Source organism: Streptomyces sp. SN-593 (assembly GCF_016756395.1).
Lineage (GTDB): Bacteria > Actinomycetota > Actinomycetes > Streptomycetales > Streptomycetaceae > Actinacidiphila > Actinacidiphila reveromycinica.
The window spans coordinates 7,237,030-7,352,372 of sequence record NZ_AP018365.1; the positions used below are offsets into that span (position 1 = coordinate 7,237,030).

The window sequence follows — 115,343 nt, forward strand, 5'->3', positions numbered from 1 at the left end:
CGTCGGGTGGATCTTCCGACGTACGCCTTCCAGCGCCGCCGCTACTGGCCGCAGCAGTCCTCGGCGGTCGGCGACGCCGCCCTGCGCGACCCGGTGGACGCGGAGTTCTGGGCGTCGATGCAGAGCACCGACGTCTCCGACCTCGCGCGCTCCCTCGGCGTGGACAGCACCACGCTGTCGGACGTGGTGCCCGCCATGCTGCGGTGGCGCGACCAGCGGCAGTCCGAGTCGCAGGCGGACGGCTGGCGCTACCGCGAGACGTGGGCACCCGTGTCCGCCACCGGCCGCCCCCTCGACCCGTCCGCCGCGCGCTGGGCGGTGATCGTGCCCGAGGGACACGCCGACGACCCGTGGTCGGCGGCCGTGGCCGAGGCCGTCGGCGGCGAGCTGATCGAGGACGACGGCTCCGCCCCGGAGCTGAGCCCCGCCTGCCCCGGCGTGCTGTCGCTGCTGTCGGCCCGGGACGACGTCGAGGGACTGCTGTCCACCGTCCGGCTGGTCCAGCACCTGCGGGCCCCGGTGTGGGCGGTCACGCGCGGCGCCGTCGCCGTACGCCCCGAGGAGCGTGTCAGCGGGGTCTGGCAGGGCGCCACGTGGGGCATCGGGCGGGTGGCCGCCCTGGAGCTGTCCGAGCGGTGGGCCGGTCTGCTGGACCTGCCCGACGTGATCGACGACGCGGTGCGGGAGCGGCTGCGCACCGTGGTCGCGGGCGGGCACGGAGAGGACCAGGTGGCCGTCCGGTCGTCCGGGCTGTTCGCCCGGCGCCTGGTCCACGCCGCGGCGCCCACGCTGCCCGCTTCCTGGCGGACCAGCGGCACGGCGATCGTGACCGGCGGTACCGGCGGGGTCGGCGCGCACGTGGCGCGCTGGCTGGTCCGGGTCGGCGCCGAGCACGTGGTGCTCGTCAGCCGGCGCGGCCCGGCCGCGGACGGCGCCCGGGAGCTGAGCGCCGAACTCGAAGCGGCGGGCGCCCGGGTGAGCGTGGTCGCGGGTGACGTGGGCGACCGCGACACCCTCGCGGAGCTGATCGCCTCCGTCCCGGCGGAACTGCCGCTGCGCAGCGTCCTGCACGCGGCCGGCGTGGTGGACGAGGCCGGGGCCGTGGAGACCCTCACCGCGGAGGCGCTCCAGGCGCAGCTACGGGTCAAGGTCGCCGGCGGGCTGCTGCTCGACGAACTCACCCAGGACCTGGAGCTGGACGCGTTCGTCCTCTTCTCCTCGGGGGCGGCTGCCTGGGGCAGCGCGGGCCAGGGCAGCTACGCCGCGGCGAACGCCTGCCTCGACGCCCTGGCCGGACACCGCCGGGCCCGGGGCCTGACGGCGCTGTCCGTGGCGTGGGGCGCCTGGGACGCGCCGGGCATGATGGCGGCGGACGCCGACTACGCCCAGTACCTGGAGCGGCTCGGCGTCCACCCGATGCAGCCGGAGGCGGCGGTCGCCGCCCTGCACCGGGCGCTCAGCGACGGCGACACCAACGTCACGGTCACGAACATGGACTGGTCGCGCTTCGTTCCGGCGTTCGGCATGGCCCGTCCCAGCCGCCTGTTCTCGCTGCTGCCGGAGGCGGCTGCCACCGCCGACCCGGAGGAGCAGGAGGAGGGCGTCGACCACCTGCGGTCCATGACCGCGCGGGAGCGCCGCGACCACCTGCTCGCGGCGGCCCGCGACCACGCGGCCGCCGTGCTCGGCTACGACTCGGGCGACCAGGTCGACGCCGCCCAGGCGTTCAAGGAACTGGGCTTCGACTCGGTCACCGCGGTGGAGTTCCGCAACCGCCTCCAGACCGTCACCGGGCTGAGCCTGCCGACCACCCTCGTCTTCGACTACCCCAACGCCGGGCGGATCGCGGACTACCTGGCCGAGCGTTTCGGCGACACGTCGGCGCAGGCCGAGGACGCGCTGCCGGCGCTGGTGGCCGGGAGCACCGACGACCCGATGGTGATCGTGGGCATGGCCTGCCGCTTCCCCGGCGGGGTGAACAACCCGGCCGACCTGTGGCGGGTCGTCACGGACGGCGTCGACGTGATGTCCGGCTTCCCGGACGACCGCGGCTGGGACCTCGACGCGCTGTACGACCCGAACGGCGAGCGCGCCGGCTCCTCGGTCACCCGGGAGGGCGGCTTCCTGGAGGACGCGGGCGGCTTCGACGCGGGCTTCTTCGGCATCTCCCCGCGTGAGGCGATGGCGACGGACCCGCAGCAGCGGCTGGTGCTGGAGGCGTCCTGGGAGGCGTTGGAGCACGCGGGCATCGACCCGGCCGCGCTGGCCGGGACCGCCACTGGAGTCTTCATCGGCGCCGCGCCGTCCGGTTACAGCGAGGTCGCCGGCGCGACCCCGGAGGCCCAGGGGCACCTGCTGACCGGCGGTCTGCTGAGCGTGCTGTCGGGCCGGGTGGCCTACACCCTCGGCCTCCAGGGCCCCGCGGTCAGCGTGGACACGGCCTGCTCGTCGTCCCTGGTGGCGCTGCACTGGGCCGGGCAGGCGCTGAACTCGGGGGAGTGCTCCCTCGCGCTGGTCGGCGGGGTGGCGGTCATGGCCACGCCCGGCGGGTTCGTGGAGTTCAGCCGCCAGGGCGGCCTCGCCGCCAACGGCCGCGTGAAGGCGTTCGCGGAGGCGGCGGACGGGACCGCGTGGTCCGAGGGCGTCGGCGTCGTGGTCGTCGAGCGGCTGTCGGAAGCCCGGCGCAACGGGCACCGGGTGCTCGCGGTGGTGCGCTCCAGCGCGGTGAACCAGGACGGTGCGTCGAACGGCCTGACGGCGCCGAACGGCCCGTCGCAGCAGCGGGTGATCCGCCAGGCGCTGGCGGCGGCCTCCCTGGCACCGTCCGATGTGGACGTGGTGGAGGCGCACGGCACGGGCACGACGCTGGGCGACCCGATCGAGGCGCAGGCGCTGCTGGCGACCTACGGCCAGGGGCGGCCGGAGGAACGGCCCCTGCTGCTGGGGTCGTTGAAGTCGAACATCGGTCACACGCAGGCGGCCGCGGGTGTGGCCGGCGTGATCAAGATGGTGCTCGCGATGCAGAACGGGGTGGTGCCCCGCACGCTGCACGTGGACGCGCCGTCCTCGCAGGTCGACTGGTCCGCGGGCAGCGTCGAACTGGTCACCGGTGAGATGGCCTGGCCGGAGAGCGGTCGTCCGCGCCGGGCGGGTGTGTCGTCCTTCGGTGTCTCGGGGACGAACGCGCACGTGATCCTGGAGGCGGCGCCTGGGGTGGAGGTCGAGGCCGAGGTCGAGGCGCGGGTCGAGGTCGCGGGAGAGGCTGGGGCCGAGTCCGAGTCCGAGTCCGAGTCCGGGTCGGGGTCGGTGTGGGTGGTGTCGGGTCGTTCGGAGGGGGCGTTGCGGGCGCAGGCGGAGCGGTTGTTGTCGGTGGCCGAGGGGCTGGATCCGGTGGATGTGGGTGGGGCGTTGTTGTCGCGGTCGGTGTTCGAGCACCGTGCGGTGGTGGTGGGCAGTGGGCGTGAGGAACTGACGGCGGGGTTGCGGGCGTTGGCGGCCGGTGAGGCGGCGGGCAACGCGGTGGAGGGTGTGGCGCGGAGTGGTCGTCGGGTGGCGGTGTTGTTCGCGGGTCAGGGTGCGCAGCGGCTGGGGATGGGGCGCCGGCTGCACGGGGAGTCGCCGGTGTTCGCGGCGGCTTTCGACGAGGTGGTGGCGGAGTTGGACCGGCACCTCGACGTTCCGCTGCGGGGGGTGGTGTGGGGTGGGGACGCGGATGCGTTGAATTCGACGGGTTGGGCGCAGCCGGCGTTGTTCGCGGTCGAGGTGGCGTTGTTCCGGCTGTTGGAGTCGTTCGGTATCACACCGGATTACCTGCTGGGGCACTCCATTGGTGAGGTGGCGGCCGCGCATGTGGCCGGGGTGTTCGATCTGGCGGATGCGTGCCGGTTGGTGGGGGCGCGGGCGCGTTTGATGCAGGCGCTTCCGGTGGGTGGGGCGATGGTGGCGGTTGCCGCGCCGGAGGAGGAGGTGCTGCCGCATCTGTCCGACGGGGTCTCTGTCGCGGCGGTGAACGCGCCGGGTTCGGTGGTGGTCTCCGGTGAGGAGTCCGCTGTGCTCGCGGTCGGTGAGCATTTCAAGGCGTTGGGGGTGAAGACGACCCGGCTGCGGGTGTCGCACGCCTTCCATTCGGCGTTGATGGAGCCGATGGTGGACGACTTCCTGGCGGCGATCGCGGATGTGTCGTTCTCGGAGCCGCGGATTGCGGTGGTGTCGAATCTGACGGGTGAGCCGGCGGATATGACGTCGCCGAAGTACTGGGCGCAGCAGGTGCGTTCGGGGGTGCGGTTCGCGGACGGTGTGGCGTGGTTGGCCGCGCAGGGTGTGGACGTGTTCGTGGATGCGGGTCCTGATGGTGTGGTGGCGGGTCTGGCGCAGGCGAACGCGTCGGATGCGGTGGCGGTGGCGTTGATGCGCAAGGACCGTGAGGGTCTGGCCATGGCGTTGCTGGCCGCGGGTGACCTGTTCGTGCACGGGGTGCCGGTGGAGTGGGTCGGACTGACCGGCGGGCGGGGGTCGGAGTGGGTCGAGCTGCCGACGTACGCCTTCCAGCGCCGCCGCTACTGGGCGCAACCGAAGCCCGTCGGTGATGTGGCGGCTGCGGGTCTGGTGTCGGCGGAGCATCCGTTGCTGGGTGCGGTGGTGTCGGTGCCGGAGTCGGGGACGGTGGTGTTGACGTCGCGGTTGTCGTTGCGGGCGCAGCCGTGGTTGGGGGATCACGCGGTGCACGGGACGGTGGTCTTCCCGGGGGCGGGGTTCGTGGAGTTGGCGATCCGCGGTGCGGACGCGGTGGGTGCGGGTGGTCTGCGGGAGTTGGTCGTGGAGGCGCCGTTGGTGGTTCCCGCGGTCGGCAGTGTTCAGGTGCAGGTGGTGGTCGGAGACGGTGGGTCCTTGACGGTGTACGCGCGTGCCGCGGACGAGGAGCCGTGGACACGGCATGCGACCGCGGTGCTCGGCGATGCCCTGCCCGCGGACGTGGTTGCGGGTGGGTGGCAGTGGCCGCCGGCCGACGCCTCGTCCGTCGACGTCTCGGACTTCTACGAGCTGACGGCCGACCACGGTTTCGTCTACGGTCCGGCGTTCCGGGGTCTGCGCCAGGTGTGGCAGGCGGAGGGTGAGGTCTTTGCCGAGGTGGCGGTCGGGGAGGAGGAGACCGATCGGGCGCGGAGGTTCGGTGTGCATCCGGCGTTGCTGGACGCGGCGCTCCAGGCGAGTGCGTTCGTGGGGCTGGATCCGGCGCCGGCGGGTCGGTTGCCGTTCAGCTTCGGTGAGGTGACGCTGCACGCGGGTGGTGCGGTGGCGTCGCGGGTGCGGGTGGCGCGTACGGGGCCGGACAGCCTGCGCGTCGAACTGGCCGACGGCAACGGTGATCCGGTGTTGACGATCGGTTCGCTGGTGATGCGGCCGGTGGCGGCCGGGGGCGTGGTCGGCGGCGCGCAGGCGGGTGCGGTGCTGGCGGTCGACTGGTCATCGGTGGTCACGCTGCCGGAGGTGGACGCGGGCGCGGACACGGGCACGGGCACGGACGCGGGCATGTCTGTGGGCGTGGATGGGGGTGTGGCGGTGTTCCGGGCTCCGGAGGATGTGGTTCCGGGTGAGGTCGTGGTGTTGGAGGCGGTCGGTACGGCGGGTGAGGTGGTGGGTTCGGCTCATGGGTTGGCTGGTTGGGTGTTGGCGCAGGTGCAGGGGTGGCTTGGGGATGAGCGGTGTGCGGAGGGTCGGTTGGTGGTGGTGACGCGGGGTGCGGTGTCGGCGGTGCCGGGGGAGGTGTTGGCGGATGTGGCGGCGTCGGTGGTGTGGGGTCTGGTGCGTTCGGCTCAGGCGGAGAATCCGGGGCGGATCACCTTGCTGGACCTTGGTGCCGGTGAGGGGGTCGGGTCCGTGGACCGTGCTGTGGTGGTCGGGGCGGTGGCTTCCGGTGAGCCGCAGCTCGTGGTCCGCGATGGTGTGGTGCGGGCCGCGCGCTTGGTCCGTGTCGCGGCTGCGGCTGACGGGGACGCGGCGGGGTCGGTGGGCTTTGGTGCGGGCACGGTGCTGGTGACGGGTGGTACGGGTGGTCTGGGCCGTGAGGTGGCGCGTCACCTGGTGGCGGTGCACGGGGTGCGGGATCTGCTGCTGCTGAACCGTAGTGGTGGCGGCGCCGAACTCGTGGCGGAGCTGGCGGAGTTGGGGGCGCGGGCGCGTGTGGTCGCGTGTGACGTCGCGGATCGTGCGGCGCTGGCCGAGGTGTTGGCCGGTGTCGCCCTGACCGGGGTGGTGCACACGGCCGGTGTCGTCGAGGACGCGGTGATCACCTCCCTGGACACCGAGCGGTTGGATCGGGTGTTGGCGCCGAAGGTGGATGCGGCGTGGTATCTGCACGAGTTGACGGCGGGGATGGATCTGTCGGCGTTCGTGGTGTTCTCGTCGTTGGCCGGTGTGGTGGGTAGTCCGGGGCAGGGCAACTACGCGGCGGGCAACGTGTTCCTGGACGCGTTGATGCAGTATCGGCGGCTGGAGGGGTTGCCGGCGGTGTCGATGGCCTGGGGTCCGTGGGCCCAAGGTGCGGGTCTGACGGGTGAGTTGTCGGACGCGGACATGCGGCGGATCACGGCGTCGGGAACGCCGCCGTTCACGGTGGAGCAGGGCCTGGCGGTGTTCGACGCGGCCCTGGGCAGCCCGGAGGCGGCCGTCGCCCTGACCCGGCTCGACCTCGCGGCACTGCGGACCCGCGACGAACTGCCCCCGCTGTGGCGCACCCTGGTCGGGCAGCCGGCCCGGCGTGCCGCCGGCGGACACCGCAACGACCCCGACGACCTGGCCCGCCGGCTGGCCGCGCTGCCCGACGCCGATGCGCGGGACGCGTACCTGCTGCGGCTCGTCGCCGACCACGTGGCCCTCGTCCTCGGTCACGCGCCGGGTGACGGGGTGGACACCACGAAGGAGTTCCGTGAGCTCGGCTTCGACTCGCTGACCTCCGTCGACCTGCGGAACCGCCTCCAGGCGACCACCGGCATGTCCCTGCCGGCGACGCTCGTCTTCGACCACCCGGACGCCGCCACCCTGGCCGCCTTCCTCAGTGCGAGGTTCGGCGACGCCGGCCCGGCCGCCGCCGAGCCGGAGGCGGTCGCCCCCAGGGACCCGATGCAGGACCTCTATCTCAACGCGCTGGAGAGCGGCCGCGCCGACCTCGGTGACGCGTTCGCGCTCAGTGCCGCGCGGTTGCGCCCGCGGTACGCCGATGCCACCGCGCTGGAGCGGCGGCCGGTGCCGGTGCGGCTGTCGGCCGGGGACACCGGTCCGCACCTGGTCTGCGTCTGCCCGCCGCTGGCACTGAACGGACCGCAGACCTACAACCGGTTCGCGGCCGAACTGGCCGCCGACTGGAAGGTCTCGGCCCTGGTGGCCCCGGGCTTCGCGGCGGACGCCCCGCTGCCGGAGAACAGCCGGGTGCTGATCGCGACGCTGGCCGACGCGGTGCAGGAGTACGTCGGCGACTCCGCGTTCGCGCTGGCCGGCCTGTCCTCCGGCGGCGTGCTCGCCCACGAGATCGCGCGGGAACTGGAGCGCCGGGGCAGCGACCCGCTGGCGGTGGTGCTCCTCGACTCGTATCCCATGGACAGCCCGGTGCTGAAGCGGTGGAAGAACGAGATGGCCCGGGTCGGCCTGGAGCGCGCCCGCGCCCTGGACCGGCGCCAGGCCGACGAGGGGTTCCGGCTGGAGGAGATCACCGCCTCGGCCTGGATCTGCGGGGAACTGCTGCTCGACTGGCGGCCGGAGGGACTGACGGCGCCCTCCTGCCTGGTCCGCGCCAGCGAGCCGGTGGTGGCCGAGGACGGCGCCGGCTGGCAGACGCCGGTCGCCGCGTCGGAGGTCATCGACGTGCCGGGCGACCACTTCAGCATCATGGACCGGCAGTTCGCGGCCTCCACCGCGGCCGCCGTGCGCGCGTGGCTGGCGGGGGTGACCGCCCGGGTCGGTTAGCGATCGCTCCGTCGCGGACGGCACCCAGCCCTCCCGCGGGAGCCGCCCGGCTCCCGCGGAAGGCGCCCGCGCCCCCCTCCGCAGCCGGCCGCCCACGCGGCCGCGGGCGGCACACCGCCCGGCCCCGTACACCTGCGGCAGCCCTCGTGCGCCGTGTGCGACGCCGCACCTCAGGGGGAGAACCGCCCGCCGTGGCATATGCCGGGTGAACCGCCTTCTTCCCCGTCTTGCGCGGATCTTGACCCGTCTTTGAGCTGGGCTGGGCAGGCTCTCCATCAGCACCAGGAATGCACACGCACCTCACACGCACCGAATGGCGACCGGACGCCGGCCGGAGCAGAACCCTTGCGAGACGCCGCAACGACCAACAGAGGGGTTCCCAGGAACATGCTGGAGCGCGACCAATGCCTCGACCAGCTCACAGAACTGCTCGACACATGCGCCGAGGGGAACGGCGCGACGGGTGTCATCAGCGGTGCGGTCGGGTTCGGCAAGACCACGCTGCTGGAGGCCGTGGTGTCCAGAGCCGCGGCACGCGGGTACATGGTGCTCGGTGCGGTCGGCTCCAAGGTGGAGAGCGCGATCCCGTACGCGGTGGTGGAGCAGCTCTTCCAGAGCGCTGAACTCGCCGGCGCCGAGACCGACCTGCACGTCCCGTTACAACGGGCCAAGGAGGAGTGGTCCCACCTCGGCATGGAGGCGGGAGCGGCCCAGGCCATGCAGGCGTACCACGCGCTGCTGGTCGAACTCAGCGCGCACCAGCCGGTCGTGCTGTGCGTCGACGACATCCAGCACGTCGACTCCGAGTCGCTGGCCTGCCTGCTCTACCTGATCCGGCGCTGCCGCCGGAACCCGGTCACCATCCTCCTCACGCTCGGCCCGTCCGGGGCCGCGCCCTGCGAGGGGGTGCTCGCCGAACTGGCGTGCCGGCCCGGTGTCGCGCACGTGCGGCTGGGCGCCTTCGACGAGGTGGGCATGGCCCGGCTGATAGCGGACCGGTTCGGACCGGCGGCCGCGGAGCAGTACGCACCCGGGTTCTACGCGATGAGCGGCGGCAACCCGCTGCTGGCGCAGGCCCTGGTCAGCGACCACACCGCCCGGCCCGCGCACCCCGAGACCGGCTACCACCCGGTCGCCGCCGACCTGTTCCGCGAGGCGTCGGTGGCCTGCACCCGCCGCAGCGGCCTGAACGGGCTGCGGGTGGCCCGGGGGCTGGCGATCACCAACGGCGCCGGCTCGTCCACGCTGCTCGCCCGGCTGGTCGGGCTGGAGAAGCGCGACGTGGACGCGGCGATGAAGATCCTCACCGAGTCCCGGCTGATCGAGGGGCTCCGCTTCCGCCACCCGGCGATCCGCTCGGCCGTGCTGGACAACATGTCGGCCGTGGACCGCACCCGGCTGCACCACCGGGTCGCCGGGCTGCTGCGCAACGACGGCGCGCCCGTCATCGTGGTCGCGCAGCACCTGATCGCCGCGGGCGCCGTGGAGGACGACTGGGCGCCGCAGTTCCTGATGGACGCGGCCAAGCAGGCGTTGCGCGAGGACCGGGTCTCCCTCGCGGAGCAGTGCCTGCAACTGGCCGACAACTGCTGCCAGGACCAGGGCCGCAGCCATGCCATCAAGGCGAACCTGGCGCGCATCAAGTGGCGGGACCAGCCCGAGGCGGCCGCGCGCATCATGCTGTCCCTGGTCGCCCCGGCCAGGGCCGGGGACCTGCCGGGGTCCCTGCGCCTGAAGGTCGCCCACCGGCTGCTGGTGCAGGGCCGGGTCACCGACGCGGTCGAACTGATGGGGCCGCTGTTCGCCGGAGGCGCCGACGGGACACCGGCGGAGCGGCTCACGCTGGAGCTGGACGTGACCCGGCTGTGGCTGGCCTTCACCTACCCCGGGGTCCACCAGCAACTCGTGGGCGACCTCCCGCCGGAGCAGCAGCGGCAGGTGCCCTCGCACCAGATCGGGCGGCCCCGGCTGTCGGCCATCCACACGCTCTGGGCGGTCCTCAAGCGCGGCCCCGACGACGTGCTGGTGGCCGAGGCGGAGCGGGTGCTCCAGCACCTGCTGGCCGAGGACGACACCATCAGCTCGTTGAACTCCGCGATCGCGGCGCTGGTCTACGCCGACCGGCTGGAGTCGGCGGCCGCCTGGTGCGGCCGGCTCCAGACGGCCGCCACCGAGCGCCACGCCCCCACCTGGCACGCCCTGTTCACCTCGACACGGGCGATGATCGCGCTGCGCCGGGGCTCGCTGCGCAGTGCCGCGGAGTCCGCGGAGGCCGCGCTGCGCAGTATGTCGGTGGAGGCATGGGGCGTCGAGATCGGCATGCCGCTGGCCACCGCGATCGAGGCCCGGACGGCGATGGGGGACCACGCGGCCAGCGCCGAACTGGTCAACAGCCCGGTCCCGCCGGGCCTGTTCCAGACCCGGTTCGGGCTGCACTACCTCTACGCCCGTGGCCGCCACTACCTGGCCACCGGCTACTACGACGCGGCCCTCGCGGACTTCATCCAGTGCGGCGAGAAGGCGCAGGAGTGGGACCTCGACTCTCCGGCGCTGGCGCCCTGGCGGACCGGGGCGGTGGAGGTGTGGCTCCAGCGCGGGCAGCGCGAGCGCGCCGGCCGGCTGGCCGACGAGCACCTCGCGCTGGTCAAGCGGGGGCAGCGCCGCACCCTGGGGGTCGCGCTGCGGGTGCAGGCCATGACGCGGCCCTCGTCGCAGCAGGCCCACCTGCTGGGCACGGCGGTGGACATGCTCCAGACCGCCGGGGACCGCTACGAGCTGGCGCTGACGCTGGTCGAGCTGTGCCGGACGCACCAGCGGCAGGGCGCGGCCGCGCAGGCACGGCTGCTGGTCCGCCAGGCGTGGCGGATGGCCAGCGAGTGCGGCGCCGAGGGGCTGTGCTCGTCGCTGATGCCCAAGCCGGTCGCCGGTGTCCCGGTGGAGCAGCCGCGCAGCCTGCCGCCGTCCGACGACGTGGTGGCGGGGGTGCTCTCCGAGGCCGAGCTGCGGGTGTGTTCGCTCGCGGCCCGCGGCCACACCAACCGGGAGATCTCCGACAAGCTCTTCGTGACGGTCAGCACCGTCGAGCAGCACCTGACCCGGGCCTACCGGAAGCTCAACATACGGCACCGCCGCGAGCTGCCGGCCAGCCTCGCGTCCTGACGCCCGCCGTTCCGGCCGCCGCCCCGCCCCGCCCCTGCCCGGGCGGGGCGGCGGCCCTTCCGTGTCCGGTGCCGGGGCCGTGTCCGGTGCCGGCACCGTGTCCGGTGTCCGCGCCAGCGCCGGCAGCCGATCCCGTGCCGGCTCGGGCGTCAGGCCGTCGGGTAGTCGCCGGGCGCGAAGATCTCCTCGACCGACACCGGGGTGTCGAGCAGGTGCTGCTCGCGGGCGTAGCGGATGAGGGCCTCCAGGGACCGGGCGTTCGGCTCGACGCCGTAGGGGATCGGGTCCTCGTCGTCCGGGACGGCCGCGCCGGCGGCGAGCGCGGCGACGAGTTCGGCGCGGCCGGCCCCGGCGGCGCGCTTCGCGGCGGCGAAGGCCGCGTACAGGTCGGTGGCGAGCCGGGGGTTGTCGCGCACCAGTTCTTCGCGCACCACGATCACGCCGTGGATCGGGTAGACGCCGGTGCGGCGGTACCAGTCCCGCTCCAGCGGCTCGGGGGTGCCGAACAGCGAGTAGGGCGGTTCGGCGGCGGGCCGCGGGCCGCTGTCGCCGGTCGTCCAGCCGTCCTTGGGCGCGCCCTTGCGGCCGACCCCGGCGTTGCCGGTCAGCGCGGCGTCGATCCGGCCCTGGTCGAGCAGGTCCACCAGGCTCTCGCCGGGCGCGACCGCCGAGACGTTCGGCGGCGCGACGTAGCTCGCGACGTGCTCCTCGTCGTCGGTGACCCAGCGGACCTCGGCCGGGTCGACGCCGAAATCGTCTGACAGCAGGCCGCGTACCCACACTCCGGTGGTCACCGAGTAGGCGCGCACACCGACCGTGCGGCCGACGAGGTCGCCGGGCACCCGGATGCCGGACGCGGCATGGCAGCGGATGTGCCCGTGGTGGAAGAGCCGCTTGGTGAAGACCGGGACGGCGATCACCGGCACGCCGGCGGCGCGTGCCATCAGATACGTGGTCGGCGCCAACTCGCACACGTCGTACGCGAGTTCGCGGACCATCTCGCGGTAGGCCCGGATGATCGGCTTCGTCGGGACGAACTCCAGCGGGCCGCCGGGCAGCTCGACGGCGCCCTCGGCCAGCGCCCGGGTGTGCGGATAGACGGTGAACGTCGACTTCAGCGAGGACACGGCTCTCAACTCCCTGTCACGAACCTGGCACAGCAGTCCGCCGGTGATTGTCAGACAATGAATCTCGCATCGTCAAGCGATTTGACACGATGGACGCATGGGAGCGTTGGTGTTCACGGGATGTTCTGCCAGCTAATAGGGGTATTTGACCTACCGTAAGGGCGTCCGAAGTGAAGTTAACCCCGTCGTAACGCTTGACAATCATCTGCAAAGCGTCTGACGATCTCGTCCATGGCCTCTGTGATGGAACCCACATCCCGCACTCCTGAGGCGGCACCGCCACGCAGCCGACGCGCTCTCGTGCGGTTCACCCCGGAGCGCATCGCGCTCACGCTGTTCACCCTGGCCGTGGTCGCCCTGATCGCGGCACCGCTGGTGGAAGTCGTCATCCGCTCGCTCGAGAAGCAGACCGGTCTGACCGGCCACGTGTGGTCCGGTGCGAACTACCAGCAGCTCAAGGCGTCGGAGATCCTCAGCTCCGCCCGCAACAGCGTGGTCATCGCCCTCGGGTCGATGGCGGTGGCCACCGTCATCGGCGTCGGGCTGTCGTGGCTGGTCACCCGCACCGACCTGCCCCTGCGACGGGCGTTCGAGATCCTCAACCTGATCCCGTTCTTCCTGTCCCCGCTGATCGGCTCGATCGCCTGGACCTACCTGGCCGACCCGCGGACCGGGTTCATCAACCGGCTGGCCCGCAGCGCCGGGATCAGCCACGGGGCGGTCTTCAACGTCTACTCCACGCTCGGCATCATCGTCGTGCTCGGCCTGTTCCTGGTGCCGTTCGTCATCCTGCTCACCGGCGCGGCCTTCCGGCAGATGGACTCCTCGCTGGAGCACGCGGCGGCCGCCTGCGGCGCGTCAGGCTGGCGGACGGCGGTCCGCGTGACGCTCCCGCTGGCCAGCCCGGCGATCATGGCGGCCGCGATCCTGACGTTCGTCATGGCGATCGAGGACCTGTCGGTGCCGCTGGTGCTCGGCTACGGCAACGGGATCCAGACGCTGTCCACCCGCATCTACGACGCGGTCCAGACGTTCCCGCCGAACTACAACTTCGGCGCCGCGCTCGGCTGCGTGATGATGCTCATCACCGCGCTGTGCCTGTACCTCCAGCGCCGCGCCATGCGCGACCGCGGCTACGTCACGGTCACCGGCAAGGGCTCGCGGGCCGAACCGCTGCGGCTGGGGCGGATCCGCTGGTGGGCCTTCGCGGCCGAACTGGTCTACCTGCTGTTCGCCGCGCTCCTGCCGATCGGCATCCTCACGCTGATCGCGTTCTCCAAACGCTGGACCGGGACGGTCGACTTCGGCGACCTGACCCTGGACAACTTCCGCGCGCTGTTCGGGAAGGGCTCGATCGTCAGGACCGCGTTCCTCAACAGCCTGGAGCTGTCCGCGCTGTGCGCCTGCGTGGTCGTCGCGCTCAGCGTCGTGCTCGTCCACGCGATCGAGCGGGCCAGGATCACCGGCCGCCGGCTGTTCGAGGTCTGCCTGACGATCCCCGTCGCGGTGCCGGGCCTGGTGCTGGGCGTCGGGCTGCTCACCCTGCTGCTCAAGACCTCGCTGTTCGGCACGCTGTGGATCATCGGCGTCGCCTACGTCGTACGGTTCCTGCCGTTCGCCCATCGCTCGGTGTCGGCGGCGTTCCTGTCGGTGCACACCGAACTGGAGGAGGCCGCCCGCACCAGCGGGGCGTCCCTGGGGCGCTACGTCTTCCGGGTGCTGCTGCCGCTGGTCCGCCCGGGACTGGTGTCCGGATGGCTGCTGGTCTTCCTCACCTTCATGCGCGAACTGCCGATGTCGGCCCTGCTGCAGACGACCGGGACACAGACGCTCTCGGTGGCCCTGCTCAACAGCCGGTCCTTCGACTCCCCGGGCGTGACGGCCGCGTTCACCCTGCTGCAGGCGGCCGTCCTGCTGGTGGCCGCGGCGGTCTTCTGGACGATCACCACGCGCCGCGACGGCGCCTCCTCCGACATGGCGGCCGGACTCTGATGGGCAGGAAGACGATGAAGACATCCACCGGCGGGCGGACCGCGCCCGCGCCGTCCCCCGCGCCGGCCGAGACCGCGCCGCCGCGTCGCACCGGACACCTGGAGGTCGCCGGACTCACCCGGGACTTCGGTTCCGGCGGAGTGCGCGACGCCTCGTTCTCGGTCGAGCGCGGCCAACTGGTCACGCTGCTGGGCCCCTCGGGCTGCGGCAAGACGACCACCCTGCGCTGCCTGGCCGGCATCGAGGTCCCCGACGCGGGCCGGGTCCGGCTCGGCGACACGACGATGACCGCCACGGCCGAGGGGGTGCACCTGCGGCCGGCCAAGCGCGACATCGGCATGGTCTTCCAGTCCTACGCGCTGTGGCCGCACATGAGCGTCTTCGAGAACGTCGCCTTCCCGCTGCGCACCCGCGGTGAGCGCACCGCCGCCATCCGGCCCCGCGTCGAGGAGATGCTCGAACTGGTCGGGCTGGAGGGCATGGGCCGGCGCCAGCCCAGCCAGCTCAGCGGCGGCCAGCAGCAGCGCGTCGCCCTCGCCCGCGCCCTGGTCTACCGCCCCGGGCTGCTGCTGCTCGACGAGCCGCTCAGCAACCTCGACGCGGCCCGGCGCGACGCCGTACGCCGGGACATCGGCCGGCTGCAACGGGAGCTGGCCATCACCGCCGTCTACGTCACCCACGACCAGGACGAGGCGATGACGCTCTCCGACCGCATCCTGGTGATGCGGGACGGCGCCATCGTCCAGAACGGGACGCCGGCCGAACTCCTCGCCGCGCCCCGGTCCCTGTTCGTCGCCGGCCTGCTCGGCCAGATCAACGTCCTCACCGGCGTGCTGGCCACCGAGCGGACCCGGACCGGACCGAACGGCACCGAACGCGTCGGCGGGGTGGACATCGCCCTGGCCGACGGCACGACCCGCCTGTCGGCCCGCCTCGTCGGGCCGGCCGCGGTCGGCGAGAACGTGTCGGTCGTGTGGCGCCCCGGCGACATCACGATCGACACCGCCGCGGACGACCCGTCGGCGCCGGACCGCGTGAACGCGCTGCCCGGCACCGTCACCGCCGTCCGCGTCGGCAGCTCGGTCACCGAGTACGACATCGACGCCGGGATCACCACCCTGCGGGCCCTCGGCTTGGGACGCGCGACCGCGTCCGTCGGCTCCCGCGTCCACGTGTCCTGTCCGGTGGACAGGTCCATATCCCTCACCCACTGAAGTCTGGAGACCCCTTCATGCCCTTCGACACGATCGTGCGATCCGCGAGCACCTTCGGCCCGATGCAGACCGACTGGGAGACGCGCATCGACATGGACCGGCTGCGCACCGAGCGGCTGGCGAAGACCCGCGCGGCGATGGCGGCCGCCGACGTCGACTTCCTGATCGAACTGCGCGCCGAGAACGCCCGCTACAGCACCGGCATCAAGCGGCTGTACTGGCCGACCATCCAGTTGGGCGGCGGCCCGCTGGCCGTCCTGGCCGCCGAGGGCGACTCGGCGATCTGGATCATCGACCCGGACTACGCGGCCAAGAACATCCCCTGGGTGCCGGACGACCGGTTCCACACCCCGTACCAGATGGACATGACCCAGGACGTCAACTCCTTCGTCGACGACCTGTACCACTACTTCGGCTCGAAGATCGAGACCGCCCGCATCGCGGTGGACATCTGGTCGCCGTCCATGTTCGACGTGCTGACCAGGCGGCTGCCCAACGCCACCTTCGTCAACGGCCAGGAGCTGATGATCGGCGCCCGCCAGATCAAGACCGCCGACGAGATCAAGGCCCTGAAGATCGCCTACGCCATCTCCGAGGCCGGCATGCAGGCCGCGGTCAACATCCTCAAGCCCGGCGTGCGCGAGTGCGAACTGGTCGGCGAGTGCTTCCGCGCCATGTGGGACCTGGGCACCGAGACCACCCAGTGCTCGGAGGTCGTCAACTCCGGGCCGGGCGCGCACCCCTACCGCCGCTTCCACAGCGACCGGATCGTGCAGCACGGCGACCTGGTCAACATGGACTTCGGCGGCTGCTTCTCCGGCTACTTCGGCGACTTCTGCCGCGCCTTCGTCTGCGGCGACAAGCCCACCCCCGCCCAGGTGGACCTGCTCAAGCGGGCCCACGAGTTGCAGTACGAGCAGCTCAACGCGCTCGGCCCCGGCGTCAGCCCGGCCGACATCTGCGCCAAGCTCGGCCGCAGGACCCTCGGTCACGGCATCGGCATCTCCGCCTTCGAGGGCCCGCACCTGCGCGCCCAGGACGACTACGAGCTCAAGCCCGGCATGACCTTCTCCGTCACCAGCCCGCCCATCGGCGAGGAGGGTGTCGGCGGCGTCCACCTGGAGGACGAGATCGTCATCACCGAGACCGGCATCGACCTGTACTCGACCTACCCCTACACGCTGGGCTGACCTTGTCCGGCAACCGTACGCCGGCCGCCGGCTGGCTCGTCGTGGGCGTCGGCCGCCACGTGGACCGCTACGGTCTGCCGGCGCTCGCCCGCGCCCGCGGCGCCGCGGCCGTGGCCCTGTGCGGGACCGACCCTGTCCGCACCGCCGACCTGGCGGAGCGGCACGGGGTCGGCCGGTGGGGCGCCTCGGTCGAGGAACTGCTCGGCGACCCCGGCGTCACCCACGTCTACGTCTGCTCCCGCAACGAGCGGCACGAGCGGCACGTCACGCTCGCCGCCGCGGCCGGCAAGCACGTCCTGTGCGAGAAGCCGCTCGCGCAGGACCCGGCCGCGGCCCGCCGCACCGTCGCGGCCTGCGCGCGGTACGGCGTCGTCCTCGGCACCGGCTTCCACCTGCGGCACAACGCCGCGCACCGGGAGGCGCGGCGGCTGGTGGCCGACGGCGCGATCGGCCGCCCGCTGTGGGTGGACGTGTCCTACCTGCACCAGGTGGGACACGGCGACTCCGCCGCGCGGCTGGCCGCCTCGCGCACGGTCACCACCCCCAGCAAGGGGGCGATGGCGGGAACCGGGGCCCACGCCGTGGACCTCGCGCAGTGGCTGGCCGGCGACCGCGTCGTCCGGCTGTCGGCGACGCTCGCCGAACTCGACCCGACACCGGCCGGGCCGCAGCGCGTGGTCCAGGTCAGCGCGACCACCCGCGGCGGGGTGCTGGTCACCCTCACCGCGGGACGCACGACCCACCCGGCCAACGGGCTGACCGTGATCGGCGAGGCGGGGCGGCTGACGGTGTCGGAGTCGATCGGGAACACCGGCGGCGGCACGCTGTCGCTCCGGTCGGCGCAGGGCAGCACCGACACCGTCTTCCCCCCGCACGACGTCTACGCGGCGCAGTTCGAGGCGTTCGCCGCCGCCACCGGCGGCGCGGCCGCCGCCCCGTTCGGCGCGTCCGGCGACGACGGGCTGTCGGCGCTGAGCGTCGCGGAGACCGTGGACCGGGCCCTGGCCGGACCAGCAGCTACGCAGGCCGTCGATCCGCCGGCCCGCCCGACCCGAGGAACACCGTGACCGTTGTGAACACCGTCATCACCAAGAAACTGGGCTACCTCGCCACCACCGAGCGGATGCTCGCGGCGCTCGGCCCGGTCGCCTACTGCCCGGACCAGCGCCCGGAGACGGTGCGCGAGCACCTCGCCGACGCCCGGATCGTCGTGGCCACCAAGGGCGTCACCATCGACGACGCCGTCCTCGACGCGGCACCGCACGTCCGCCTCATCGCCGCGCCCACCGCCGGCTTCGACTGGATCGACGTCGAGGCGGCCACCCGCCGCGGCATCCCGGTCGTCGCCAACACCGGCGCGGCGGCGGACGCGGTCGCCGAGTTCACGCTCGGCGCCGTGCTGGCCCTCACCCGCCGTATCGTGGCCGCCGACCGCGACCTGCACGGCAGCGCCGACTGGGGCCCGGTGCGCGACCGCTACTCCCGGGCCGACCAGCAGATCGGCTCCGACCTGACCAGCAGCACGGTGGCCGTCGTGGGGCTGGGCCACATCGGGCTGAAGACCGCCGAGAAACTCGCGGTGCTGCGCCCGCAGTCGATCATCGGGTACGACCCGTTCGTCCCGGCCGAGCGGGCCCGGCAGGCCGGCGTCGAGGTGGTCGGAGACCTGCACGAACTCGCCGCCCGGGCCGACATCGTGCTGCTGCACGTCCCGCTGACGCCGCAGACCACCCGGCTGGTCGACGCGGCCTTCCTGGCGAGGCTGCGGCCCTCCGCCCTGCTGGTCAACCCCTCGCGCGGCGAGGTGGTCGACGAGCCCGCGCTGGTCGCCGCGCTGCGCGAGGGCCGGCTGCGGGGCGCCGCGCTCGACGTGTTCGAGCAGGAGCCGCTGCCCGCTGACTCGCCGCTGCGCGGCATGGACAACGTCGTGCTCACCCCGCACATCGGCGGCGTCACCGCGCAGTCGGACGAGACCCGGGCCCGGGAGATCGCCGAGCGCGTCCTCGCCTGCGTCGCCGGCACGCGACCGGTCGGCCTGGTCAACCCCGAGGTCTGGGACACCCGGCTCGCCGCCACCACTGACTGACCCGGAAGGAACCAACCCATGATCTTCTGCTTCTACGACAAGGGCACCCTCGGCGTGGTGCGCGAGGGCCGGGTCGCCCCCGTGCCCACCGACGTGGTCCCGGCCGCGGCCACCCCGCAGCAGCGACTCGTCGCCCTGATCGAGGGCTACGAGCAGGCCGGCCCCGCGCTGGAGAACGTCGCCGCGCACGCCGCCTCCCACGGCACGCCGCTCGCCGAGGTCGCCCTGGAGGCGCCGGTGCCCGCGCCCACCCAACTGCTGTGCGCGGTGAAGAACTACAGCGACGACCGGCAGGGCGTCGAGGCCGACTTCTTCCTGAAGTCGATCCTGTCGATCGTGCCGACCGGCAGCACCGTCAGCCTGCCGCCCGCCCAGGCCCGGGTCTTCCACCACGAACCCGAACTCGCCGCCGTCATCGGCGTGGGCGGCACCGACATCCCGGCCGCCGAGGCCATGCCGCACGTCTTCGGCTACACCGGCTTCCTGGACCTGTCGGCGCGCGACCTCGGCACCACCTACTACATGAAGAAGTCGCCGCGCGGCTTCGGCCCGATGGGCCCGGTGCTGGTGACCGCCGACGAGTTCGCCGACCCGCACGACCTCACCGTCGAACTGTCGGTCAACGGCACGCTGCGGCAGCGCTACTCCACCGGGCAGATGGCCAACCGGATCGAGCGGCTGATCGAGGTGGCCTCGTCGGTCAGCGGCCTGGTGCCCGGCGACGTGATCGCCACCGGGACCTACCACATCGGCATGGGACCGATCCAGGACGGCGACCACGTCAGCATGACCATCGAGGGCATCGGCGAGCTGGCCGTCGACGTGGTCGACCCGAGCCGGCGGGAGTGGGACGTCAGCGCGCTCAAGGTCGCCACCGGCCCGGCGCCGGTCCGGACGGCGGCGGCGGAATGACGATCTCCGCCGTCTTCGGCTCGAAGTCCGCCCTCGCCGCCCTGCGGGCGCACCGATGGGCGTCGACCACCGACACCTTCTCCTTCGCCGACATCACCCCGGTGCACCGCGCCTTCCCCGGCGTGGTCGAAGGGGCGTACGACGTGGCCGAACTCGCCCTGGTCACCTTCCTCCAGGCGCTGGACAACGGCCGGCCGGTGACGCTGCTGCCGGTCACCCTGCTCGGGCGCTTCCAGCACCACTGCCTGGTCACCGCCAAGGAGACCGCCGGCCTAAGGGCCGACTCCCTGGCCGGCAAGCGGATCGGCGTGCGGGCCTGGACCCAGACCACCGGGGTGTGGGTGCGCGGTTTCCTGCGCGACGACCACGGCGTGGACGTCGGCGACGTCGAGTGGGTCGTCTACGAGGGCGGCCACGTGGACGGGTTCGCCGACCCGCCCTACGCCACCCGCTCCACCAGCGGCAACACCCTGCCGGTCGACTTCCTCGCCGGGGCGGTCGACGCGGCGATCCTCGGCAACGAACTGCCGGACGACCCGCGGGCCAGGACGCTGCTGCCCGATCCGGCCCGCGCCGCCGCCGGGTGGTACGGCCGGACCGGCGCGATCCCGGTCAACCACGTGGTGGTGGCGAGCGACGACTTCGCCCGGGCCAACGCCCACCTGGTCGCCGAGGTCTGCGAGGTGCTCGGCGCGAGCGTGCCGCACCCGCCGGCGGTCAGCTCGTCGCCCGACCTCCACCCGCGCGGGTTCGACGCGCTCCAGCCGTCGCTGGACCTGGCCGGCCGCTACGCCTACGAGCAGGGCATCATCTCGCGGCCGATCACCGCCGCCGAGGTGCGGGCCAGGACCGAGGACCTGACCGGTATCGACCTCGGACACATCGCCGACCCCGCCGACCGAGTCGACCCCGCCGACCGAGCCGCACCCGCCGACCGAGCCGAACCGGCCGCACCCGCCGGCTGAGCACGCCCCGGCCGCGGCCGCCGCCCCGGCGGCCCCGACCGACATCCGACCACGAGGAGAAGTACCCGGACCGCAGCACGTGCCCGGGACCGGCAAGGACATCGGCGTCCTGCTGTGCGGCGCCGGAGTCCGGGTGGACCTGCGAACCCCCACGAGAGTCGTCCGCCACGTCATCACATGGCCGAAGGAGCCCTTGGTATGAACGCAACAGTGGTAGCAGCACCCAGACGTCGCCTCCGGTTCCGCGCCCTGCTCGCCGCAGGGTGCGCCACCGCACTGGCCGCACTGGCCGCCTGCGGTTCCCAGAGCGGCGGCGGAGCGGGTGGCGGCGACGCCTCGGTGGACATCTCCACCGTCAAGGCCCCGATCCTGTCCGGGCTCAGCGGCGCGGAACGGACGCGGGTGGCCACCCTGATCGCCCAGGCGAAGAGCGAGAAGTCCTTCACCTGGGTCGACTCGGTGGTCGCCCCGACCACTGCGTCCGCGATGATCACCGAGTTCCAGAAGGAGTACGGCCTCACCTTCAAGCCGACGTTCGAGCGGCTGACCTCCGGCGACCTGTCCACCCGTATCCAGCAAGAGGTCACCGCCCAGAACTTCAAGACCGACTTCTTCGGCGTCGCCTCCCCCCGGCTGTTCTCCACCCTCAAGCAGGCCGGGGCGCTGCTGAAGTACAGCTCGCCGGAGTCGTCGCACTACACCTACGCGTCGAAGTACGTCAGCGAGCAGCCCGGGTACTGGATCGCGCCGGTCGCCTACTCCTTCGGCGTGATCGTCAACCCCGCGCTCTACCCGACCCCGATCACCAGTTGGAAGCAGCTGTCCGACCCCGCCCTCAAGGGCAAGTGGGACGTCGCCAACGTCAGCGCGAACGAGGGGTCGCTGTACTGGTACTACGGCCTGAAGCAGGTGCTGCCGAAGTCCACCTTCGAGAGCTGGGCCGCCAACGGCCCCACCACCTCCTCGGGCAGCTCCGCCCAGGAGGCGCAGAAGGTCGCGGAGAAGCAGGTCGACGCCACCGTCACCAGCGGGTTCCGCGCCTCGCAGATCGTCAGCCAGACGAAGGTCCCGCTCAAGGTCTACTACCCGAGCGAGGGCACCGTGCTCAACGGGCAGACCTACGCCATCCCCTCGGGCGCGCCCGACCAGGCGATCGCCAAGCTCTTCGACGACTTCCTGCTGAGCAAGGCGGGCGAGCAGATCTACGTCGACAAGGAGGGGATAGCCTCCTTCTACCAGGGGGTGACCGCCCCGGCGGCCGACCTGGCCTACCAGCCGTCCATCGCGTCGATGACGATCCTGCCGGTGAACACGGACAAGATCAGCACCAGCCAGCTCGACGACGCCAGGAACAGCTGGAAAAGCATCTTCTCCCGGTAGAAGGCGGCCTGATTCCATGACGACCTTATGCCGGTACCACGACCAGAGGAGGGGTTCGCGTTGACCTCGGAAGCCGGAGAGGACCGCTCGGAGTCCGGGAGGCTGCTGCGCGCCCGCCGGGAACTCGCCCTGGCGATCCGCCGGGGCGAGTACCAGCCCAACCAGCGGCTGCTGGAGACCGAGCTCACCGCCACGCTCGGCATCTCCCGGCCCACCCTGCGCTCGGTGTTCGTGGCGCTCGAGCAGGAGAACTACATCTCGCTCGAACGCAACCGGGGAGCCCGGGTACGGCAGTTCTCGCCCGAGGAGGCCATCGAGATCCTCCACACCCGGGAGATCCTGGAGTCCGCCGCCGCCGGGCTGGCGGCCACCAGGATCACCCCCGAGGAGCGCGAGCGGCTCGAAGCGATCATGGAGCGGATGACGCCCGCCGCCCTGGAGCACGACGCGGCGGCGTACTCCTCGGCCAACCGGGAGTTCCACGGGCTGGTGATCAACGCCTCGCGGCAGCCGACCCTGATCCGGTTCATCCGCTCCACGCCCTACCCGCTGGTCATGAGCCAGTACCGCGACCCGAAGACCCCGCACCCGCGGGTCGAGGCGCTGCGGGAGCACCGGGCCGTCCTCGCGGCGCTGTGGACCGGCGACGCCGCGGCCACGGAGGCGGCGATGCGGTTCCACCTCGCCGCCACCCGCCGGGCGCTGATGCTCGGATCGGCGGCGGCCGGCTCCGGGGACACCGCATGACCGGCATCGGCATCGAGGGCAAGGCCGTGGTGGTGACCGGATCGGCCCGCGGGCTCGGCCTCGGCTATGCCCGGCACCTGCTGGCCGCCGGCGCGCGGGTGGTGCTCAACGACCTCGACGCGGAGTTCACCCGCGCGGTCGCCGGGGAACTGGGCGCGGGCGACGCCGTCGCGTGGTGCGCGGGCTCGGTCGCCGACCCGGCCACCGCCGACGCGCTGGTGGCGACCTGCCTGCGGCACTTCGGCCGGATCGACGGGCTGGTCAACAACGCCGGGGTGCGCCCGGAGGGACTGAGCTGGGAGGAGGACCCCGAGGCCACCCGCCGCGCGGTCGAGGTGAACCTGCTCGGCACGCTCTACTGCGGGGCTGCCGCGCTGCGGGTGTTCCAGGCGCAGGACAGCGGATCGGTCGTCAACGTGTCCTCGCGGGCCCAGACCGGCATCGAGAGGAGCGCCACCTACGCGGCGACCAAGGGCGCCGTCGCGTCGCTGACCTACTCCTGGGCGCTGGACGCGCCGCCCGGCGTGCGGGTCAACGCGATCGCGCCGCAGGCGCGGGGTACGGGGACCCGGCGGGCCGGCTGGGTCCCCCGGCCGGAGGAGCCGGAGCCGGACGCCATGGCCCCGCTGGTGACGTTCCTGCTCAGCGACGCCGCCCGCGGGGTCAGGGGCCAGGTCGTCCGCATGATCGGCACGACCGACGGCCTGGCGCTCGGCCTGGTCCACCACCCCCGCGGCGGACGGCTGCTGGCCGACCCGCGCGGCTGGACGGCCGAGGGCATCGCGGCCGCCTTCGACGCCGAACTGGGCCGCGAGCAGGACCCGGTCGGCGCCCTGTCCCGGCCGGTGGGCTACCTGCGGCTGGGCGACACCCGGGTGACGGTGCGGTAGCGCCCGTCCGGCGTTCCGGCAGGTCCCGGCGGATCCCGGCGGATCCCGGCGGATCCCGGCGGATCCCGGCGGATCCCGGCAGATTCCGGCGGGTCCGGCAGCGCCGCCCGCCCGCCCTGCCCACCGGCGTGCGCACGGCACGTCCGTTTCGAGACACGGACCCCGGCAAGGAGGTCGACGCGATGGTGTGGTCGGTGCGAGGCGTCTTCCGGCGTTCCGGACGGCAGGCGCCGCGCTGGTGGGGGCGGTTCGGCGACGGGCTGTCCGGAGGTGACGCGTGGGCGGCCGTCGACCTGATGCCGTGGCGGGCGGCGGCCCCGGCGTGTCCGCCGGGCGGCGCTCAGCCGCGGTCGGCGCCCGACGCCGCGCCGCGGTGCCGCTCCGCCTTCGAGACGAACTCCGCGGTGTCGTTGAGCCAGGGGAACGGCGCGGAGGGCGGCTCCACCCCGAGGAACGCGCACAGCGGCCCCCACCCCTGGTCCACCTCGTAGACCAGCAGCCGTTCGGCCGGGACCTCGCGGCGCACCGCGGCGTTGTGCCGGTCGAACACCGCGGTGAGGTGCGCCTCGTCGCGGCGGCCGGAGAAGACGTGGTCGGCCATCGCCCGGGCCAGCCGGCGCAGTCCGGCCAGCACGGGATCGGCGGGATCGGCGGGGCCGGCGCGGTCGTCGAGGAGGTCGTTGAAGAGGTCGTCGCGCAGGATGGTCGCGGTCATGCTCGCGTACCAGGCGTGCGCGTCGCGGACGCTGAGGACGAGCTTCGCCTCCGGGAACTCCGCGGCCAGCTCCCGCCAGTAGAAGCACCCGGGGGCGTCCGCGGTCGCCCGGTAGCCGGCGAGGACCCTGCGCGCGTCGATCGGCCCGCCGTCGTAGACGCGCGCCCAGTGGTCGATGTGCCCGGGGTGCAGGATCATCTCCCGGGTGTGGTAGCACGGGCCGAGGCCCAGCAGGTTCAGTGCCTGGCGGAGGGTGGACGTGCCGGTCCTCGGGAAGCCGACGCCGATGATCTCCATCGTCTGGTTCCTCATTCCCTTCCTCGTCCCCGGTCGTGGAGGGCGGACAGGTCGTCGGCGAGCACGTCGTACCCGGGCTCGGCCAGCAGCCGCCGGGACATGCCCGCCGCACGGTACCGGCAGGCGTGGTCGGCCAGGACCCGGGCGCACGCGGCGGCCAGCGCCCCGGGGGTCGCGGCGGTCGGCTCCACGTGCAGGCCGAGCCCCAGCTCCTGGATCCGTTCCGCGTTCGCGGGCTGGTCACCGAACATCGGCACGTTCACCATCGGGGTGCCGGCCGCCATCGCCAGGTGCACGCTGCCGAATCCGCCGTGCGAGAGGAAGAGTTCGGCGCCGCCCAGCAGGTGGGACAGCGGCACGAAGGGCACCAGCCGGACGTTGTCCGGGCGCGGCCCGGGGAAGTCCGCTTCGGCCGCCACGACCGCCGTGCAGGGCAGTTCGCCGAGCGCGGCGACCATCGCGGTGAGCAGTTCCCGGGACTCCGGCACGACCACGGGGGCGACCGTGCCGAGCCCGGCGACGACCAGCGGCCGGTCGTCGGGCAGGTCGGCGAGGACCGGGTCGAGGGCGCCGGCCACCGGGTCCGGCCGGTAGGAGCGGGTCGGGCCGACCGGCAGCGACGGGGGGTACCACGCGCGCGGGATGATGCCGGCGAGCAGGCCGCGGACCGGGTGCCAGACGTCGTCCACCGGGTCCAGTCCGAGGTCCGCGCGCTGGGCGCCGAGCGTGTCGTGGACGTAGGGCAGGTTCAGCGCGGAGAAGGGGGAGATGTCCAGCACCGCCCGCGGCAGCCCCAGCCGTTCGGCCGCCAGGTAGCCGCCGAACTCGTTGCACTCGCGCACGATCAGGTCCGGCCGCCACCGCTCGGCCGCCACGATCACGTCCCGGGCGAACACGCCGGCCAGCGCGCCGGCCCGGGCGAGGGTCAGCCGGCCCGGCCGCGCCCGTGCCCGGGCCCGCTCGCCTCCGTCCCGCGCCGGTGCGGCCGGCATCCCCGGGCTGGACGCGAAGTCGGGGTCGGTGAGCAGTTCCTCCAGGGTCCGCACGTGCGGCAGCGGCAGATGGTCCACACCGGCGCGGGCGAGCGCGCCGGCCATCGCCGGCGCGGTCGCCACCGCGACGGTGTGGCCGGCCCGCCGCAGCGCGGTCGCCACCGGCACGACCACTGGCATCATGTGCGAGTAGTAGGGGAGACAGGTCAGCACCACACGCATAGGCGGTCCTTCTCCTTCCAGCTCACTCCGCGTCCCCGCGGGGAAGGCGCCCGCGCGGACCGGAGCGGCGGCCGCGACCGGACAGGGGGGATCGCGGGCGGCGGCGAGCGGACACGCGGACGGCGGCGACCGGACGCGCTCACGGCGGCGACCGGACACGGAACGGACGGGAACGGACGGGGAATGCGAACGACCGGAGGCGGCCCGGGAGCGACGGCTCGCCGGCCGGGTACGGGTCCGCACCTGACGTCGTCCGAGCCTAGGCACCCCCGCGGGAGCCGACAAGTACGCCTCGGCCGAAGGGCGTTCGCCACCGGCGCGGCCGACCGCCCGAGGCGTTCCGGGGGGATGCCCCGCCACTTCGCGGGGCAGTGATCGGACGGTAAGGCGTCGCCGGCCGGCGGACCGCGCCGGAACGCCCCCGCCCCCCACGGAAGGGAACCCCCTTGCCTGAGACCGGGCCGAAGTCCGCGCCGCAGACCGCCCCCGAGCGCCGGCCGATCCCGACCGAACGCACCCGGACCCGCCCCTTCGACCCGCCGCCGGACCTGGGCGACCTCCGCACGCGGGAGCCCGTCTGCCCGGTCGCCATGGCCGACGGGGCCAACGGCTGGCTGCTCACCCGCCACGCCGACGTCCACGCGGTGCTCGGCGACCACCAGCGGTTCAGTTCGCGCGGCGACCTGCGCAGTTCCGCCCTCGACAGCCAGGTGACCGCCGCGCGGGCGGCCCGCCCGGGTGAGGTCAACGCCGTCGATCCCCCCGAGCACACCCGCCTGCGGCGCAAGCTCGCCGGCAAGTTCACCACCAGCCGGATGGCGCGGCTGTCCGAACGCATCACCGCGATCGTGGACGAGACCCTGGACCGGATGGAGCGGCACGGCCCGCCGGTCGACCTGGTGGAGGCGTTCGCCTCACCCGTGCCCTCGCTGGTCATCTGCGAGTTGCTGGGCGTCGACTACGCGCAGCGCGCGGAGTTCCAGGAGCGGACCAGGCAGATGCTGCGCCTGGGCGCCGGCGCCGAGCAGTTCGTGACGGCCGTGGAGGAGATGGCCGGCTACGTCGGCCGGCTGGTCGAGGCCAAGCGGGCCGCGCCCACGGACGACGTGCTCGGCGCCCTCGCCGCCGACGAGGAGCTGACCACCGAGGAGGTCTCCCGGATGGGCCTGGCGCTGCTGGCCGCCGGCCACGAGACCACCGCCCACATGCTGGCGCTGGGCACCTTCGCGTTGCTGCGCCACCCCGACCAGCTCGCCGCGCTGCGCGCCGACCCGGGTCTCGTCAACGGCGCGGTCGAGGAACTCCTGCGCTACCTGACCATCGCCCAGTACGGCGCCGAGCGGTCGGCCACCGAGGACGTCGAGGTCGGCGGCCGGCTGATCAGGAGGGGCGAGGTGGTGGTGCCCGCGCTGATGGCCGCCAACCGCGACCCGCAGCGCTTCGCCGATCCCGACGCGCTGGACGTGCGCCGCCAGGCCGCCGGCCACGTGGCGTTCGGTTTCGGCATCCACCAGTGCCTCGGGCAGCAACTCGCCCGGATCGAGCTGCGGATCGGCTACCGCGCGCTGCTCGCCCGGTTCCCCACCCTGCGGCTGGCCGTCCCGCCCCAGGACGTGCCGCTGCGCACGGACTCCCTCACCTACGGCGTGGCCGAACTGCCGGTGGAATGGGACCGGACCGGCCACTGATCCCGCCGGGCCCGGGCGGCACCCGGCGCGCCCCGCGCATCCGCGCCAAATGGCGGCATTCACGGCACCCGGGGTGTCCGCGGCACCCCGGGCATCCGCGGGCATTCACGGCGGTGTCCGGCGCTGTGGAGCACCCTGCCGAGCCCCGCGCGCGATACCGGGAATCCGGCTCCGCCAAACACCCTTCGTTCCCGTTGTCGGCAAAGAAGACGGCCGCGCCAATTCCCTCGGCGCCGCACCGCGCATTCCGGTGCACAAGCCGCACTTCAACCCGGTCGCGGAGGGGGAAAGGCGCTATTGACCGACGGAGAACGGGTCGGGGACAGTGGAACGACAACCCGGCCGCGCGAACGACCCTATCGACGGCCGGGGGGCCCTTGGCGCACAACCCAGAACGGAGCGTCGCCATGACACCCATACGTCACCAACTGGCCCTGAACGAAAATTTCTCCTTACACCTTCCCGGGGTGCAGGACGCCCTCAGGCAATCCCTGGAAGACGTCAACCTCACCGGGGACCCCTTCTCCCGCGGACTGGTCGCCGCACTCGCGGAACACCTGGACGTGACGCCCCGGCAGGTGGCCGCCGGCCCCGGATCGGCCGCCCTGCTGCTGCAACTCCTCGGCGCCCTCGCCTCGGACGGAGCCGAGGTCGTGCACGCGTGGCCGTCCTTCGACATGTACCCGCCGCTCGTCCAGGCCGCCGGGGGCACCCCGGTACCGGTGCCGCTGAAGGACTTCGGCCACGACCTGGACGCCATGGCGGCAGCCGTCACCCCACGGACCCGGCTGGTCCTGCTGTGCAACCCCAACAACCCCACCGGCACCGTGCTGGGCGAGGCCGAACTGAAGGAGTTCCTCGGCCGGCTGCCCTCGCGGGTGCTGGTCGTCGTCGACGAGGCGTACCTCGACTTCGCCGACCGCGGCACGGCCGCCGACGCGGTCGACCTGTTCCGCGGCGACCCCCGGGTGATCGCGGTGCGGACGTTCTCCAAGTCCTACGGCCTGCTCGGACTGCGCGTCGGCTACCTGGTCGCGGACGAGTCGGTCGTCGCCGCACTGGCGCCGACCTCGCTGTTCCTGCGGGTCAGCACCCCGGCGCAGGCCGCCGCGCGCGCGGCGCTGAGCGCGCAGGCCGTGATGCGGCGGCAGTGCGCCGAACTCGGCCGCGAGCGGGAACGCGTGCACCGGGCGCTGACCGCCCTGGGCTACCGGGTGCCGGCCAGCGCGGCCAACTTCCACTGGCTGCCGCTGGGCGAGGACAACGCGCGGTTCGTGGCGTTCTGCGCGGACCACGGCGTGGCGGTCCGGGAGATCGCCGGCGCCGGCGTGCGGGTCACCGTGGGCACTCCCGAGGCCAACGACGAACTGATCCGGCTGGCCGGGATGTTCGCCTCCGACACGGCGTCCGGCGCGGTTCGCGCGGGCCGGCGGCAGTAGACCGATGTCCGCGACGAACGCCGGCTCCGCCACCCCCCTGCTCGCCGCGCTCAGCGTCTCGCCCCTGGCCCGCTCGCTCCAGCGCGAGCTGCGCAGCCGCTGGCCGAGCACCTCCGACCGGGTGCGCGAGATGAGCCGCTACGCCCTGCTCGCCCCCGGCAAGGCCCTGCGGCCGCTGCTCCTGGTCGCCTCGGCCGACGCGGTCGGCGGCAGCCGCGACGGGGTGCTGCCCGCGGCGATGGCGGTGGAGTACCTGCACGTGGCCACGTTGGTCCACGACGACGTGATCGACGACGACGAGTTCCGCCGGGGCCAGCGCTCGGTGCACGCCCGCTACGGGACGGCCGACGCCATCGTGACCGGCGACTTCCTCATCCTGACGGTGTTCACGGCGCTGGCCGAGTGCGCCGACCGCGGCGTCCCCCCGGCGGACGTCCTCGAAGCGGTCCGCGTCCTGGCCGGTGCGGGCGCGGACGTCTGCCGCGGCCAGGCGAAGGAGGCGGAGCTGACCAGCGATCCCGCGACCGCCCTCGCCGACTACGAGGCGATGATCGCCCTCAAGACCGGCGCCCTGTTCCGGGGGGTGTGCCGGGCCGGCGCGCTGCTGGGCGGGGCCGCCCCGGAACCGGCGGCCGCCCTCACCCGCTTCGCCGAACACCTGGGCCTGGCCTTCCAGATGTACGACGACCTGCTGCCGTACCTGTGGGACTCGGGGAGCACCGGCAAGCCGGACACCAGCGACACCGAGAACCTCCGGCCCACCTTCCCCGTCCTGCTGGGCTACCAGGCCGCCGGGCGCAGGGACCGCGAGCGGTTCGCGCGGGCGCTCAGCGGCCGGATGCCGGCGCAGGAGGCGTACGCGCTGGTGCGCGAGCTGCTGGAGGCCACCGGCGCCCTGGACCGCGGGCGCGCCCGGGCCGAGGCCGAAGCCGCCCGCGCCAAGGAGCAGTTGGCCGGCCTGCCCGGCTCCGAGGGCGTCGAGCTGCTCACCGTGGTGGCCGACCTGTCGACCGACCGGGACCGGTAGCCGTGGCCGGGAGAAAGATCCGGCACCACGCACCCGCCGCCGCACCCGAGGGCACCGCCCCGCCCGAGGGCACCGGCCGAACCGCCGGCACCGCCGGCACCGACGGCACCGGCCGAACCGGCCGAACCGCCGGCACCGCCGGGCCCGCGTCGCGGCGTACGCGGTGGCGGCGCGGCCTCGGCGGCGCTGTCGTCGCCCACGTGCAGACCTGGCGTCCGTACACCCTCGCCCATCCCGCGCTGGTCGGCGTGGCCGGGGCGAGCAGCGCGGGCGGCGGGCACCGGCCCGGCGTGCTCGGGCTGGCGGCCGGGGCGCCGGCGCTGGGCTGGCTGGCCGGGCACTACCTCGGCGACTGGTTCGACCGGGAGCTCGACGCCATCGCCAAACCCCAGCGCCCGATCCCCTCCGGCCGGCTGTCGCCGGGAGCCGCGCTGGCCGGCGGCACCGCGTGCGCCGCGGGCGCCGCGCTGATCCTCGCGGTGGTGAACTGGCGGACGCTGCTGCTGTTCGTCGTCGCGATGGCCGGGATCGTGGCCTACAGCCGGTTCTGCAAGGGCCGCGGCATCTCCGGCAACGCGGTGCGGGGCGTCCTCACCGCACTGGCCTTCGCGGTGGGCGCCATGCTGGCGCGATCCGACCCGCCGGCCCGGGCGTTCGCGCCCGCGCTGGTCTTCCTGCTGCACGACACGTCCTCGAACCTCGTCGGCACCATCCGCGACGTGGACGGCGACCGGGCGGGCGGCTACCTGTCGGTGCCGGTGCGCCGGGGAGTCGGCCCGGCCGCGCGGCTGGCCGCGGCCCTGTACGCGGGCGCCGTGGCCGTCGCCGTCGCCGTCGTGGTCCTCCTGCCGACGGCGCACCCGGGCGCCTGCGCCGTCCTGCTCGGCGTCGCCGCGGCCGTCGCCCTGGCCGCCTTCGGCCCGCTGCTGCGCGGCACGCGGCCGGCGGGCCCGGCCGGACCCGGGCCGGGGGTGCAGCGCACGGCACTGCGGGCGCACGAGGTGCTGGTCGTCGAACGCCTGGTGCTCACCGCCGCGGTCGTCGCCGCCGGGGCGGGGGCGCCGGTCGCGCTCTGCCTGCTGGCGCCGCTCCTGGCCTTCAGCGTCGTCACGCAGGCCGTCATGCGGGCCCGGCACGAACTCCCGCCGCCCGCCGCCGCGCAGGCGGGAGACGCCCGCGGGCCAGGAACGTCCGGAACGGACAGAAAGGCGTACCAGCCATGACCTCGCTGACGATCGACCCGGGCCGGGTCTCCTCGGCCATCTCCTCCGGCGCGCGGGCCGTGTTCGCCGTCCAGCGCCCCGACGGCGTCTTCGACTACGGCGCGGGCGCCCTCACCTCGACGCTCAGCACCGTGGGCGCCGTCTCCGCGCTGCACTTCGCCGACCCGCGGGGGTCGGCCGACCTGATCGCGCTCGGCGTCGACTGGCTGCGGCGGACCCAACGGCCCGACGGCGGCTGGAGCATGGTGCCCGGCGGCGCGTCCGAAGCGGGCCCCACCGCGGTGGCCGCCGCCACCCTGCACCTGGTCGCCCCCGACGGCGCCGCGGACGCGGTCGGCGCGGGCCGGGCGTGGATGGCCGGCCACGGCGGACTGGAGGCGATCCCGCACCCCGAGGTGACCGCCTGGTGCCGCCAGTTCTACGGCTACGCGGGATGGATCGCGCCCCACGACATGCGCCGCTTCCCGCTCGAACTCGCCCTGTTCCCGGGGCTGTTCCGGCGGCTGTTCGACCTGCGCGGGCCCATGGTCGCCGCCCTGGCCCTGGCCCAGACCCGCTACCGCCGCACCGGCCCCGTCCTGCGGCTGCTCGCCCGGGCGGGGGAGCCCCGCGCGCTGTCGGTCATCCGCCAGGTGTACGAACACGAGGGCAGCACCGGCGGCTGGTGCGACGACGCCTGGGTGACCGGCCTGATCTGCGCGGGCCTGGCCCGGGCCGACCTGGCCCCGGACATGGTCGCGGGGGCGGTGGGGTGGTTCCGCCGCATGGTCAACGCCGACGGCTCGTGGAACAGCGGCACCCTGGACCTGACCTGGTCGATGTACGCCGCCGGCGGGCTGATGGAGGCCGGGTACGCCGAGGACGGACGCCTCGCGCCCACCCGGGGGCTGTTCCTGCGCGACCAGCAGGACAGACCCTTCACCGCCTTCGGCTGCCCACCGGGGTTCTGGGGCTGGTCCGGGCCGCGCGGCTGGCCGGCCTCGCTGGAGACCGCCGAGATCGTCTCCGCACTGGCCGGCCTGCCCGACCCCGACGGCAGGGCCCGCGGCGCCGTCGCGCGCGGGGTGGCCTGGCTGACCGCCCAGCAGGACACCCGCGGCTCGTGGGGGCTGTGCGTGCGCAACACCAAGGTCGCCAACAGCGGCCCGTGCCCGCACATGACCGCGCAGTGCGTGGACGCCCTGCTGGACTCCGGCGCCGCCGCGGACGACCCGCGGGTGCGGCGGGCCGCCGACTGGCTGCACACCGCGCAACTCCCTGACGGCACCTATGAGTCCGTCTGGTACCGCATGCACACCGCCGGCACCTCCGCGGTGCTGCGCACCCTCGTCCGGGCCGGCCGGGGCGGCCACCCGGGCGTCGCCAGGGCCCGGGGGTGGCTGCTGGCCACCCAGCTCCCGGACGGCTCCTGGAGCACCGGCGACGGCACGGCGTCCGGGACCGCGCCCGGGACCGTGGAGGAGACCGCCTGGGCGGTCGGCGCGCTGCTCACCGCCGGGCTGCCCGCCGTCGACCCGGCCGTCGGGCGCGGCGTCCGGTGGCTGCTGGACGCCCGCCTCCCGGACGGCTCCTGGCCGGCGGCCCGCGTCAACGAGTACGTCCGGCACGTCAGCCGCTACCCCAACGGCGGCCTCGCGGGCGGCCTCGCCCTGCGCGCGCTCGCCCGCTACCGCACCGCCGCCGAGGAAGGACGCCTTCACCATGCGCACTGACGTCGTCGTGTGCGGAGCGGGGGTGGGCGGTCTCGCGGCCGCCCACGCCCTCGGTTCGCTCGGCCTGCGCGTCCTGCTGGTGGACAAGCAGGACGGTCCGCCCACCGCCGCCAAGGGCGAGGTCCTCCAGCCCGGCGCGCTGGGCGTGCTCGCCTCCTGGGGCGTCACCGGGCGGTTGCGCGAGCGCGGCGCGCTGCGGCTGTCGCACCTGGTCGCCCGCGATCCCGAGGGCCGCCCGCAGATGTCCCTGGAGTACGACCGGCTGCCGGGGGACACCAACTGGCTGCTGGCGCACGACTACCCGCAGATCCTGGCGGCGCTGGCCGACGGCCTGGCGCCAGGCGTCGACCTGCGGCGGGGCGTGCTCGTGCGCGGCCTGCTGCGCGACAGCGGGGGACGGGTCCGCGGGGTGCGGCTGCGGTCCGGCGCGGGGACCGGGGACGAGGAGGTGCGCGCCCCGCTCGTGGTCGCCGCCGACGGGCTGTCCTCCCGGCTGCGGCGCGAGGCCGGCATCGAGGTCGAGCGGCGGGAGTACCCGCACCGGCTGGTGGCCTTCGAACTCCACGACGCGCCGCCGACCGAACCCGACTTCTCCGCCTACGTCAGCGCCCGCGGCCTGCGGCTGCGCTACCCGCTGCCGGGCAACCGGGTGCGGCTGTACGTCCAGACCGCTCCGGACGAGCTGCGCGGCCTCGACGCGGAGGGCCTGTCGCGCTGGGCGGACCGGGTGGTCGCCGAGGTGCCCGGGCTCGCGCCGCTCGGTGACGCGCTGTCCGCGGCCCTCGGCGGCCGCCAGGCGCTGCCGGTGTCGCGCTTCCTCGCGCCCCGGCTGACCGCCCCCGGCCTGGCGCTGGTGGGGGAGGCCGGGCACGCCGTGCACCCGATGGCCGCGCAGGGCATGAACAGTTCCATCCACGACGCCCACGAACTCGCCCTCGCGGTGGCGGAGTTCGCCGCGGACCTGGCCCCCGCCGGGGTGGAGGCCGCGCTGCGGGCCTACGAGTCGGCGCGGCTGCCGGACCTCGCGCAGACCGGCCGGACCAGCCACAACGCGGCGCGCATGATCACCGACCTGTCCTGGGCCGGCCGCACCCTGGGCCGCCGCGCCATGCGGTGCACGGGCGCGAACACCCGGCTGCGCTACACCGTCATGCACAACATGGCCGGCCTCGGCGCGCACGAACTGACACCGCTGGACCGGCTGCACCAGATCGGGCTGCTCCCCGATCCCCGCGGCGGCCGGCTGCCGGCCTGGGCATGAGCGCCGGCCCGCCGGCCCCCGACCCGGCCGGCCGCCGCCGTACGGGCTCCCGCCTCACCGGGCTCCGGGCCGCCCGGCCCGGGCCCGTGCCCGGGTCACCCGGCCGCGGCGCACTCGACGACCACGAGGCCGCCGGGCCAGCTCCGCGACCGGGTCACCGCGAGGCCCGCCGCTCCCGCCAGCCGCTCGAAGTCCTGCACGGAGCGCTCCTGTCCGCCGAGCAGGACCAGGGACTGAAGGTCGAAGGAGGCGTTGCGCTTGGCGTGGTCGTCGCCGGCGAGCACCTCCACGATCACGACGCGGCCGTCCGCGCCGGCGGCCTCGGCGCAGCGCCGAAGGATGCGCGTGGCGTCCGCGTCGTTCCAGTCGGTCAGCACCCGCGAGACCACGTAGACGTCGCGGCCCGCGGGCAGCGGGTCGAAGAAGCTGCCCGGCACGAACCGGGCCCGGTGGGCCACCCCGGCCCGGTCGAGCGCCTCCTGCGCCTCGGGGGCGACCGGCGGCAGGTCCAGCACCTCGCCCGCCAGGTGGGCGTTGACCCGGACCACCTCGGACAGCAGCGCGCCGATCCCGCCGCCGACGTCGATCACGGTGCGCACGCCGGACCAGTCGAACTCGGTGGCCAGCACCGGCCCGGTCTGCCAGGCGAAGGCCGCCATCACGCCGCCGAAGAACCGGCGCAGCTCGGTGTCCTGCTCGTAGTCCTGCCAGAACGGCGTGCCGTGCACCGTGCCGTAGGCCGACTCGCCGGTGCGGATGGAGTGCAGCATGCCGGTGAAGGCCAGGTCCATCCGGGTGCCGGGGCTCTCCAGGTTCAGCCAGCCCCGGTACCAGGTGCTGTCCTCGCTGAGCAACTGCCGCGACAGCGCGGTCAGTCCGTAGGTCTGCGGCCCCGTCTCGGCGAACAGCCCGATCCCGACGAGGTGGCGCATAAGCCGGCCCAGCGACTCCTCGTGCGCCCCGCAGGCCCGGGCGAGCCCGGGCAGCCCGGTGCTGCCGTCGGCGACCAGCTCCGGCAGGCGCAGGGTGACCGCGGTGCGGACGGCGAACGGGGTGGCCAGGTCGATGAGCCGGGTGAGTTCGGTGGTCGCGGAGACGTCGGGCTCGGCGGGCTGGGATGCCATACGCGTTCACTCCCTGTCGACATCGGCTGTGACGGGCGCTCGCCGCCGGACCGGAGAAAACATTCCCGGCAGCCATGAGCACGATGGAGAGGATATCTCCGCCAAGGCCGGCGAAGCAATTGGATCGTGAATTCGGAAAAGAAATCCGAGCGCAACTCGATAAACGCTCACGCCTGTCAGAAAAGAGAAGGAAGGCATGTCATGACGGCCATCGACAACGGTGTTTCCCTGGACGTCCGGCCGATCTCCGGTGCGTTGGGCGCCGAGGTCCGGGGAATCGATCTCGAAGAACTCACCGACGCCGGTTTCGACCGGCTGCACGCGCTCCTGCTGGAACACCTGGTGCTGTTCTTCCCGGAGGCGGCCGGCCTGAGCCCGCAGGCGCACGAGGCGTTCGGCAGCCGCTTCGGCGAGTTGGAGGTCCACCCCTTCCTGCCCAAGCTCGACGGGCACCCGCGGATCGTGGTCCTCGACTCCGACCAGGGCGCGAAGGCCGACGTCTGGCACACCGACGTCACCTTCAGCCCGAGCCCGCCCGTCGCCTCCATCCTCCAGATCGTGCAGTGCCCGCCGCGCGGCGGCGACACCCTGTGGAGCAACCAGTACCTCGCCTACGAGGCCGTGTCCGAGCCGCTGCGCGAGCTCCTCGACGGGCTGACCGCGCTGCACCTGTTCACCCTCCCCGACGGCTCCTTCCGCAGCGAGACGGAGCACCCGGTGGTGCGCGAGCACCCCGAGACCGGCCGCCGCTCGCTGTACGTGAACCGGATGTTCACCACCCGCATCCCGCAACTGGCGAAGGACGAGAGCGACCTGCTCCTCGACCACCTGTTCGCCCTCTCCGAGCGCCCCGAGCGCACCTGCCGCTTCCGGTGGACGCCGGGCGCGATCGCCCTGTGGGACAACCGGGCCACCCAGCACCTCGCGGTCAACGACTACACCGAGCGGCGGGTGGGCCGGCGCGTCACGATCCTCGGCGACAAGCCCCAGGGCAACAGCCCGCGTTGGGGCCACCACGCGGGGACGGAGAGCGCCGCCCAGACCACCCGCGCCACACGCTGAACCCGGGGGCGGACGGGTGCGGCGATCCCGCCGTACCCGTCCGCCCCGCCCGCACCCGCGGTGAGGCGGTGTCCTTGTCCGCCGCCGTACACGTGCGTAACGTCGGGCCCGCCGGCCCGGCCCCCGCCGCGTCGGGCGGCGGGGGGCACGCGCGGCCGGCTCGCGGAACCCCCGGGTGAAGAGGAGAAGGTCATGCGGACGCTGTCCGGGAAGTGCGCGCTGGTCACCGGAGGCAGCCGCGGCATCGGCGCGGCCGTGGCCCGGCGCCTCGCGGCCGAGGGAGCCGCCGTGATGGTCGGCTACCGGGTCGGCGAGGACGCGGCGCGCGCACTCGTGGCGGAGCTGACGGCAGCGGGCGGCCGGGCCGCCGCCGTCCAGGGCGACGTGGCCGAGCCGGGTGTGCCGGCCCGGCTGGTGGCCGCCACGGTCGAGGCATTCGGACGACTCGACATCGCTGTCAGCAACGCGGGCGTCGAGCACTTCGGCGCGCTGGAGACGCTGACCCCGGCCGACTTCGACCGCGTCTTCTCCGTCAACGTCGCCGGGCAACTGTTCACCGCCCAGGCCGCCGCGGCCGCGATGCGGGAAGGCGGGCGGATCGTGCTCACCGCCTCCGTCAGCGCCGGCATCGCGGTGCGCGACCACGCGCTCTACGGCGCCAGCAAGGCCGCCGTCTGCGCCCTCGCCCGCAACCTCGCGCCCGAGCTGGGCGAACGCGGCATCACCATCAACGCCATCGCCCCCGGCGGCACCCGCACCGACATGGCGGCCGAGAACGCCGCCCACTACACACCCCGTTCGCTGGCGGGGATCGACCCCGAGCGCATCGTGCGCGGCATGACCTCCGCCGGCCGCTGGGCCGATCCGGAGGAGGTCGCGGGAGCGGTCCGCTTCCTCGTCTCCGACGACGCCTCCTACGTCTCCGGCTCCACCCTGGCCGTCGACGGCGGCTGGATGTAGCCGCGCGGCGCGGCCGGCCGCTGCCCACGGCGTAGCCGGCCTCCCCCCGTTGACGTCCGCCGGACGCGACGCCCGCGCGGGGCGGACTGCGCCGTTCGGCGGAGCGGCCATGGGCGCGGCGGATCGCATTCTCACCGCAACCGGGCAGAAACGACCGCTGACTGCGCGTCAGCTCCCACACTGGCGGTGGAAGTCGGGCGTCACGTCTCGGCCGGGGGGACCGGCCCGCACGGTGTGGCGCCGGGGGAGGCACGCGTGTCCGGGGAGAGTGTGCGGTTACGAAGACGGCTGGCGCCGAAGGTGGTCTTCGCCACCATCTGCCTGTTCTTCCTGGCGGCGGTCGTCGGCGTCCACCGGCTGGGGATCTGGGGCGGGGTGATCCGCTGGGTGGCGGCCGCGGCGGACGTGCTGCTGGTCAGCCTCGCGGTCGCCCGGCGCCTGACCGCGACCAGGAACTCCAGCCACCCCACCGCGGTCGCCGCCCTGTCGGGCGACAGCGTCAGCGAGATCCAGCGACTCGCCGCGACCCGCCGGCTCACCGTCGAACAGGCCAGGCTGCTCGCCCTGTCCATCGTCAAGCCCGACGCCGTGCGCGACCGCGTCGTGGAGAGCTACGAGACCGACCACCGCACGCTGCACCGCAAGGTCACCACGGACTTCAGGATCGACTCCCGGCAGTACGCGGGCCGTTCGCGGCGCAAGCGGCAGTACCTCGCGCTGTGCGTCTCGGCCAAGGGGGACATGCACGACGGCTTCCGGGTCCACGCGGCCGACGGCCTGGCGCTGACCACCGAGAGCCACCGGGACTGCCTCGCACTGGTCGCCAGCATGGTGCGCGTCCTGGTGCTGAACGCCTACCGGGGCCACGGTCTGGACGTCGACGACGACCTCCCGCCCGACGCGCAGGACGTCGAGCGGCGCGCCCTGGACCTGATCATCAACCCGGGCGCGCGGGAGGCGCCCGGCGTGCTGACCCGGCAGGAGTGCGAGGTCGTCCAGCAGTTGGGCGACCTGATCCCGGGCAACAACCAGGCCAAGCTGGCGGCCACCCTGGTCGAGGCGCTCATCTCGCAGTACGTCGTCATCACCTCGGTGCCGGTGCCCCGGGACGGCGTGGTCAGCATCACCTACGAGCAGACCGTCATCCTCTCCGAGGACCGCAGCGCCCGCGCCTCGGGCGGCTCCGGCCTGAAGATGATCCTGCGGCGGGCCCTGGGCGCGCGCCCCATCGTGGTCAAGGTACGGGTCGACAACGCCTGGACCTGCCGCAGCTTCCACCTCGACGTGACGGGCCCGGAGGGCTTCTACCTCGGACGGCAGGCCATGGAGCCGGACGCCGCGGTCTGGTTCGCCGAGCACGGCGGGGACACCATCGAGCGGCCGGACCCCTACTACCGCTTCCGCCGCCGGCTGGGCCAGCGCTACGCGCACTTCTACGCGCGCGACTTCCCGGAGCCGAAGCCCGGCGAGAAGCACCCCCAACTGGGCTTCCACTTCTACGAGGCGCCGCCCGGTTCGGACTTCCGGGCCAGCCTCGCGGCGGTCTGCACGGTGCTGCTGGTGTGGCTGACGGGCCTGGCGGTCTCCAACGACGCCCTGTCCGCCGGCGCCTCCCTGGGGTCCGACGTGCCCGCGCTGCTCCTGGCGCTGCCGGCGATCGCGGCGGGCCGGCTGGGCGGCGGCCTGGGCCTGCAGGGCCGGTCGGCCCGCAGCCTGTCCGCGGTGCTGTCGATGATCGCCACCTTCCTGATCTCCGTGGCGGCGACCACGTTCTTCATCCTGCGCAACGCGGGAAATCGACTTCCCCGGCTGAACGGCGCGCTTCCGCAGCACCTCTCGGTGCTCGGTGTGGATCGCGCGGCGTGGGCGGTCCTGATCGTTCTCGCGGCCGGAAACGCACTGGCGATCTGTTACCGGTGGATTGTGCGCACGAGAATCTACGACTTTCTGGCTTCACGTCCTCCCTCCGGGGTAGAACAGGGGTAAGCGATGTATTTTGCTTTTGTCACCGGGCGGGGACGAGGAGCCGCCCGGTTGAACGGGGGAGAAGGGTGACGATGACGCTCATGAGCGACGCATCCCGTGCGGCGACGGAGCACAGCGAGGCCGGCCTGCGGCACGTGTGGTGGGGCCTGGTCCGGCTGACGGAGCGGCTGATGGGAGAGCCGAGGGGCTCGACGGAGGGCGGGTACTCCGTACGTGGTCAGGACTGGACGCCGACGGCGGGCGGCATGACGCTCGCCGAGGTCCAGGACGCCCTCGGCCACATCGACGAGGACGCGATGCGGAAGGCGCAGGAAAGCCTCGGCGGCGCGGGCCGCACACGGTGAGCGTCGCGCCGCGTCCGTGGTGCACCGGATTTCCGCGGCTTTCCCGGAATTCCGCGCGCGCCGGGACGTGCCGCGCTCCGTACTTCCCGCCCGCCGGGTTCCACCGTGGAACGGACCTTCCGTGTGCAGGGGAGCGCGCCGTTTCGCGCATTCCGTCGTGAACCGGCCGAGAATTCGGCACACATGGCCCCATCTGTGCGAATAGTGGACTAATATCACCCCACTGCGGCCGCCCGTGACCATGGCGGCCGGTCCGGATTCGGGAGTGGGGCGCGGCGGTGGACCGACGGATCGAGTTATTCAGAACGGCTTTCGAGGAACTGCTGAGCGCGGCCGGCGATGTCGACGTGGACGCCCTCGCCGACGCGGCGCGCGGCGCGAACTCCGGCCGGCGCGCGACGGTGGTGGACGTGGCGGGGTGGCTGGCCCCCGGCGCCGTACCGGAACAGCGGTTCAGCAGCGACTTCCACAGCCTGGTGGCCTTCCTGGAGGGACGCGCCCGGGGGACGGGGTACCGGCGCAGGTCGGCCCGATCCTGGAACGAGGCGCTGTCCGGCGCCCAGCGCGCGGTGGCCGAGGGCGAGCAGGCGCGTACTCCGGCGGCTGCCGACGCCGACCGGCGCCGCCCCCTGCTGCGGGCCGTGCCGTTCGCGGACGTGCTGCCGCACGAGAGCGCCGTGCTGTGCGCGCAGTGGGGCGCCGTCGGCAATGCCGCGGTGCTGGCGACGGGGACCCGCGACGGCGTCGTCCGGCTGTGGGACGTCTCCGGCGCGCGGCCGGTCTGCCGTGAACTGACCGCCGGCAGGTCGCTCGCCCCGGTGGAGCAGGTGGCCTGGCCCGCGGACGGCCGGCTCCCGCTCGTGGCCGCGCGGGACGCCCGGGGCACCGTCCACGTCTGGGACGCGGGGTCCCCCGGCGACCAGCCCGTGGTCGTCAGCAACGTCAGCCGGTGGATGGCGTGGGGATCCGACGCGGGCGGCCCGGTTCTGGCGACGGGGCAGGCCGACGGCCGGGTCCGCCTGTGGCACCCGGCCGCGCGCGAGTTCGCCGCGGACGCCGTCGACGTCCGCCTCCACGACCAGGACTGGGGGGAGTTCGGCATCTCCGCGGGGCACCCGGCCCTCGCCGTCGGGTCCTGGCGGACCGGGGAGGTGGCCTTCCACGACCTGCACACCGGACGGTCCCGGGGGCCGCTGCGGTGCGACCCCCACCAGACGCTGTGGGGGGCGTGGGGCCGGTCGGGCGACCGGGCGGTGCTCGCCACGGCGGGGCTCGGCGGTGTCGTGCGGGTGTGGGACGCCGCGTCCGGCGCGGAGGTCGGGGTCCTGCACACCGGGCCGGCGTACGAGCGCGCGTGGGGGCGGTGGGGCCGCCGGACGGACGAGCGGGCGGTGCTCGCGGTGGGCGGCGCCGACGGAAGCGTCCGCCTGTGGGACCCCGTCGACAACGCCTACTACGACGCCCAGCCCGCCGGACACAGCGGGCCGGTCGGCTGGGGAGCGTGGTGCACGGTCGGCGACGTCCCCGTCCTGGCCACCGGCGCGGCCGACGGGACGATCCGGCTGTGGGACCCCGACACCGGCACCCAGTTCGGCGAACCGGTGCTGGGACACAGCCCGTTGGGCGACTGGGGAGCGTGGGGCGCCGTCGACGGCCGGCCCGTACTCGCCACCAGCCGTGACGAGAAGACCGTGCGGCTGGTCGGCCTGGTCGAGGACCGCCCGCTGCCGCGGCTGCCGACCTACCGCTCCGACTCCGCCGTGGCCACCGACGAGCTGTCCCGCGAGGGGGACGCCACCGCGATCGCCGAGCTGATCACCGCCCGCACGGTGCAACCGCCCCTGGCCGTTGGCCTGTTCGGGGACTGGGGCGAGGGCAAGAGCCACTTCATGAACCTGTTGCAGCAGCGGGTCGCCGGCAACGAACGGACCGGCAGCCCGCTCGCCCAGCGGGACGTCAGGCAGGTGCGCTTCAACGCCTGGCACTACGCGGAGACCGACCTGTGGGCCAGCCTGGTCGCCGAGTTGTTCGCCCAGTTGTCGACCCCGCCGAGCGGCGACCGGGGCGACGAGCAGCGCCGGCAGTCCCGGCTCACCGCGGAACTGGTGCAGGAACGCGGCCTGGGCGAGCGGCTGATCGGCGCGCGCAAGCGGCGTGACGAGCTGCGCGAGGCGCTGGACGGCGACCTGTGGGAGGCGCTGCCCGCCGAGCGGCGCGAGGAACTGACCCTGCTGCTGGGCGGCCCCCGGGCGCAGCAGCTCTTCGCGCAGGCCACCGACACCCTCGGCAGGCTGCGCAGCGCCCGGGTGTGGGCGCGCCGCCTGCTGGGCGCGCTCCCGCTGCGGGTGGTCCTGCGCTACCTCGCCGGCGTCGTGCTCGCGCTGGCGCTCGTGGTCGCCGCCTACTGGGGCCTGCCGGCGGTCAGGGGCCGCATGGACGGATGGTGGCGCGCGCTGATCGCGGCGCTGCCCGGCACCTCCGCCGTCCTGCTGGTGGTCGCCTACGTCCGCAAGGCGCTGCGCGCCACCCGCGAGCGGCTGAGGGACGGCCTGAGGAAGGCGGCCGAGTACGGCGCGGAGGTGCACTCGCGCGTCGAGATCGCGGCCAACCTGGCCGCCGAGGAAGTCGCCGCCCTGGAACGGCAGTTGCGGAACATGACGGCGGCCGGGCAACTGGCCGGACTGGTGTCGGACCGGGTGGGGGACGGGCAGTACCGCGGCCGCCTGGGGATGATGACCCAGATACGCGAGGACTTCCAGCGCATGGCACGGCTCCTCGCGGAGGTCGCCGCCGAACCCGACCGGTCGGCCGGCGGGCCGCTGTCCGCAGCCGCGCGTGCCGACGTGGTGCAGGACGAGCTGCCGCGCATCGCCCGCATCGTGCTCTACATCGACGACCTGGACCGCTGCCCCTCCCACCGGGTGGTGGAGGTCCTGGAGGCGATCCACCTGCTGCTCGCCGTGGACCTGTTCGTCGTGGTGGTGGCCGTCGATCCGCGCTGGCTGCTGCACGCCATCGCCACGCACTACCGCGGCATGCTCGACGGCCCGGCGGAGCGGCCCGCCGCGGGAGCGGGGGAGACCGATGCCGACGACGGGGAACTGTGGCGGCTCAACCCGGCGCAGTACCTGGAGAAGATCTTCCAGGTGGTCCTGACGCTGTCCCCGATGGACCGCGACGGCTACCGGCGGCTGCTGCGCACCCTGGTCGGCACCCGCCCGGAGGCCGGCGAGGACACGCCGGGCGGCCCGCGGCCGGAGCAGGCGGACACGCCGGCCGGCGCCCGGGCCGCGGAGCCCGCCGCCGGCGCTCCCGGCGACGACCCGGTGGTGGCGCCGCACGCGGTGGCGCCCGGCGCCGCCGCGGGGGCGGGGGGCCTCGCGGCGGCCGCCGAGCAGGGCCACGGCTGGGCGGGCCCGCGGCTGCCGGCGGCGGCGAAGAGGGACCGGGTGGACCCGCTCACCCTCGAACCCGACGAGCTGGCGCTGCTCAACCTGCTCGGACCGCCCCTGCTGGTCAGCACGCCGCGGGCGGTGAAGCGGCTCGCGAACTCCTACGGTCTGCTCAACGCCATCCGCCGGGACCACCGTGCGGGCGACCTCGCCGAGCAGCGCACCGAGCTGCGCGACCCGGACACCGGCGACCGGCGCGAGGTGGCGTACTTCCCCTACCGGGCGGGCATGGTGCTGCTCGCGCTGCTCGTCGCCTACCCGACCGCGGGCCCGGCCTTCTTCCAGCGCCTGCACCACCGGGCGACCACGTCCCCCGGGAGCAGGTGGCGGGAGTTCCAGGAGGAGATCTCCGCGGCGCGGGCCGAGCCGGCCGGGCCGGGTGCCGACGGTGCCCTCGCGCGGACCCCCGCGGTGCGGCCGGACCAGTGGCGGGCGCTGGTCTCCGCGCTGGGCCACGTCACGGACGCGGCCGAGCGCAGGGGGCTGCCGCTGCCGGAGCCGCTGGAGGCGTGGGCGGCGTGGCTGGTCCCGGTCAGCCGGCTGTCCTTCCCCACCGGGTTGATGATCCGGCCTCTGGGATGGCAGGGCACCGGGGAAGGGTGAGCGGGCCGGGATGCAGACGTCCAAGACGATCGTCGCGGTGAACAAGGACGCCGAGGCGCCGATCTTCGACCTCGTCGACTACGGCGTCGTCGGCGACCTGTTCAACGTCGTCCCCCAACTCACCGAGGAGGTCAAGGCACGCAAGGGCTGAACCGGCCGCCTTTCCTAGCACCGCTATGGTTCATCTTTGTTATGCGGCAAAATCGTTCTACAATGATGCCAGGCAGGGCGTCGTCCGGCCGCCGGTGGGTGGGCCGACGCCCTCTCGACCCGGAACGCCCGCAGCAGCCCGCTTCGTGAAAGGCCCGGCCATGACCGTCCCCGTCCTCGGCGCCACCCTGTACTTCGACCCCACGTGCGCCACGGGGTGGCGGGCCTCGCGCTGGCTGGAGCCGCAGGCGCGCAAGCACGACGTGCCGGTGCGGTGGCGGGCCGCGGACCGGTGGTTCGGAACCGCGGCCGAGGAGGTGCCCGGGAAGAAGCGCGGGTACCCGGCCGCCTCGAAGGTGTTCCTGCGGGTGGTCGAGGCCGCGCACCGCGACGGCGCCGACGACCTGGTCGGACGCCTCTACGCGGCGTACGGCTGGGCCACCCACGAGGACACCCGGCCGCACCACCCCGACCTGGTGCGCGAGATGGTCGCGGCGTACGCGCCGGCCTACCTCGACGCCGTCGACGACCCCGCGCTGGACGAACTCGTGGTGGCCGCGCACCACGAGGCCGCGGAGTACGTCGGGGACGGTGAGTCCTCGCCGGTCCTGGTGGTGCGGACCGCGGAGGGCGAGCGCGGGTTCTACGGACCCGTGCTCGGTCCGGGCCCGGAGGGCGAGCGGGCCGACCGCCTGTGGGACCTGCTCGTCCTGGCCGCGTCCCTGCCCGAGTTCTTCGAGCTGTCCGCGCGCCGCACCTGGCGCCGGCCCCGGCGGGACCCGCTGACCGACCACTCCACGTCCGTGCTGCCCCTTCTGCCCGAGGACCTGCGGGCCCCGTGACGGACGCGCGGATCAGTCGGTGGGCTTGCCCGTCTCCGGGCCGAAACGGTCCAGGGTGGCGTCCACCTGCTTGATGTGCGCCCTGGCGACGCGCTCGGCCTTGGCGGTGTCGCCCGCCTCGATGGCGAGGAGGACCGCGCGGTGCTCCTTGAGCGAGTTGGCCTTGCGGCCGGGCACCATCACCGCCTGGAACTGGAACTTCACCAGCGGGAAGAGCAGCGAGTCGAGCATGGTCGCCGCCCGCGGGCTGTCGGCCGCCTCGATGACGAGCGAGTGGAACTCGCGGTTGAGGGAGGTGTACCGCATGAGGTCGTCCTCCTTCAGCGCCTGCTCGGTCGCCTCGACCACCTCGCGCAGCCTGGTGCGCTGCTCGGGGGTGGCCCGCTCGGCGGCCAGTCCGGCGACGAGGCCTTCGAGCACCTCGCGGACCTGGAGGATGTCACGGGCGTCCTCCAGGCTGAAGGCGCGCACGCGTCCCCCGCGGTTCGGCTCCAGGACGACCAGGCCGTCGGACTCCAGCCGGGCCAGCACCGCGCGCAGCGTGTTGCGGCTGATACCGAGCGTCTGGGCCAGCGGTGCTTCGACGAGGCGCTCGTTGGGGCTGTACACCCCCGAGGTGATGTCGTGCTTCAACTGCCGGTAGGCCGTCTCGATCTTCGCGGTGTCGCGAGAACGGGACCGCTCGGCGGTGGGCTCGGCGTCCTGGGCGGAGCTGACCGGGGAGGGCATCGATGCGTCCACTTCCGTATGTCGTCTGGCTGCGGGCTCTCCGGCGGGCCGGATCGCGGCTCCAGCGGGCCCAGGAGAGTCGTTCGCTCCGATTGTAGAACAAGATTGGACACTCTTTGTTCCGCTTGCCGGTTCCCGGCGCGGACCCCCCGCCCGGACCCGGCCCCGGGTCCGCGCCCCGATCCGAAAGGACGCCCGTGACCTCCGCGGCCGCCGTACCCGACCCCCGCCCGGCCCATCTGTACGTGGGCACCTTCCCCCGGGCCTACCACCGCGACCCGGTCGACACGGCGTTCGGCGTCTACGCGCTGCGGGTGGACCCGCGGACCGGCGACCTCCGGCCCGCCGGCAGCGTACCGACGCCGCGCCCCGGCTGGCTGGCGGTGCACCCCGGCGGCCGCTTCCTGTACGCCATGAACGAGGTGCGCGACTTCGAAGGGCACCCCGGCGGCGGGGTCAGCGCCTTCGCGGCCGACCCCCGCACCGGCCGGCTGACCGCGCTCGGCACCGTCCCGCTCGGCGAACCGTCGCCCTGCCACGGCGTGGTGGACGCCACCGGCCGCCACCTGATCGTTGCGACCTTCCACGGCGGCACGGTCCACCTGCTCCCGCTCGGCGACGACGGCCGGCCCGGACCGGCCTGCGACGTGCGGCGGCACCGCGGTTCCAGCGTCCACCCCCGGCGCCAGACCTCACCGCACGCGCACTCGGTGACCCTCGACCCCGCCAACCGGTTCGTCCTGGTCGCCGACCTCGGCACGGACCGGCTGGAGGTCTACGGACTGGACGCCGACCGCGGCAGGCTGTCCGCGCTCCCGGACGGCGGTGCGTGCCTGCCGCCCGGCTCCGGACCCCGGCACACGGTCTTCCACCCGACCGCGCCGGTGGTCTACCTGGTCAACGAGATGGCCGCCACCGTCACGGTGTTCGCCTGGGAGCCGGAGCACGGGGGGCTGCGCGCGACGCAGACCGCGCCGGTCCTCCCGGAGGGCACGACCGGCTACCGCTCCGCGAGCGGGATCGCCGTGCACCCGACCGGCCGGTTCCTGTACGTCACCACGCGCAGCCACGGCTCCAGCGGCGAGCCGCCCGAGCGCGGCCCGGACAGCCTGGTCACCTTCCTGATCGACCCGGGCACCGGCCGCCTCCTGCCGGGCGGACGCACCGCCACCGGCGGGGAGATCCCGCGCAGCCTCGTGCTCGACCCCGACGGCCGGCACCTGTACGTCGGCCACCAGGCGTCCGGGAACGTCGTGACCTTCCGCGTGGACCCCGGCAACGGCGTACCGGAGCCCACCGGTCAGGTCGTCGCCACTCCGGTGCCGGTCTGCCTCCAGATGGTGCCGGCCCAGGCGGTTCAGGAGGCATCGGCGGCATCGGCGGTATCGGCGTCGCGCGGAACCGGGTGAGCGCCGGCGTCGCGCCGGAACGGGTGAACCCGTGCGGCTCCGCCCCGCGCGTGGCGGAGCCGCACGGCCCCCGGCGGCACTCCGCACCGTGCCGTCGGGCAGAACCGCCAGCCGGTATCAGGTGGGCCGGCGGCCTGTCTCGGGGAAGGTCGTGTCCCGGGCGGGGAGGATCAGCGTGACGGTCTCCGCGACGCACGCCGGCTTGGCGCCCTTGTCGATCCCGAGGGTGTAGCGCACCGTCAGGGCGGCCCCGGCGGGCGTCCGGCGCAGGTCGACGAAACGGGCGACGGCCCGGACCCGCGAGCCGGACGGCACCGGTGCGGGGAAACGCGCCCGGTTCACGCCGTAGTTGACCCGCCCGGACCCGGCCGCGAGCGTGAAGAGCCGCTCGCCGAAACCGGGGATCAGCGACAGCGTCAGGTACCCGTGCGCGATCGTGCCGCCGTACGGCCCGGCCGCGGCCCGCGCGGTGTCCACGTGGATCCACTGGTGGTCGCCGGTCGCGTCGGCGAACGCGTCGATCCTGGGCTGGTCGACGGTGAGCCAGTCCGTGGGGCCCATCTCCTGGTCCAGGGCCGCCTCGATCTCGTCGAGGTCGTGGAAGATCCGCGGCATCAGGCACCCACCCGCTCGAAGACCGCCGCCAGGCCCTGCCCGCCGCCGATGCACATGGTCTCCAGGCCGTACCGCGCGCCCCGCCGGTCCATCTCCCGTGCCAGCGTGGCCAGGATGCGGGCGCCCGTCGCGCCGACCGGATGGCCGAGCGAGATACCCGAGCCGTGCACGTTCACCCGCGCGAAGTCGGCCTCCGCCAGGCCCCAGGCGCGGGTGCAGGCCAGTGCCTGCGCCGCGAACGCCTCGTTCAGCTCGATCAGGTCGATGTCGGCCAGCTTCAGGCCGGCCCGGTCCAGCGCCGCCGCGGTCGCCGGGACCGGGCCGATGCCCATGGTCCGCGGCGGCACCCCGGCCACGGCCCACGACACCAGCCGCACCAGAGGCCGCAGGCCCAACTCGGCCGCACGCGCGGGATGGGTGACCACGCACACCGCGGCGGCGTCGTTCTGCCCGCTGGAGTTGCCCGCGGTGACGGTCGCCTCGGGGTCCTGGCCGGACATCACCGGCCGCAACCGGGCCAGCGCCTCCAGGGAGGTGTCCGCGCGTGGGTGCTCGTCGGTGTCCACGACCGTCGCGCCCTTCCGGCCGGGCACCGTCACCGGGATGATCTCCTCGGCGAACACCCCGGAGCGCTGCGCGGCGACGGCCCGCCGGTGGGAGGCGAGCGCCAGCCGGTCCTGCTCCTCGCGGCCGATCCCGTACTCCCGGCGCAGGTTCTCCGCCGTCTCCAGCATGCCGCCGGGCACCGGGTGGTCGCGGCCGCCGGCGGTGACCCGGCCGCGGGCCAGGCCGTCGTGCAGCATCACCCCGGCGCCGCCGGCGCCCCACCGCATGCGGTCGCTGTAGAAGGGGGCGTTGCTCATGGACTCCGTCCCGCCGGCCACCAGCAGGTCCCCGGCGCCGCACTGGACCTGCATCGCGGCTTGGAGGACGGCTTGCAGGCCGGAGCCGCAGCGGCGGTCCACCTGGAGGCCGGGCACCTCGACGGGCAGTCCCGCGTCGAGCGCGACGACGCGGCCGATTGCCGGCGCCTCGCTGCTGGGGAAGCAGTGGCCGAGGATCACGTCGTCGATCGCGGCCGGGTCCAGCCCGGTACGGCCGAGCAGGCCCTTCAGGGCGGCCGCGCCGAGTTCGGCGGCGCCGAGCGGCCTCAGCGCGCCGCCGAACCGGCCGATGGGGGTGCGAACGGGTTCGCAGATGACTGCTTCACGCATGGGGAGGCGCCTTTCGCGCGGTCGGGAACGGGAGCCGTCGGGCAGGGCGGGCCGCCGGGAAGGCCGGGCGCCGGGGAAGGGCGGGGCCGTCGGGGGAGGCCGGCGCCGCCGGGGAGGGCCTGGCGGCCCGGCCCTACATCAGCCGGCCGCCCGTCACCTCCAGCACCGTGCCGGTCATGTACGACGACAGGTCCGAGGCGAGGAACAGCGCGACCCCGGCGACCTCGTGGACCTCTCCCGCCCGCTGCATCGGGATCTCCGTCATCTTGTGGTCCCACGCGTGCTGGGGCATGGCCTCGGTCATCGCCGAGCGGATCAGCCCCGGCTGGATGACGTTGACCCGTACCCCGTGGTGGGCGACCTCCTTGGCGGCGGCCTTGGACAGGCCCACGATGCCGGCCTTGGCGGCGGAGTAGTTGGTCTGGCCGATCATGCCGACCTTGCCCGACAGCGAGGAGATGTTCACGATCGCGCCGCGCTTCTGCTCGCGCATGACGGCGGCCGCCTTGCGGGTGCCGTTCCAGGCACCCCGCAGGTGCACCGCGATGACCTGGTCGAACTGCTCCTCGGTCATCTTGCGCATGGTCGCGTCCCGGGTGATGCCCGCGTTGTTGACCATCACGTCGAGGGAGCCGAAGACCTCGACCGCGGCGTCCACCAGCGCGTTCGTCTGCGCCGTGTCGGTGACGTCGCAGCGCACCGCCCGCGCCGTGTCCGGTCCGCCGAGCTTCTCGGCCGCCGCCTGCGCGGCGGCGAGGTCGAGGTCGCCGATGACGACCCGGGCGCCCTCCTTGACGAAGGTCTCCGCGATGGCGAACCCGATGCCCTGGGCGCCGCCGGTGATGACGGCGGTCCGGCCTTGAAGCAGCGTCATGGGATGCTTTCTTCCTCGTTGTTCGTACGGACCGCGCGCCCCGGACGGGGGGCGCGGGAGGGCCGGGCGGTCTCCCGCGTGTGCCCTTCGGTGCCGGCGGCGGGACCGGGTCAGCGGGCGCCCAGGTGGCGGGCGACGCCGACCCCCGCCGTCGCCCCGTCGCCCGCGCAGGCCGCGAGGTGGGCCACCGAGTGCTGGCGGATGTCGCCCGCGGCGTAGACGCCGGGCACCGAGGCCGCCAGGAACGGGTCCACGACGACGTGTCCGGCCGCGTCCACGTCCACCAGTGCGCGGACCCACTCGCTGTTGGGCTGGAGTCCGGCGTAGACGAAGACGCCGTCGACGGCCTCGGTCCGCTCCTGGCCGCCCTGGCGCAGCACGACCTCGGCGACCTGCTTGTCGCCCTTGATGCCGGTCAGCTCCGTCCCGAAGGCCGTCTCGACGGCGTCGAGGGACGCGATCCGGTCGCGGATGACGCCCTGGGCGCTGAAGCGCTCCCCGCGGTGGGCCAGCAGCACCTGCCGCACTCCGTTGTCCAGGAGGACCCGCGCCTCGTCGAGCGCCGAGTCGCCGCCGCCCACCACCAGGACCCGCTTGCCCGCGAAGAAGTAGCCGTCGCACGCGGCGCACTGGGCGACCCCGCGGCCGAAGAACTCCGCCTCGCCGGGCACGCCCAGCGTGCGCCGGGACGACCCGGTGGCGATGACCACGGCGCGGGTGCGGTGGGATCCGCTCTCGCCGACCACCGCGAACTCCTCGCCGGTGCGCTCCAGCGCGGTGATGGTGTCCATGGTGAACTCCGCGCCCGCGTCCTCCGCCTGCTGCTGGACCAGCGGGCCGAGTTCGGCGCCGGAGACGCCGTCGGGGAAGCCGGGGAAGTTCTCGATGCGTTCGATGTTCATCACCTGGCCGCCGGGGGCGAGCTGCTCGACCACCAGCGTCCTGAGCCCGAAGCGCGCCGTGGTGAGGCCGGCGGTGAGGCCGGCCAGCCCCGCACCGGCGATGACGACGTCGTAGTCCATCTCTGTTTCCTCATCCGTGAGTTGGCGATCCAGGTCGGCCCTGGGCGGGGCGCCGGGACGTCGGAAGGAGCCGGTCCGCCACGGCGGGACCCAAGTGGTGAACGATTTCGATGCTCAATATTGGACCCTAGTTGGGCCGCGTGACGGGGTCAACCCCCCGGCCGGCCCGCCGCCCTGGTCGCGGTCGCGGCGGCGGGCGCGCGGCTGGGCGGAGCGGTTGTGCCTGCTCCACAAGATGCTTGACGACAGTCAAGCATCTTGCTACGTTTCGATTGTTCACCAATGCAGGTGATCGGAGCGGGACGCTCCCTGCGGAGAATGGGGCAGATGATGAACGAACCGGTGTACGAGGTCACGTGGCCGCTCGCCTCCTCGACCGTGAAGGAGATCGAGGCGAAGCCGCGCATATCGGACCTGTCGAAGGCGACGATCGGACACCTGTCGCACTACGGGTTCCGGCACAACGAGATGCGCCCCATCGTGGAGGAGGTGCTCAGCGAGCGCTATCCCGGCATCACGTTCGTCGGGCCCGACGAGTTCGGCAACATCCACGGCCCGCGCCACGGGAAGGACACCCTTCCGGTGCTTCCCGACAAGCTGAAGGAGTACGGCGTCGACGCGGTCATCACCGGCGTCGGCAGTTGCGGAACCTGTACCCCCGCGGTCGTCCGCGCGAGCATGGTCGCCGAGAAGGCGGGCGTGCCGAGCACGACGATCGTCGCGACGTCGTTCCTGCGGCAGGCCGGCACCGTGGCGCGCATGGAGGGGATGGCCGACCTCTGCATCTCGGAGTTCCCCGGCGTCATCATGAACCAGAGCGACGAGGAGCTGCGGCGCAACACCATCGACGTGCTGGTCCCCAACATCGTGGAGCAGCTCACCCGCACGGTGACCACCGCCGCTCCGGTGGTCGAGCCCGAGCCCGGCTCGATCGTGTTCACCGGCACGTTCGACGAGGTGAACGAGTACTTCCTGAAGAACCAGTGGTCCGACGGCCTGCCGATCGTGCCGCCCACCCTCGACCGCGTCGAGGCGTTCCTGCGCTTCACCGACCGCGACCCCGCCGAGGTGCTGGGGGTCATCCAGCCGGAGAACCGCGAGGCGACCGTCTGGAGCGTCGCCGTCAACGGCGTCATGTCGGGCTGCCGTCCGGAGTACCTGCCGATCCTCATCGGCATCGTCGAGGCCATGGCCGAACCGAACTTCTACGCGCGCGACTTCGGCGCCACGCCGGGGCTCGAACCCCTCGTCGTGGTCAGCGGCCCGATCGTGAAGCAGCTCGACTTCAACTACGAGACCGCGGTGATGCGCGTCGGCCGGCAGGCCAACACCAGCATCGGCCGCTTCGCCCGGATGTTCATGCGCAACATCGTGGGGCTGCGCTTCTCGCCGGACGACAGCGACAAGGCCTCCATCGGCCTGGGCATGAACGTCGTCCTGGCGGAGAACGAGGACGCCGTGACCGAGGTCGGATGGACCTCGCACGCGGAGACGTTCGGCTTCTCCCGTGAGGACAACGTGGTGACGGTGCAGAGCGTCATGGCGTCGACCATCCCGATCTACACCGCCGGCGACACCGCCAAGGAGCACCTCGACACCCTGGTCGAGATCTTCGGCGGCACCTGCGCGGGCTGGGCGCACACCGGGATCAAGAAGGGGAAGAACTTCCCGCTGCTGATCATGAGCCCCGGGGTGGCCAAGATCATCGCGCGCAACGGGCTGTCGAAGCGCGACGTCCAGCAGTACCTCTTCGACCACACCAGGATCAAGGTCAGCACCCTCAACCGGCACGCGTGGGAGCTGGGGTACACCGAGTACGACCTGCGCCAGCTCCACGCGGAGGGGATGGTCTCCTCGGCCTACGTCGAGTCCGACGACCCCGACCGCCTGGTGCCGGTGTTCGTCAAGCCCGAGGGGATCGGCATCGTGCTCAGCGGTGACCCGGGCCGCAACCAGAGCAAGGGCTTCGTGCAGAACCAGAGCCACGGCTACCCCACCGCCAAGAAGATCGCGCTGCCGGCGGACTGGGAGGCGAACCTCGGGAGGTGAGAGCACGGAGGCTGCCGCCAGGCTGTTGACACCCGCGAGAGCCCAGGGTTACGTTCATCACCATCTTGGGGGGTCAATTTTGTTGAACGATTTGCCGCCCCGGCGGTAGGTCCTCATCTGAGCGAGAGGTAGCCCAGTGCGGCCTGGAGCAAGTCTGACGCGATCACCGGCGAAGGCCACCGCGACGGCCACCGAGCAGCCTCGGGAGAGCCGCGTGCCGCCCAGGATGACCTGGAAGCGGGTGCGGCCGATCCTGCTGGGGTTGTCCTCACTCGTCCTGGTCATCGTGGGCTGGGAGGTCGAGTACCACGCGAAGCTGGTCAACACGACGTTCCTGCCCGGCCCGTGGGTCGTGGCCAAGGCCATGAAGACGGTGGTGGCCAGCGGTACCTTCCCGACCGACCTCAAGGTGTCGGCCGAGGAGTTCGCCCTGGGGCTGGGCATCTCGATCGTCGTGGGTGCGGGGCTCGGCATCCTGACGGGCTGGTACAAGTGGTTCGACGAGTTCCTCAAACCGATCGTCGTCGCCCTGAACTGCATGCCGCACCTGGCCGTCATCCCGCTGCTGATCCTGATCTTCGGCATCGGCATGACGCCCAAGATCGTGGTGGTGCTGCTGAGCTGCATCGTCGTCATGCTCATGAACACCGCATCGGGCGTGCAGAACGTCGACCAGAGTCTGATGCGGCTGTCCAAGAGCTGCGGCGCCTCCGACCTGCAGATCATCCGCACGATCGTGGCGCCGTCGGTGATCCCGTTCTTCATGACCGGCCTGCGGCTGTCGGTCGGCCGTGCCGTGATCGGCGTGGTGACCGGTGAGATCTTCGGCTCGCAGTCCGGCCTCGGCAACATCCTGATCAACGCACAGGGCGGCTTCAACATGCCGGTCATGTACGCCACGGTGATCATCCTGACGCTCCTCGGCATCGTGCTGACCCAGGCCGCCGGATGGTTCGAGGGCCGGATGCAGCGGTGGAAGGCGTGAGCGGAGCCGCGGAACAGCACGACACACACAGTGCGGGCCCGTCGACTCGTCGAGTCGCCGGGCCCGCGCGGGAGAGGAACGCGTGATGAGTGGCAAGGTCAGGATCGGCGTCATCGGAGCCAGCAGCCGGCCCCACGGCTGGGCGGCCCGCGCGCACCTGCCGGCGATCGCGGCGAGCGAGGACGTCGAACTGGCGGCGGTCTGCACCACGCGCCGGGAGAGCGCGGAGGAGTCCGCCCGGAAGTTCGGGGCGGAGCTCGCGTTCGACGACTACCGCGAGATGCTCGCGCGTGAGGACATCGAGGCGGTGTCGGTGGTGGTACGGGTCCCCTCCCACCACCAGGTCGCGAAGGACGCGCTGCTGGCCGGCAAGCCGGTCTACACCGAGTGGCCGCTCGGCCGGACCACCGAGGAGGCGGTCGAGCTCGCCGAACTCGCCGCCGAACGCGGCATCGTCACGGCCGTCGGCCTCCAGGCCCGGGTGCACCCCGCCTACCGGTACGTGCGCGACCTGATCGCGGACGGCCACATCGGCGAGGTGCTGTCCTGCCGGGCGAGCACCGTGACGTCGGGGGCGCTGGCCAAGCGGACCGACTTCGCCTGGTCGGCCGCCGCCGACACCGGGGCCAACACGCTCACGGTGACCAACGGGCACACCCTGGACACCGTGGTCTTCCTGCTCGGCGGCGCGGTCCGCACGCTCAGCGCGCAGACCACGACCCAGGTCAAGCAGTGGCACTCCATCGACGCCGACGAGTACGTCGACGTCGACGCGCCGGACACCGTCATCGTCACCGGCACCCTCACGGGCGGTGCGACGTTCTCCTCGTACGCCAGCATGGTGCCGTTCGCCGGCGAGGGCTTCCGGATCGAGGTCTACGGCCGCAAGGGGACGCTGACGATCCAGGGCGACTACCACCCGCAGAACAGCGACCCGGTCCTGCGCGTGGCCCTGGGCACGAACGCGCTGAAGCCGCTGGAGGTCCCGGCGCAGTACGTGACGGTGCCGCGGGTCACCGAGACGATCCAGCCCTACGGAGTGGGCGTGGCGTACCACGAGTTCGCCCGCTCGATCCGGGGCGAGGAGGGCGCGGCGCCCGACTTCGCCGTCGCGGTGACGCTGCACCGGCTGCTGGACGCGATCCGTCAGTCCTCGGCCTCCGGCGCCGTCGTCACCCTGGGCTGAAGGTGCGCCCGTCGTTCCCGTCGCGCCCGCCGTGACGGTGCGACGGCCGCCAGCACGGCGATCCCCATCAGCAGGCAGGGCACGCCGCCGGCCAGCAGGGAGAACCGTGCGCCGAACGCCGCGCCCACCCGACCCACGAGGGGCGCGCCGATCGGCGTCGATCCCTGCCAGCCGAGCGCCCACAGGGCCATCACCCGTCCGCGCATCTCGGGAGCCGCCGCGAGCTGCAACGTGGTCTTGGCCATCGAGTTGAACGTGATGGCGCCGTAGCCGACAAAGGCGAGCGCGACGTACTCGACCGCCCGGGTCGGCGCCAGCGCGGCGAAGTCGATCGCCAGCCCCCAGCCGATGGCCGCGTACGGCAGTCGGGTCCGCGAGCCGGTCGGCCTGCGGGTCGCCGCGGTGAGCCCGCCGACGATCGCACCGACCCCCATCGCGGCGGTCATGATCCCGTAGGTGGACGCGCCGCCGCCGAACGTGTCCGTGGCGATGAGCGGAACCGTCACCTGGAACTCCCAGGCGAGGGTGCCCGCCACGGTGAGCATCACCAGCGGGACCAGCAGGTCCGGGCTCCGGCGGACGTAGCGCAGCCCGGCGCGCAGCTCGCCCTTGGCGCGCGGCCGCGGCGGCCGGCCGCGGATGGCGGACTTGTCCATCATCGCCAGCGTGGCCAGCACGGCCGCGAAGGAGACCGCGTTGAGGTAGAAGCACAGGGTGAGGCCCAGGGCGCCGGCGGCCGCCCCGCCGGCCGCCGCGCCCAGCACGCGGGCGAGGTTGCCCGAGACGGAGTTGAGCGAGACCGCGTTGCCGATCTGGCCGTCCGAGACCAGCTCGGGAATGAAGGACTGCCGCACGGGAGTGTCGAAGACCTCGACCAGCCCGAGCAGCACCGCGAGCACGTAGATGATCCAGACGTGCATCGCGCCGAGTTGGGTGATGACGCCGAACGCGCAGGCCAGGACCCCGGACAGGAACTGTGTCACGTACAGCACGCGCTGCTTGTCCATGCGGTCGGCGATCACCCCGCCCTGCGGACCCAGCAGGAACAGCGGGCCGAACCGCGCGGCGACGGTCAGGCCGAGCACCGAGCCGGAGTGGCTGAGGCTGAGCACCAGCAGCGACTGGGCGACCGTCTGCATCCACGTGCCGCTCATGGAGACGAGCTGGCCGAAGAAGAAGAGCCGGTAGTTGCGCGTGCGCAGTGAGGAGAAGGTGGCGCTCAGCAACGGAGCGCCGGGCGCGGGCCGGGGCACGGTTCGGCGTCCTCTCCCGGCGAGTGCCGGATCTCAGATCGTTCACGTAAATCGTTGAGTGATGTCGTGGACAAAGCCATTGACTAATGTTGTACAGCATCCTAACGTTCGGGCCGGTCGCGGTGACAGGTCGTAGCAGGTCGGGAAGCGCTCGACGGCACCGGACACCAACCAGCAGGAAGGTCGTCACGATGGGATCACCGAGTCGCCCCGAGGGCTCCGAAGCCGTGTCCTTGCCGGCCGAGGACCGGGCCGCGATCCACGAGCTGATCGCGAAGTACACCGTCGCCGAGGACTCCGGGCAGGCCGACGACCTGGCCGCCCTCTTCACCGAGGACGGCCGGTTCACCAACAGCAAGGGCGTCTCGGTGGCCGGCCGCGAGGAGCTCGCCCGGCACGCGAGGAAGCGCTGGGAGAAGCCGGCAGCTCGGGACATCGTGCACTTGGTCGGTAATGTCACCGTCGAGGCGACCTCCGACGGCGCCCGTGCCGAGTCCGCCGCGATGTCCGTGCTCCGGCACGCGGACGGGTTCACCATCCGGGACCTGGTGTCCAAGGTCGACGAGCTTCGCCGCGAGGACGGCCGGTGGCTGTTCAGCAGCCGCACGATCGTCCCGACGCAGCGATGAGCCGGCCGGCCGCCGGGAATGTTCGGGCCGCTGGTCCAGCGGCGCAGCCAGTCGGTTCCGCAACAAAGGAGAGAACGCGTGGATCTTCAGCGACTTCAGCCGGGAGTGCCGGGTGCGCGGGCACGCACACGGGTGCGTGCGGGTGCGTGGGTGGCCGCTGCCGCCGCCATGGCCATGGCGCTGGCGGCCTGTGGAGGTGGCGGTTCCGGGGGTTCCTCCGGGGGCACCACGACGAACGGGCTGATCAAGATCAGGGTCGGCAGCAGCCCGGGCAACGAAGACGCCACCCCGTTCTTCGCCGCCCAGGCGCAGGGCTTCTTCAAGAAGAACGGCCTGGACGTCAGCGAGACGGACATCGCCGGCGGTGACACCGCCACCGCGGCCGAACTCGCGAGCAAGTCGCTGGACGTCGTGATCGGCAACGCCTCCGAGTGGATCGGCGACATCGCGAAGAAGAGCATCTCGGGCAAGATCATCGGTGAGTACACCGACCAGAACTACGTGATCGTGGCGCGTAAGGGGATCACGGACGTCTCCCAGCTCAAGGGCAAGACGATCGGCATCTCCAGCGTCGGCGGCGGCGACCAGATCTACAACCTGGCGGTCCTGTCCCACAGCGGGATCAAGAGCGGCGACATCAAGCAGTTGGCGCTCGGCGGCACCGCCGCCCGCATCGGAGCGCTGGAGTCCGGCCGCATCGACGCCACCGAACTGCCGACGACCACGGTCCCCGACGAGCTGGAGAGCCGCATCATCCTCACCGGCGCGGCGAGCCCGGTGAAGCTCATCTCCGGCGCCATCTTCGCCCGGCAGGACCTGATCGACTCCCAGGGGGCCGCGCTCAAGAAGTTCGTCACGGCGATGGGCCAGGCCGCCGACTGGGTCCGGGCCAACCCGAAGGCCGCGGTCGCCGCCTGCCAGAAGACCGGCTCCACCGCGGCCAGTTGCGCGAAGGACATCTCGATCGCGACCGGTCCGCAGTCCAACGCCTACACCTGGTCGTCGACCTGCGCGATCAACCTGCCCGCGGTGCAGGGCACGCTGTCGGCGGTCGCCGCGCTGGTGCCGCAGGTCAAGGGGCTCACCGAGAAGGACGTCGCGGACACCTCGTTCGCGGGCACCAAACCCTGATCCGCAACCACGCGCGGCGCGAGGGCGGAGGCGGTCGGCCTCCGCCCTCGCGCCGCGTCCACAGCCGGTTCCCGGCCGGGCGACCGGCCCGAAGCGAAGGAGACGCGACCATGCCCGACATCACCATCGACGACACGCTCACCATGCGGTACGAGGACGACTGCTTCGTCGAGCCCTGGCGCACGCCGGAGACCGTCCTGCTGGTGCACGGCGTCGGCGGCTCGATCGCCGAGTGGTACGCGTGGGTTCCGCCGCTGGCCGCCGAGTACCGCGTGGTGCGGGTGGACCTGCGTGGGTGGGGCGGGTCGAGCATCCCGCCCGAGGGCTACCCGTGGTCGATGGACCGCTACGCCGACGACCTCGCGGCCTTCCTCGACGGCATGGGCCTGGACAAGGTCCACTTCGTCGGCACGAAGCTCGGCGGGCGGATCGGGCTGCACTTCGCCACGCGCCATCCCGAACGGCTGCACACGCTGTCCCTGGTCTGCACCCCCATGACGATCCGGTTCGGGCCGGACGACCACGGGCAGCGGCTCCCGCGCGAGATCGGCGGCCGCGAGGGGTTGGAGCGCTGGGCGCGCGACACCATGGAGGAGCGGCTCGGAGCCGTCGACCCGGCGATGACCGAGTGGTGGGTGGACCTGTACACCAACTGCTCGCCGCGGGTCATGGGCGAGGTGCTGAGGATGGCGTGGGAGACCGAGGAGTACTCGCTGCTGCCGGGCATCGGCACGCCCACGCTGGTCGTCGACAGCGACGCCGAGACGCCGATCCCGGAGATCCGCCGGTGGCAGTCGATCATCCCCGACTCGGCCTTCACCGAGATCGAGATCAGCACCGAGGGCCGGCAGATCTCCGCCTCGAAGCCGGCGGACTGCGTCGCCGCCGTGCTGGACTACCTCCGGGCGCGCCGGCCGGAGGGCCGCTGACGGCTGAGGGCTGAGGGCTGAGGGCTGACCGCTGAGGGCCGGGGGCCGGGGGCCGGGGGCCGACGGCTGGTCGGCCGGCGGGTCCGCGACGCCTCAGAGCACGGCCATCCACTCCATCGTTTCGCGGCCGACGTCGATCGGCCAGCTCCCGGCGGGGTCGAGCGCCGACCCGCTGATCCGGAACGCGGCCAGGGAGGCGGGGACCGTCCGCAGCCGGCCGTCCTCGCGCACCGCCATCGGCTTCATGTTCGCCACGAGCAGCAGGCGTCCGGTGGGGTCCACCGAGAAGGTGCGGGGGAAGATGCCGCCCGTCTCGACCTCCCGCAGGACCTCGGTGCGGCCGCCGAGGCCGCCGATCCCCAGCACGCTGATGCTGTTCCGGCCGCCGGCGAAGACCGGGGGCACCTCGGGCGTGACCCAGCCGGGACCCCGCTCGCCGCCGCCCTCGATCCCGTCGGCGCGGTTGGACACGTAGACCAGCCGCCCTTCCGGGTGCACGTGGAGGGCGGCGGCGAGCTGGCGCGGCGCCGGCTCGCCGGGCGGCAGCAGCGGGGTGACGGCCAGCGGCTCGTCGTGCACCCCGGCCTCGTCCAGGCGCAGGGTGACGAGCTGGTTCTGCGGTTCGAGCGCGACGAACAGCAGCGGGCGGGTCGGGTGGAAGTCCACGTGCCGCGGGTTGAACAGCTCCACCCCGCCCTTGCCGGCCAGGTCCACGGTCCGCTCGGGTGTGACGACCCCGTCGCGGTAGGACAGCACGTTCAGCCGTCCGGGCACCGCGGCGCGGCCCGGCCCCTGCGCCCAGCCCCGGCTCGGCACGATCAGCCGGTCGCCGGCGGGCGTGACCCGTGCCTGGTGCGCGTAGACGCCGAGGTCGAGGTCGGGGGAGGAGGGCTCGCCCGGGGCCAGCGTGCCGTCGGGCAGCAGGGCGTGGACCGTGAGGCCGGACGGCTCGTTGTAGACCACGATCAGGTGCCTGTTCTCCGCGTCCACGGTCAGGTGGATCGGCCGGTCCCGGACCGGGACGGGCTCCTGGAGCAGGACCGGCCCGTCGGGGTCCCGGCGCACCGCGCACAGGAAGTACCGTCCCGCGGACCCGGGCCCGCGGTCCGCGCAGGCGATGTAGGCGATCGGCAACCGCCCGTGGGGCCAGCCGTACTGCACCCGGGCGGGCATGGTGAGGGCGCCCCGGTGGGCCAGTTCCGGCCCGTCGGTGCGCAGCGTCCACAGGTGCAGGTCCGGCCCGATGGCCGCGAGAACGTCAGGCACGAGACCTCGCTCAGCTCCGCCGGCGCGCCACTCGGCGACGCCGTGTTGCTGAACAGAGTAGATGAACAATATACGCCCTGTCGCCGACGACGCCGGAACTGTTTCCCGGATTCTGTCATCAAAAGTGTTGACCAATCTGGGGGATTGTAGCTAGCGTCCGATGACAACGGCGTTACGAACGGTCGACTGTTCCGGTCGGCGGGGTGACGCGTGGACCTGCCGAGGAGCTTGCGATGGGGACCCTGGAGACGACCGTGCTGACCGCCGAGGACCGGTTGGCGATCCACCAGCTGCTCGCGGAGTACAGCGTGTACGAGGACTCCGGCGCGGCGCAGGAGTGGGCGGCGCTGTTCACCTCCGACGGGCGGTTCGTCAGCAAGGCGGGCAAGGAGACGGTGGGCCGCGAGGCGCTGGCCGCCTTCGCCACCGAGCGGTGGAAGCGCCCGGAGGTGCGCCGGTGGGTGCACTGGGTGAACAACGTGACGATCAAGCCGGTGCCCGAGGGCGCCGAGGCGTTCTCGTACGCGATGGTCGTGGAGAAGTCGGAGGACGGCACGTTCTCGATCGTGAACGTGCAGGCGAAGCGGGACACGCTGCGCGTCGAGGACGGGGCCTGGCGCTTCCACGTCCGCCGGGTCGAGGTCCTCCAGGCCTCCTGACGGGCACGCACCGAAGGAGAAGGGGAGCGCACAGGATGTCAGACGCGTTGACGCCGGACGACCGGCTCGAGATCCGGGAACTGTTCGCACGCTGGAGCCGTGCGGAGGACACCGGTGCCTCCGAGGACTGGGCGGCGCTGTTCACCGAGGACGGGCGCTGCTCGAACGGCCGCGGCGAGACGATGCGCGGCCACGCGGAACTCCTGCGCAACTCGCAGGAGCGGTGGCGCAAGGCGACCGCGCGCCGCAGCGTCCACTGGATGGGCGAGGCCGTGATCGACCCCGCCGAGGACGGTGCGCGGGCACGCCACACCTCCATGCTCATCGAGACGGTCGACGGCGGGGGCTACCGCATCCGGAGCCTGTCCGAGCGGACCTACGACGTGTGCAGGCCCGCCGACGCGTGGCTCATCAGGTCACGGGAGTTCCGGCGGCTGCCGGCGTCGGAAGACTGACCGGCCCGGGACGGACCGGCGCCCCGCGCGGACCGGCCGCCCGGGCACATCCCCACCTCAGGACCAACACCGTTTCCCTAGTGCGGAAACCATCGGGAAGGCACGAGAGCGATGCGGAAAACCATGGTGTCGCAGGCCGAGCGGAGTGATGACATGACTGGTGACGGCGGCCTGACCGTCGGCGATTCCTCCTCGACATCCGACCCCGTCGCCTCCGGAGCGCCCGACGCCAGGCCGTCACGGCTGTGTGCGAAGGGCCTCTCGGTCGACTACGTCCGCAAGGGCAAGTCGGTGCGCGCCGTGGACAACGTCGACCTCGAACTGCGCGACGGGGAGTTCGTCGCCATCGTGGGCCCCAGCGGCTCCGGCAAGAGCACGTTCCTGATGGCCATCGACGGTCTGGTGCCGCTGTCCGGCGGCACCGTCTCGGTCAACGGGACGGTGACCCACGGGCCGGCCCCCGACCGGGCCGTGGTCTTCCAGGACGCCAGCCTGCTGCCGTGGCGCACGATCATCGACAACGTCGCCTACGGCCTGGAGATCGCCAAGCGCCCCAAGGCCGAGCGCTACCGGATCGCCGAGGAGCTGATCGCCCTCACCGGCCTGCGCGGGTTCGAGCAGTTCTACCCGTCGCAGCTTTCCGGCGGGATGCGCCAGCGAGTGAACATCGCCCGCGCGCTCGCCTCCAACCCCGAAGTGCTGCTGCTCGACGAGCCGTTCTCCGGTCTGGACGCCCAGACGCGCGAGACGATGCAGGGCGAACTGCTCAAGGTCTGGGACGAGCAGAAGAAGACCGCCGTGTTCGTCACGCACCAGATCGACGAGGCCGTCTACCTGGCCGACCGGGTCATCGCCTTCAGCGCCCGGCCCGCGCGCATCGTGCAGGAGTGGCGCATCCCCTTCGAGCGGCCGCGTCCGCTGGAGCTCAAGCAGACGCAGAAGCACCGCGACATCGAGGCCGAGATCTGGGCGGTCGTGCGGCACGAGGGCGAGAAGAGCGCCAAGGGCCGCTGACGGGAACCGACCCGTCGCCGCTACCGCTAGGAGAGGAACCCTTGTCCGACCACGTCCCCACGTCGGTACGGCTGTGCACGGCGGTGGGTCGAAGGCTCACCCTGCACGCCCTGACCGTCGCCGACGCACGGCTGACCGACCTCGGCTCGGTGGAACTGCCCTCGCGGGTCCAGTGCGTCCGACCGCATGCCGAACTGCCCCTGCTGTACGTCGCCTGCGCCGACCGCTCGCCCGACGCCGACGGCGACCCCTACTACGCGGTCGTCGTACGGGTCGGCGCGGACGGCGCACTGACCGTCGTCGGTGAGCCGACACCGCTGCCGGCGCGGCCGATCGACATCACGACCGACGCCGGCAGCTCCCACCTGCTCACCGCGTACAGCTCCGCCCCGGGCCTGACCGTCCACACCCTGGCCGGCGACGGCGCGATCGGCGCGCAGGTGCCGATGCCGCCGGACCTCGACCACGGCGGCTCGCCGCACCAGGTGCAGGTGTGCGCCTCCGGCGAGCGGGCGGTCATCACCGCCCGCGGGTCGAAGCCCTACGGCACGCCCAAGTACAAGCCCGGCGCCCTGAAGGTGCTCGCCTACGACGCCGGCCACGTGGCCAACCTGTACTCCGTCGCCCCCGCCGAGGACAGCGGCCTGCCCGGCTTCAACCCGCGCCAGGTCGCCTTCCACCCGACGCTGCCCACCGCGTACCTCTCACTCGAGGGCCAGAACATGCTGACCGTGCTCGCCGTCGACGGCGAGGACATCGGCGCCGAGCCGCTGTGGACCCTCGACCTGCTCCAGGACCGCGAGCACGTCATGCCGCGCCAGGACGGCGGGGCGCTGCGGCTGCACCCGAACGGGAAGTTCCTCTACATCGCCAACCGCAACGACGGGGTGCGCGACCCGAAGCAGCCGAGCTGGCTGTCGCCGGACCCGGTGCCGGTCTTCCCGGGCGGCGAGAACTCCGTGCTGGTCTTCGCCCTCGACGAGGCCACCGGCGAGCCGGTGCTGCGGCAGCGGATCGACTCCGGCGGACTGCACCCCCGCACGATCACCATGGACCCGGCGGGGCGGGTGCTGGTCACCGGCAACATGGCGCCGATGCGGGTCGGGGAACCTGGCGGCGTCCGGGACGTCCCGGCCGGTCTCGGGGTGTTCCGGATCGCGGCGGACGGCACGCTCGCCCTCGTCCGCGTGGTGCCGATCGACGTCGGCCCGGAGATCCTGGCATGGGTCGGGGTGGTCGACCGGTGACCGGCGTGACCGAGGACGCCAGGAAGCAGTTGTTCCGCGCCGCCCGCACCGCGAAGGCGTTCACCGACACCCCCGTCGGCGACGACGAGCTGCGGGAGATCTGGGAGCTGACCCGCTGGGGGCCCACCGGCGGCAACATCCAGCCGCTGCGCGTCCTGTTCGTCCGGGGCGAGGAGGCCGTGGACCGGCTCGTCCCGCACCTGAGCAAGGGCAACGCCAGGAAGGTCCGGGCGGCCCCGGCCACGGCGGTGCTCGCCGCCGACCTCGACTTCCACTCCCGGCTCGGCCTCATCGCGCCCGGCTCCTCCGCCAAACAGGAGCGCTACGCCGCCGACCGGGTGCTCGGCGAGGCGGACGCGCGGTTCAACGCCACCTTGCAGGCCGGCTACTTCGTCATGGCGGTCCGGGCCGTCGGCCTGGCCGCCGGCCCGATGGGCGGCTTCGACGGCCCGGGCATCGACGCGGAGTTCTTCGGCGACCGCAACTGGCGCACGATCCTCGCCGTCAACATCGGCCACCCCGCGGCGGACGCGTGGCAGGACCGGCAGCCGCGGGTTCCGGAGGCGGACGCCGTCCACTGGGCCTGACCTGCGGGTATCGAATGCGGAAAGGCGCCCGGCGGTGATCCGCCGGGCGCCGGTTTCGCGATGCGCGGAAGGTGTCCGACGGGCCGGTTGACGGATGCGGCCGACTGGTACAGAATCCAAATCGTTCACCATTATTGCTTAACCATCATCCGGCCGATCAAAGCGCTCGCCGGGGCCCGCCGCAGGTCGTGCGGCCCGGTCGACGACGGAGGTTGCTCGTGCGAACAGTGGTTGTGACCGACCCGCCCAGGGCGGCCCAGGAGGACGCGGACGCGCTGGCCCGCTTCGGCGTGGCCACCGTGCACGAGGCCCAGGGGCGCACCGGCTACCTCGGGCCGGAGTACCGGCCGGCGTGGCCCGGGGCGCGGGTGGCCGGCACCGCGGTGACCGTGCTGTGCTGGCCCGGCGACAACCTGATGGTGCACGTCGCCGTCGAGCAGTGCCGCCCCGGGGACATCCTGGTGGTCGCCACCAACTCCCCGAGCAGCGACGGCCTGTTCGGCGAGCTGTTCGCCACGTCGCTGGCAAGCCGGGGCGTGCGCGGCGCGGTGCTGTCCTGCGGGGTGCGCGACGTCGCCGACCTGCGGGAGATGGGCTTCCCGGTCTGGTCCACGGCGGTCAGTGCGCAGGGATCGGTGAAGGCGACCGCGGGCGCGGTGAACGTCCCCGTCGTGCTCGGCGGCCAACTCGTCCACCCCGGAGACGTGGTGGTCGCGGACGACGACGGCGCCGTGGTCGTCGAGCGGCGGCGCGCGGCCGAGGTGGTCGGGCTGTCGCAGGCCCGGGAGGACAAGGAGGCCGCGACCCGCTCGGCGTTCGTCGGCGGCGCGGTCGGCCTCGACGTCTACGGCATGCGGCAGCGGCTGCCCGACTTCGGCATCCAGTACGTGCCCTACGCGACCTACGCCGCGGAGCAGGGCGGGAGCGGCGCATGAGCTACGACGACGCCGGCGTGCCCTGCGTGATCATGCGGGGCGGCACGTCGCGCGGCCTGTACTTCGAGGCGGCCGACCTGCCCGCCGACCCGGCCGCGCGCGACGACCTGCTGCTGCGGCTGATGGGCACCCCGGACCCGCGGCAGATCGACGGCCTGGGCGGCGCGACGTCGCTGACCAGCAAGGTGGCGGTCGTCGGCCGGTCCGACGCGCCGGACGCCGACGTCGACTACCTCTTCCTCCAGCTCGGCGTCGAGCACGCCTCCGTCAGCGACCGGCAGAACTGCGGCAACATCCTGGCCGGCGTCGGGCAGTTCGCGGTCGAGCGGGGCCTGGTGGCCGCCGCCGACGGCGAGACCTCGGTGCGGATCAGGATGGCCAACTCCGGCAGCGTCGCGGTCGCGACCTTCCCGACGCCGGACGGGCGCGTGGAGTACCGCGGGGACGTCGCCATCTCCGGCGTCCCGGGCACCGCGGCGCCGGTCGTGCTCTCCTTCGCCGGCACCGAGGGCTCGCTGACCGGCGGCCTGCTGCCCACCGGCAACGTCCGTGACGTGGTCGCGGGCATCGAGGTCACCTGCGTCGACAACGGGATGCCGGTGGTCGTGGCCGCGGCGGAGTCGTTCGGCCTGACCGGCGCCGAGAGCGCCGAGGAACTCGCCGCCGACACCGGGCTGCTGGACGCGGTCGACGCGCTGCGCACCGAGGCCGGGACGCTGATGGGCCTGCGGGACGTCGCCGCCTCCCCGGTGCCGAAGACGGTGCTGGTCGGCCCGCCGGCCGACGGCGGCCACGTCCGCGCGCGCTCGTTCATCCCGCGCCGGCCGCACACCTCCATCGGCGTGCTGGCGGCGATCAGCGCGGTGACGGCGCTGCGCGTCCCCGGTGCGGTCGGCCACGAGATCGCCCGCGGGTGGCCGGCCGGCTCGGGCCAGGTCGACATCGAGCACCCGACCGGGCACATCCTCGTGGACGTCGCCCTGGACCTGACCGGCGCCCGGCCGCGCGTGACACGCGCCGGCGTCGTGCGCACCGCGCGCAAGCTCTCGGAAGGGACGGTCTTCCCGCGATGATCATCGACTGCCACGGCCACTACACGACCGCGCCGGAGGCGCACACCCGGTGGCGCGCGGAGCAGTGCCGGGCCCACGAGGCCGGTGTCGTCCCGCCGCCGTACCCCGAGATCACCGACGCCGAGATCAGGGAGTCGCTGCTCGGCAGCCAGCTCGCGCTCATGGCCGAGCGGGGCATCGACCTGACGATCTTCTCGCCGCGCGCCTCGGCGATGGGCCACCACGTCGGGGACGAGTCGGTCAGCCTGCGCTGGACCCGGGCGTGCAACGACCTGATCGCCCGGGTGGTGGGCCTGTACCCCGACGCGTTCGCGGGCGTGTGCCAACTGCCGCAGTCGCCGGGGGTCCCCATCGCGCGCTCGGTGCCGGAGCTGCGGCGCGCGGTCACCGAACTCGGCTTCGTCGGCTGCAACCTGAACCCGGACCCCAGCGGCGGCCGGTGGGACTCCGCCCCGCTCACCGACCGGTCGTGGTACCCGCTGTACGAGGCGATGGCCGAGTTGGACGTGCCGGCCATGGTGCACGTCTCGGCGGTGACGAACCCGAACTTCCACGCCACGGGATCGCACTACCTCAACGCCGACACCACGGCCTTCATGCAGTTCGTCCAGTCCGACCTGTTCCGCGACTTCCCGACGCTGCGGTTCGTGATCCCGCACGGCGGCGGGGCGGTGCCGTACCACTGGGGGAGGTTCCGGGGGCTGGCCGACATGCTGGGGCGGCCGGCCGTCGAGGAGGCCGTCCTGCCGAACGTCTTCTTCGACACCTGCGTCTACCACCAGCCCGGGATCGACCTGCTGTTCAAGGTGATCGGCACCGACAACATCCTGTTCGGCTCGGAGATGGTGGGCGCGGTGCGCGGCGTCGACCCGCGGACCGGCTTCTTCTTCGACGACACCCGGCGCTACGTCGAGGCGCTCGACCTGTCCGGGCCGGACCGCCGGCAGGTCTTCGAGCTCAACGCCCGGCGCGTGTACCCCCGGTTGCCCGTGCCCGCGGGGGCGTGAGCGGGCTCCCGTCCACGCCCTGGACGTGAATCGTTCACTATTTTAGTATGACAATAATGTAGTCAGTGCTGTGTGAGAGGACCGGAACCGCCCATGTCCCACGACCTGTCCGACGACGACTGGGAGAACCTCGGCGATGACGAGTGGAACAAGCGTCTCGACGAGCGCATCGCCCGGTTCAACGACGAGCGCGGTGTGGTCAAGGTGCCACCGCCGCCGCACGTGATCATGGACAACGAGTACGAGCGCGGCATCAACAACAAGCTCGTCACCGAGGACCTGATCCGGCACTTCGCCGACGCGATCGGCGACCCCAACCCGATCTGGCGCGACCCCTCGTACGCCGCCGGCACCCGGTGGGGCGGGATCACCGCGCCGCCCCTGTTCGAGTCCTGCATCTCCTTCGGCTCCTCCTTCGGCGGCCGGCTGCGCGTCCCCGGCGTGCACCGCCTGGCCGCCGGCAACCGGCACGACTACCTCAAGCCGTTCCGGCCCGGCGACGAGTTCCACATCCACGACAAGTACCTGGGCTTCGAGGAGAAGGAAGCACCCGGCAAGCCCTACCGCATGTTCATCGAGAGCGTGCCCCGCTACTTCGTCAACCAGCGCGACGAGACGATCGCGATCGCCACCGGCCGCAACATCTACATGGCCACCCCGCCCAGCCGCCGCAAGAAGAAGCGCGAGGGCGGGCTGTACGCCGACAAGGTGCGCGAGCCGCTGAGCCAGCAGCAACTCGACCACATCCACGAGGAGTTCGACGCGCAGCTCGCGGGCGAGCACCGCCGCGGCGCGCAGACCCGCTACTGGGAGGACGTCGTCGAGGGCGAGGAGATCCGCCCGGTCGTCAAGGGCGTGTACGACGTCTGCGACGCGTGCGCCCGCACCGTGGTGAGCACCTACACCTACGCCTTCGCGATCAAGTGGGCCGCGATGCGGGGCCACCTCCAGCACCACCCGGTGGACCCGGAGACCGGCGAGCACCGCTTCCGCCGCGACTGGCACTACGACGACCACGCCGCCCAGTTGTTCGGCGCCCCGTACGCGAACGTCGGCGGCATCCACAACGAGATGATGCTCGTCCACCTGGTGACCGACTGGATGGGCGACGACGGCTTCGTGCGCACCATGGACTCCCAGGACCGCCGGATGAACTTCCTCGGCGACGCCACGTGGGTCAAGGGCCGGGTCGGCCGCAAGTACGTCCAGGACGGCCTGCACCTGGTCGACCTGAACGTGTGGGCCGAGAACCAGGACGGCGTGCTGCACACCAAGTCCACCGTCACCGTGCAGCTCGTCTCGAAGGCCGAGTGAGCGATGGCCCCGACGGACTACACCACCCTCGACCTCGCGGTCGAGGACCGCATCGCCGTCCTCACGCTCGACCGGCCCCGGGCGCGCAACGCCATCGACGCGGCGATGCGCACCGAACTGCGCGACGCGGTGGACCGGGTGACCGAGGACACCTCGATCCGCGGCCTGGTGCTGACCGGGTCGGGCAGCGCGTTCTGCGCCGGCGGCGACATCCGCGGCATGCAGGAGCGGATGGACCTCGGCCCCCGGGTGGGCGAGGTCGGCTGGCGCCGGCAGCGCGAGCTGCACGACACGCTGACCCGGCTGTTCCAGTTGGACCGCCCCACCGTCGCCGCCGTCAACGGCCCGGCCCTGGGACTCGGCCTGGACCTCGCACTCACCTGCGACTTCCTGTTCCTGGCCGACACCGCGTCGGTCGCCTCGTCCTTCGTCAAGCGCGGGCTGGTCTCCGACGGGGGCGGGATGTTCCACCTCCCGCGCCGGGTCGGCCTGTCCACCGCGAAGGACCTGGTCTTCTCGGGCCGTTCCGTGCCGGCCGACGAGGCGCTGCGCATCGGCCTGGCCGACCGGGTGGTCCCGGCCGGCGACCTGCGCGCCACCGCCGTCGGCTACCTGCGCGGGCTGGCCACGCACCCGGCCATGGCGCAAGCGCTCGGCAAGGACATCCTCAACCGCAGTCTCGAGCTGAGCATCGAGGAGATCCACACGCTCAGCGGCCAGGCCCAGGCGTTCTGCTACATGAGCCCGGACCACCAGCAGTCGGTCCGGGAGTTCCTCGACGCGCGCCAGGCCCGCAAGACGAACACCGCCTGAACCGCTCTTCGACCGATGGAGACCCCTGTGACCGACCTCCCCACCGACGCGGCGGCAGCGCCCCCGCTGAAACAGCTGAGGGTCATCGACGCGTCGAGCCTCGTCGCCGGACCCTACTGCGCCAAACTGTTCGCCGACTTCGGTGCCGAGGTGGTGAAGGTCGAACCGCCGCGCGGCGACGAGGCCCGCCGGCGCGAGCCGTTCCTCGACGACCGGCCCGGCCCCGAGACCTCCGGGACGTTCCTCTACCTCAACCTCAACAAGCGCGGGGTGACGATCGACCTCGAACGGGCCGAGGGGCGCGAGCTGTTCCGCCGGCTGCTCGCCGACGCGGACATCCTCATCGAGGACCGGTCGCCGGCCGAGAACGAGCGGCTCGGCCTGGACTACGCGTCGCTGCGGGAGATCAACCCGGACCTGATCGTCACCTCCATCACCCCGTTCGGGCAGACCGGTCCGTACCGCGACTACAAGGCGTACCCGCTCAACACCTTCCACTCCAGCGGCCAGGGCTACCTGCTGCCGATGAACTCCGCCGACCGCTCCCGCGAGCCGGTCAAGGGCGCCTCCTTCATCGGCGAGTGCGACGCCGGGCTGACCGCGGCCATCGCCACCCTCGGCGCCCTGCTGTGGCGCGACGCCGGCGGGAGCGGGCAGCACATCGACGTCTCCAAGCAGCACGCCCTGATGCACCTGGAGAAGTCGCAGCTCCGCCGCTACGTCGACGACGGCGCCAGCCCGAACCGCACCGGCATGGGCCGGCTGCTGGAGACCCTGGTCAAGGGCAAGGACGGCCAGTACGTCGTGATCATCCTGTCCTCGGAGATCCAGTGGCGCGGCCTGTTCGAGGCGATGGGTCGGCCGACCTGGGGCGCCGAGCCCCCCTTCAACACCCAGGCCGGCCGCTCGGAGAACTACCCCGAACTGCGCGAACGGCTCCAGCGGTGGGCGGACGACCACACCGCCGACGAGATCTTCCACATGGTGCAGGGCCAGCGCAGCGCGTGCGCCCCGGTCAACCCGGCCGAGAGCTTCGTGAACTCGCCGCAGATCGAGGACCGCGGCTTCCTGCACGAGGTGGACCACCCGGTGGCGGGCACGCTGCGCTACCCGGGACGCCCCTTCCAGTTCTCCAACGTCGCGTGGAAGCCGCAGCGGCCCGCCCCGCTGCTCGGCCAGCACAACGCGGCGGTCCTCGGCGACGAGCTGGGCCTCACGCCGCAGGAACTGGTCAAGCTCACCGAAGCCGGAGTCATCTGATGGACATCACCGACATCATCAAGCCGGGCGCCCTCGAAGGCGTGCGCGTCGCGGACTTCGGCTGGGTGCTGGCCGGGCCCTACGCGACCATGCTGCTGGGCTACATGGGCGCCGAGGTCATCAAGATCGAGAGCCGCCGGCGCATCGACGAGCAGCGCATCGTCCACCGGGCCGGCGTCTCGGACAACGTCGACGCGTCGTCGAACTTCTTCGAGATCAACCTCAACAAGCGCAGCGTCACGCTCAACCTGAGCACCCCCGAGGGGGCGGCGCTGGCCCGGCGCATCGTCGCGCAGAGCGACATCGTCGTGGAGAACATGCGCCCCGGGGTGATGGACCGCCTCGGCCTGGGCTACGCGGACCTCGCCAAGGTCAGAGAGGACATCGTGATGGTGTCCATCTCGGGCTGGGGGCAGACCGGGCCGCTGCGCGAGTACACCGCCTACGCCCCCTGCTTCGCGTCCTTCGGCGGGCTGGCGCATATGATGGGGTACGCCGACGGCGAGCCCAACACCGGCACCAGCGCGATGGACGCCCGGTCCGGCACCGCGGCGGCGTTCGCGGTGCTCATGGCCCTGGCCATCCGCCGGCGCACCGGGCAGGGGCAGTACATCGACATGGCCTCGGGCGAGGCACTGTCGTGCCTGATCGGCGACGTCACGATGGACTACCTCATGAACGGCCGCTCGCCGTCGCGCGACGGCAACCGCGACGCCATCATGGCCCCGCACAACTGCTACCGCTGCGCCGGCGACGACCAGTGGATCAGCATCGCGGTGGGCACCGAGGCCGAGTGGGAGGGCCTGTGCGACGCGATGGGCCGGCCCGCCTGGACCGGTGACGCCGACTTCAGCGGCGCGTACGAGCGGTGGCGCCACCAGGAGCGGCTGGACGCGCTGGTGCAGGAGTGGACCTCGGCGATCCCCGCCGAGGAGGTCATGCACCGGTTGCAGAAGCACGGCGTGGCGGCCGTGCCGTCCTTCGACGCCGAGCGGCTGTTCGACAACGAGCACCTGCGCGAGCGCGGCAGCATCACCTCCGTCGAGCACCCGGTCCTCGGGGAGCGGCAGGCGATCAGCCCGCCGTGGCAGATGTCGGCGACGCCGCCGAAGATCGACCGCTACGCGCCCCTGCTCGGCGAGCACAACGACTACGTCCTGCGCGAGATGCTGGGCCTGCCGGACGACGAGATCGCCCGGCTGGTCGAGGAGAAGGTCGTCTACTAGGGCCTGTCCGGCAGGATCCGCCGGACAGGGCCTAGGAGGCCGCCGGAACCGCCGGGCGGACCCACATGCGAGGGGCTCACGGAGCCGGAGGAGCGATGCGGTGTCGGCTGGTACGGATGGCCGCCGGCATCCCCCGCGCGGCGGCGACGCCGTGCCGCCGCTGTGCCATCATCGTCGCGTGAGTCTGATGGACGTGGAGGACGCGGCGCGCCTGCGGCGTGCGAGTGCGCAGCTGACCCGCATCCTGAAGGCCGACGGCTTCGGGGTGGGCCTGACCTCGACCGAGGAGTCGGTCCTCGGATCGATCGTCATGCACGCCCCGATCGGCATCGGCGAGCTCATCAAGCTGGAGCAGTTGCACTCCTCCGTGCTGTCCCGGGCCATCAAGCGGCTCTCCCAACAGGAGCTGGTCCGGCGGGAGAAGGACCCGGGCGACCTGCGCTCGGCCTACTTCGAGCCGACCGAGGCCGGGCGCCGGCTGCACCGGCGGGTCATGGAGCAGCGCACCCAACTGCTGCTGTCCGGTGTCGCCGGCCTCACCGGCGCCCAGCAGGCGGCGCTGCGCGAGGTGCTGCCGGTGCTGGAGTCCCTGGTCGACGCGCTGCGCTGACATCCGTCTCGGCGACGTCCGTCAAGGCGACCTCCGGCACGGCGCGTCCGTCACGCCGTCGCCCGTCACGCGGTCGCCCGTCACGCCGTCGTCCGGAGCAGGTCGACGACCTCCTCGGCCAGGTCGCTCAGTCGCGCGCGGCTGCGGCGCAGGACCCCGACCGGCTCGGCGCTGTGCGGCACCGTCACGTCGAGCGGGACCAGGAAGCCGCGGTCCACGTCGAGTTGGGCCGCGTGCCGGGAGGTGATCCAGACCGCGTCGGACAGCAGCGTCAGCGCGCGGGCCAGGGCGAGCGACTGCGTCTCGGTGCAGCGGGTCGAGGCGTCGAGGCCGACCGACTGGAGGAAGGCGTCGGCCTGCAACCGCGGGGCGGTGCCGTGTTCGGGGATGACCAGCGGGTGGTTCAGCAGCGCGGACGGCCCGACGGGCCCGCCGGCGGCGAGAGGGTGGCCGGGGCGGGCGACGACGGCGAGCGACTCGGTGTAGAGGTGCTCGAAGGAGATCCCGCGCATGGTGCTCGGCTCGGCCGTGCGGCCGATCGCGAACTCGATCCGGCCGGTGGTCAGCGCCGCCACCAGCTCCGGGTTCGCCGCGGACACCACCTGGACCCAGGCGTGCGGCCGGTCGCGGTGCAGCCGCACGATCGCCCGGGGAAGCACCCCGCCGGCGACCGTGGGCAGGGCGCCGATCCGCAGCGGCGCCCGGCCCGGCGCGGTCTCGCGGACCAGCGCCTGGGACGCCGACTCCATGGCCTGGGTGACCTCCAGGGCATGCCGCAGGAAGCGCGTCCCGGCCTCGGTCGGGGACGCGCCGGAGCGCCCGCGGTCGACCAGCCGCCGGCCGGCGATGAGTTCGAGTTCGGCGAGGGTCTTGGACACGGCCGGCTGGCTGAGGCCCAGCCGTGCCGCCGCGCCCGCGAGCGTGCGCTCCTCGGCGATGGCGACGAAGCACGTCAGGTGCCGCAGCCGCATCCGGGACAGTGCCGTCGGCGAGAGCGGGGCGGTCTCGTAGGGATCGTGCATAACGTGAAGTTATGCAAGAAGGCTCATTTCGTCAATTTACCTCACCTTCGTTCAACTATAGGCTCGATCGGCACACCAAGCTGAGGAGACCGTCTTGGCTCGCATCATCGGCGGCGTCGCGACGTCGCACACCCCGACCATCGGCTTCGCCTACGACCAGAGCAGCAAGGACGGCGGTTCCGGGAGCCAGATCCTGGACGCCTTCGCCCCGGTGCGGGAATGGCTCGCGGAGAAGAAGCCGGACGCGGTCGTCTACGTCTTCAACGACCACATGACCTCGTTCTTCTTCGACCACTACTCGGCGTTCACGCTGGGGGTCGGCCCCGAGTACGCGGTGGCCGACGAAGGCGGCGGCGCCCGCCGGATGCCGCCGGTCCCGGGCGACACGGCCCTCGCCCAGCACATGGCCACGAGCCTGGTGACCGACGAGTTCGACATGGCCTACTTCCAGGACAAGCCCCTGGACCACGGGTTCTTCTCGCCGATGTCGGTGCTCTTCGACCGCACCGAGGGCGCGTGGCCGGTCCCGGTGGTGCCCCTCCAGATCGGCGTCCTCCAGTTCCCGATCCCCACCGCGGCGCGCTGCTACAAGCTCGGCCAGGCGATCCGGCGCGCAATCGCCAGCTACCCGCAGGACATCTCCGTCGCGGTGATCTCGACCGGCGGGCTCTCCCACCAGGTCCACGGCGAGCGCGCGGGCTTCAACAACCCGGAGTGGGACCACCGGTTCCTCGACGCCATCACCAACGAGCCCGAGGCGCTCGCCGAGATGACGCACGCCGAGTACGCCACGCTGGGAGGGCTGGAGGGCGCCGAGGTCATCATGTGGCTGGTGATGCGCGGCGCGCTCGCCTCGAACGTGCGCAGGGTGCACAGCTCCTACGACCTGCCCTCGATGACCGGCATCGCCACCCTCGTCCTGGAGAACGCGGACGCCGAACTGCCGACGGCCGCCACCGAGCGCCACCGGGCCCGGATGGCCGAGCAGTTGACCGGGATCGAGCGGTTGCGGGGCACCTACCCGTACGACATCGCCACCGGCGTGAAGGCGTACCGGCTCAACAAGTTCCTGCACGGCATGGTGGACCGGGGGCACCGCGAGCGGTTCCTCGCGGAGCCGGAGGCGTCCTTCGACGAGGCCGGGCTGACCGAGGAGGAACGCGACCTGGTCCGCCGCCGGGACTGGAGCGGGCTGATCCACTACGGCGTCATCTTCTTCATGCTGGAGAAGCTCGGCGCCGTGGTCGGGATCTCCAACCCGGACATCTACGCGGCGATGCGGGGGGAGAGCCTGGAGCAGTTCCTGGAGACACGGAACACGAAGATGCTCTACTCCGTGAGCGGCGAGTGAGGGCTTCCCCGCCCCTCCCGTCCTCCCCGCCCGGAACCACCCCATTCGCTCCCACGCAAGAGGAGAGGCGCTTTGCGCAAGCGGAAGATCGGTGCACTCGAGGTCACCGTCGTCGGCGTCGGCTGCAACAACTTCGGCCGCCAGCTCGACGTCGACCGGACCCGGCAGGTGGTGCACGCGGCGCTCGACGCCGGTGTCACCTTCTTCGACACCGCGGACCGGTACGGTGATCCGAAGACCGCCAGCGAGACGGTCCTCGGCGAGGTGCTCGGCGCGCGCCGCGACGAGATCGTGCTGGCGACGAAGTTCGGCCGCTTCCTCGACGACGCGCGGCCGGGCGGTGCGAGCGCGGCGTACGTGCGCTCCGCCACCGAGGCGTCGCTGCGCCGGCTGCGGACGGACCACATCGACCTGCTCCAGGTGCACATCCCCGACCCGGACACGCCCATCGCGGAGACCCTCGGCGCCCTCGCCGAGCTGCGCGCCGAGGGCAAGGTCCGGGAGATCGGCGCCTCGAACTTCTCGGTGGGGGAGCTGCGGGAGGCACGGGCGGCGGCGACGGCGGCCGACGTCCCCGGCTTCGTGTCCACGCAGGACGCCCTGAGCATGCTGGACCGTACGGCGGAGTCCGCGACGCTCGCCGAGTGCGAGCGCGCCGGCATGGCCTTCCTGCCGTACCAGCCGCTGTTCAACGGCCTGCTGACCGGGCGTTACCGCGCCGGCGAGCAGGTCCCGGCCGGGAGCCGGATCGGCGGCAAGGACGCCAGGACGCGTGCCGCGCTGCTCTCCGACCGGAACTTCCAGCTCGTCGCCGACCTCACCGCGTTCGCACAGGAGCGCGGGCACACGATCCTGGAGCTGGCGTTCGCCTGGCTGCTCGCGCACCCGGCGATCCCGTCGGTGATCGCGGGGGTCAGCTCGCCGGCGCAAGTCGCCTCCAACGTGGCCTCCACGCAGTGGGAGCTGACCGAGGAGGAGCGGGGCGCGGTGGCGCGCATCCTGAGTCCTGTCGGTTCTCCGGCGTAGGGCCACGACCGCGGCGGACCGCGGCCACCCGTCAGGGGCGGCCGCGGTCCGCCGCGGTCGTTCGGGGGCGTCAGGCCAGCGCGGAGTCCGGTGCCGGGTGGTCGGCGGGCGCGGAGCCCGGGGCGGCGTCCGGTGCGGGGCGGTCGGCCAGCGCGGCGAGGTGGCGCTCGGCGTCCAGCGCCGCCTGGCAGCCGCTGCCCGCGGCGGTGATCGCCTGCCGGTAGGTGTGGTCGACGAGGTCGCCGGCGGCGAAGACGCCCTCCAGGTTGGTCCGGGTGCCCGTGGTGGTCATCACGTACCCCTCGTCGTCGAGCGTGACCTGCCCCTTCACCAGCGCGCTGCGGGGCTCGTGGCCGATGGCGATGAAGAGGCCGCCGACGTCCAGGCGCCGCTCGTGCCCGGTGGTGGAGTCCCGCAGGACCACCCCGTCGACGGAGCCCTCGCCGGTGATGTCGACCACCTGCGAGTTGAGCGCCCACCGGATCTTCGGGTTGGCGCGGGCGCGTTCGACCATGATCCGGCTCGCCCGCAGGTCGTTCCTGCGGTGGACCACGGTGACGCTGTCCGCGAAGCGGGTGAGGAAGGTGGCCTCCTCCATCGCGGTGTCGCCGCCGCCGACGACCGCGATGTCACGGCCCTTGAAGAAGAACCCGTCGCAGGTGGCGCACCAGGAGACGCCGCGGCCGGAGAGCTCGTCCTCCCGGGCGAGGCCGAGCTTGCGGTAGGCCGAGCCCATCGCCAGGATCACGGTGTCGGCGGTGTAGGCGCGGTCCGCGGTCCGCACGGTCTTGACCGGGCCGGTCAGGTCGAGCCCGACCACGTCGTCCGGGTCCAGTTCGGCGCCGAACCGCTCGGCCTGGGCCCGTACGGCGTTCATCAGGTCCGGGCCCTGGATGCCCTCGGGGAAGCCGGGGAAGTTCTCCACCTCGGTGGTGTTCATCAGCGCCCCGCCGTACTGGAACCCCTCGAACACCAGCGGGCGCAGGTCCGCCCGCGCGGTGTAGAGCCCCGCCGTGTACCCGGCGGGGCCGCCTCCGACGACTATGACATCACGGTGCGTGCTCAACGCGGCTCCTCATGTTCATGACGGGACGGCCCGGATGGCGCCCGCCGGGGATTTCTGATCGGGACTGCTGACCGGCAGGCACCCGGTGGGGTCCGGCGAAGGCCGCGGGCCGAGGGTCCTCAGCGGCCCGGCGTGTGGTGGTCCGGGTCGGGACCGAAGCGGTCGAGGGTGGCGCGCACCTGCCGGATGTGGGTGCGGGCGACGCGTTCGGCCTCGGCGGTGTCGCCCGCCTCGACGGCGTGCAGGACCGCGCGGTGCTCCTCCAGCGAGTCGGCCTTGCGGCCGGGCACCATCACCGCCTGGAACTGGAACTTCACCAGCGGGAAGAGCAGGGAGTCGAGCATCGTGGCGGTCTGCGGGCTGCCGGCGGCCGCGGTGATGAGCGAGTGGAACTCGCGGTTGAGGGAGGTGTACCGCATCAGGTCGTCCTCCTTCAGCGCCTGCTCGGTCCCCTCGATCACCTCCCGCAGCCGCTCGCGCTGCTCGGGGGTGGCCCGCTCGGCCGCGAGGCCGGCGACGAGACCTTCCAGGACCTCGCGGACCCGCAGGATGTCGCGGGCGTCCTCGATGCTGAAGGAGGGCACCCGCCCGCCCCGGTTCGGCTCCAGGACGACCAGGCCGTCGGACTCCAGCCGGGCCAGCACCGCGCGCAGCGTGTTGCGGCTGATGCCGAGCGCGCGGGTCAGCGGAGCTTCGACGAGACGCTCGTTGGGGCTGTAGACCCCGGTGGTGATGTCGTGCTTGAGCTGCCGGTAGGCCGTCTCGATCTTCGCGGTGTCGCGCGAGGGGGAGCGCCGGGCGCTGGGCCCGGTGTCCTGGGCGGAGCTGACCGGGGAGGTCATCGATGCGTCCACTTCCGTCTGTCCTCCGGGGGGTGGCCCGCCGGCCCGGCGGGTTCAGGAGAGTCGTTCCCTTCGATTGTAGAACGAGATTGTACCCTCTTTGGTGTTCCAACGACCTTCCCAGATGACGGCGAACCGTCCCCCCGTTCCGCCACGGGTCCCGCCACCGGCAAAGAAGTGGAGCCGAGCCGGTCCCGCAGGGCAGAGTGGGGCGATGGGTGAACTGTGGGCCGGTGCCCTGGCATGGGCGGACGTGGATCCGGATCGGCATCCCTTCGCCATGGACGACCCCGCGGCACGGGAACTGACGCGCCATTGCCGGGGCCGGGTCGGTGGCGGCATCGGCGCTGGGCTGCTCGGGGCGGCCGACGGTGCGCCGGACTGGGGGCGACCGTGAGCCGACCGCTGCTCTTCCTCGACGTGGACGGGCCGCTCAACCCCTACGCGGCACAGCCGGAGAGGCGTCCGGACGGATACACCACGCTCCGGGTGCCCCGGGGCGACCTCGGTGAGGAGGGTGGGAGCCTCTCGTCCCGGCGGCGCACCCTGCGGGTCTGGCTCCACCCCGACCACGGCCGACTCCTGCTCGGGCTCGGCTTCGAGCTGTGCTGGGCCACCACATGGGGGGAGCGGGCCAACCGGTGGATCGCCCCGGTAGTCGGTCTCCCGGAACTCCCCTTCGTCGACTTCGGGGACGTCCTGCTCCGGGAGCGCCCCGACGGAGTCCACTGGAAGACCGGCCCGCTGGTGGTCCGTGCGGGCGGCCGCCCCTTCGCCTGGGTCGACGACGAGCAGAGCGAGCCGGACCGGGCCTACGTGGCCGCCCATCACCGCGGGCCCGCGCTCCTGCACCACGTCAACCCGCGGGTCGGCCTGCGGGAGAACGACTTCCGCACGCTCGCCGACTTCGCCCGCTCCCTGGCCTCCTCCCGCACCGACGGCTGACAATCTGCGGGCGGCAGCGTCGGAGCGCGGACACGGCGGACCGTGTGGCGCGTGAAACGGCCGACCTCCCGGGGGCCCATGACCGCCGTCACATCTCCGGCTCCCACCAGCCGCGCGTGTCGACGTCCGCGTCATCCGCCAGCGCCTCAAGGTCCGCGATCTCCGCGTCGGCGAGCTCGATGCCGCGGGCGCGGACCAACCCGTCGACGTGAGCCGCCTTCGTGACCCCGATGATCGGGGTGGTGCCCTTGGCGACGGCCCAGGCGGTGGCGACCTCGGCGGCGGACGCGCCCCGGTCCTCGCCGATCGCCGCCATCCGGTCCGTCAGCGCCTTGAGCCGGTGCAGGATCCCGTTGTACACCGCCGCCCGGCTGCTGCCCTCCGGCAACGGGTTGGCCGGGTCGTACCTGCCGGTCAGCGCACCTTGTTCGAGGACCATGTAGGAGAAGAACCGCACGTCGTGCTCGCGGCAGTAGTCGAGGACGCCCGCGCGCTCGGAGCCCCGGTACAGGAGGCTGAAGTGGTTCTGGACGGCCTCCACGCGGAAGCCGGCCGCACCGAGGATCCGGTCGGCGAGGGCGATCTCCTCCCTGGTGTGGTTCGAGACGCCGACGTGCCTGACCCTGCCGCTCCGCAGCAGCGGGACCAGCGGCGGTGTCCACCGCTCCACGTCGGCGGCGTTGTGGATCCAGAACACGTCCACGTAGTCCGTGCCCAGCCGGTCGAGGCTCTGCTCCAGCATGTCCGCGACCGGATCGTCGCCGTCGCCCGCGAGCTGCGGGGTGAACTTCGTCGACAACTGGTACTCGCCGCGGTCGCGCCCCGCCAGGGCCTTGGCGAGGACCGTCTCCGAGTGGCCCATGCCGTACGCCACGGCGGTGTCCCACAGGGTGAGCCCGTTCGACTGCGCCTTCTCCACGACCTCCCGCAGCCCGGACTCGCTCAACCGGCTTCCGAAGTAGCCGTCGCCCGGCTGCCCGCTGTCTCCCCAGGCCCACGTGCCCAACGCCACCGCCGGCACGCTCAGCGTGTTGCCCGTCATGTCCTACCTCCGTCGTTCCGGTTCCGTGGCGGAACCTCCGATCCCAGGAGACCGCGCTCGCCGGCACCGCAGAAGACCGGGTTTATGGGGGGTATAACCTCAGCCCCCCTCGGGCCCTGACCAGCGGTTACCCTCGATGACATGGACCAGCAGCCCGGAAGCCGCGGCGACATCCGGGACTTCCTCACCAGCCGGCGCGCCAGGATCACCCCGGCGCAGGCCGGGCTGCCGACCAGCACCCGCCGCCGGGTCGCCGGGCTGCGGCGCGAGGAGGTCGCCGTCCTCGCCGGTGTGAGCACGGAGTGGTACACGCGGCTGGAGAAGGGGCACATCGGAGGCGTCTCCGAAGCCGTCCTCGACGCGGTCGCCCGCGCCCTGCGGCTGGACGACGACGAGCGCACCCATCTGTTCGACCTGGCCCGGTCGTCCCGGCACGTCAGCCGCGCGCCCACGCGGCGCAGGGACGTCGAGGTCCCGCCCAGGGTCCAGTGGCTGCTCGACTCCATGACGATGTCCTCGGCGTTCGTACGCAACGGCCGCACCGACATCGTGGCCGGCAACCCGCTGGCCAGGGCCCTGCTCGCCCCGATGTTCGACAGCCCCACCGCCGACGGGCGCGGCCGCCCGAACATGGCCCGCTACATCTTCCTCGATCCCGGTGCGCGGGACTTCTTCGTCGACTGGGACGCCGCCGGCGTCGCCACCGCAGCACTGCTGCGCGCCGAGGTCGGGCGCGAGCCCCACGACCGGGCACTGCGCGCACTCGTCGGCGAACTGTCCACCCTCAGCCCCGAGTTCCGCGGCCGCTGGGCCGCGCACGACGTCCTGATGCGCCACGACGGCGTCAAGCGGCTCCAGCACCCCGAGGCCGGCCGGCTGGAACTCGTCTTCCAGTCCGCCGACCTGCACCTGTCGGAGCGGGCGGTGCACGACCTGGTCGTCTACACCGCCGAACCCGGCACCGCGTCCGAGGAAGGGCTCAGGTTCCTCGCGAGCTGGGCGGCCACGCCGTCTCGGGCGGCCGAGCCCACCCGGCACGCCCCTCGTCCCGGGCCCTGACCTCCGGCCCCCGCGGATCGGCCTCCGCGGGTCGGCCCCTGCGGATCGGCCTCCGCTCGGCGCGCGTCCTCGGCGCCGCCGGGTCCCGTCGTCGGCGACGTGCCCCGGAGCGGGCACAAGGCCGAGGCCCGCCCTCCGGCTGGCCGGTGGGAGGCCGGCGTGGCGGGCCCGTGGGAGGCCGGCGTGGCGGGCGGTCACTTCGAGTCGATCCTCCCCAGCGGTTCGCCGGCCTCGGCCAGCGACCGGCGGGCGCGGGGCCAGGCGGCGCCGTCGAGGTCCAGCGCGGTGCGCAGGTAGGCCAGGGTCGCCTGCTGGACCAGCGCCACGCGCTCGGGGCTCTCGTCGGTGGTCCGTGTGTCGTTCGCCCCCTGGATGCCGCCGAGGCCGTGTTCCGCGCCGAACAGGGTCAGCAGGTCGGTGGCGCCGGGGCCGAGCCGGTAGCCGTCGGTGAACCAGTCCGGTCCGCGCACCGTGAGCGGGGACCGGTCATGGTCGCCGGCGACCACGAGGCTCGGCGTCTTCAGCTCGGCGAAATCAGGGCTCATGAACGGGAAGTACTGCGCGGCCAGCGGGCTCAGGTCGGTGCCGCCGGTGCCGGGCAGGCTCAGCAGCACGGCCGCCTTCACCCGCGAGTCGCCCATGCTCTCGCCGGGCGTGCCGTCGGCGTCGACGACCCGTGCGCCGACGAGGGCGCTGGCGGTCTGCGCGCCCCAGGAGTGTCCGGCCACCGCGACGCGGTCGTGGTCGACGCGGCCGGCGAGCCCGGGGACGCCGGCTTCGACGGCGTCGAGACGGTCCAGGACCAGGGTCAGGTCCTGGACGCGGATGCGCCAGATGAGCGGGGTGCGGGGGTCGTCGGGAGACAGGCCCGACGAGTCGAGATGGGTGGGCTGGACGACGACGAATCCGCGGGCGGCCCAGAAGCCGGCCAGCGGCGCGTAGTCGTCCATGGTCAGGGTCATGCCGTGGGAGAGGACGACGACGGGCAGGTGGTGCCCGTTCGTCGGCGCGGTGACCCGTAGGTGCAGGTCCTGGCCGCGGTCCGGGGCGGCCAGGGCGATCGGGCTGACGGAGACCACAGGGGTGGTGGGGGCGGAGACGCCGTCGGGGGCGTACGTGGTGTCGCTCATCGGGTGGGTGCCTTTCCTGGGAGCAGGCCGAAGCGGCCGTGCCGGGCGGCGTCTGGCATCATGGAAATACGGAGCGCCGCTCCGCACCACGATACGGAGCACTGCTCCGATTTGCAACGGGGAGATGATCAGGATGTCCACGGCCGACGCTCCGCCGGCATCGGGGGGCCGTAAGCGATCCGACGTCCGCCGGAACGAGCAGAAGCTCCTGGACGCGGCCGCGGCCGTGTTCGTCCGCAGCGGGATCGACGCCCCCGTGCGGGAGATCGCCGCCGAGTCGGGCCTCGGCATGGGCACCGTCTACCGCCACTTCCCCACCCGGGCGGACCTGGTGGTCGCGGTCTTCCGGCACCAGCTCGCCGCGCTCGCCGCTTTCGTCGACGATCCCGAGGATGCCGAGACGCCCTACGAGGTGCTGCGGCGGTGGGTCCACCGGTTCGTCGACTTCCTGGTCACCAAGCACGGCCTCGCCGAGGCGATGCACTCGGACCAGGCGGGGTTCGAGGCCCTGCACAACGAGTTCGTCGAACGCCTGCTGCCCGTGCTCGACCGGCTGCTGCGGGCTTCCGCCGCCGCGGGCTGCACACGCGCCGACGTACGGGCCTACGACTTCATGCTGGCTGTCGGCAACCTGTGCATCGGAGTCGAGACCTTCCCCGACTACCGGGCCCGCCGCATGATCGACCTGCTGCTCGACGGCCTCACCCTGACCGACCCGGAGGTGGAAGGGGCCTGAGCGGCACCGGCGCCGCCTGCGCATGACGTCTGCTTCGGGCGCGAGGGCGCGGGGAGGCGGGGGCGCGGTGACCTGACGGCCGCCGTGCGGCGGCGGCGCGGGAGGCGTCGACGGCCCCCGGTGTGCGCGTCCCGCGCGTGCCGCCTCGTCACCGCGCCCCGCCGGAGCCGGACGCGTGCCCGGCCCCGGCGGGGCGCTGGTGGCCGCGGATCAGCCCACGGCGCTCGCCCTCTGGGCCGCGGTCAGCTCCCAAGGGCGGACGGCGCCCGCGGGGTCCCCGACCGAGGTCGTCGCCTTCCGCACGGCACCCGCCGTGGGCGTCGTCTTCCGTACGGCACCCGCGGTGGGCGTCGCCTTCCGCACGGAGGTCGCGGCGCTGTGCGCGGCGCCGGCGGCGGGGACGGCGCCCTGGGCCGCGGACGCGGCGTGGTGCGCGGGGGAGGCGGCGGCACTGTGGGCCGGGGCCGCGGAGGCGACGCCGGCCGTGCCGGCGGCCGCCAGGAGGGTTCCGACGGCGAGGCTGTACATCCTGCGCCGGTTCTGCGTGATCTTGCGGTGACTCGACAACGCGCGTCCTCTGTCTCGCTCGCGGGCCGCCACTCGTGGCGCGGCGGCCGTGTGAACGGAGTACGGCGGCGGACCCGCGTCAGGTTGCACGCGGCGCGGACATCGCGTCCGAGGACGCCGACGACGGGCCCGGCTGCCCGCAGACCGGGAGCGTCAGGACCCCTGACCGGTGCCGGAGGCACCCCGTCGGACGGCTTCGCCACGCGCGGTCCGGTGCAGGCCGTCGAGGGCGGTCTCGAAGAGGGGGCGCAGGTAGTCGGGCGACTCGTTGACCTTGGCGATGGCGACGATCAGGTCGAAGACCTGCTCCAGCGTGACGTCGTCGCGGATCTGCCCTGCCTCCTGGGCCGCGGCCAGCAGGGGGCGGCCCGCTTCGACGGCGCGGGCCCGGTGGCCGGTGACGCCGTCCCGATCGGTGTGCTCCAGCAGCTCGGAGGTGATCAGCCGCTTGTGCGGGAGGAACGCGATCAGCAGGCGCAGCCAGGTGACGAGTGCCGAGGCGGGGCTCTGGCCGGGCTCGATGGTCGCCGCGGCGCAGACCTGGTCGACCTCGTCCGCGTAGAGCGCTTCGAGGAGTTCCTGCCGCCCGGGGAAGTTGCGGTACAGCGTGGCCATGCCCACCCCGGCGCGACGGGCGATCTCCGCCATGGAGATGTCGGGGCCGGGATCGGCGAACGCCTCCCGGGCCGCGTCGAGGATCTTGTCGCGGTTGTGCTGCGCGGCCGCCCGCCGCTTGGGGAACGCCGTCCCGCGCGCCTCCATGTGCTCCTCCAGGCGTGTGCTGGGTGGGCCGGGTGGGCCCCGCCCGTCCCGTGCCCCTTGGTGGACAGCCTATCCGGTATCGGCCTACGATTGGCGGACAGGCTATCCGGCACTATCGAGGAGCACCGCCATGCCCAGTCGACCACCCCTCGCCCCGGGCGCCGACGCGTCCGCGCCGTCGGCCGCCGACCCCTCGCACGGGGTGGCCAAGCGCGGTGTCCCGCTCGCGGCCGTCGCGGTCGTGGCGTGTGTGGCGCAGTTCATGGTGGTGCTCGACTCCTCCATCGTGAACGTGGCCCTGCCGGCCATGAAGTCGGGCCTGGGCCTGTCGGCCTCGGCCCAGCAGTGGGTGGTCAACGGCTACCTGGTCGCCTTCGGCGGTCTGCTGCTGTTCGCCGCGCGCGCCAGCGACCTGTTCGGACGCCGCCGCGTCTTCCAGATCGGCCTGATCGTCTTCTCCGGCGCCTCGCTGGCGGGCGGGGCGGCGCAGGACGGCTGGATGCTGCTGGCGGCCCGGGTGGTGCAGGGCGCGGGGGCCGCGGCGCTCGCGCCCTCCAGCCTCAGCCTGATCACCGCCAGCCACACCGAGCCCGCCCAGCGCACCCGCGCCATGACCTGGTGGGGCGTCGCCGCCTCCGGCGCCGGCGCCGCCGGCATCGTGGTCGGGGGCCTGCTGGCTTCGGTGAGCTGGCGGTGGGTGATGCTGGTGAACGTACCCGTCGGCGTCGGCCTGCTCGTCGCGAGCCTGACCTGCCTGGCGCCGACCACGACCGGGCAGCGCCGCCCGCGCATCGACCTGGCGGGCGCGCTCACCGTGACGCTGTCGGCCGCGACGCTCGTCTACGGGGTCGCGGCGGCTCCCGACGCGGGCTGGGGCGCGGCCCGGGTTCTCGCCTCGCTCGTGGCCGGTGCGCTCCTGCTCGCGGCGTTCGTGGCCGTCGAGCGCCGCAGCAGCGATCCGCTCGTCCCGCCGGCGGTCTTCTCCGTCGCCAACGTGCGCATGGGCAACGTCCTCACGCTGTGCATGGGCGCCGTCATCACCGCGCCGCTGTTCTTCCTCTCGCTCTACCTTCAGCAGGTGCTGGGGCACAGCGCGGTGCGCACGGGGCTGTCCCTGCTGCCGATGGTCGCGGTCATCAGCATCGCGGTGCTGCTGTCGCAGAAGCTGATCCCCGTCGTCGGGGCCCGCCGACTGGTGGTGATCGGCGGGGCCGTCGCGGCCGCGGGACTGGTGTGGCTGGGGCGGCTTCCCGTCCGCTCCGACTACCTCCCCCATGTCCTGCTGCCCACCGTCGTGGTCGGCGCGGGCACCGGCCTGACGATGATGCCCGCGATCGTCGCGTCGACCAGTGGCATCGACCGCCGTGACGCGGGCGTCGCCTCCGGGCTGCTCAACATGTGCCGTCAACTCGGCGCGGCGCTGGGCCTGGCCGTCCTGGTCACCGTCGCCGCCGGCGTCACCAGCCACAGCACGAGCGGCGGCGCCGCGGCCGTCGTGGACGGCTACCGCGTCGCGTTCGACGCGCTCGCCGCCCTCGCCCTGGTCACCGCGGCCCTGGCCCTGCGGCTCAGGCCCGTTCCGGAGGCCGCGGCCGCGACGGACCGGGCGGAGGCCGCCTGAGCCGTACCGCCGCCACGCGGGGAGCCCGTCCCGAGACCGCGGCCCCGTCCCCGCACCCGCACCCGCACCCGTCGGAAGGAAGCAACCCGTGCCCGTCAACGCCCCCTGCGGACCTGTCGAGGGAATCGCGCGCGAGGCCCACACCGCCTACCTCGGCGTCCCCTACGCCCGCGCCCCCTACCCCGGCCGCGCCTTCGAGGCCCCCGAGCCGCACGCGAGGTTCACCACCTGTTTCGAGGCGACCGGCTACGGGCCCGGCCCGGCGCACCCCCACGTCGGCCAGGAGCTCTTCCCCGACCCCGTCGTCACGGGCGACGAGGCCCTCAACCTCAACGTGTACGCCCCCTCCCGCGGCGACGGCCCCTTCCCGGTGGTCGTGTGGCTGTACGGGGGCGGCTTCTTCACCGGCGGCAACGCCAGCCCCTGGTACGACGGAGCCTCCTTCGCCCGTGACGGCGTGGTCCTCGTCGTCCCCAACTACCGTGTCGCCGCCGAGGGGTTCATGATCCTCGACGACCTGGTCGCCAACCGCGCCCTGCTCGACGTCACCGCCGCCCTGACGTGGGTACGCGACAACATCGCCTCCTTCGGCGGCGACCCGGCCAACGTCACGCTGGCCGGACAGTCCGCCGGCGCGACCGCCGCCCTCGCCCTGACCGGCGCCCCGGCCGCGCGCGGCCTCTTCCGCCGCCTGATCGCCATGAGCGCGGGAACGCCTCTGCTCACACCGCTGGAGCGCATGACGCGGCTCTCCGCCGACTTCGCCGGACAACTCGGCGTACCGCGGACCCGACAGGCCCTCTCGGCCGCACCGACCGCGCGCCGCATGGAACTCGAACACGCCTGGCTGCCCGGAGAAGTGCAGGCACCCCCCGAAAGCGTCGACGACCGCGCCCGCCAGGCCGGCCGGGACGCGCTGCGCTGGCAGCCCACCCTGGACGGGGCGGTCGTCACCACCGCACCCGAGGAGGCACTGTCCGAACCCGGCGCGCTGGACGCCCTGCTGATCGGCACCACCACGCAGGAGTGGAACTTCCTCCTCGGCGACCTCACCACCGCCCCCAGCACCGACGCCTGCGTCACGGGCATGGCCAACCTCGGACTCACCTCCGGCGACCTCGACACCTACCTCGGCCGGCTGGGCAGCCGGAATCCCGGGCACGCGCTCGCCCAAGCGCTGAGCGACCACACCTTCCGGCGCCCGGCCCGCCGCATCGCGGACACCGCCGCCCGAGCCGGCATCACCACTTACGCCTACCAGTCGGCCTGGCCCGCCCCCGGCTTCGGCGCGGCCCACTGCTCCGACCTCCCCTTCGTCTTCGACCACCTCGACGCACCCCGGGCCCCCGAACTCCTGGGCCCGGACGCGCCCCGGCACCTCGCCGGGCGCATGCACACGGCTCTGGTCCGCTTCGCCCACGACGGCGATCCGGGCTGGAGCGCGTACACCGCCGAGGAGCGCCGCACCATGGTCTTCGACCGCGATTCCCACGAGTGCGCCGACGGCCTCGCCAGGACCCCCGACGAGCTCGCCGACCCCGCCGCCTGACCTCCACAAGAGCGTCCTCGCCGCAGCAGACCTCACCCCCGACGCGGGGCCGTCACCTCACCAGCCCCTTGGCGACGAGACTCCGTGCGGCCGCCACGACCGCGTCGCGGGCGGGGCGGGGCCGCCAGCCGAGGATGTCGCGGGCCTTGTCGTGGGACGGCCGCCTGACGTGACCGAGTTCGGGCCGGATGTGCCGCAGCTCCGCGTTGAAGCGGGCTCCGGCCCGCACCACGAAGCTCGGAACGGATCGCTTGGGCACGTGGGGGGCCGCCGCGCCGAGGTCGGCCCTGATCCAGGCGCCGAGCTCCTTCATCGCGATCGCGGGACCGTCGCAGATCAGGAAGCGCTCGCCCGCCGCGTCCTTCGCCGTCATGGCCAGGATGTGTGCGGCGGCGACGTCGCGTACATCGACGACCGGGAAGTAGAGGTCGGGGAAGCCGGGCATGTCCCCGTCCAGGATGCGCTTGACCAGCAGGTTGGAGCCGGAGACGTCGTGACCGAGGACAGGCCCCATCACGGCGACCGGCAGCATGGTGACCAGCTCCGTCGTCCCGCCTTCTGCCCGGACGAAGTCCCAGGCGGCGCGCTCGGCGAGGGTCTTGCTCGCGCCGTAGGGATCGACCTCGGGGGAGTCGACGACGGTCCAGTCGTCCTCGGTGAAGACGCGGTCGTCGTGCGGATGGCCCCAGCCGACGGCGTGGAACGCCGAGGTGAGGACCACGCGGGCCACCCCGGCGTCCCGTGCCGCGCGCAGGACGCGCAGGGTGCCCTCGCGCGCGGGGAGGATGAGCTCGTCCGGGTCCTCCACGTGTCCGGGGCGGACGGGCGAGGCGACGTGGAGCACGAAGTCCACGCCGGTGACGGCGGCCGCCCACCCGGCGTCGTCGGTCAGGTCGGCCGCGACGAAGGTCAGCGCGTCGTCGTGCACCATCCCGGCGTCGGCCAGGACGGATCGGACGGCGGCCTCGCGGCTCAGGGACCGGACCGTGGCGCGGACGAGGTAGCCCTGGTCGAGTAGCTGGAGGATGCAGTGGCCGGCGATGAAGCCCGAGCCACCGGTGACGAGCACGCGCTGGGGAGTCATGCGCCGATCCTCGGAGGGCGAGGGGCGGCCCAGCCAGTCCCCCCGGCCTCCTGGTAGCGGCAGGGCCAGGATGCCGCGCAGGCGCCCGTATGCCGGACCCGGCGACATCCGCGCCGGCGGGGGAGTGCGGGGGCCGCGTTCAACGAGGAAGCGGCCTGCGCGCACCCGCCGGCGCGGCGCGGACCGCCCGGGTACGGCGACCCCCGCGCGGCCCGGCCGCCGCGCCGGGCGTGGGCGGGGCGTGGCTCGCCGGTGCACGGCGGTTCAGAGTCCGGCGGTTCTGTTCGGCGTGACGGCGACGGCGCCCATGACTTCCGCGCGGCACCCGACGAGGACGACATGCCGCTGCCGGAGAAGAACACCGGCTCCGCACAGCGCGACCGCTTCCTCCAGCCGCTGGCCGCGGGGGAGACACGGTCCTGCTCCGCGATGACCGGGCCCGCGCCCGGCACCGGATCCGACCCCGCCCAACTGGCCACCACCGCCCGGCGGACACGCGCCGGCTGGGTGTCGGAAGCCCGCAAGTGGTTCATCACCGGCGGGGACGGAGCCGCCTTCGCGATCGTGACGGCCCGCACCGGCACCGAAGCACCCGGGCGGGTATGCCGCCGCAACTCGCCTCCGCATCGGCCGAGTTGGCCAATCGCCGTGATCAGTTGCCGCCCGGACGGGTCCCCGTCAAGACGCTGTCGGACGGTGTCCCGCCTCGTCATGCGGCTGGTTCTGGTTGACATCCAGTGCGGCCAGCGCGGCGGCCCGCAACTTCGCCCCGACATCGGCCTGCTCGGCCAGGCTCCGGGTGCGCACCGAGTCGTTGATGACGGCGAAGGTCGCGTAGATGCGGATCCTGACCTCGGCCTCGGGCCGGTCGGGAAGGGCGGCCGCCACCGCCTGCTCCCAGTGCCGCGCGTACGTGCCGATCATGCGCCGCGCCTCGGCCCGGTCGCGGTCGGGGAGGTTGTGCGCCTCGGCCTGGAAGGTGGCGACCAGGCCCCGGTCGGCGACGACGGCCGCGACGTACCGCTCGACCAGCAACGCCACACGCGCGGCGGCCCGTTCGGGCTCGGCCGGGACCGGGCCCAGCCCGTCGACGGTGGTCAGCAGGCGCTCGCCGAGCCGGCGGACGGCGGCGCGCAGCACATCGGCCTTGCCGTCGAAGTGCTTGTACACGCTCGGGCCCGCGATCCCGCAGGCGGCGCCGATGTCCTCCATCGTGACGCCGTGATAGCCGAACTCCCAGAACAGCCGCACCGCCTGCGCGATCAGCGTCTCGCGCCGGGAGGACGGCGCAGCCTCCTCGCCGGCCTCCGCCTCCTCGCCGGCCTCTGCCCTGCCGCCGGCCCCCGCGGCCTTCGCCTCCCGGGGCGCGGGCAGCGCCACCCGCAGCACGTCGACGGCCATGGCCGCCGTCAGGCGCTCCAGGTCCGGCCGGGCCGGGCGGATCCGGTGGTCGGAAACGCCCCCCAGCACGCTCAGCGCCGCCCAGGCCACCAACCGGGCGTCGTCGGCGCTGAGTTCGGGCCGGGCGCGGCGCAGCTCGGCGATCATCTCGACGGGGCCCCGGCTCATCCGCTCGGCCAGCTCCGCGGCGTCCGCCGCGGCCAGGTGCCGGAACTCCCGCCGCCACAGCACCCCGAACTCCGGATGCCGTACGACCCACGCGGCCAGCGCCCGTACGGCCGCCTCAAGCCGCTCGGCCGGCGCCGCCGGGGCCAGCTCGGCGAGCGCCGCGGTGCGGACCGCGTCGACCTCGTCGAAGCCGCTGCGCATCAGCTCCGCCAGGATGGCCGGTTTCCCGGCGAAGTGGCGGTAGATGGCCGGCCCGGACACCCCGGCGGCGGTGGCGATGTCCCAGACGGTGACGTTGTGGTAGCCGTCGCGCGCGAACAGGGCCCCGGCCGCGTCGGTCAGTTTGCGGCGCCGCGCGGTGCCGCGGGCGGTCACGGCCGACTGCCTGCCGGTGCTCATGTCGACATTCTCCACCCTCCGATCATGCCGCACCGAGGCCGCCCGCGCCTTCGCCCGCCGCTACCTGGCGCCGATGCTCCGCGCGTGAACCCCGCCATGACGGTATGTCGCCGGGGGCCGGTCGCCCCGCTCACGGCGCCTCGGTGACCTCACCGGTGCGGTCGTGCGGCACCGGGCAGCCGCCCTGCCGCTCCGCGGGCGCGAAGGTGCCGAGTTCGCCGATCCGGTAGCCGCACGGGTACGACCGGACCCGCCGCCCGTCGCGGGCCAGGCTCGGGGTGCGGCGCGGCGGCAGGTGCCGCACCACCCGGCCGCGCAGCCGCATCCCGGCCCGCACCGCACTGCGCACGGCGGCCGGCGGCCGGGGGTAGCCGAACGCCTCCCGCAGCGGGTCGTCGAGCAGGCAGATCGACGACAGGCGCACCTGCCGCGCCAGGACCTTCGGGTACCAGGTCTGCATGAGGTCCAAGGTCGCGTCGGACACCGCGCGGCCGCCCGGCGTGAACGCGAAGTGCGCGCGCTCGTACGCGTCGAGCAGCGCCTCGAACTCCTCGTACGTGGCCGGGATGTCCCGCAGGCCCATCCGCCGGCCCAGCGCGCGGTAGTAGTTGACCGTGGCCCGCACCTCGTGCGGGCAGTACGGCCGCCAGCCGTAGGCGTCCAGCCACCGCTTGGGTACGACGACGAAGGTGGCGAGCACGTAGAGGAAGTCGTCGTTGGAGATGCGGTAGCGCCGGTGCATCCGGTTCATCCGGCGGATCGCCTCGCGCCCCTGCGGTGCGTCGAAGCCGTGCTCCAGCGCCGCTTCGAGGATGAGGACGGTGTCGTCGTAGCGCTTCTGCGCGCGCCCGGTGAACTCGCCGGTGTCGGCGAGGAGGTTGCCGATACCGGGCACCGCGTAGGTCCGGTAGAGCGCGAACGAGAGCGACTGGCTGGTGTCCCAGGGGAACTCGTGCTGGCCGCTGATCCGGTAGATCTCGGCGAAGTCGACTTCGGGGTCGAGGGCCTCGATGCGCTTCAGCCACGTGTGTCGTTTCATGTCACTCCTGGCTCCTGCGGGGCGGGGTGCCGCGCTCCGTTCGGCACGGCGGCGTACTCCGGCAGGCCGCCGGGGACGGCCGTCGGGAAGTGCGGTGCGCGCTGTTCGAAGTAGGAGGCCACACCCTCGGCGGCGTCGGGGCCGCGGACGGTCTCGTGGACCAGCCGGGAGTCGGCACGGTGGACGGGTTCGGGGCTGTCGGCCCAGGCGAGCCGGTAGACCAGGCGCCGGGTCAGCGCCACCGACAGCGGCGCCACCTCGCGGGCCAGTTCGCCCGCCAACCGGTCGGCAGCCGCGGCCAGTTCACCGGCGGGGTGGACGGCGGTGAGCAGCCCGGCGGCGAGCGCCTCGTCGGCGAGGAACGTGCGGCCGGAGATCAGCCAGTCCATCGCCCGGGTCAGGCCGACGATCCGCGGCAGCCACCACGCCGAGGCGCCCTCGGGCACGACGCCGCGGCGGGTGAAGGGGAACGCGAACTTGGTGCCCTCGGCGGCCAGTCGGAAGTCGGCCGGAAGCAGCATCGTGGCCCCCACCCCGGCCGCGGCGCCGTGGACCGCGGCGATGACCGGCTTGTCCATCCGGTACATCACCGAGGTCACCACGCCCGCGGGCTCCAGGTAGGTGCCGGCCGCGAGCGCGGCCTCGGCCCCCTGGTCCGCCTTCGCCCCGAACGACCGCTCGCCGCCGCCGTCCGCCGACAGGTCGGCGCCCACGCAGAAGCTGCGGCCGGCCCCGCGGAGGACCACGACCCGTACGTCGTCGTCGGCGTCGGCGGCACGCAGCGCGGCCGCCAGCTCGTCGGCCATCCGCACGGTGAAGCCGTTGCGCGCCTCCGGCCGGTTCAGCGTGACGGTGGCGACGTGCGACGCGACACCGTAGAGGATCGTGGTGTACCCGGCCATGGCCCCACCCCGAGACATCCGGCCCGTGCCGCCGGCACGCGCCGGGGCATGCGGGAGCTGAGTCGGCGTCAGGTTACATCGGCGCTCGTCCGGTGGCTAGGGAGCATTAACATCTGGGTCCGGATCGAGCCGCGTCGGGAGGGCGTCGACATCCGGCGGCGCCCGGCCCACGCGGGCGGCCCGCTCGGAGTTCCGCGGACTCCTCGCCCAGGGGGCGGCACGGCGGCGACTCGTTCGACGTTCGCCCCGAAAGGTTCGAGACAACCGTGTGACAACCGTTGACGCATCACCCGCGCATCTGGGTTGATGCGATGGGAGCGCTCCCATCGCCGACCGCCGAGGTCGCTTCCACCGAGACTCACCCCACCCCCAGAGAGGTCTCGACACGATGACGCCCGATCGGATCATTCCTGCTCCTGCGCCGGACTCCGGAAGCGCTCCACGCCGGTCGCGGCTGCGCCGCGGCAGCATCGCCGCCGCTGCCGCGACGGCGGTCGCGGCAGCCGGCCTGATGGCGCTGCACCCCTCGGTCTCGCAGGCGGCGCCCGCGGTGAACAGCAACGCGCTCTACGTCTCGCCGTCCGGTACCGCCGGCGCCTCCGGTACGGAGTCGGCCCCCACCACGCTGGCGTCGGCGGTCACGCGGATCACCGCCGGCGGCACCATCTACCTGCGCGGGGGCACGTACAACCTCGCCACGACGGTCACGATCGCGGCCGGCAACAACGGCACGTCCAGCGCCCGCAAGGAGATCTCGGCGTACCCGGGGGAGACCCCGGTGCTGAACTTCTCCGCGCAGAGCGAGAGTTCCTCCAACCGGGGCCTGGAGCTCAACGGCTCGTACTGGCACCTGTACGGGCTGACGGTCGAGCACGCGGGCGACAACGGCATCGCCATCGGAGGCAACAACAACGTCGTCGAGCGCGTCGTCACCGCCTTCAACCGCGACTCCGGTCTCCAGATATCCCGGGCGGACTCCGCCACCTCCATCAGTGCCTGGCCGTCCAACAACCTGGTGATCAGCTCGGAGTCGCACGACAACGCCGACAGCGACGGCGAGGACGCGGACGGCTTCGCCGCCAAGCTCACGGTCGGCACCGGGAACGTCTTCCGCTACGACGTGTCGCACAACAACATCGACGACGGCTGGGACCTCTACACCAAGACCGACACCGGCCCGATCGGGCCGGTGACCGTCGAGAACTCCCTGTCGTACGGCAACGGCACGCTCTCCAACGGCGGCCAGGCCGGCAGCGGCGACCGCAACGGCTTCAAGCTCGGCGGCGAGGACATCGCGGTCAACCACATCGTCCGCAACAACATCGCGTACGACAACGGCCACCACGGGTTCACCTACAACGACAACCCCGGATCCATGACGATCTCGGGCAACGTCGGCATCAACAGCGCGGAACGCAACTTCTCCTTCGACGAGGGCACCTCGGTCTTCCGCAGCAACACCTCCTGCCGCACCGGCTCCGGCAGCAACGACAAGGTCGTCGGCGACGCCGACAGCTCCAACCAGTTCTGGTCCGGCACCAACGGGTCGCGGTGCAGCAGCTACAGCGGCGCGCTCGGCTGGTCCTTCGCCTCCGACGGCACCCTCAACGTGACCTTCGGCGGCACCAACGTGACCGGCGGCAGCACGACCGCGGGGACCTCCGCCGGCACGTCCACCGGCACGTCCACCGGGACCTCCACCGGCACCTCCACCGGCACCTCCACCGGCACCTCCACCGGCACCTCCACTGGCACGTCCACCGGGACCTCCACCGGCACCACCGGCGGGACCGGGACCGGCCCGAGCTGCACGGCCGCCTACGTGCCCAGCACCTGGCCCGGCGGATTCACCGCCGACATCACCGTGACCAACACCGGCTCCACCGCCGTCAACGGCTGGACGGTCGGCTTCACCCTTCCCTCCGGCCAGACCGTCACCAGCGCCTGGAACGCCACCATCAGCCCCTCTTCGGGCGCGGTGAACGCCACCAACGTCGCGTACAACGCCCAGATACCGGTCGGCGGCAGCCAGTCCTTCGGCTTCCAGGGCACCTACACCGGAACCTACGCCCAGCCCACCCGGTTCACCCTCAACGGCACGGCCTGCGCCACCGGCTGACGTCGGACCCCGCCGTGCAGCCGGGGACCGGTGCGGGCCCCACCCCGCACCGGTCCCCACCCGGGGTCGAGGAGGACCCCGGCGCATCGGCCCCGGGCAGTGGGCGGACCGTGCTCGCGCGGTGGAACGACAGAACTGCCCGAAGGCTCCGGCGTGGCTAACCTGGCGACCGGCGCCCGTGGCGCAGACACCGCGCGAGTTGTTCTGCCCGAACTACCAGGGGAGCGGAATGTCCGAATCGCCTGTGGACGATGAGCTATGGTGCCGACGCTACCGCCCATCCCGCACGGCCACGGCCCGCCTGGTGTGCCTCCCGCACGCGGGCGGCTCGGCGACGTTCTACCTGCCCTTCGTGTCGGCTCTCAGCCCCGACGTCGATGTCGTCGCCATCCAGTACCCCGGGCGGCAGGACCGCCGAGCGGAGCAGCCACTGACCGATGTGGACACGCTGTCGGACCGGATCCACGAAGCCCTCCTGTGCCAACCACCGCTTCCGGTCACGTTCTTCGGACACAGCCTCGGCGCACTCGTCGGCTTCGAGACCGCCCGGCGGCTGGAGGCCGGCGGCAGTCCGGTCACGCACCTGTTCGCGTCCAGCCGGGGCGCCCCGTCCCTGCACCGCGGTGAGAGTGTCCACCAGCGAGACGACGAGGGCATCCTGTCCGTCGTCCACTATCTGAACGGCACCGCTGCGAACGTCCTCGGCAACCAGGAGATGATGCGTGCGGCGCTGCCGTCCCTGCGTGCCGACTACCAGGCGGCCGATACCTACCGATGCGCTCCGGACGTCACCATCGGCTGCCCGGTCACCGTCCTGACCGGCGACGCCGACCCGCAGACCACGTCTTCCGAGGCCCGCGCGTGGGAGCGGCACACCACGAGCGCCTGTGCTTTCCACACGTTTCCCGGCGGGCACTTCTACCTCTCGCAGCAGACGGACAGGGTGATCGCCCTGCTCAAGGAGCACTTCGCCGCGACGGCGGAGGACGGCCGCCGGCCCACGGTCCGCCCTTGACGACTCCGGGACCGACCATGCGGTTCGGCCCGCGTCCGGCATCGACGACCACCATCCGACGTTCACCAGGGGGAGCACGTGGACCGCGCGTTCGTGGAAGCCGTCGAGTCGCCGGAAGCCGGTCCCGAGGACATCGAGTCGCTGACGGTGCCCGAGTCCTACCGGGCGGCGGTGCTGCTCAAGGACGAGCAGCACATGTTCGACGGAGTCCGGGCGGCGAACCGGAACCCCGCCAAGTCACTGCACCTGGCGGACGTGCCCACGCCGATGCCGGGCCCCGGCGAGGTCCTGGTGGCGGCCATGGCCAGCTCCGTGAACTACAACACGGTCTGGAGCGCGATCTTCGAGCCCGTCCCCACCTTCGCGTTCCTGGAGCGGTACGCGCGCACCGGGGGGCTCGCGGCCCGACACGATCAGCCCTACCACGTCGTGGGGTCCGACCTGTCCGGGATCGTGCTGAGGACCGGGCCCGGGGTCCGACGCTGGCGCCCGGGGCAGCGGGTGGTGGCCCACTGCCTCAGCGTCGAACTGGAGGACCCCGCCGGGCACGACGACTCGATGCTCGATCCGGAGCAGCGGATCTGGGGATTCGAGACGAACTTCGGCGGGCTTGCCGAACTCGCCCTGGTCAAGGCGAACCAGCTGATGCCCAAACCCCCGCACCTGACCTGGGAGGAGGCCGCCGTCTCCGGTCTGGTCAACTCGACCGCGTACCGGCAACTGGTCTCCCGCAACGGCGCGAACATGCGGCAGGGGGACAACGTGCTGATCTGGGGCGCGGCGAGCGGCCTCGGTTCGTACGCCACCCAATACGCCCTGGCAGGAGGGGCGTTCCCGATCTGCGTGGTGTCAAGCCCGCGGAAGGCCGAGATCTGCCGGCAGATGGGCGCGGAGGCGATCATCGACCGCAGCGCGGAGGACTACCGCTTCTGGTCCGGCGAAGGCGGCCAGGATCCCCGTGAGTGGCGGCGGTTCGGCCAGCGGGTCAGGGATCTGACGGGCGGCGAGGACGTGGACGTCGTCTTCGAGCACCCGGGGCGTGACACCTTCGGCGCCTCCGTCTACGTCGCCAGGCGCGGGGGCACGATCGTCACCTGCGCGTCGACGACCGGCTATCTCCACGAGTTCGACAACAGGTATCTGTGGATGCACGTCAAGCGCATCATCGGATCGCACTTCGCCAACTACCACGAGGCGTGGCGGGCGAACCGGCTGATCATGCGGGGGCGGATCCATCCGTCGCTCTCCCGGACCTACCCGCTGGAGCAGGTGGGCCTGGCCGCCGAGGTCGTCCACGGGAACCGGCACCAGGGCAAGGTGGGCGTGCTCTGCCTCGCGGACAGGGAGGGCCTGGGGGTGGACGCACCGGAGTTCCGGAGCCGCCATGAGGCCCAGATCAACCGCTTCCGCGAGCGACCGGGGTCCATGGACGCGGCCGGCTGACCGCTACCGGCCTTCCGGGTGGCCCCCGGACCCGAGCCGTGGACCGGCACCGACGTCCGGGCGGAGCCCCGCCCCGGGGCGGACCCGGCGTCCGCCCGCGTTCACGTGCCTTCGGACGGAGCCGCCAGCCGTGTCCGTACGGCGTCCCCGGGAAGCAGCACGCTGACGGTGACCTCGACCACCGCGTTCTCCGGAATGTCGCCCCCTCGGTGGGTGATCCTCTCGACGAGCGACGCGTACTGCCCGCCCATGCCGGCGAGCAGGCCGCGTAACTTGTGGATCTTCCCCGGGCCGCCGATGACCATCTTGACCTGGTTGGGCCGGTGCGGCTCCGGGAGCAGTTCCACGGCGTCCCACGCGTCGTCACCGACCTGTTCGTAGCGCACCCGGTACTCGGTGGCGCGCTTGGTCTCCTCGCTCACCCAGACGTGCCTGGCCGGGGCGACGCTGGCCAGTTGGAGGCACCGGCCGACGGCGGCGGTGTCGAGACCCCGCAGCGTGCCGTCATCGGGGTGGTGGCCGAGGACCGCGTCGGTGGACACGACGGCCAGCTTGACCACGGGCTCCGGCGCTCCGCTGCCGGCGGCGTCGCGGACGGAGCGGGTCCGCTGCAACGCGTCGCGGATCGCCAGCGCGGCGCTGACGGCGTGATCGGGGGCGTGGTCCACGGCATCGAAGACGATCCAACTCATCGACGCCACCCTGCTGATCACCACTCCGCCGTGTCGTCCGGCCTCACGGTCGACCAGCGCGGCCACGATGCCGAGTGCGGACGTCGACTCGGCGGCGTCGTCGCCGGGCTCGCCGGCCATCTCGCCGACGACTGCCACCATGGCGGCCAATTTCCCCTCCGCGAGGGGGACGACGGGGTCGTCCCCGACGGCCGGCCGGTGCGGCCGGGGCCCCAGGGGCCGGTCCTGGAGGACCGCGGTCGGCCAGGGCACCCCCGCGGTACCACCGTCGCGGAGCGCGGTCACGACACCGCCGTGCCAGTCGAGGCTCATGTCCTGATTGAGGATCAGGCGTTCGAGTTCCTGGAGTTCATGGCTCGGCTCCAGCCCGTGGGTCTCGATCAGCGACACGCGGGCGCGGTGATAGACGTCGAGGGCGTCCAACTGCCGCCCGCAGCGGTACATCGCCAGCATCAGCTGCCCCACCAGACGTTCGTGGGACAGCTCCCGTCCCGCGACGAGTTCGAGCTCCGCCAGCACCTCGCGGTGCCGCCCGCACGCCAGTTCGGCCTCGAAGAGCTCCTCGAAGGCCACCAGATGCGTGTTCTGGACGGCGGTGGCCTCGGGCCAGGCGCTACAGGTCTCGGTGAGGTCCGCGAGGACCGGGCCCCGCCAGACGTCGAGTGCGTCGCGCAGCTCCCGGCGCGCGGACTCCCAGTCGGCCTGGGCGGCGTACTCGCGGCCGTGTTCGATGGCGAGCATGAACAGGTTCAGGTCGATGGCGTGGGGTTCGACATGCAGCAGGTACCCGGGCGTGTGGGTGAGGAGCACGGCCGGGTCGGCGCTGCCGTCGTCGCAGGCGAGAATTCCCCGCAGAGCGGACGCCGCATTCTGGAGCATCTTCCGCGCAGTGGGCGGAACGCCGTCGGACCACAGGGAATCCAGCAGTTTGCTCGACGGGACTATCCGGTTGGCTTTCAGCAGCAGCATGCCCAGCATCGCGCGCTGCTTGATCCCGCCGAGGGGCACGACCATGTCGTGGGAAACCACTTCCAGAGGACCCAGAATGTTGAACTGCATGGTGGTCTCCCTCATCCGCGACACAGGTCGTCCGATGTTGGACAGGTCTGTAGACCGGAAGTACTCGATGCACTGCCGGAATGGATGAACTCCCTGCCTGTTCGAGGAGCATGCGGTGCTCAGGCTGTCATTCCTGCGCAGGTGCACGCCGTCGGCGGGCACACGTGGGTACGTGTGTGCCCCGCTGCATTAGGTTGTGAAACCGGGAACGCCGTGGTCTCCCGTATCCAGCGGTCGCCCGACCGGCCGGCCCCCGCACGTGGACGGCGGGGCTGTGACCTCAGACGGCGCCGGGGGCATCGTCCCGGAGAAGAACGTCCCCTTGGGCCGTCGGGCGTCTACGCACGCTCATCCTTGCCTCCCCCTGACCGGTCGTTGAGGTTCCAGAAAGGTGACGCGCAGGCCACGGTGTCCAAGCCCGGCCACCCCCCTCAAGCCCCCTACTACATCCCCATCCGCGTCCCGGGAAAACCTTGAGCAATACAAATCGAATGAGGCGTAATTCACATCAGGTTGTGCCCGTAGCATGACAAGAGATGTCATGTCGGGTGGGGATCCCCGGGGTGACGGACCGCCGGCGGCCGCGCACCCCTCAGCGCCGGGGGAAGCCCGCTCCCTCGGCGTCGGCGACCCGCGGAAACCTCTTGAGCGCCGCTGGGAGAACCTGGTTGCCGCCTGATGGGCGCGTGGTGGAGCGGTGTCATTTCGGGTGGTGAGCCCCGATGGCTACCTTCCCCCCTGACAGGCCGGAAGAGGCGGGCATCCAGCAGGTGCGGCTGATCGGAGACAGCGCGCGTGAGGTGTTCTGGTCAGGCGCTCCGCGGCCCGGGGGCGCTCGGACGCGCCGCGCCTTCTGCGGGCGGTTCCCGGCCGTGAACAGGATGGTCGAGCGGATGCTCGGCAGACACGCAACCGACCGCCCGCCCGGGAACAAGGAGTAGCCATGTCCGAGGTAGACAAGCTCCGCGACTACCTGAAGCGGGCCATCAACGACGGCCGGCAGCTCCAGAGCCGACTGCGCAGGCTTGAGGAGAGCATGCGCGAACCGGTGGCCATCGTGGGGATGGACTGCCGCTTCCCGGGCGGGGCGGAGAGCCCGGAGGACTTCTGGGGACTGCTTGCCGAGGGGGCCGACACGATGTCGGGGTTCCCCGCCGACCGTGGGTGGGACATGGCGGGCAGGCACGACCCCGACTCCGGCGCCGCGGCCCCGGGCTACGCTCGGCTGGGCGGATTCCTCGCCGGGGCGGGTGACTTCGACGCGGAGTTCTTCGGGATCAGCCCGCGTGAGGCGCTGGGGATGGATCCGCAGCAGCGGCTGCTGCTGGAGACGTGCTGGAAGGCACTGGAGGACGCGGGCATCGATCCGGCTTCGCTGAAGGGCACCGACACCGGCGTCTACGCCGGGGTCATCACGTCCGGGTACCGGGTCGGGGGGCAGGACGCCGGCGGCGGCTACGGGCTGACGGGGACCATGGCGAGTGTGGCGTCGGGCCGGGTGGCGTACTGCCTGGGACTTCAGGGTCCCGCGGTCTCGATCGACACGGCCTGCTCGTCGTCGCTGACGGCGATCCACCTGGCCGCGCAGGCGCTGCGGTCCGGGGAGTGCGGGATCGCGCTGGCCGGCGGTGTCACGGTGATGGCCACCCCGGCGGCGTACGCGGAGTTCGCGCGGCAGCGGGTTCTGGGCGCCGACGGGCGGTGCAAGCCGTTCGCGGAGGCGGCCGACGGCACCGGGTGGGGTGAGGGTGTCGGGGTCCTGGTGCTGGAGCGGCTGTCGGATGCGCGGGAGCGTGGCCACCAAGTGCTGGCGGTGGTGGCGGGGAGCGCGGTGAACCAGGACGGGGCGTCCAACGGTCTGTCGGCGCCGAACGGTCCGTCGCAGCAGCGGGTGATCCGCCAGGCGTTGGCGAGCGCCCGGTTGCAACCCGGCGACGTCGACGTGGTGGAGGCGCACGGTACCGGAACCGCCCTGGGGGACCCGATCGAGGCGCAGGCCCTGCTGGCCACCTACGGCCAGGACCGGCCGGAGGGCCGGCCGCTGTGGTTGGGTTCGGTGAAGTCGAACATCGGCCACGCGCAGGCGGCGGCGGGTGTGGCGGGTGTGATCAAGATGGTGCAGGCGATGCGGCACGGGGTCCTGCCGCAGACGCTGCACGTGGACGCCCCGTCGTCGCACGTGGACTGGTCGGCCGGAGCGGTGGAACTGCTCACCCGGGCACGCCCGTGGGAGGCCGGCCCCCGCCCGCGCCGGGCCGGTGTGTCCTCGTTCGGGATCAGCGGCACCAACGTCCACCTCATCCTCGAACAGCCTCCCCAGGACGCCCCCGCCGACGCCGAGCCCGAGGCCGGGGAGGAGCCGCCCGCGGGGCCGGCGGTGTGGGTGCTGTCGGCGCAGTCCGGGCCGGCCCTGGCCGCGCAGGCCGGCCGGTTGAGGGCCTTCGCCGCTTCCCACCCGCGGACGACGGTCCACGACGTGGCGTTCTCGCTGGCGACGACCCGCGCCACGGGGCTGCCCCGGCGGCTGGCGGTGACCGGCGGCGACCGGGACGAACTGCTGGCGGGCCTGGCGGCGGCGGCCGAGGGACGGGACGCGCCCGGAACGGTGACCGGGAAGGCCGGAGAGCATCCGCGGCCGGTGTTCGTGTTCGCGGGGCAGGGCGGCCAGTGGGTCGGGATGGGGCTGCAACTGTGGGACGAGGAGCCGGTGTTCGCGGCGGCGATGGAGCGCTGCGCGGCGGCCCTGGCGCCGTTCGTCGACTGGCGGCTCCGTGAGGCGCTGGGTGATGCGGAGTTGCTGGCCCGGGTGGATGTCGTCCAGCCTGCCCTGTGGTCGGTGATGGTGAGTCTGGCCGCGTTGTGGCGGGCGGCGGGGGTGGAGCCCGCCGCCGTGCTCGGCCACAGCCAGGGCGAGATCGCCGCGGCGTGTGTGGCGGGCGGCCTGTCGTTGGACGACGGGGCGCGGGTGGTCGCCCTGCGCAGCCGGGCGCTGGCGGAACATCTGGCCGGCGCGGGCGGGATGGTGTCGGTGCCCGCCGGGTTGGAGGAGGTGCGGGAGTGGATCGCCCGGTGGGGCGAGGACCTGTCGGTCGCGGCGGTGAACGGCCCGAGGCAGGTGGTGGTGGCCGGGACCGCCGCCGCGTGCGTGCAGTTCGCGCAGGCCCACGCCGAGCGGGGCGCGCGAGCGGTCGCGACGGATGTCGCAGGCCACACCGCGCAGGCCGAGGCGGTGAGGGAGCGCCTGGCCGGAGACCTGGCGGAACTCGCTCCGACCAGCGGTGCGGTGCCGTTCTGGTCCACGGTCGAGGCCGCGGTGGTGGACACGGCCGGGCTGGACAGCGGGTACTGGTATCGGAACCTGCGCGAGCCGGTGCGGTTCGGCGAGGTCGTCGCCGCGCTCGCGGCGGAGGGCCACCGGGTGTTCGTGGAGATCAGCCCGCACCCGGTGCTGGGGATGGCGGTCGCGCAGGGCGGTGAGGACGTGGTGGCGGCGGGCAGCCTGAAGCGCGGCGAGGGAGGCCGCAGCCGCTGGCTGAGCGCGCTGGCCGCTGCCTGGGCGGCGGGTGCGGAGGTGGACTGGTCCGCGGTGACCGCCGACGAGGGCAGGGCCCGGAGGGTGGCTCTGCCGACGTATCCGTTCCAGCGGGAGCGCTACTGGCCGAGGGCCGCCGCTGGGCGTGGTGATGCCGTCTCGGCCGGCCAGCAGCGTTCCGGGCACGCGATGGTGGCGGCGGCGGTATGGCTGGCCGAGGGTGACGGGCTGGTGCTGACCGGTCGGCTGTCGCTGGCCGGGGCCCCGTGGCTGGCCGACCACGCCGTCCACGGCGTGGTGTTGCTGCCCGGCACCGCGTTCGTGGATCTCGCGATGCATGCCGGTGACCTGGTCGGGTGCCCGGTCCTGGAGGAGTTGACGCTCCAGGAACCGCTGGTGCTGTCGGAGCACGGCGCCGTCCAGTTGCAGGTCCGCGTGGGCGGCGACGGGGAACAGCGGACCGTCGCGATCTCCTCCCGTGAGGGGGAGGGCGCGTGGGTTCTGCACGCGGCCGGCGTACTGGCCCCGGTCGGCAGCGAGCCGGCTCCGGCTCCGCTGGGTGCGTGGCCTCCGGCGGGCGCGGAGCCGCTCCCGACGGGTGACGCCTACGAGCGACTGGCTGCGCGGGGCTACCAGTACGGGCCCGTGTTCCAGGGGCTGCGTCAGGTGTGGCGGGCCGGGGACACGGTGTACGCCGAGGTCGAGCTGCCGGAAGGCCCGCAGGCCGATACGGCTGGGTTCGGGCTGCACCCCGCGCTGCTTGACGCGGGTCTGCACGGTGCCGTCGTCGCCAGCGGCAACGGAGCCGCCGGCGGCGGGGCGACGGGGCTGCCGTTCGCGTGGTCGGGCGTGCGGTTGCTGGCCGGCGGTGCCCGCCACCTGCGGGTGGTCCTGGCACCCGGGTCGGGCGGGGTGGCGATCACCGCGTACGACGGCGTGGGGGAACCCGTGCTCCAGGCACGGTCGTTGGTGCTGCGGGAGGTCGGGTCCGGGCAGTTGGGCGGGCTCGCCCGGATGGCCGGGCAGTCGCTGTTCACGGTGGACTGGGCCGCGCTGCCGGTCGCGCAGGCCCCTGCCGCCCGGGTCCGGTGGGTGCGGCACGGTGAGCCGGCCGGGTCCGACGCCGCGCCGGTGGTGGTGGCGGTGGTGCCGGCGGCCGAGCCGGGGGTGTCCGCGCCGCGGGCGGCTCAGTCGGCTGCCGCGACGGTGCTGGACTGGGTGCAGCAGTGGCTGGCCGATCCCGAGACCGACGACGCGCGGTTGGTGGTCTGGACCCGGGGCGCGGCCGCCGGGTGGGACCTCGCCGGCGCGGCGGCGGCGGGTCTGGTGCGCTCGGCGCAGACCGAGCACCCCGGCCGCCTGGTCCTGGTCGACGTCGACCCGTCGGCCGGCCTGGACCCCGGTCGGGACGCCGACGTGGACACGGTGCTGGCCGCGGTGCTGGATGCCGGCGAACCCGACCTCCGCATCGGGTCCGGTGACGGGGGTGTGGAGGTGTTCGGGCGCCGGTTGGCCCGGGCCGGAGCCGGAGCCGGTGAGTTGGCGTTGCCCGGTGGTACGGACTGGCGGGTCGAGCTGACCCGGCCGGGTGACCTCGGCAGTGCTGCTGTGATCGACGCCGCCCAGGCCGACGCCGAGTTGTCGGTGGGCCAGGTCCGGGTGGGTCTGCGTGCGGCCGGGGTGAACTTCCGTGACGTGATGTACGGGCTGGGCGTGGTCGCAGACGGGCGGGTCCTGGGCGGGGAGGCGGCCGGGGTGGTGCTGGAGACCGGTCCCGGGGTGACCGGCCTGACGGCCGGTCAGCCGGTGATGGGCCTGGTGCAGGGGTGGGGGCCGGTCGGGGTGGCGGATGCCCGACTGCTGGCCCCGGTTCCGCAGGGCTGGTCGTTCCAGCAGGCCGCGGCGGTGCCGGTCGGGTTCCTGACCGCGTTCTACGGGCTGCGGGATCTGGCCCGGGCCCAGTTCGGTCAGCGGGTCCTCATCCATGCCGGTACGGGTGGTGTCGGCACGGCCGCGGTGCAGTTGGCCCAGGCGTGGGGGCTGGAGGTGTTCGCGACGGCGAGTCCGGCCAAGCAGTCCGCGTTGCGGGCCATGGGTGTGGAGGAGAGCCACATCGCCTCGACCCGTGATCTGGCGTTCTGTGAGCGGTTCCTGGCCGTGACCGGTGGCGAGGGCATGGACGTGGTCGTCAACGCGCTGGCCGGGGAGTTCACGGACGCCTCCCTGCGGTTGCTGCCGCGCGGTGGCCGGTTCGTGGAGATGGGCAAGACCGACATCCGCGACCCCGAGCAGGTCGCCGAGGCCCACCCCGGGGTCGTCTACCAGGCGTTCGACACGATCGACGCCGGTGCGCCGCGGGTCGCGGAGATGCTCGCCGAGCTCGGGGTGATGTTCGAGGCGGGCACGCTGGTTCCGCCGCCGGTGACGTGCTTCGAGCTGTCGCAGGCGGTGGCGGCACTGCGGTACCTCCAGGCCGCCCGGCACATCGGCAAGGTCGTCGTGAACGTCCCGGCCCAGTGGGACCCCGAGGGCACGGTGCTGATCACGGGCGGCACCGGCACCCTGGGCGGGGAGTTGGCCCGGCACCTGGTGAGGGTCCGGGGCATGCGGCACCTGCTGCTGATGTCCCGCCGGGGTCCGGCGGCGCCGGGTGTGGCGCGCCTGGTCGCGGAACTCGCCGGATCGGGTGCTGAGGTGCGGGTGCAGGCCGGCGACGCCTCCGACCGCGACGCCCTGGCGTCGGTGCTGGACCGGGTGACGGCGCTCCGCCGGTTGACGGCGGTGGTGCATGCCGCCGGGGTGATCGACGACGCCACCGTGGAGTCGCTGACGCCCGGGCGGATAGCACCGGTGCTGGCCGCGAAGGCCGACGCGGCCTGGAACCTGCACGAGCTGACCGAGGGCGCGGACCTGGCCGGCTTCATCCTGTACTCCTCGGCCGCGGCGGTCATGGGCAGCCCCGGGCAGGGCAGCTACGCCGCCGCGAACACGTTCCTGGACGCGCTGGCCGTCTACCGCCGCGACCGGCACCTGGCCGGCCAGTCGCTGGCGTGGGGACTGTGGGACCAGACCTCGGAGATGAGCGGACATCTGGACGGCTCGGCCCTGACCCGCCTGCGCCGCGGGGGCATCCAGCCCATGACGACCGCTCAGGGCCTGGCCCTGTTCGACGCCGCTACCGCGCTGGGTACGCCGCAGCCCATCCCGGCCACTCTGGACCTGGCCGCGCTGACCCGCGCCGGCAACCCCCTGCTGAGCGGTCTGACGGCCGGCGCTCCGGCCCGCCCGAACGCCTCCGCACCAGTCGCGGCCGGGGGCGGGCTGGCCGCGCGGCTGGCCGGCCTCGGCCCCGCCGACCGCGAGCGCGAGGTCCTGCGGGCCGTCCAGGCAGCCACCGCGGTCGTGCTGGGCCATGCCAGCCCCGAGGACATCGACCCCGAGCGCCGCATTCGCGACATGGGCATCGACTCCCTCACCGCGCTGGAGCTCCGCAACCGCCTCGCCACCGAGACCGGCCTCACCCTCCCCGCCACCCTCGTCTTCGACCACCCGACACCGGCCGAACTCGCCCGGCACCTCGCGGGGCAGTTCGGTGACGAACCCGCTCCCGGAGCCGGGGCCCCCGCCGAGGGCATCGTCAGCCAGTTCGCCCAGCTCGAGACGGCCCTCGCGAAGGACGGGGACGTCGACGACGAGCTGCGCACCTACGCCCGCTCCCGCCTGCTGGCCCTGCTGGACATGGTCGGCTAGCGCCTGTCCGGCGGATCCCGCCGGACAGGCCCTGGAGGACCAGCGGAGATCCTGCTCCGAGGGCGGCCCGCGCAGGTGGCGGGGCCGCCCTCCGGGCGTCACGGCGTGGCTGCGGTCAGGGTCCAGGGTGCCGTAGGAGAAGTCGAGGTCTCCCCCCACCGGCCCGACCCGACACCCGGGCCCGTTCCCGCCGCGCACACAGAAGTCCGGCCCGCGTCACCACCGCGGGCCGGCACCGGAGTTTCCCGTGATCTTCTAGCGGATGCGCAGAGGAAGGGCCTTCGGCCCACGGGCCTGGGTCCCGCCCCAGGCCACCGTGGACGGGTCCCGGAGGCTGAACTCCGGCACCCGTTCCAGCCAGACCTCCAGTGCGACGCGCAGTTCCATGCGGGCCAGGTGCGAGCCCAGGCAGCGGTGGATGCCCAGGCCGAACGCTGCGTGCCGGTTGGCCTCGCGGTCGATGACGACCTCGTCGGCCCGCTCGAACTGGGCCGGGTCGCGGTTGGCGGCCGGGAAGGAGAGCAGGATCCAGTCGTCGGCCTTCATGTCCACGCCACGCCAGTGCATGTCGTCCTTCACCAGCCGGGCCATGGTGACCGGCGCGTAGGCGCGGAGGAACTCCTCCAGCGCGGTCGGCAGCAGCTCGGGCTCGGCCACCAGGCGCTCGCGGTCCCGCGGGTTCCCCGCCAGGTGCCACAGGGACGTGCCGATGGCGCTGTAGGTGGTGCTGATGCCGGCGATGAGCAGCAGCATGACGGTGCCGATGACGTGGTTCGGTTCGAGCTTGCGGCCGTGGAGCTCCGCTTCGAGCAGGTAGCTGATGAGGTCGTCACGCGGCTGCTCGACGTGCTTGTCGACCTCCGCGAGGAGGTAGATGAACACCCTGCCCATGTGTTTGACGCGCTCGTCGCGCGACTGCTTGCCCTCGCCCTCCAGCTTGGTGGCGAGCTCGTGGAACCGCTGCCTGTCCTCCGGCGGCAGGCCCAGCATGTCCCCGATGACCCGGCTCGGGATCTGCTGCGCGTACTCCTCGGCCGCGTCGACGACGGCCCGTCCCGCGAAGCGGTCGATGAGGGAGTGGCAGTAGGCCCTCGTGCCGGGCTCCAGCTTGGCGACGGCGGTCTTGGTGAACGCCGGCAGCAGCAGCTTGCGCGCGCCGTGGTGGAACGGCGGGTCGGAGGTGATGGGCGGCGCTTCGCCGATCGGCGCCAGGTCACGCGGCGGCCGGAACTCGCTCAGGTTGGTGCCGAGCGAGGAGAAGCGGTCGGTGTCGTAGGCGATCGCCGCGACATCCTCGTAGCGGGTCGGCACCCACGCGCCGCCGAACCGCTCGGTGTGCGCGATCGGACACCGCTGCCGCAGGTCGTCCATGATCGGGAAGGGATCGGCGGTCCACCGCGGGTCCAGGTGCGAGAAGTCCGTCGCCCAGTCGGTGACCGGACCGGTGACGATCTCGCCGCGCGAGACGTGGAAGCGGTCCCGGTCGGTATGGCGGAAGTCCTTGTTGAAGCGGTCGTCGGCGGCCACGTCACGTCCCCTCCGTCACGGTGATCGCCCGTTCCGGGCAACTCGCGACCGCGCGGCGGGCCTCGCGCTCGTCACCCGGCGGCACGCTGCCGTCACCGGGTACGTTGCCGTAGCCCTCGGCGTCCTCGCCGAACACGGCGGGGGCGATGTCGTAGCAGCGGCCGTGTCCCTGGCAGCGCCCGGAGTCGATCCGTACGTCCACAGTGAACCGTCCCCTTGTCGTGAAAGTGGTCCGCACGCCCGCCGGCACACCTCGTCCTGCCGGGCTCGGCCGGTCCAGTGGGCCGATGCCCGTGAGCGGTCCTCCCGGCGTGCGACGGGCCGCGTGCGAGACGGTCCATGCTTCCCGGCGCCGCACGGTCGCGGAAAGGGAGACCGGCCATCGCCCGGCCATCGCGGGGTAACCGCGTGCCCATGGCGGCACGCTGGCGCCCTCGACGACAACGGTGACAACCGCTCCCGGTGGTGACGGGGCCGCGGTCCGCCCGGCGGCGTGTGCCGGTTACCCCTCAGTGCCCGAGGGATGGCCGGCCGCCCTTTACACGGCCACGCGGCCCCGGCGAGCATGAGGGCGCTGCGTGCCTGGCGACGACGAGGGGATGGCGACCCTTGAGGGTCGGCCGGATGCGGGTACACCGCCCTCTGACGACACATCCGCCTGCTGAAGTGCGTATCCGCGATACGAAGACGAAAAGGTGACAGTCCATGGGGTATGTGTTCTCGCTGGTTCTCAGCCGGGAGATTACGGAGGACGAGATGGCCGCCCTGAAGGTGGGGTGCGGCGGCGCCGCCGACTTCGGCACCGACGTGCTCCCGACCGACGCCGAGCTCACCGTCACGAAGATGGACATCGACGACGCCGACTCCCCGACACTGGCCGAGGCCATCGAATCGGCTCTCGCGGCGGTGGCGGAGGTGACGGACCTCAGCGTCTCCGAGCTCTTCGTCCCGGCCCAGCCGGCGGGCGGCGAGGGCGGCGAGGGCGGCGCGGTCGAAGCCGAGGAGCCGGTGGCCGTCGGCGCCGGCACCGACTGAGAGCGGGCCGCGCCCACCGGCCCGAACCCGCCGTGGAGCCGCGGCACCGCCGCACAGACACACGCCGTCCGATCCACCGGCGGCGTGTTTCTGCACGTCGGCCCCCGGATCCCCGGCCGATCCCGCCGAGGGCGCCGCACCCGGGCCGCGGCGTCCCCCGATGGGCACGCGGTTACCCCGCGATGGCCGGGCGATGGCCGGTCTCCCTTTCCGCGACCGTGCGGCGCCGGGCAGCATGAGCACCGCAGGTATCCGGTTCGACCGCAGGCCGAGGGGACCGCCCGTGGCCATGGGGCCCGTTCGCCCGCCGAACCCGCCGGGCCGGGGCGCCGCCGCCCGCCCGGAGACCTCCGCCGCCGCCGGCCTGCCGTGCAGGACGGCCGGACGGGACCATGCGGATCAGCCTCATGACAGGTGGGACGGTTCACTGTGGACGTACTGATCGACTCCGGGCGCTGCCAGGGACACGGCCGCTGCTACGACATCGCCCCCGCCGTGTTCGGCGAGGACGCCGAGGGCTACGGCAACGTACCCGGTGACGGCAGCGTGCCGCCGGGTGACGAGCGCGAGGCCCGCCGCGCGGTCGCGAGTTGCCCGGAACGGGCGATCACCGTGACGGAGGGGACGTGACGTGGCCGCCGACGACCGCTTCAACAAGGACTTCCGGGACCCGAACCGGGACCAGTACCACAGCGTCCGCAGCGAGACGATCTCCGGTCCGGTCACCGACTGGGCGACGGACTTCTCGCACCTGGACCCGCGGTGGACCGCCGACCCCTTCCCGATCATGGACGACCTGCGGCAGCGGTGCCCGATCGCGCACACCGAGCGGTTCGGCGGCGCGTGGGTGCCGACCCGCTACGAGGACATCGCGGCGGTCGCCTACGACACCGAGAACTTCTCCTCGCGCTCGGTGAACGTGGGCAACTTCCGGCCGCCGCGTGACCTGGCGCCGATCGGCGAAGCGCCGCCCATCACCTCCGACCCGCCGTTCCACCACGGCGCGCGCAAGCTGCTGCTGCCGGCGTTCACCAAGACCGCCGTCGCCAGGCTGGAGCCGACCACGAGGGCCTACTGCCACTCCCTCATCGACGGCTTCGAGGGGCGGGACGTCGTCGACGCGGCCGAGGCGTACGCGCAGAAGGTCCCCGAACAGGTCATCGGCGACCTGCTCGGCATCCCGCAGGGGGACCGGAAGCTGTTCCGCGACCTCATCGCGAACATCAACCGCGAGGACGCCCTCGACTCGCGGGACGAGCACGTCGAACAGCTCAGCAAGATGTTCGTCTTCCTGCTCGCGGAGATCAAGGAGCACGTCAGGAACCCGCGTGAGGACCTCATCAGCTACCTGCTCGAAGTGGAGCTCCGCGGCCGCAAGCTCGACCCGAACCACATCATCAGCATGATGCTGCTGCTCTTCGCGGCGGGCATCGGCACGACGACCAAGGCGATCGGCTCGTCCCTGTGGCACCTGGCGGGGAACCCGCGGGACCGCGAGCGCCTGGTGGCCGAGCCCGAGCTGCTGCCGACCGCGCTGGAGGAGTTCCTCCGCGCGTTCACGCCGGTCACCATGGCCCGGCTGGTGAAGGACGACATGCACTGGCGTGGCGTGGACATGAAGGCCGACGACTGGATCCTGCTCTCCTTCCCGGCCGCCAACCGCGACCCGGCCCAGTTCGAGCGGGCCGACGAGGTCGTCATCGACCGCGAGGCCAACCGGCACGCAGCGTTCGGCCTGGGCATCCACCGCTGCCTGGGCTCGCACCTGGCCCGCATGGAACTGCGCGTCGCACTGGAGGTCTGGCTGGAACGGATCCCCGAGTTCGACCTCCAGGACCCGTCCACGGTGGTCTGGGGCGGGCGCCTGGCCCGCGGACCGGTGTGCCTTCCGCTCAGCGTCGGCCGACGGACCCCGCTGACGCCGGACGGACCGCGGTAGCCACTACACCGCGGGCGTGCGCCAGGCGCGCACCTGCTCCACGACGGCGGAGATGTGCTCGATGGGCGTGGTCTTGTTGATCCCGTGTCCCAGGTTGAACACGAACGGCCCCCCGCTCAGGCCGCGCAGGATGCGCTCCGTCTCGGCGTGGAGCGCGGGGCCGCCGGCGATCAGCAACTGGGGATCGAGGTTGCCCTGCACGCAACGGCCCAGCGCACCCTGGAGGTTGCGTGCGGCCCAGTCGAGGGGAACCGTCGAGTCCAGGCCGATGCAGTCCGCGCCCGTCGCCTCGGCGAAGCCGTTGTAGGAGAGCCCGGCGCCCCGGGGGAACACGATGACGGGGACGTCCGGGTACTGCGCCTTCAGCGCGCTGATGATGGCGGCGGCCGGCTTGACGCACCAGCGGTCGAAGAGGACGTCCGGAAGTACCCCGGCCCAGGTGTCGAACAACTGGACCGCTTCCGCGCCCGCCTCGATCTGACGGCCCAGGAACTGGGTGACCGCGGTCGTCAACAGGTCCATCAGGGGCTGGAACCCGTCGGGGTCGCTCAGCGCCCACTGCTTGACGGTGGAGTGCTCCGACGCGGCACCGCCGCGGCCTTCGACCATGTAGGTGGCGATGGTCCACGGTGCGCCGGCATACCCGATCAGGGCCGTCTCGGCGGGCAGGGCACGGGTGAGCCGGCTGACCGTCTCGTAGATCGGGGCCAGTTCCTCGTGCAGGCGGGAGATGCTCAGGAACTCCGCGATGTCCGCCGTCGAACGGACCGGCGGCGTCAACACCGGCCCCTCGCCCACCCGGTAGTCCAGGGTCTGGCCCAGCGCGGCGGCGACCTGCGGAAGGTCCGCGAACACGATGGCGGCGTCCAGCGGGAAGCGGCGCAGCGGCTGCAGGGTGACCTCGACGGCGTGCTCGGGCGTGGTGCAGAGCCCCACCATGCCCCCGGCCGCCTCCCGGACCTTGTGGTACTCGGGCAGGTAGCGCCCGGCCTGCCGCATCAGCCACACCGGCGGCCGCTCGGTCCGCTCTCCCGCGAGTGCCCGCAGGAGCAGCTTCCTGGGCTGGACGTTGCCGGACCCCGGCTTCGGACCGACCGCATCCCGGGTGCCGATGTCCACGCTGTTCCATCCTGTTGAATCGCCCCGGGTGTCCACGGGACCCAAGTAGAGACGTCAGCCCCCTCGAAAGGGGGCCCGTGGCAGCGTAGCAGAGCTCGCAGGGCCGTCCCGGTGAGCGCCTGGCGGGTCGGCCACGTGGCCGGTGCGGCACCCGGACGGGCCGCGCCCCGGAAAGGAGTCCCCGGTTACCCCGCAGTGGCGGATCACAGGCGGAGCGCCATGTACGCCCCGCCCGGCGCGCGCGAACATGAGCGCCGTCGAGACGGCGATCGGGAGGAAGACCGGATGAGCCTGGCGGTACGCGCGGAGGCACCGATCGGTCGGACGGACCGCTTCTTCATCGGCGGGCAGTGGGTGGTGCCGTCGTCCGGCGCCGAGATCGACGTGATCGACTCCGCGACCGAGGAGCTCTACTTCAAAGTCGCGCAGGCGCAGGCCGCCGACATGTCCAGGGCCGTCGAGGCGGCGCGCCAAGCCTTCGACGAAGGCCCCTGGCCGCGCCTGACGCCGGCCGAGCGGGCCGGTTACCTGCGGGCGATCGGCGCGGAACTCAGGCTCCGCGGCGAGGACATCGCCGAGATCTGGCCGCGCGAGTCCGGCGTCCTGCACACCTTCGCCGCCAACGCCGGCACCGGCGCGGAGACCGCCTTCAAGCGGTACGCCGCGCTGGCCCGCACCTTCCCGTTCGAGGAACCGGTCAAGCCGACGGCCGGCGGACAGTTCGGCATGATCGTCCGTGAGCCGGCCGGCGTGGTCGGCGCGATCATCCCGTGGAACGCCCCGATGGGCATGATCAGCAACAAGGTCGGCCCCGCACTGCTCGCCGGGTGCACGGTGATCCTGAAATCGGCGCCCGAGGCGCCGGGAGAGGGCTACCTGCTCGCCGAGGCCGCCGCGGCGGCCGGACTGCCGCCCGGCGTGGTCAACGTCGTCACCGCGGACCGCGAGGTGTCCGAACTGCTGGTGCGCGACCCGCGGGTGGACAAGATCACGTTCACCGGGTCGACGGCCGCCGGACGGCGCATCGCCTCCCTCTGTGGCGAGCGCGTGGCCCGCTGCACGCTGGAGCTCGGCGGCAAGTCCGCCGCCGTCGTCCTCGACGACATGGACCTCGCCACGGCCGCCCGCAGCCTCGCCCAGGCCGAGTGCTTCCTCACCGGGCAGGTCTGCTCGTCGCTGACCCGGATCGTGGTCAGCCGCCCGCGGCACGACGAACTGGTCGAGGCCCTCGCCGGCGTGTTCTCCCGGGTACGCGTCGGGGACCCGTTCGACCCGCGCTCGCAGATGGGGCCGCTGGCGGCCGGCCGCCAGCGGGACCGCGTCGAGGGATACATCGCCAAGGGCGTCGCGGAAGGGGCCACGCTGGCCGCCGGCGGCGGCCGCCCGAGGGGCCTGACCCGCGGCTGGTACGTCGAGCCCACCGTCTTCGGCAACGTCGACAACCGCTCGGTCATCGCCCAGGAGGAGATCTTCGGCCCCGTGCTGTCCGTCATCCCCGCGGCCGACGAACAGGACGCGATCCGGATCGCCAACGACACCGTCTACGGCCTCAACGCGGCGGTGTTCACCGACGACGTCGACCGAGCCCGCGAGGTCGCCGCGCAACTGCGCTCCGGCACCGTCGGACACAACGCGCTGCGCAGCGACCTCGGCATCGCGTTCGGCGGGTTCAAGCAGTCCGGCATCGGCCGCGAAGGCGGTCGCGAGGGACTGCTGCCCTACCTCGAAACCAAGACCGTGATCCTCGAAGGACGGCCGACCGGGTACGAGGACACCGTCCTGTGACGGCGCCCGCCTCGACACCGCGTCCGCCCACCGCGTGCCCGCGGACCGGGCCGCACGTCGCCGGCCCCGGCCCGCCACGCCGGTCGGCACCCCACCGAACTGACCACCCGGCTCATCCGTGGGCCCGCACAGCCGACGAGGGACACACTGATGACCGACCTTCAGGTCCGCCCGGAGGAGCTCAAGGCCCTCGCCGCCCTCTTCGGCCACGGTGACCCGTACCCGGAATACGCGAAGTGGCGTGCGCGGCAGCCGGTCGTCCGCCCGCACGAGAAACTGTTCGTCTTCAGCCGCTACGAGGACTGCGCGGCGGTCCTCAGCAGCTCGGCCTTCGGCCAGTCACCGCGCGAGGCCAGCCCGCTGCGCAGCCTGTGGCGGGGCACCGGCCGGCCGGCATCCGCCGCCCCGGAGACGGCCAGCGCCGCCGACGACGACACGGCCGTGGTCACCGCCCAGGACAACGCCAGCAACATGCTGCGGCTGAACCCGCCCGACCACACGCGGCTGCGCCGCCTGGTGTCCCGCGCCCTTACCCCGGCGAGCGTCCGGGCACTGATGCCGCGCATCGAGGGAATCACCGGCGAGCTGGTGGGCGGCCTCGGCCCGAGCTTCGACGTCATCCGCGACGTCGCGCTCCCGCTGCCGGTCCGGGTGATCAGCGAGATGCTCGGCATCCCGGAGGCCGACCGGCCGATGGTGGTGGCCTGGTCCGCGCAACTGTCCCGGAGCATCGACCCCGGCTTCCTCATCACACCCGAGGACCGCGTCACGTTGCGCGCGGCCCGGGACAGCTTCCACGCGTACCTCGGGGAACTGATCCCCAAGCGGCGCCGCGAACCGGGCGACGACCTCGTCTCCGCCCTCGTCCACGTCCACGACGAGGACGGCACGCTGACCGAGCACGAGATCGTCGTCACCTGCCGGCTGCTGCTCATCGCCGGCCACGAGACCACCCGCAGTGTCATCGGCGGGTCCGTGCTCGCCCTGCTCCACCACCCCGCGCAGCTCGCCGCCCTGCGGGCCGACCCGGACCTGGTCGAGAGGTGCGTCGAGGAGGCCGTGCGCTACGACCCGCCCATCCAGATCCTCGTCCGGTCCGCGCTGGAGGACACCACGGTCGGCGACACCACGGTCCCGGCCGGCGCGCGTGCCCTCATACTCCTCGGCGCGGCCAACCGCGACGAGGCACTCGGCGACGACCCGGAGGACTTCGACTTCCTCCGCCCCGCCCGCCGCCACCTGTCGTTCGGCCACGGGATCCACTTCTGCCTGGGCGCTCCGCTGGGACGCGCCGAGGCCGCCATCGCCCTGCGCCACCTGCTGCCTGTCCTGGCCGGGTCCCGGCTGGCCGAGCCGCCCGTGTGGAAGCCCCACACCGTCCTGCGCGGCCTTGAGCACCTCCAGTTGACCACGTCGGTCTGAGGGCGGTCCCGTCCGGGCGGAGGGTCGGTCGGGCGGCGGTCTTGTCGGGCGCCGGTCGGTCGGGCGGTGGTCTTGTCGGGCGCCGGGGCGGTCGGTCGGGCGGGCGGCGGTCTCGTCGGTCTGAGGGCGGTCACGTCGGGTGCCGGTCCGGTCGGGCGGCGGGGCGCGCGGGCGGCGGATACGCACGGCTGGAGGGCCTCATCACCGCGGTGCCGGCCGGGGACAGCCCGCGGTTCCTCCCCGCCCCGAGCAGGATCCGCCTCAAGCGTGTGACGCACCCGCATCGGGCGCAGGCGGGCACGGCGGCCCGATCCCATGGGCCGTCAGGGCACGACGGTGAGCCGTGCACCGCAAGCGGTCCCTGCGGCATGCGCCCCGGCGAACACGGCACCCCGGCTCGGCGCCTCGGCGCCCCGGCTCGGCGCCCCGGCTCGGCGCCCCGGCTCGGCGCCGCTGCCGACGGGCGAGCCGCCACGGCGACGGGTGGAGATCCGTCCGTTCCCGTCCGCACCCGTCCTCCGCCGGCCGCTCGCGCGCAGTTCGCGGGCCGGGCCCCGCCCGGCGGGTGGTCCGTCGCGCAACGGAGTTCCATCCACCGGGAACTCCGCGCTCTTTGGGCGCTGACCGCCCGGATGCGCCTGTGCGCCCACAGGGGCGTGCGCCGGTTGTCCGATTCGGCGCCCCGCCGGGATGATCTGGTTGCCTCCCGATGGGGCGCCTGGTGGAACGGCGTCATTTTCGGCCGTTCGCCCACGTGGTGAGCTTTCACCTATGAGGGACTGGAAGATCGGCCGGTGAGCCTGCCGCGTGTCTTGGGGCGCGATTCGCCGTGGCCGGGTCGAGGGCGACCGGTGCGCGGCGGGCTCCGTGTCCGTGCCGCCGGACCAGCCGGCGCGGGACGGGGCGACGTCCGGCGATCGCCGATGCGCCGCCCGGCCGCGCCGTCGGCCGGCACCCGGGGATCGGCGCCAGGCACACGGTCGT

Annotated in this window: 86 protein-coding genes and 2 pseudogenes (1 of these 88 running past the window's edge); 63 read left to right on the forward strand and 25 right to left on the reverse strand. The window is 73.2% G+C overall.

Annotated features, from left to right (window positions below):
• On the forward strand, positions 1-7,959 hold the 3' portion of the coding sequence (locus tag RVR_RS38750) for a type I polyketide synthase (RefSeq protein WP_202237218.1). Its footprint begins 13,134 nt before the window's first position; only the last 7,959 of its 21,093 coding nucleotides appear in the window; its start codon lies off the left edge, out of view; its stop codon occupies positions 7,957-7,959.
• Between the two features lie 387 nt (positions 7,960-8,346).
• The gene (locus tag RVR_RS31060; RefSeq protein WP_202237219.1) at positions 8,347-11,118 is read left to right on the forward strand and encodes a helix-turn-helix transcriptional regulator; all 2,772 of its coding nucleotides are present in this window, start codon (positions 8,347-8,349) and stop codon (positions 11,116-11,118) included.
• 149 nt (positions 11,119-11,267) lie between these two features.
• On the opposite strand, the gene RVR_RS31065 is transcribed toward RVR_RS31060, so the two are convergent.
• Entirely contained in the window at positions 11,268-12,245 is a 978-nt protein-coding gene (locus RVR_RS31065) for a substrate-binding domain-containing protein (RefSeq protein WP_237405066.1), read from the reverse strand.
• Between the two features lie 231 nt (positions 12,246-12,476).
• Here RVR_RS31065 and RVR_RS31070 point away from each other — a divergent pair, with 231 nt between their 5' ends.
• The 10 genes from RVR_RS31070 (at position 12,477) to RVR_RS31115 (ending at position 23,621) form a co-directional block, all read left to right on the forward strand.
• Positions 12,477-14,237 (forward strand): ABC transporter permease, encoded by a 1,761-nt coding sequence (locus tag RVR_RS31070; protein ID WP_202237220.1) that lies wholly within the window; start codon positions 12,477-12,479, stop codon positions 14,235-14,237.
• Between the two features lie 14 nt (positions 14,238-14,251).
• A complete protein-coding gene (locus RVR_RS31075; protein ID WP_202237221.1) occupies positions 14,252-15,451 on the forward strand; it encodes an ABC transporter ATP-binding protein in 1,200 nt (399 codons plus the stop codon).
• Between the two features lie 17 nt (positions 15,452-15,468).
• Positions 15,469-16,641 (forward strand): M24 family metallopeptidase, encoded by a 1,173-nt coding sequence (locus RVR_RS31080; RefSeq protein ID WP_202237222.1) that lies wholly within the window; start codon positions 15,469-15,471, stop codon positions 16,639-16,641.
• 2 nt (positions 16,642-16,643) lie between these two features.
• Complete coding sequence (locus RVR_RS31085; protein WP_202237223.1) at positions 16,644-17,708, forward strand: Gfo/Idh/MocA family protein; 1,065 nt, start codon at positions 16,644-16,646, stop codon at positions 17,706-17,708.
• Positions 17,705-18,727 carry an NAD(P)-dependent oxidoreductase gene (locus tag RVR_RS31090; RefSeq protein WP_202237224.1) on the forward strand — a complete coding sequence of 341 codons (1,023 nt, stop codon included), beginning with the start codon at positions 17,705-17,707 and terminating at the stop codon, positions 18,725-18,727. The genes RVR_RS31085 and RVR_RS31090 overlap by 4 nt, the downstream gene beginning before the upstream one ends.
• An 18-nt stretch (positions 18,728-18,745) precedes the next feature.
• Positions 18,746-19,639: a fumarylacetoacetate hydrolase family protein gene (locus tag RVR_RS31095; RefSeq protein ID WP_202237225.1), complete on the forward strand. Its 894-nt coding sequence runs from the start codon at positions 18,746-18,748 to the stop codon at positions 19,637-19,639.
• Positions 19,636-20,604: a substrate-binding domain-containing protein gene (locus RVR_RS31100; protein ID WP_202237226.1), complete on the forward strand. Its 969-nt coding sequence runs from the start codon at positions 19,636-19,638 to the stop codon at positions 20,602-20,604. Before RVR_RS31095 ends, RVR_RS31100 begins: the two co-directional genes overlap by 4 nt.
• A gap of 198 nt (positions 20,605-20,802) precedes the next feature.
• Positions 20,803-21,984, forward strand: a complete 1,182-nt coding sequence (locus RVR_RS31105; RefSeq protein WP_202237227.1) for an ABC transporter substrate-binding protein — start codon at positions 20,803-20,805, stop codon at positions 21,982-21,984.
• A gap of 60 nt (positions 21,985-22,044) precedes the next feature.
• On the forward strand, positions 22,045-22,731 hold the full coding sequence (locus RVR_RS31110; protein ID WP_202237228.1) for a GntR family transcriptional regulator: 687 nt from the start codon (positions 22,045-22,047) through the stop codon (positions 22,729-22,731).
• Positions 22,728-23,621: an SDR family NAD(P)-dependent oxidoreductase gene (locus RVR_RS31115; RefSeq protein WP_202237229.1), complete on the forward strand. Its 894-nt coding sequence runs from the start codon at positions 22,728-22,730 to the stop codon at positions 23,619-23,621. Before RVR_RS31110 ends, RVR_RS31115 begins: the two co-directional genes overlap by 4 nt.
• A gap of 340 nt (positions 23,622-23,961) precedes the next feature.
• Here RVR_RS31115 and RVR_RS31120 read toward each other — a convergent pair whose 3' ends face one another.
• Positions 23,962-24,648 (reverse strand): sulfotransferase family protein, encoded by a 687-nt coding sequence (locus RVR_RS31120; protein WP_202237230.1) that lies wholly within the window; start codon positions 24,646-24,648, stop codon positions 23,962-23,964.
• Positions 24,645-25,847 carry a glycosyltransferase gene (locus tag RVR_RS31125; RefSeq protein ID WP_202237231.1) on the reverse strand — a complete coding sequence of 401 codons (1,203 nt, stop codon included), beginning with the start codon at positions 25,845-25,847 and terminating at the stop codon, positions 24,645-24,647. The genes RVR_RS31120 and RVR_RS31125 overlap by 4 nt, the downstream gene beginning before the upstream one ends.
• A 446-nt stretch (positions 25,848-26,293) precedes the next feature.
• On the opposite strand from RVR_RS31125, the gene RVR_RS31130 reads away from it, so the two are divergent.
• The 6 genes from RVR_RS31130 to RVR_RS31155 all read left to right on the forward strand — a co-directional run bounded on the left by RVR_RS31130 (position 26,294) and on the right by RVR_RS31155 (position 34,197).
• Positions 26,294-27,535: a cytochrome P450 gene (locus RVR_RS31130; protein ID WP_202237232.1), complete on the forward strand. Its 1,242-nt coding sequence runs from the start codon at positions 26,294-26,296 to the stop codon at positions 27,533-27,535.
• A 407-nt stretch (positions 27,536-27,942) separates the two neighbouring features.
• Positions 27,943-28,974, forward strand: coding sequence for an aminotransferase class I/II-fold pyridoxal phosphate-dependent enzyme (locus RVR_RS31135; RefSeq protein WP_237405067.1), 1,032 nt, complete (start codon positions 27,943-27,945; stop codon positions 28,972-28,974).
• Positions 28,975-28,978: 4 nt separating this feature from the next.
• Positions 28,979-30,001, forward strand: coding sequence for a polyprenyl synthetase family protein (locus RVR_RS31140; protein WP_202237233.1), 1,023 nt, complete (start codon positions 28,979-28,981; stop codon positions 29,999-30,001).
• A gap of 2 nt (positions 30,002-30,003) precedes the next feature.
• A complete protein-coding gene (locus RVR_RS31145; protein ID WP_237405068.1) occupies positions 30,004-31,224 on the forward strand; it encodes a UbiA family prenyltransferase in 1,221 nt (406 codons plus the stop codon).
• Positions 31,221-32,936 (forward strand): prenyltransferase/squalene oxidase repeat-containing protein, encoded by a 1,716-nt coding sequence (locus tag RVR_RS31150; protein WP_202237234.1) that lies wholly within the window; start codon positions 31,221-31,223, stop codon positions 32,934-32,936. Before RVR_RS31145 ends, RVR_RS31150 begins: the two co-directional genes overlap by 4 nt.
• Positions 32,926-34,197, forward strand: coding sequence for an FAD-dependent oxidoreductase (locus RVR_RS31155; protein WP_202237235.1), 1,272 nt, complete (start codon positions 32,926-32,928; stop codon positions 34,195-34,197). Before RVR_RS31150 ends, RVR_RS31155 begins: the two co-directional genes overlap by 11 nt.
• Before the next feature lie 95 nt (positions 34,198-34,292).
• Here the strand turns inward: RVR_RS31155 and RVR_RS31160 are convergent, their stop codons facing one another.
• Positions 34,293-35,321, reverse strand: coding sequence for a methyltransferase (locus tag RVR_RS31160; RefSeq protein WP_202237236.1), 1,029 nt, complete (start codon positions 35,319-35,321; stop codon positions 34,293-34,295).
• Between the two features lie 201 nt (positions 35,322-35,522).
• Between RVR_RS31160 and RVR_RS31165 the strand changes: the two genes are divergently transcribed.
• The 7 genes and pseudogenes from RVR_RS31165 to RVR_RS31195 all read left to right on the forward strand — a co-directional run bounded on the left by RVR_RS31165 (position 35,523) and on the right by RVR_RS31195 (position 44,720).
• Positions 35,523-36,383 (forward strand): TauD/TfdA dioxygenase family protein, encoded by an 861-nt coding sequence (locus tag RVR_RS31165; RefSeq protein WP_202237237.1) that lies wholly within the window; start codon positions 35,523-35,525, stop codon positions 36,381-36,383.
• Positions 36,384-36,575: 192 nt separating this feature from the next.
• The gene (locus RVR_RS31170) at positions 36,576-37,343 is read left to right on the forward strand and encodes an SDR family NAD(P)-dependent oxidoreductase (protein WP_202237238.1); all 768 of its coding nucleotides are present in this window, start codon (positions 36,576-36,578) and stop codon (positions 37,341-37,343) included.
• 255 nt (positions 37,344-37,598) lie between these two features.
• Positions 37,599-39,329: a hypothetical protein gene (locus tag RVR_RS31175; RefSeq protein ID WP_202237239.1), complete on the forward strand. Its 1,731-nt coding sequence runs from the start codon at positions 37,599-37,601 to the stop codon at positions 39,327-39,329.
• Between the two features lie 80 nt (positions 39,330-39,409).
• A complete protein-coding gene (locus RVR_RS31180; RefSeq protein ID WP_202237240.1) occupies positions 39,410-39,673 on the forward strand; it encodes a hypothetical protein in 264 nt (87 codons plus the stop codon).
• A 278-nt stretch (positions 39,674-39,951) separates the two neighbouring features.
• A complete protein-coding gene (locus RVR_RS31185) occupies positions 39,952-43,728 on the forward strand; it encodes a P-loop NTPase fold protein (RefSeq protein WP_202237241.1) in 3,777 nt (1,258 codons plus the stop codon).
• A gap of 1 nt (position 43,729) precedes the next feature.
• Positions 43,730-43,879: pseudogene (locus RVR_RS31190) on the forward strand (electron transfer flavoprotein subunit alpha/FixB family protein); the annotation flags it as partial.
• A 160-nt stretch (positions 43,880-44,039) separates the two neighbouring features.
• Positions 44,040-44,720, forward strand: coding sequence for a mycothiol-dependent nitroreductase Rv2466c family protein (locus tag RVR_RS31195; RefSeq protein WP_202237242.1), 681 nt, complete (start codon positions 44,040-44,042; stop codon positions 44,718-44,720).
• Between the two features lie 12 nt (positions 44,721-44,732).
• On the opposite strand, the gene RVR_RS31200 is transcribed toward RVR_RS31195, so the two are convergent.
• Positions 44,733-45,449 carry a GntR family transcriptional regulator gene (locus RVR_RS31200; protein WP_202237243.1) on the reverse strand — a complete coding sequence of 239 codons (717 nt, stop codon included), beginning with the start codon at positions 45,447-45,449 and terminating at the stop codon, positions 44,733-44,735.
• A gap of 197 nt (positions 45,450-45,646) precedes the next feature.
• Between RVR_RS31200 and RVR_RS31205 the strand changes: the two genes are divergently transcribed.
• Positions 45,647-46,858: a lactonase family protein gene (locus tag RVR_RS31205; RefSeq protein WP_202237244.1), complete on the forward strand. Its 1,212-nt coding sequence runs from the start codon at positions 45,647-45,649 to the stop codon at positions 46,856-46,858.
• Positions 46,859-46,975: 117 nt separating this feature from the next.
• Here RVR_RS31205 and RVR_RS31210 read toward each other — a convergent pair whose 3' ends face one another.
• From RVR_RS31210 to RVR_RS31225, 4 genes are all read right to left on the reverse strand, one after another.
• Entirely contained in the window at positions 46,976-47,473 is a 498-nt protein-coding gene (locus RVR_RS31210) for a MaoC family dehydratase (RefSeq protein WP_202237245.1), read from the reverse strand.
• Positions 47,473-48,687 carry an acetyl-CoA C-acetyltransferase gene (locus tag RVR_RS31215; protein WP_202237246.1) on the reverse strand — a complete coding sequence of 405 codons (1,215 nt, stop codon included), beginning with the start codon at positions 48,685-48,687 and terminating at the stop codon, positions 47,473-47,475. The genes RVR_RS31210 and RVR_RS31215 overlap by 1 nt, the downstream gene beginning before the upstream one ends.
• A gap of 133 nt (positions 48,688-48,820) precedes the next feature.
• Positions 48,821-49,561, reverse strand: a complete 741-nt coding sequence (gene fabG / locus RVR_RS31220; protein WP_202237247.1) for a 3-oxoacyl-ACP reductase FabG — start codon at positions 49,559-49,561, stop codon at positions 48,821-48,823.
• 110 nt (positions 49,562-49,671) lie between these two features.
• A complete protein-coding gene (locus tag RVR_RS31225) occupies positions 49,672-50,583 on the reverse strand; it encodes an NAD(P)/FAD-dependent oxidoreductase (protein ID WP_202237248.1) in 912 nt (303 codons plus the stop codon).
• A gap of 327 nt (positions 50,584-50,910) precedes the next feature.
• Between RVR_RS31225 and RVR_RS31230 the strand changes: the two genes are divergently transcribed.
• The 3 genes from RVR_RS31230 (at position 50,911) to RVR_RS31240 (ending at position 54,803) form a co-directional block, all read left to right on the forward strand.
• Positions 50,911-52,632, forward strand: a complete 1,722-nt coding sequence (locus RVR_RS31230) for a UGSC family (seleno)protein (protein ID WP_202237249.1) — start codon at positions 50,911-50,913, stop codon at positions 52,630-52,632.
• Between the two features lie 214 nt (positions 52,633-52,846).
• On the forward strand, positions 52,847-53,617 hold the full coding sequence (locus RVR_RS31235; RefSeq protein ID WP_202237250.1) for an ABC transporter permease: 771 nt from the start codon (positions 52,847-52,849) through the stop codon (positions 53,615-53,617).
• A gap of 85 nt (positions 53,618-53,702) precedes the next feature.
• Positions 53,703-54,803, forward strand: coding sequence for a Gfo/Idh/MocA family protein (locus RVR_RS31240; RefSeq protein ID WP_202237251.1), 1,101 nt, complete (start codon positions 53,703-53,705; stop codon positions 54,801-54,803).
• On the opposite strand, the gene RVR_RS31245 is transcribed toward RVR_RS31240, so the two are convergent.
• Positions 54,764-56,056, reverse strand: coding sequence for an MFS transporter (locus RVR_RS31245; protein ID WP_202237252.1), 1,293 nt, complete (start codon positions 56,054-56,056; stop codon positions 54,764-54,766). The genes RVR_RS31240 and RVR_RS31245 overlap by 40 nt on opposite strands.
• Positions 56,057-56,247: 191 nt before the next feature.
• Between RVR_RS31245 and RVR_RS31250 the strand changes: the two genes are divergently transcribed.
• The 3 genes from RVR_RS31250 to RVR_RS31260 all read left to right on the forward strand — a co-directional run bounded on the left by RVR_RS31250 (position 56,248) and on the right by RVR_RS31260 (position 58,745).
• A complete protein-coding gene (locus RVR_RS31250) occupies positions 56,248-56,685 on the forward strand; it encodes a nuclear transport factor 2 family protein (RefSeq protein WP_202237253.1) in 438 nt (145 codons plus the stop codon).
• Between the two features lie 150 nt (positions 56,686-56,835).
• Positions 56,836-57,816, forward strand: coding sequence for an ABC transporter substrate-binding protein (locus tag RVR_RS31255; protein WP_202237254.1), 981 nt, complete (start codon positions 56,836-56,838; stop codon positions 57,814-57,816).
• Between the two features lie 110 nt (positions 57,817-57,926).
• Complete coding sequence (locus RVR_RS31260) at positions 57,927-58,745, forward strand: alpha/beta fold hydrolase (protein ID WP_202237255.1); 819 nt, start codon at positions 57,927-57,929, stop codon at positions 58,743-58,745.
• 93 nt (positions 58,746-58,838) lie between these two features.
• Here the strand turns inward: RVR_RS31260 and RVR_RS31265 are convergent, their stop codons facing one another.
• Positions 58,839-60,011, reverse strand: coding sequence for a lactonase family protein (locus RVR_RS31265; protein WP_202237256.1), 1,173 nt, complete (start codon positions 60,009-60,011; stop codon positions 58,839-58,841).
• Positions 60,012-60,244: 233 nt separating this feature from the next.
• On the opposite strand from RVR_RS31265, the gene RVR_RS31270 reads away from it, so the two are divergent.
• The 13 genes from RVR_RS31270 to RVR_RS31330 all read left to right on the forward strand — a co-directional run bounded on the left by RVR_RS31270 (position 60,245) and on the right by RVR_RS31330 (position 72,211).
• Positions 60,245-60,670 carry a nuclear transport factor 2 family protein gene (locus RVR_RS31270; RefSeq protein ID WP_202237257.1) on the forward strand — a complete coding sequence of 142 codons (426 nt, stop codon included), beginning with the start codon at positions 60,245-60,247 and terminating at the stop codon, positions 60,668-60,670.
• 35 nt (positions 60,671-60,705) lie between these two features.
• A complete protein-coding gene (locus RVR_RS31275; protein ID WP_202237258.1) occupies positions 60,706-61,125 on the forward strand; it encodes a nuclear transport factor 2 family protein in 420 nt (139 codons plus the stop codon).
• Between the two features lie 153 nt (positions 61,126-61,278).
• Complete coding sequence (locus RVR_RS31280; protein WP_202237259.1) at positions 61,279-62,139, forward strand: ABC transporter ATP-binding protein; 861 nt, start codon at positions 61,279-61,281, stop codon at positions 62,137-62,139.
• A 41-nt stretch (positions 62,140-62,180) separates the two neighbouring features.
• A complete protein-coding gene (locus tag RVR_RS31285; RefSeq protein ID WP_202237260.1) occupies positions 62,181-63,386 on the forward strand; it encodes a beta-propeller fold lactonase family protein in 1,206 nt (401 codons plus the stop codon).
• Complete coding sequence (locus RVR_RS31290; RefSeq protein ID WP_237405069.1) at positions 63,383-63,973, forward strand: malonic semialdehyde reductase; 591 nt, start codon at positions 63,383-63,385, stop codon at positions 63,971-63,973. The genes RVR_RS31285 and RVR_RS31290 overlap by 4 nt, the downstream gene beginning before the upstream one ends.
• Before the next feature lie 218 nt (positions 63,974-64,191).
• Positions 64,192-64,908, forward strand: coding sequence for a 4-carboxy-4-hydroxy-2-oxoadipate aldolase/oxaloacetate decarboxylase (locus RVR_RS31295; RefSeq protein ID WP_202237262.1), 717 nt, complete (start codon positions 64,192-64,194; stop codon positions 64,906-64,908).
• Positions 64,905-65,981: a 4-oxalomesaconate tautomerase gene (locus RVR_RS31300; protein WP_202237263.1), complete on the forward strand. Its 1,077-nt coding sequence runs from the start codon at positions 64,905-64,907 to the stop codon at positions 65,979-65,981. Before RVR_RS31295 ends, RVR_RS31300 begins: the two co-directional genes overlap by 4 nt.
• Positions 65,978-66,988 carry an amidohydrolase family protein gene (locus tag RVR_RS31305; protein WP_202237264.1) on the forward strand — a complete coding sequence of 337 codons (1,011 nt, stop codon included), beginning with the start codon at positions 65,978-65,980 and terminating at the stop codon, positions 66,986-66,988. Before RVR_RS31300 ends, RVR_RS31305 begins: the two co-directional genes overlap by 4 nt.
• 93 nt (positions 66,989-67,081) lie before the next feature.
• Positions 67,082-68,302 (forward strand): FAS1-like dehydratase domain-containing protein, encoded by a 1,221-nt coding sequence (locus RVR_RS31310; RefSeq protein WP_202237265.1) that lies wholly within the window; start codon positions 67,082-67,084, stop codon positions 68,300-68,302.
• Between the two features lie 3 nt (positions 68,303-68,305).
• Positions 68,306-69,115 carry an enoyl-CoA hydratase/isomerase family protein gene (locus RVR_RS31315; protein WP_202237266.1) on the forward strand — a complete coding sequence of 270 codons (810 nt, stop codon included), beginning with the start codon at positions 68,306-68,308 and terminating at the stop codon, positions 69,113-69,115.
• 27 nt (positions 69,116-69,142) lie between these two features.
• Positions 69,143-70,375 carry a CaiB/BaiF CoA transferase family protein gene (locus tag RVR_RS31320; protein WP_202237267.1) on the forward strand — a complete coding sequence of 411 codons (1,233 nt, stop codon included), beginning with the start codon at positions 69,143-69,145 and terminating at the stop codon, positions 70,373-70,375.
• A complete protein-coding gene (locus tag RVR_RS31325) occupies positions 70,375-71,601 on the forward strand; it encodes a CaiB/BaiF CoA transferase family protein (protein WP_202237268.1) in 1,227 nt (408 codons plus the stop codon). The genes RVR_RS31320 and RVR_RS31325 overlap by 1 nt, the downstream gene beginning before the upstream one ends.
• A gap of 187 nt (positions 71,602-71,788) precedes the next feature.
• A complete protein-coding gene (locus RVR_RS31330) occupies positions 71,789-72,211 on the forward strand; it encodes a MarR family winged helix-turn-helix transcriptional regulator (protein WP_237405438.1) in 423 nt (140 codons plus the stop codon).
• An 80-nt stretch (positions 72,212-72,291) separates the two neighbouring features.
• Here RVR_RS31330 and RVR_RS31335 read toward each other — a convergent pair whose 3' ends face one another.
• Positions 72,292-73,233: a LysR substrate-binding domain-containing protein gene (locus RVR_RS31335; RefSeq protein ID WP_202237270.1), complete on the reverse strand. Its 942-nt coding sequence runs from the start codon at positions 73,231-73,233 to the stop codon at positions 72,292-72,294.
• 94 nt (positions 73,234-73,327) lie between these two features.
• Between RVR_RS31335 and RVR_RS31340 the strand changes: the two genes are divergently transcribed.
• Together RVR_RS31340 and RVR_RS31345 are read left to right on the forward strand one after the other, a co-directional pair.
• Entirely contained in the window at positions 73,328-74,584 is a 1,257-nt protein-coding gene (locus RVR_RS31340; RefSeq protein WP_202237271.1) for a gallate dioxygenase, read from the forward strand.
• Positions 74,585-74,656: 72 nt separating this feature from the next.
• Positions 74,657-75,610 carry an aldo/keto reductase gene (locus RVR_RS31345; protein ID WP_202237272.1) on the forward strand — a complete coding sequence of 318 codons (954 nt, stop codon included), beginning with the start codon at positions 74,657-74,659 and terminating at the stop codon, positions 75,608-75,610.
• Positions 75,611-75,680: 70 nt separating this feature from the next.
• Here RVR_RS31345 and trxB read toward each other — a convergent pair whose 3' ends face one another.
• Positions 75,681-76,676 (reverse strand): thioredoxin-disulfide reductase, encoded by a 996-nt coding sequence (gene trxB, locus RVR_RS31350; protein WP_202237273.1) that lies wholly within the window; start codon positions 76,674-76,676, stop codon positions 75,681-75,683.
• Between the two features lie 119 nt (positions 76,677-76,795).
• Positions 76,796-77,530, reverse strand: a complete 735-nt coding sequence (locus tag RVR_RS31355; RefSeq protein ID WP_202237274.1) for a GntR family transcriptional regulator — start codon at positions 77,528-77,530, stop codon at positions 76,796-76,798.
• A 381-nt stretch (positions 77,531-77,911) separates the two neighbouring features.
• Between RVR_RS31355 and RVR_RS31360 the strand changes: the two genes are divergently transcribed.
• Entirely contained in the window at positions 77,912-78,463 is a 552-nt protein-coding gene (locus RVR_RS31360) for a hypothetical protein (protein ID WP_202237275.1), read from the forward strand.
• A gap of 88 nt (positions 78,464-78,551) precedes the next feature.
• Here RVR_RS31360 and RVR_RS31365 read toward each other — a convergent pair whose 3' ends face one another.
• Positions 78,552-79,505, reverse strand: coding sequence for an aldo/keto reductase (locus RVR_RS31365; protein ID WP_202237276.1), 954 nt, complete (start codon positions 79,503-79,505; stop codon positions 78,552-78,554).
• A gap of 141 nt (positions 79,506-79,646) precedes the next feature.
• Between RVR_RS31365 and RVR_RS31370 the strand changes: the two genes are divergently transcribed.
• Positions 79,647-80,564 (forward strand): helix-turn-helix transcriptional regulator, encoded by a 918-nt coding sequence (locus RVR_RS31370; protein WP_202237277.1) that lies wholly within the window; start codon positions 79,647-79,649, stop codon positions 80,562-80,564.
• Between the two features lie 194 nt (positions 80,565-80,758).
• Here RVR_RS31370 and RVR_RS31375 read toward each other — a convergent pair whose 3' ends face one another.
• On the reverse strand, positions 80,759-81,694 hold the full coding sequence (locus RVR_RS31375) for an alpha/beta hydrolase family protein (RefSeq protein WP_202237278.1): 936 nt from the start codon (positions 81,692-81,694) through the stop codon (positions 80,759-80,761).
• A gap of 133 nt (positions 81,695-81,827) precedes the next feature.
• Here RVR_RS31375 and RVR_RS31380 point away from each other — a divergent pair, with 133 nt between their 5' ends.
• Both RVR_RS31380 and RVR_RS31385 read left to right on the forward strand, forming a co-directional pair.
• Positions 81,828-82,430 (forward strand): TetR/AcrR family transcriptional regulator, encoded by a 603-nt coding sequence (locus RVR_RS31380; RefSeq protein ID WP_202237279.1) that lies wholly within the window; start codon positions 81,828-81,830, stop codon positions 82,428-82,430.
• Between the two features lie 175 nt (positions 82,431-82,605).
• On the forward strand, positions 82,606-82,989 hold the full coding sequence (locus RVR_RS31385; RefSeq protein WP_202237280.1) for a hypothetical protein: 384 nt from the start codon (positions 82,606-82,608) through the stop codon (positions 82,987-82,989).
• Positions 82,990-83,150: 161 nt separating this feature from the next.
• On the opposite strand, the gene RVR_RS31390 is transcribed toward RVR_RS31385, so the two are convergent.
• Complete coding sequence (locus RVR_RS31390; RefSeq protein WP_202237281.1) at positions 83,151-83,759, reverse strand: TetR/AcrR family transcriptional regulator; 609 nt, start codon at positions 83,757-83,759, stop codon at positions 83,151-83,153.
• Positions 83,760-83,889: 130 nt separating this feature from the next.
• Between RVR_RS31390 and RVR_RS31395 the strand changes: the two genes are divergently transcribed.
• Complete coding sequence (locus RVR_RS31395) at positions 83,890-85,380, forward strand: MFS transporter (RefSeq protein WP_202237282.1); 1,491 nt, start codon at positions 83,890-83,892, stop codon at positions 85,378-85,380.
• A gap of 88 nt (positions 85,381-85,468) precedes the next feature.
• Positions 85,469-86,929: a carboxylesterase/lipase family protein gene (locus tag RVR_RS31400; RefSeq protein ID WP_202237283.1), complete on the forward strand. Its 1,461-nt coding sequence runs from the start codon at positions 85,469-85,471 to the stop codon at positions 86,927-86,929.
• Positions 86,930-86,981: 52 nt separating this feature from the next.
• On the opposite strand, the gene RVR_RS31405 is transcribed toward RVR_RS31400, so the two are convergent.
• From RVR_RS31405 to RVR_RS31420, 4 genes are all read right to left on the reverse strand, one after another.
• Positions 86,982-88,013 (reverse strand): SDR family oxidoreductase, encoded by a 1,032-nt coding sequence (locus RVR_RS31405; protein WP_202237284.1) that lies wholly within the window; start codon positions 88,011-88,013, stop codon positions 86,982-86,984.
• 678 nt (positions 88,014-88,691) lie between these two features.
• A complete protein-coding gene (locus RVR_RS31410) occupies positions 88,692-89,981 on the reverse strand; it encodes a TetR/AcrR family transcriptional regulator (RefSeq protein ID WP_202237285.1) in 1,290 nt (429 codons plus the stop codon).
• Positions 89,982-90,111: 130 nt separating this feature from the next.
• Positions 90,112-91,020 (reverse strand): oxygenase MpaB family protein, encoded by a 909-nt coding sequence (locus tag RVR_RS31415; protein ID WP_202237286.1) that lies wholly within the window; start codon positions 91,018-91,020, stop codon positions 90,112-90,114.
• Positions 91,017-91,922 carry an enoyl-CoA hydratase-related protein gene (locus RVR_RS31420; RefSeq protein WP_202237287.1) on the reverse strand — a complete coding sequence of 302 codons (906 nt, stop codon included), beginning with the start codon at positions 91,920-91,922 and terminating at the stop codon, positions 91,017-91,019. Before RVR_RS31420 ends, RVR_RS31415 begins: the two co-directional genes overlap by 4 nt.
• A gap of 388 nt (positions 91,923-92,310) precedes the next feature.
• On the opposite strand from RVR_RS31420, the pseudogene RVR_RS38040 reads away from it, so the two are divergent.
• The 4 genes and pseudogenes from RVR_RS38040 to ccrA all read left to right on the forward strand — a co-directional run.
• Positions 92,311-93,558 (forward strand): annotated as a pseudogene (locus RVR_RS38040) (right-handed parallel beta-helix repeat-containing protein); the annotation flags it as partial.
• Positions 93,553-94,041, forward strand: coding sequence for a cellulose binding domain-containing protein (locus RVR_RS38985; protein WP_346731510.1), 489 nt, complete (start codon positions 93,553-93,555; stop codon positions 94,039-94,041). The pseudogene RVR_RS38040 and the gene RVR_RS38985, both read left to right, overlap by 6 nt.
• A gap of 304 nt (positions 94,042-94,345) precedes the next feature.
• Positions 94,346-95,056 carry a thioesterase II family protein gene (locus RVR_RS31430; protein WP_346731486.1) on the forward strand — a complete coding sequence of 237 codons (711 nt, stop codon included), beginning with the start codon at positions 94,346-94,348 and terminating at the stop codon, positions 95,054-95,056.
• Positions 95,057-95,149: 93 nt separating this feature from the next.
• On the forward strand, positions 95,150-96,499 hold the full coding sequence (gene ccrA / locus RVR_RS31435) for a crotonyl-CoA carboxylase/reductase (RefSeq protein ID WP_202239457.1): 1,350 nt from the start codon (positions 95,150-95,152) through the stop codon (positions 96,497-96,499).
• Positions 96,500-96,600: 101 nt separating this feature from the next.
• Here the strand turns inward: ccrA and RVR_RS31440 are convergent, their stop codons facing one another.
• Complete coding sequence (locus tag RVR_RS31440; protein ID WP_202237290.1) at positions 96,601-98,250, reverse strand: BTAD domain-containing putative transcriptional regulator; 1,650 nt, start codon at positions 98,248-98,250, stop codon at positions 96,601-96,603.
• A gap of 943 nt (positions 98,251-99,193) precedes the next feature.
• Between RVR_RS31440 and RVR_RS31445 the strand changes: the two genes are divergently transcribed.
• Positions 99,194-105,532 carry a type I polyketide synthase gene (locus RVR_RS31445; RefSeq protein WP_202237291.1) on the forward strand — a complete coding sequence of 2,113 codons (6,339 nt, stop codon included), beginning with the start codon at positions 99,194-99,196 and terminating at the stop codon, positions 105,530-105,532.
• 255 nt (positions 105,533-105,787) lie between these two features.
• On the opposite strand, the gene RVR_RS31450 is transcribed toward RVR_RS31445, so the two are convergent.
• Together RVR_RS31450 and RVR_RS38050 are read right to left on the reverse strand one after the other, a co-directional pair.
• A complete protein-coding gene (locus tag RVR_RS31450) occupies positions 105,788-107,059 on the reverse strand; it encodes a cytochrome P450 (RefSeq protein ID WP_202237292.1) in 1,272 nt (423 codons plus the stop codon).
• 1 nt (position 107,060) lies between these two features.
• Complete coding sequence (locus RVR_RS38050) at positions 107,061-107,261, reverse strand: ferredoxin (RefSeq protein ID WP_237405071.1); 201 nt, start codon at positions 107,259-107,261, stop codon at positions 107,061-107,063.
• Positions 107,262-107,764: 503 nt separating this feature from the next.
• Between RVR_RS38050 and RVR_RS31460 the strand changes: the two genes are divergently transcribed.
• The 3 genes from RVR_RS31460 (at position 107,765) to RVR_RS31470 (ending at position 110,033) form a co-directional block, all read left to right on the forward strand.
• Complete coding sequence (locus RVR_RS31460; RefSeq protein ID WP_202237294.1) at positions 107,765-108,094, forward strand: hypothetical protein; 330 nt, start codon at positions 107,765-107,767, stop codon at positions 108,092-108,094.
• Between the two features lie 414 nt (positions 108,095-108,508).
• Complete coding sequence (locus tag RVR_RS31465) at positions 108,509-108,724, forward strand: ferredoxin (protein ID WP_237405072.1); 216 nt, start codon at positions 108,509-108,511, stop codon at positions 108,722-108,724.
• Between the two features lies 1 nt (position 108,725).
• A complete protein-coding gene (locus tag RVR_RS31470) occupies positions 108,726-110,033 on the forward strand; it encodes a cytochrome P450 (RefSeq protein WP_202237295.1) in 1,308 nt (435 codons plus the stop codon).
• Between the two features lie 3 nt (positions 110,034-110,036).
• Here the strand turns inward: RVR_RS31470 and hemE are convergent, their stop codons facing one another.
• Positions 110,037-111,152: a uroporphyrinogen decarboxylase gene (gene hemE, locus RVR_RS31475; RefSeq protein WP_202237296.1), complete on the reverse strand. Its 1,116-nt coding sequence runs from the start codon at positions 111,150-111,152 to the stop codon at positions 110,037-110,039.
• Between the two features lie 285 nt (positions 111,153-111,437).
• Between hemE and RVR_RS31480 the strand changes: the two genes are divergently transcribed.
• Complete coding sequence (locus tag RVR_RS31480) at positions 111,438-112,937, forward strand: aldehyde dehydrogenase (RefSeq protein WP_202237297.1); 1,500 nt, start codon at positions 111,438-111,440, stop codon at positions 112,935-112,937.
• Between the two features lie 150 nt (positions 112,938-113,087).
• The gene (locus RVR_RS31485; protein WP_202237298.1) at positions 113,088-114,359 is read left to right on the forward strand and encodes a cytochrome P450; all 1,272 of its coding nucleotides are present in this window, start codon (positions 113,088-113,090) and stop codon (positions 114,357-114,359) included.
• The last annotated feature ends 984 nt before the right edge of the window (positions 114,360-115,343 follow it).

What these genes read in the sequence shown, in the direction of transcription:
- RVR_RS31060 (WP_202237219.1), top strand. Translation starts at nt 8,347, where the DNA reads ATGCTGGAGCGCGACCAATGCCTCGACCAGCTCACAGAACTGCTCGAC.
- RVR_RS31070 (WP_202237220.1), top strand. Translation starts at nt 12,477, where the DNA reads ATGGCCTCTGTGATGGAACCCACATCCCGCACTCCTGAGGCGGCACCG.
- RVR_RS31075 (WP_202237221.1), top strand. Translation starts at nt 14,252, where the DNA reads ATGAAGACATCCACCGGCGGGCGGACCGCGCCCGCGCCGTCCCCCGCG.
- RVR_RS31080 (WP_202237222.1), top strand. Translation starts at nt 15,469, where the DNA reads ATGCCCTTCGACACGATCGTGCGATCCGCGAGCACCTTCGGCCCGATG.
- RVR_RS31095 (WP_202237225.1), top strand. Translation starts at nt 18,746, where the DNA reads ATGATCTTCTGCTTCTACGACAAGGGCACCCTCGGCGTGGTGCGCGAG.
- RVR_RS31100 (WP_202237226.1), top strand. Translation starts at nt 19,636, where the DNA reads ATGACGATCTCCGCCGTCTTCGGCTCGAAGTCCGCCCTCGCCGCCCTG.
- RVR_RS31105 (WP_202237227.1), top strand. Translation starts at nt 20,803, where the DNA reads ATGAACGCAACAGTGGTAGCAGCACCCAGACGTCGCCTCCGGTTCCGC.
- RVR_RS31115 (WP_202237229.1), top strand. Translation starts at nt 22,728, where the DNA reads ATGACCGGCATCGGCATCGAGGGCAAGGCCGTGGTGGTGACCGGATCG.
- RVR_RS31120 (WP_202237230.1), bottom strand. Translation starts at nt 24,648, where the DNA reads ATGAGGAACCAGACGATGGAGATCATCGGCGTCGGCTTCCCGAGGACC.
- RVR_RS31125 (WP_202237231.1), bottom strand. Translation starts at nt 25,847, where the DNA reads ATGCGTGTGGTGCTGACCTGTCTCCCCTACTACTCGCACATGATGCCA.
- RVR_RS31135 (WP_237405067.1), top strand. Translation starts at nt 27,943, where the DNA reads ATGACACCCATACGTCACCAACTGGCCCTGAACGAAAATTTCTCCTTA.
- RVR_RS31140 (WP_202237233.1), top strand. Translation starts at nt 28,979, where the DNA reads ATGTCCGCGACGAACGCCGGCTCCGCCACCCCCCTGCTCGCCGCGCTC.
- RVR_RS31150 (WP_202237234.1), top strand. Translation starts at nt 31,221, where the DNA reads ATGACCTCGCTGACGATCGACCCGGGCCGGGTCTCCTCGGCCATCTCC.
- RVR_RS31155 (WP_202237235.1), top strand. Translation starts at nt 32,926, where the DNA reads ATGCGCACTGACGTCGTCGTGTGCGGAGCGGGGGTGGGCGGTCTCGCG.
- RVR_RS31160 (WP_202237236.1), bottom strand. Translation starts at nt 35,321, where the DNA reads ATGGCATCCCAGCCCGCCGAGCCCGACGTCTCCGCGACCACCGAACTC.
- RVR_RS31165 (WP_202237237.1), top strand. Translation starts at nt 35,523, where the DNA reads ATGACGGCCATCGACAACGGTGTTTCCCTGGACGTCCGGCCGATCTCC.
- RVR_RS31170 (WP_202237238.1), top strand. Translation starts at nt 36,576, where the DNA reads ATGCGGACGCTGTCCGGGAAGTGCGCGCTGGTCACCGGAGGCAGCCGC.
- RVR_RS31180 (WP_202237240.1), top strand. Translation starts at nt 39,410, where the DNA reads ATGAGCGACGCATCCCGTGCGGCGACGGAGCACAGCGAGGCCGGCCTG.
- RVR_RS31195 (WP_202237242.1), top strand. Translation starts at nt 44,040, where the DNA reads ATGACCGTCCCCGTCCTCGGCGCCACCCTGTACTTCGACCCCACGTGC.
- RVR_RS31200 (WP_202237243.1), bottom strand. Translation starts at nt 45,449, where the DNA reads ATGCCCTCCCCGGTCAGCTCCGCCCAGGACGCCGAGCCCACCGCCGAG.
- RVR_RS31210 (WP_202237245.1), bottom strand. Translation starts at nt 47,473, where the DNA reads ATGCCGCGGATCTTCCACGACCTCGACGAGATCGAGGCGGCCCTGGAC.
- RVR_RS31215 (WP_202237246.1), bottom strand. Translation starts at nt 48,687, where the DNA reads ATGCGTGAAGCAGTCATCTGCGAACCCGTTCGCACCCCCATCGGCCGG.
- fabG (WP_202237247.1), bottom strand. Translation starts at nt 49,561, where the DNA reads ATGACGCTGCTTCAAGGCCGGACCGCCGTCATCACCGGCGGCGCCCAG.
- RVR_RS31225 (WP_202237248.1), bottom strand. Translation starts at nt 50,583, where the DNA reads ATGGACTACGACGTCGTCATCGCCGGTGCGGGGCTGGCCGGCCTCACC.
- RVR_RS31230 (WP_202237249.1), top strand. Translation starts at nt 50,911, where the DNA reads ATGATGAACGAACCGGTGTACGAGGTCACGTGGCCGCTCGCCTCCTCG.
- RVR_RS31240 (WP_202237251.1), top strand. Translation starts at nt 53,703, where the DNA reads ATGAGTGGCAAGGTCAGGATCGGCGTCATCGGAGCCAGCAGCCGGCCC.
- RVR_RS31250 (WP_202237253.1), top strand. Translation starts at nt 56,248, where the DNA reads ATGGGATCACCGAGTCGCCCCGAGGGCTCCGAAGCCGTGTCCTTGCCG.
- RVR_RS31260 (WP_202237255.1), top strand. Translation starts at nt 57,927, where the DNA reads ATGCCCGACATCACCATCGACGACACGCTCACCATGCGGTACGAGGAC.
- RVR_RS31270 (WP_202237257.1), top strand. Translation starts at nt 60,245, where the DNA reads ATGGGGACCCTGGAGACGACCGTGCTGACCGCCGAGGACCGGTTGGCG.
- RVR_RS31275 (WP_202237258.1), top strand. Translation starts at nt 60,706, where the DNA reads ATGTCAGACGCGTTGACGCCGGACGACCGGCTCGAGATCCGGGAACTG.
- RVR_RS31280 (WP_202237259.1), top strand. Translation starts at nt 61,279, where the DNA reads ATGACTGGTGACGGCGGCCTGACCGTCGGCGATTCCTCCTCGACATCC.
- RVR_RS31300 (WP_202237263.1), top strand. Translation starts at nt 64,905, where the DNA reads ATGAGCTACGACGACGCCGGCGTGCCCTGCGTGATCATGCGGGGCGGC.
- RVR_RS31305 (WP_202237264.1), top strand. Translation starts at nt 65,978, where the DNA reads ATGATCATCGACTGCCACGGCCACTACACGACCGCGCCGGAGGCGCAC.
- RVR_RS31310 (WP_202237265.1), top strand. Translation starts at nt 67,082, where the DNA reads ATGTCCCACGACCTGTCCGACGACGACTGGGAGAACCTCGGCGATGAC.
- RVR_RS31315 (WP_202237266.1), top strand. Translation starts at nt 68,306, where the DNA reads ATGGCCCCGACGGACTACACCACCCTCGACCTCGCGGTCGAGGACCGC.
- RVR_RS31325 (WP_202237268.1), top strand. Translation starts at nt 70,375, where the DNA reads ATGGACATCACCGACATCATCAAGCCGGGCGCCCTCGAAGGCGTGCGC.
- RVR_RS31330 (WP_237405438.1), top strand. Translation starts at nt 71,789, where the DNA reads ATGGACGTGGAGGACGCGGCGCGCCTGCGGCGTGCGAGTGCGCAGCTG.
- RVR_RS31335 (WP_202237270.1), bottom strand. Translation starts at nt 73,233, where the DNA reads ATGCACGATCCCTACGAGACCGCCCCGCTCTCGCCGACGGCACTGTCC.
- RVR_RS31365 (WP_202237276.1), bottom strand. Translation starts at nt 79,505, where the DNA reads ATGACGGGCAACACGCTGAGCGTGCCGGCGGTGGCGTTGGGCACGTGG.
- RVR_RS31370 (WP_202237277.1), top strand. Translation starts at nt 79,647, where the DNA reads ATGGACCAGCAGCCCGGAAGCCGCGGCGACATCCGGGACTTCCTCACC.
- RVR_RS31375 (WP_202237278.1), bottom strand. Translation starts at nt 81,694, where the DNA reads ATGAGCGACACCACGTACGCCCCCGACGGCGTCTCCGCCCCCACCACC.
- RVR_RS31380 (WP_202237279.1), top strand. Translation starts at nt 81,828, where the DNA reads ATGTCCACGGCCGACGCTCCGCCGGCATCGGGGGGCCGTAAGCGATCC.
- RVR_RS31390 (WP_202237281.1), bottom strand. Translation starts at nt 83,759, where the DNA reads ATGGAGGCGCGCGGGACGGCGTTCCCCAAGCGGCGGGCGGCCGCGCAG.
- RVR_RS31395 (WP_202237282.1), top strand. Translation starts at nt 83,890, where the DNA reads ATGCCCAGTCGACCACCCCTCGCCCCGGGCGCCGACGCGTCCGCGCCG.
- RVR_RS31405 (WP_202237284.1), bottom strand. Translation starts at nt 88,013, where the DNA reads ATGACTCCCCAGCGCGTGCTCGTCACCGGTGGCTCGGGCTTCATCGCC.
- RVR_RS31410 (WP_202237285.1), bottom strand. Translation starts at nt 89,981, where the DNA reads ATGAGCACCGGCAGGCAGTCGGCCGTGACCGCCCGCGGCACCGCGCGG.
- RVR_RS31415 (WP_202237286.1), bottom strand. Translation starts at nt 91,020, where the DNA reads ATGAAACGACACACGTGGCTGAAGCGCATCGAGGCCCTCGACCCCGAA.
- RVR_RS31420 (WP_202237287.1), bottom strand. Translation starts at nt 91,922, where the DNA reads ATGGCCGGGTACACCACGATCCTCTACGGTGTCGCGTCGCACGTCGCC.
- RVR_RS31440 (WP_202237290.1), bottom strand. Translation starts at nt 98,250, where the DNA reads ATGCAGTTCAACATTCTGGGTCCTCTGGAAGTGGTTTCCCACGACATG.
- RVR_RS31445 (WP_202237291.1), top strand. Translation starts at nt 99,194, where the DNA reads ATGTCCGAGGTAGACAAGCTCCGCGACTACCTGAAGCGGGCCATCAAC.
- RVR_RS31460 (WP_202237294.1), top strand. Translation starts at nt 107,765, where the DNA reads ATGGGGTATGTGTTCTCGCTGGTTCTCAGCCGGGAGATTACGGAGGAC.
- RVR_RS31480 (WP_202237297.1), top strand. Translation starts at nt 111,438, where the DNA reads ATGAGCCTGGCGGTACGCGCGGAGGCACCGATCGGTCGGACGGACCGC.
- RVR_RS31485 (WP_202237298.1), top strand. Translation starts at nt 113,088, where the DNA reads ATGACCGACCTTCAGGTCCGCCCGGAGGAGCTCAAGGCCCTCGCCGCC.